Raw genomic sequence first — 112,846 nt, forward strand, 5'->3', positions numbered from 1 at the left:
GAAGTCGTGCACCGCGTGATCCCAGATCTGGACTGTGCACGGCACGTTCGCCTCGGCACAGCGGTGGGCCAATTGCTCGACATCGACCAGCAGTACTTCGAGTGATCCAACCTGAATGAAAACTGTTGGTAAACCGCTGAAATTGTGGTTCACCGATGACCAGGCCGGGTCCAACTCGCCATCGGGGGCCATGCCCAGTTCGCCTGGAACCGAGAGAATCAGGCCGGACAGCATGGCGTCGCGGGCTTCGTTCGGATGAGCCTTCTTGGCCGAACAATCGAGGTCCGCCCATGGGGAGATGGCAGCGATGCCACCGGGCAGAGGCAGCCCGAGATCGCGAGCGGCGAGAGCGGCGCTGAAGGCCAGTCCGCCACCCGCCGAATCACCGGCGAACACAATTCTGTCGGCGGTGTATCCCTGGTCGAGTAGATATCGATAGGCGGTCATCGCATCGGCGACGGACTCGGTGATGTGTGCCAGTGGGAGCTGGCGATAGTCGACTGCGAGTAGTCGCGTTCCCGCGGTGCGCGCGAGGCGTGCCGTCATGCGCCGGTGACTGTGTAGGCCGCCGAGAATGAAGGCGCCGCCGTGGAAGTAGAGGACCGCGCCGTCCTTAGCGTTCTGTGGGTCGGGAAGGTCCTTATGCCACAACCATTCCGCGCGGAATTGGGGAAACGTCACGATGCGTCGGCGGGTACCGCGGCTAGGGCGCAACGGGTAGGCCGCCACCTCTATGAAGTTTGCGGCCCGGAATCCAGGTGCCCTCAAGGCGGGGAAACGCGCGGCGAGTTTCGCAAGACCCTCCAGCGGAGCGCGTAGCAGAAGACGCGCCACCATGTGGGAAAACCTTTGTAGCGCTGAGCCGCTCCCTACCATCTCGATCTTGACGGTGCCGCCGGATATGGCGATGGGTATCGGACGGGTCATGCGAGCAGGCCCGGGTAGTGGTTTTCATGCCAGCTGCCTTCGACATCGTCTGCACGTTCTAACAGCACGATGTTGTCGATTTGGGCCTGTAGCAGCTTGACCCCGGCCACGATGGCGCCGGGCCCCGCGCCAATGACGGCGACGTCGAATTCCGGTTGGGGTGCACTCATTGACCGACTCGATTCAGGATGGGCTGTAGCCGGGACATCAGGCTGTCGGCCAGTTCGAATGATCCGATGCCCGTGAGGACCCGGCTGAGGCTCGGCGACAACCGATAAAGGCCGTAAATGAACCATGATTCGGGATTGACAGGAACGACGGCCCAGTTGTGCCGTACCGATCGTTCGATGGCGCGTGCCACCTTTTCCGGGCCCGCGTAGCTGATCGATTGGATCTTGCCGGCCCGCGCGTACCACTGTGTTTGATCGTCATCGCTGATACCGGCGCGGTGACCATTGGCGATCAGATTGGTATTGATGACACCGGGACATATTGCGGTAACGCCGATGTCGTGTCGGCGTAGCTCGACCCGTAACGCTTGCGAGGCCATCAGCACGGCGGCCTTGGCGGTGCCGTAGGCAGGAATCATCTTGTGCGGCAGGAATGCTGCGCCGGAGGCGATGTTGACGATATGACCACGAACCCCTGCGTCGATCATCTGTTGGGCAAAGATCCGTGACCCGTAGATGACGCTCATCAAGTCGATGTCCATGGTGCGCTGCCAGTGCTGCGCGGTCATGTCGACGAAGCCGCCCCAGTCCATCACTCCGGCGTTGTTGACAAGCAGGTCGGGTGCGCCGAACTCGGAGTCAACCCACGTGCCGAAGGTCTCCCACTGCTGCTCGTCCGCGACATCCAGTTGATAGGCGATCGCCGTGCCGCCGGCCGTGACGAGCTGAGTCGCGGCCGCCTCAGCTGTGCGGATGTCAATATCCGCCAGGATCACGCGGCTTCCCTGAGAAGCGAAGAGTCGCGCGGTTTCTCGTCCAATGCCGGAGCCGGCGCCGGTCACGATCACGGTCTTCATCGATTTCCTCCGATACCCAGGGTGGTCAGCGCACGCGCGCCCAGATCCACGACATGGTCGGCCAGTGACATCCGGGCCAGCCCCAGTAACCCGCGCATTAGGCCAGGAGACAGCCGGTAGAGGTACCAGCCGAACCACGCCTCCAGACCGACCGGCACGGTGGACAGATTCCACCGCATGGACCGTTCAACGGCCGCGGCGACGTGGTCGGGGGATCGGCCGAGGAAGTGTTGTCCGCGGCTCAGCTTGTCGGTCCACGTTGTGCCCGCCGGACTGTCGACGCCGCTGCGTGTGCCGTTCGCGGACAGGTTTGTGTCGATAAGGCCCGGGCAGATTGCGCTGACACCGATACCACGGCGGCCGAACTCGGCGCGCAGCGCCTGTGTGCCGAACCAAGCTCCTTGTTTCGCAACAACATACGACGGTGCCAAGGGTGTCGGCAGGAACGCCCCGACAGAGCAAATGTTGGCAATATGGCCCCTCGCGCCCGCATCGACCATGCGGTGCACGAACAGGCGCGACCCGACGAGCGGGCTCATCATGTTGATCGAGATCATTCGCCGCCAGTCCGCGCCGGTCTGCTCCAGAAATCCGCCGGTGATGAGGATTCCCGCGTTGTTCACCAGCAGGTCGGGGAGACCGTGATGCTCGCATACCCAGTCGGTGAATTGTTCCCAATCTTCTAGATCGGAGACGTCCAGGCGCCGGAAGACGGCGCTGCCGCCGTCTTGCGAGATGCGAGCAACCGTCTCGGCTCCCGTCGTCTCGTTGATATCGGAAACCACGACCGTCCAACCCTTACGGCCGAATCGCTCGGCGACCGCGCGTCCGATGCCGCTGCCCGCCCCGGTGACGACGGCTACCGGCATAACGCACATCCCCAGGACGCGGTGAATCGGAACGATGCTTCAACCATGCGCGGACCTCTCTTCGTCGAGAATTTCATTCAGATAATATGGTTATCTGAATGAAGGCGCAATGGTGAACGTGAAGAGAGCTCAAAAACTGCCCGTGTCGGGGGACTGATTACGTGCCGGTAAGCGAGCAGGAGGCTCGAATTAGCTCGAGGCGTTCGCGGATTGCCGCAGGTCGGCGATCCAAAGTCGCAATGTACGGGTCAACAGGTCGACGTACTGCTGGTTATCGATGGTCCCCAGTGTGCGGCCCAACGCCAATCCCGTGGCGGTTGCGAGGACCGCGGTGAGTGCGGCGTCACGATCGTCGTCGGAGGTCGTGTCGGGAAGGGCGTTGGCGAGGACCGCGCCGAGAAGATTGCGACCCATCGCGATGTGGCCCTGCGAGACCGCCAACTGCGCCTGATCCTTGTGAATGGCCAGCGCATACTCGGCTGCCAGTGCTACCAGGCCCTCATCTCCACTTAATGCTGCGGACCAGTGCGCGAGTTGAGTGATCTGGTCATCGATGGAGGAGGCCGACTGGATGAGCTTTCCGGCCACCTCCGAGAAGGTCCGCATATAGCAGCGCAGCAGCACCTCCGCGCAGAGGTTCTCCTTGCTGGAGAAGTTCGAGTAGATCGCTCCGACGGTCCGGCCGGCGGCATCGGCGATCTTCGTGACCGTTGTCCCGCCCAGTCCGTTGGCGAGAAACAATTCCTCGGCCGCATCGAGGAGTTCCTCGCGCGTGCGTTGCTGAGACTCGGCGCGGCTGATTCGCTGTCGCTGGCCGGACACCGCCACCTCCTCGAGTCTCGCACCGAACAGGCTGGTCAACCGCTCGGATCGGTTAACTTCATATATTGCCATTATGCCAATCTTGGCGTCCAGTCGTCGGACTGAAGACGTCATCGCGTGCGCGCATGGAACGGATGCTCAACGGCCAAACGGTGTTCCCCAGCCGTTTACTTGTTGTAAATGCCGCCCTCTTAAACATTTCAGGCATACCCCGACGGGGTACCGGGTATGAGCTGGACGCTTCCCGGGATGGACCGTGATGGACAACCGAGAGGCACCGCCGCACCATGCTGAAGAGTCTTGCCGCCCTGACCACCGCATGCGCGCTTGGTGCGGCCGCGCCCGCGGCCCTGGCGGATCCGCTGGGAGGTGAGCCGCTGCCGGATCGGGCCGCTGCTGATTCGCCGCCTGTCCCGCCCGCCGACAACGGTGCGGTCGCTTCGGCGGAGCCGGGCACCTTACGCACGCGGGAGGGCTGGATTCTGGCGGTCGCGGCCAAGGACGAGATCCAATTGCCCGTCGCACCATTGACGACCGCCCTGTCTTCGCGTGAGTACCTGGTCAGTGGCACCTTCATCGGAACCATCCAAGGGGCAGGCAGCACCAAACTGACTGAGGGGATCCTGGAGGCCGGATATCAAATTGGTTGTGGCATAAGCGCTGCCGAGGTCGATTTGAGATTTGGCGGCGGCGTCACACCGCAGCTCAGTCCCGTTGGGGTGCCCAGCGTCGCCGGCAACGTCTTCGCCCAGATCCGCCCTACCCTCAAGCCGGGGACCGCGACCATCGTCCCCGTGACGAAGATGGCCTTTGAAGGAGACTCCGCCCGCGTCACGATCACGGCATTCCGCATCAAGATCGACAGTTGCGTGGGCCAATCCTTTATTCGCTCCTATGCGATATTCACCAGCTCGACCGACGATACCCAGGACATAGTCACCTACATGGGCGTCACGAAGGCCGTCTGACCGCCAGATCAGCCAAACATCAATTCGCTCAACCACATCCATTTCTGAGAGGCGTCGATGACGATGTATAGGACTCTTGCCGCCGTGACTGCCGCATGCATACTCACGGGCGTGATACCGGTGGCGTCGGCTGAACCCGTTCCCTCCCCACATCCATTGCCCGCGGCGTCCGAGGATCCACCGCTGGACAACGGCGTCGTCGCTTCCGAAGAGCCGGCCACCGTCACAACACCTGACGGCTGGGTGTTGGCAATGGCGGCGGAAGAAGAGACCCAGCTGCCTATTCCGCCGCTGACTACCGCGGTGTCATCCCGCGAGTACCTCGCGGGGGGCACATTCATCGCCAGCGTCAAGGGCCGTGGCAGCACCAAGCTGAAGGGCGGCACGGTCGAGGCGGGCTATCAGATCGGCTGCGGTATCACGCTGAGTGCTGTCCGACTGACCGGAAGCGTCGGACTCTCCTCGTCACTTGGCCAGTCTGGCATCGGCACCATCGGCATGCCCCTTGTAGGAAACATCGAAGTAAGGCCCAAGCCCGGCGAAGTCATCAATGTCTCTGTGACCAAAAAGAAGTTCAAAGGCATGCAATCTCGAGTCACGCTCAAGGACGTTCACATCAAGATTGACGGATGTATCGGGCAGTCGTTCCTGCGCTCGTATGCGATCCTCACCAGCACCACCTCGGGAACCGAAGACATCATCGCCTACTACGGCATCACCAAGATGGTGTGAGTAGAACTGCTGCTATTCCAGGCCGAGGCTCTTGAGCGCGTGCGTCATCCGCTGCGGTGTCGCCGGAGTGAGCGTGGCCCATAGTGCACCGTCGGCAGACGTGCTGGGGGTGGCCATGATTCGACCGAATGCGGTGTCGTACACCGCAACTCCGCCTGGTGCACGGTCGGTGATGCCGTCGACTCGGCGAATCGCGGTGATCTCCGTTGTCGCGCCGCGGCGAGCCATAGCCTTCGCCACGGTTACCGCGTCGGCCTTGGTGGCACCGAGCGCCACGAGGTGCCGGGCCATATCGGCCGGCTCGGCGTTGAGGGCCAGGGCGAGTGGCTCGGCGGGCGCATTAATCGACCCGAACTTCAGCGGAGCGGCATCGCCCAGGTAACGCCACAGTTCGGCGCCCAATGATCCGGACACCGATCGCATGGCCACGCCCTCGCCATCGTTGACCAGTAGTACATACGCCTCGCCGTGCTCGACCAGACACAGGCGCAGCATCTGCGATCCCGCCCAGCGGCGTACTGCCACCTGACCGGTGGCCTTGCTGGCCGAGGTCAGCATGTCGCGCAGCGTCGGATGAAGGTCCTCGCCCTTCAGCAGGTTGCGCTCTTTAAGCCTGGTGCGGGCGCTTTCCAGGGCGTCTCGATGCTCCACTTCGTCTTCGTGGCGCGGACCTGCGGCCAGCACAACCGGCAAAAGGTCATTGCCGGTGATCTCGCGGGTCAGCTCCAGTTCGTCGAAATCCAGGCGGACGGTCACAGCTCTGCGCTCGCACCGAGGACCGGCGGCGCCACTGCTCCCTTGGAGCCACCGCGTTCGAACAGCGTTGAGGCGTCGACGTTTTCGAAGTCGGCAACCTTGTCGCTACCCGACTTGTTGGTCAGAATATCCGGCAGTTCGACGGGCTTGCTCTCGTCGCCCATGAAGACGCCGGTGGCGCCGATGGCCGTGAGCTTCTCGTCGTCGTCCTCGTCCTTCTTGCTGCCGACGTTTCCGACCTTGATGCCCTTGCCCGCGCTCGCGGCCAGCGCGCCGCCGGCCATCATGCCGGCCATCGGCGCACCCATTCCGCCCATGCCCATACCGGAGCCGCCGGCGGAGGCCGCGTTGGCGGTCATCGAGATGGCCCCCGCGCGGGCACTCTGCACGCCGGGCACCGAGTCGGGGCTCAGCGGGCTCGGGCCCATCTCGGACAGGCCGACGCCCGCAGCGCTGACACCGGTGTTGCCGCTGTTGGCTTCGGACTTTTCTTCGGGGTACTTGATGATCTCCGGAGCCGGCGGGAACTCCACGACCTTCGCCGCGGGCTCGCTTGCCGACTCGTAGGTTTCCATGGCCTTGGCGGCCTGCAGGTCGAGACCCTGCTCCATGCCCTCGGTGGTGGCGTGGAGTCCGAACAGTGCTCCACCTGCCGACAAAGCCTCGGCCTTGGCCTTCTCGAGCTGGGCCAGATCGTTGATGTGCGGCATGTCAAGAACCGCGGTGCCGTACGACTCGGCGTAGGTGTTGGCGGTGTCGCTGACCTCCTGCGTCAGTCCGGCCATCTTGTCCAGCCACTCGGTAAACGGGGTCAGCTTGGACAGCGCCTCCTCGGCACGAGGTCCGCGGTATCCCTCCATGAGCTTCTCGCCCACGCCCAGGCTGCTCTCGTGCACCTCGGCGAACGCGGCGCTGATCTCTTGCCAGGCCAGTGCGCTGTCGACGACATGCGTCGGACCAGCGCCGGTAGTCAGGTCCAGGGCCAGCTTCTTCGCCTTGCGGGCCACCCAGTTGACGCCAGTGAATCCGGTCATGATCTATTCCCCCACACCATTGATACGGGCGGCGTTGTGCCGTTCGAGGTCGACGAACGCCTGCGAGTTGCGTCGGAACGCCTCGGCAATGCGCTTGAGCTGCTCGATGCCGTCCTTGGCGACTTTCTCGAAGTTCTCGTTGGTCTTCGCGGAGGCGTTGGCCACCGCGGTGGACACCTCGTCGCGGCCCGCAGAGCCGAACTTCGTGGCCTCAAGCTGCTTGTCGAGAGCTTCCTGCAGTCGCTGCGCCATCGCGTCGTACTCGACAGCGGCATCCTTCATCACATCCGGATCGACCTGCAGAACAGTTCCCGGCTGGTTAGCCAGGTCCCAACGGATCTCCTCACGCTGGGCGGGCGCCGGTACGTCAGCCATCTTCTGTCCCCTTTCCCCCACTTGTCTCGCGTCGTCCTAAGGGCAGTTTTGCCCTTTCACTAGAGATGGACGGCGGATCCCTCTATTCGGTTCCATCATTCTCCAAGATTTTTGGATTTTTTTCTAGCAAACCTCAGCCGCCTCTTTAGCCCCAGCCCAGCTGGTGTAATCGCTCATCGTCGATACCAAAATGGTGCGCGATCTCGTGTATCACCGTGATCGTCACCTCGTCGACCACCTGATGTTCGCTGGAACACATCTCGAGCAACGGCTCGCGATAGATGGTGATGGTGTCCGGAAGTGCGCCCGCGTAAAAGCTGTCGCGCTCGGTCAGTGCGATCCCCTCGTACAACCCTAGTAGCTCGGGGTCCTCCGGATGCCGGTCCTGGACCAGCACCACCACATTGTCGATGGCGGCCGCGAGCTTCGGCGGCACGGCGTCGAGGGCATCGGATACGAGTTCCTCGAACCGTTGCTCGCTCATCTGTACCGCCATCAGGGGCCGACGTCGGAGATCGGCACGGCTAGGCCGGCCCGGGTGGCGGCGCTCCCGGGGGCGCCTGTCCCGGTACCTGTCCTTCCATCGGCGGCCCCTCCATGGGAGGGCCATCCATCGGCGGGCCCGCGGGCGGCGGTGGTGGACCCGCGCCCGGCGGCAGCGTCGTGACGATCGTATTGCCAGGAGGATTGCTGGGATTTGGTGCAGCCGAGGATGTCGGCGGCTGAGAGGTCCGCGTCGGCTGCTGAGTTGTTTGTTGCGTTGGCTGCTGGGTACGGGTCGGTTGCTGTGTGTATGTCGGCTGCTGCGTGTAGCTAGGTTGCTGCGTCGGCTGCTGGGTAGGCACCGGGGTGGTGGACAACGGGATCGGCGGCAGGTTCAGCCGGTCGGCGGGAATGTCCGGCGGTGGTACCGGCGGCTCCCCGTTGATCAGTAGTTGCCCGCTCTTGGCGCTGTTCACCAGGGTCGACCATGCGCCGTTGCCCAGGGTGGACCCGATGTTGCAGCTGACCTGACGGCTGCCGGCGGTCCAGCTTGGCAAGGTGATCGTGTTGTACGACAGCGTCAGCGTGGTGGCGCGGAATCCGTCGGGATTGCCCATGTATTCGTTGGTCAGACGGTTGCAGTTGTCCTTGATGAACGCATCCTGATCGGGTTCGGGTGGCACCGAACCCGGGAACTGCTCTGCCAGGCTCACCGTTCCGGTGATCTCCATGGCATGAGCCCTGTCGCAGTCCACGGGGAGCTCAGTGGGCAGGTTGGTCGTCGAGTCGATACCCACACAAGTGCCCACCGGCCAGACCTTGGACTGGTCCTGCTCGGCGACCTTGCCGCGGAACAGCTGTTGCTGGTTGTCGGAGCCGGGGAGCTGAAGCCCGCACAGCACTCGTCGTTCGCCCGCCTCGGACCAGCCTTTCTTATCGGGGTACAGCATGCCCATGGTGAATCGGCTGTTCGGGTCGTAGCGATCACCCAGGTAGCGGTTGATGGCAACCTGGCACTGCTCCTGGCTGATTTCCTGGATGCGCACCATGCTGGGCGGTTGCGAATCCGGCCCGTACTCCGTGCCGGGGAAGGTGCGCAGGTCAATGGACTCGGCGACCTCGAAACGATGGTCGCTGGCACAGTCGACGGTGCGGACATCGGCCATGGACGAGGGCGCGGACCAACTGAGGCAGTCACCGCCCTTCGCCGAGTTGAAGGTGCTGTTGCCCGGGGCGCCGGTGCTCGGCACCGGGTTGGCGTCGATTCTGTTGACCAAGCGGTCCGCCGAGGTCCAGCCGTCCGGCAGTGCCTGGGTGAGACCCGCGATGAACAATCCACCGAAAGTGACGAGCAGCAGCGCGCGATGCGTGGAACGCTCTTTCAATCCCTCTTTCAGGCCCTCCCACCAGGGGGCCTTCCCCGATGTCCGGGCGTCGTCCACGTCAGTTGCGGGCGCGTCGACGCCCGCGCTGTCGGGATAGTCCAGGACTTCCGTATGGGGAGATTCGGCATGGGGAGATTCGGCGGCGTCGGCCGATTCGGTGTCGGAGTCTGAGGCGACGGGGGGCTCCGGGGTGTCCTGGGCGTCTGCGGGCGGCACGGGAGCATCCGCGGACTCAGCGGCGGAGTCTGCGGAGGTATCGGTGCCCACCTCGTCATTGGTGGATTCGTCCAGGGAGGACTCGTCCCGCTCGACCTTCGGCGTGGGTTCGGCTTCGTCACTCATACTGCAGTCATTGTTACAGGTGGCGGTGCGGGTTAGCCCAGTGATGCTGTCCGCACGCGCGGCTAGATTGAACTCTGTGACAACGATGGAACCTGACCGTGACAACCCGGACGACCAGGCGGGGGAAGCCGAGCATCAGGCCCGCGTTGCCGAGCAGGTCGCGGCACTCGCCCACGAACTGTTCGACATGGCCAGAGAGGGCAACGCGTCTACCCTGGCCGCATACCTGGACTCCGGTGCACCGGTGGATCTGACGAATGAGGCGGGCGACACTCTCGTCATGCTGGCCGCCTACCACGGGAACGCCTCGACGGTGAGGTCGCTGATAGCGCGTGGCGCCGATGTCAACCGTGCCAACGACAAGGGACAGACCCCCTTAGCCGGCGCAGTGTTCAAGGGCACCGACGACATCGTCGAAATCCTGGTCGAGGCGGGGGCTGACCCTGCCGCCGGGACCCCGTCCGCGCTCGATGCGGCACGGCTGTTCGGCAAGGACGGGTATCTGAGCCTGTTCGGTGCGTGATGGATGCCTCGTGGGCATCCCGTAATGGGTTGGCCGCGCTTTCCGGGTCCCACGTAGTGTTCAGCGGGTGATCGACCTCAAATTCCTGCGCGAAAACCCCGACGTGGTGCGTGCCTCGCAGCGTCTGCGGGGCGAGGACCCGGCACTCGTGGATGTGCTGCTCGACGCCGACACGGCCCGGCGGGCGGCTGTGTCGACCGGCGATACTTTGCGCGCAGAGCAAAAGACGGCAAGTAAGAAGGTGGGCCAGGCGACGCCCGAGGAGCGCCCTGTGCTGTTGGCCGCCGCCTCTGAACTCGCGGCGCGAGTCAAGGCCGCCGAAGCCGAGCAGGTGGTTGCAGAGGCCGCATTCACCGAGGCGCACAAGGCCATCAGCAATGTGGTGATCGACGGTGTCCCGGCCGGGGGCGAACAGGACTTCGTGGTCCGCGAGCTGGTGGGCGAGCCGACTGCCATCGAAAACCCCAGGGACCACGTGGAATTGGGTGAGTCGCTGCGCCTGTTCGACATGGAGCGTGGCGCGAAGGTCTCCGGTGCCCGGTTCTATTTCCTCACCGGATATGGAGCGCTGCTGCAACTGGGCTTGTTGCAGTTGGCCGTGCAGACCGCCGTCGCCAATGGTTTCACTCTGCTGATTCCGCCAGTACTGGTCAAGCCCGAGATCATGGGCGGCACAGGATTTTTGGGTGCCCATGCCGACGAGGTGTACCACCTCGAGGAGGACGACCTGTATCTGGTGGGCACCTCGGAGGTGCCGATCGCTGGGTACCACTCCGGCGAGATCCTGGATCTGAATGACGGGCCACTGCGGTATGCGGGATGGTCCAGCTGTTTCCGTCGCGAGGCCGGCAGCTACGGCAAGGACACCCGCGGCATCATCCGGGTGCACCAGTTCGACAAGGTGGAGGCCTTCGTCTACTGCAAGCCCGAGGACGCCGAGGCCGAGCACACCAAGATCCTGGGCTGGGAGCGCCAGATGCTGGCCCACATCGAGGTGCCGTACCGCGTGATCGATGTTGCGGCAGGAGATTTGGGATCATCGGCAGCACGCAAGTTTGACTGCGAGGCGTGGGTTCCGACGCAGCAGGCCTACCGCGAACTGACCTCTACCTCGAACTGCACCACCTTCCAGGCGCGGCGGCTGGCGGTGCGCTACCGCGATGAGAACGGCAAACCGCAGACGGCCGCGACCCTCAACGGCACGCTGGCGACCACGCGATGGTTGGTGGCGATTCTGGAGAACCACCAGTTACCCGACGGCAGCGTCCGGGTACCCACGGCCCTTGTGCCCTTCGTGGGAACCGAAGTGTTGGAGCCCAAATGAGCAAGATGCTCGACGTCGAGCTGGACGAACTGCGCACCTGGTTCGGCTTCGGGGTGGCCGGGAACTTCGCCGGGCATCTCGAACAAGCCGGGGAGTCAGTGGATTTTGTAAATGTTGCGTCAAACGGCATCGCGCCCAAGGGGATCTTCCCCTGGTACGTACCCGGTGACGGTGGATTCCTGGGGGAGTTCCCGCTCTCGCACGACGAGACGGTGCTGCCCGAGAGCGATACTCCGCTGAACCTGCAGATCGAACCCGAGGTGGGGTTGGCATGCCGGGTGCATTGGCGAGGTGACGTCGTCGCCTCACTGGAGCCATTCGCGCTGGGGGCTTTCAATGACTGCTCGATCAGGCGGCCCAATGCGCCCAAGATCAGTTACAAGAAGAATTGGGGTGCGGCTTCCAAAGGCGTTGCGCGACAGTTCTTTGAGGTCAGCGATCTCACTCCCGACGGACCAACTGCCACGCTGCGGCTGAACTGTCATCTGCACACCGCGGATGGACAAGAGCACGAGTACGGCGTGGACAGCCCACTGCTTGGGTACTCCTATTACGGCGAAGTTCTTTTGGACTGGATCACCGAGCGCCTGGACAACCAAAAGGGTTCGCCGGATACTCCGCTGGAGGATGTGGGCGCACTTATGGTGGCTGCCGGACACCCCGCGCATGTGCTGATCGGCATCGGAGCCACCAAGTACACACCGCTGGGCGAATCCACCTATCTGCGGGAGGGCGACGAGGCCGTGGTGCGCGTGTATAGCACCGAATCCGCTGAGGCCTCCGAGCTACGGCAGCGGGTGCGTAGCGTCCACTAGGTGGGACGCTCCGGTTCGGGTTTCCGAATGCGCGTTAGCGTCGAGATATGACCGAAGGCGTGACGTCGGATACGTACCGGGAACTTTCTGAAAACGGAGTGCATCAACACAATAGCCGGATGATCAGGCTGCTCCGCGAGAACGGCGGCAAGCTCCCCGGGGTGGCCGATGACGAGATGCCGGTCCTGATTCTGACGATCACCGGCGCCAAGTCGGGAATTGAACGGCTGACGCCGCTGGGGTATTTCGAGCACGACGGGCACAGATTTATCGTCGGGTCCAACGGCGGGCAGCAGCAGCCCCCGTCATGGATCTTCAATGTGCGCGCCCATCCCGCGGTGACCGTCGAGATCGTTCCCCATGTCTACAGAGCCGTTGTGCGCGAGCTAGATTCGAGCGAGCGTGACGAGATGTTCCCTGCGCTGGTGGCTACGTATGCGTTCTTCGGCGACTACCAGTCGCGGATCGACCGGGTGATTCCGATGTTTGAGCTGGTACCCGCTTAGCCGAGCTTTCTTGAGCGCAGCTCGTGGCCCTTGGAGGTCAGACAGCGCCCGGTCTCCAGGTTCCAGTCCCACCCGTGCAGATTGCAGGTGAGCGTCTTTCCTTCTACCACACCAAATTTAGACAGGTCGGCCTTCAGGTGCGGGCAGCGGCGCTGGATCTCCCAGCCGTCCAAGGTGATCGAGGCGCTGTCGTCGTGGGCTTCGGCGAACCAACCGTCGGCGTAGGCGATGCGCTCGTTGGTGAGGCACTTGAAGAAGGTGTACAGATACTCGTTGTAGCCGCCTACCCGCCAGGCCTTGAAGCGGGTGGACAAGAAGATGGTGTTCACCCAATCCGGTTCGTCATCGCGCAGCACCGTGCGCACCAGCTCGGGCGCGATCTCGAAGCCATAACGATACTTCTCGTTGGGAATAGGCTCGCGCACAATCCGTTTCGGAAAATCAAGGACGACAGTCTCGCTACCGATTCTGAGTTCCACCGGATAGCCGATGCCGTCGCAGATCTGATCGGTCTGCGCCATGATCGGCTCGAACTTGGCGCGCAGCGGCTCCAACAATGATTCGCCGATAGCGGGCGCCCAGGAGGCCTTCTCGGCGGCGAGTACGGGAGCCATTCGCTGCGCGTACTCTTCGATGTACGCGGCCTTTCCTGCGCCGAAGATGTGTTCGGCCTCCGCGTCCGAGACCGGGTGTGTCAACGAATTCAACTCGGAGGCAGTGAAATCGGCGATCGTGCCGGGAATCATGAGCAGTCCCTTGTCGTGGCCGTGCTGTCGCATCTGGTCCAGGAACACCAGCTGGTCCGGGAAGATGTTCGCCGGATCGCCATGGTCGTCGTTGAGGTCACGCAGCTGTGCATCCAGGAAGCATGGCGGGCCGGCGGACGGGATAACCCAGGTGGCTCCGACCTGCGCGATGTACTGACGGCACCGGTCCATCTGGCGCTGCCGTTTCTGGGTGCCAAAGGCCTCCTTGGCGCGGGCAGGCATGTCGTAGACCATCGGGTACCAGATGGCTCCCGAGTACTGCAGCATGTGCACGTCGATATGGCCGAATTCTTCGGCCAGCACATCGAGATCGACGGGGCGGGCATCGTTCATGTTGAAAGCGGTGGTGGTGCCGTCAGACACCACGAGTCCGGAGTCGCCAATGGGTCCGTCGGCCGGTGCTCTCAACGCGATGATCATGATGTCCAGATCGCCCTTGGGGCCACTGACGCGGTGCTTCACGGAAGTCTCGGTCTCCACGAACGTGTGGAATCCCAGCCCTTCGAGCTCGCGTTTCAGGTCCGGCACCGGATAGTCGGGCAGCAGCACCACTGCGTCCTTGTTGACGTGCTCGGCCAGATTCTTCGGGTCGTAGTGGTCCTTGTGCAGATGCGAGACATAGAGGTAGTCGCAGTTCCCGAGCCGGTCCCAGTCCAGGGTGCTGTTGTCGGGGAACGGGAACCAGGAGGCGAAGTACGCCGGGTTGACCCAGGGGTCGCAGAGGATGCTGCCCGCAGCCGTCTCGAGGAAGAATCCGGCGTGGCCAACACTGGTGACTCGCATGGCCCCCAGCCTATCGAGCTGCGATTACGGGAGCCAAAGGCGCGGACGGGAGTGGAGGTCCGCTATTTGTACATCAAAATCCTCTTGTATAGAGACGCTACGTAAAATTGGCCTGTGTCCACTACTGATGGCCTCACCGCAGACGTACTGACTGTTATCGCGCGGCTCAATCGCTGGGTGTCCAGCCAGGCTGAGCTGCCTGTACCTACCGGACAGGCGCGGCTGCTGGCACTCGTCGGCGAAATGGAGGACGCGCGGATCTCCGATTTGGCTCAGGCCGACCACTGCAGCCAGCCCACCATGACCGTGCAGTTGAAGCGGCTGCAGGATGTCGGGTATGTCGAGCGGCGGGTCGATTCCGCCGACAAGCGGGCGCAGCGCATCAAGTTGACCGCGGTAGGGCGGGAAGCCCTCGTTGCCATGCGTGCCGAGCGGCAGAGCGTTCTGGATCCGTGGCTGAGCACGCTGCCGCCCGGTGAGCAGCGCACACTTGCCGAGGCTGCCACGATCCTCGAAGGCCTTACCCGCCGGATGGTCGCGCAGGGCGATCGGTCACCAGGCCCCGACGACGTACTCCAACAGGGCAAGGGATAGAGCGCCTAAGAGCGCGACGACGAACGAGGCACCGACTGTGTAAGGCACCGCTTGGTGTGGGCGTAGCCGTTCCGCCACCAGGCCGGCTCCGGCCCCGAACCCGCCGATGACGGCGAAACCGCCGAGCACTAAGTAGAAAACGGCGCCGAACATCGCCGGCCAGATGTTGGCTGGACCGCTGACGTAACCCGCCATCGGCACCGGAAACCGGTATGCGACTGCGGTCAGCCCCGCAGCGGTAGGACTGAATGCGACCGCGCAGGCGGCGCCCAGTACCGCACAGCGCGTGCCCCGTCGCATCATTCGGCCTCGAACAAGTGCCGCAGATAGGCCCGCGGGTCGGATAGGAATCGTTGCCAGTGCCCCACCATCTCCAGGTCGTTCCAATCGCATTGCTGCACACCGTCTTCCCCGAACTCCAGGATGGTGGCGCCAGGGAATGCCGCGAGCACGGGGGAGTGGGTGGCCATGATGACCTGGGACCCCGCGGCGACCTCGCTGTCGAGCATCGCCATCAATTGCAGCGACGAGGTGAAGGACAGCGCCGCCTCGGGCTCGTCGAGGATGAACAACCCGCGCTCCATGTCACGCTCGGCAAGGAACGCCAAGAACGACTCGCCATGCGAGCGCTCATTGAGCCGGCCGTTGAAGATCTGTTCCGGGGTGCGCTGGTCCACCGCCGTGAACAGCTGGTGCATCGCCTCGGCGCGCAGGAAACATCCGCCACCGGGACGCGGGTGCTCGGCGTCGAAGGTGATGGCCCAGTGCAGGTTGGTGTCCTCGGCTCCGCCGGGGGCGCCCCAGTGCGTCACGGCGTAGGGCAGTCGCGAACGCCACGAGGAGGCGACCGCTTCCAGGAAGGTCGACTTGCCTGAACCGTTCTCCCCGACGATCACGGTGACGCCGGTGGTCAACCGAAGAGGCTCGCTCGCGATCTGTGCTATCGCAGGGATCTCCAGATACCAAGCATCGGGCTGCTTTTCACGATTGATCGCGATCTGGCGCAGGATCACTTGTCGATGGTATCGGGACCCGCCCTTCTTAAAGGGAGGGATGTAGTCTTGAGAACGTTCTGAAAAACAGAACGCTCCTATCGCTGGAAACCGTTGGACCTGCGGTTTCTCGTGAACCTACGGTTGAGACATGACCTTGAAAACTCGGTTGACCCACGGCTTCGGCATCGAGCATCCGGTGGTCCTGGCGCCGATGGATGATGTCGCCGATGCGCGCCTCGCGAGCGCCGTCGGCGCGGCGGGTGGGCTGGGCCTCCTTGGCGGCGGCTACACGAACGAGGCGTGGGTTCGCCAACAGTTCGAGCGGGCCCACAGCGCCGTCGGATGCGGGTTCATCACCTGGACCCTGAACGGCAACGAGCATGTCCTTGATTTCGTGTTGGAACAGAATCCCGCAGCGATCTTCCTGTCGTTCGGAGACCCCGCGCCCTATGCACCGCGGATCCGGGCCGCCGGGGTGCCACTGATTTGCCAGGTCCACAACATCGAGCAGGCTTCCCGGGCTATCGAGGTGGGCGCTGACGTCATCGCCGCTCAGGGGGGAGAAGCGGGCGGACACGGGGTCGGACAACGATCGACGTTCACCCTGGTGCCCGAGATCGTGGACGTTGTCGCGAAGAACGCGCCTCAGGTGCTGGTGTTGGCGGCCGGCGGAGTGGCCGATGGCCGCGGTCTGGCGGCCGCGCTGGCTCTGGGCGCCGACGGGGCCTTGGTCGGGACGCGCTTTCTGGCCGCGCAGGAAGCGGCGATCTCTCGAGCCGCCCAGCAATATGCCCTTCAGGCCGGCGGCGACGACACCATCCGCCAACACGTCTACGACATTGTGCGCGGCAAGAATTGGCCGTCCGTGTACAGCGGCAGGGTGTTGCGCAATGACTTCGTCAACACGTGGCACGGCCACGAAGCCGAGCTCGTCAGAAATCTCGACCGGGCTCGTGCCGATTACCAGACAGGTTTGGCCGGTGAGGATTACACCGTCGCGAATCTGATCGTCGGTGAGGGCATTGGGCAGATACGGAGTATCGAGAGTGCCGCCGACATCCTCCATTCCATGGTGGCCCAGGCCGCCGCTATCCACCCGACACACCAAGGAGTCCGCCCATGCCGCTAGTGCGTATCGACGTCACCTCGGATCGGACGCGTGAACAGCAGCGCGCCATCGCCGACGCGGTGCACGAGGCCCTGGTCGAGGTCTTGAAGATCCCTGTGCGCGACCGGTTCCAGATCATCACCGCGCATGACTCGGCGGATATCGTCGCCGAAGATGCGGGACTGGGATTCCACCGATCGGCGCAGGTGGTGATCGTGCACATCTTCACCCAAGCCGGCCGAACGACGGAGACCAAACAGAAGGTCTTTTCTGCGCTGGCCGCGAAACTGGGCGCTGCCGGCGTGACAGGCTCGGATTTGTTCGTGGCGATCAGTGAAAATGGACCGCAGGATTGGTCTTTCGGCTTCGGGCAGGCGCAGTACGTCACCGGCGAGCTGGCCGTTCCGGCCGCCGCGAGTGCGTGATTGACTCCAGATATGGAGCTCAGCGACATCACGCATTTCCTCGCGGTTGCCGAGGCCGGTGGTATTTCTCATGCGTCGAAACAGCTTCACACCGTGCAGTCGAACGTCAGCACTCACATCAAGGCCCTGGAGGACGAACTCGGCGTCGAGCTGTTTCGGCGGCATGCCCGTGGAGTGACCCTGACCAACGCGGGGGAAGCCTTTCTGCCGTACGCGGAGCGCATCACGGCGCTACTGAGAGAGGCCGCTCAAGTAGTCGGCAACGAGGCAGAACCCACTGGGACACTCGCGATCGGAGCCATGGAAACCACTGCAGGCCTGCGCCTGCCCGGCATCCTGGCCGCGTATGCCACTGACTGCCCGCGCGTCGACTTCACACTCACCACGGGTACCACAGCCGAATTGACCGACATGGTGAACGATCATCGGCTCGATGGCGGATTCGTGTGTGGGCCCGTCGAGAATGCCGGTTTCACAACGGATTTAGCGTTCGTGGAAGAGCTAGTGCTGGTCACGGCCCAGCGCTACACCGATATCCGGGAAGCTTTCGACGCAGCGGCACGGATGCTCGTCTTTCGCAACGGCTGCGCCTACCGCGACAGGCTGCACGAGATCTATGTCGACCACGGCATCGCGGACCCTCAGGTTCTCGAGTTTGGGAGTCTGGAAGGAATTCTCGGATGTGTCGCGGCCGATATGGGTGCGACGTTGCTTCCGGTCGCGGTCGTCACGGCGTCGCAGCGTGCCCCGGCACTGCGTGTGCACCAGCTGCCGCCAGTCCAGGCACGAGTCGAAACGTTGTTTGTCCGCCGTGCCGACTCGGCTGTTTCACCTGCGATGTCGCAGTTCCTGCGCCATCTGCAGCGCGCCGATACACCGATGCTGCGATCGGTCGCGCGGTGATTACTCGTAGCGCCCGTATCCGGTGATACCCGAATCATCGGCAGCCACATAGGTCGACAACCCGACTCCCCTGCCCTCGCCCCCACCGACCGTGGTCAGGGTGCCGTGGTCATTGATCAGCACGATGTTGACATGCTGGCCCTTCGGACTCGGCTCGTCGTACAACACCATGTCGCCCGGCTTCGGTGCGTACTCGGGGGTCTCGTAGCGCCCTTGATCCTTGAGGTACGCGGTGAGCGTCAGCACCCCCGGAATGCGCCAGTTCCCGGAGTTCGGGTTGGCGAACGGCCGGCCCGACTCACGCATCACCCAACTGGCGAAGTCGGCGCACCAGGGCTCGTCGTTGCCCTCCGAGTACTTCACCATCCCGGCCTGCTCTGCGTATTCCTGCCCGAGGACCCGCACCACTGCCGCCCGCCCGGGGGTCAGCGCGGTGATGTCGACGATCGGGAATGCCGGGCTCGCGGTGCGGGAACGGTAAAAAGCGATGGCGCCGCCCGCTGCCACCACCAGGGCCGTGACGAGTGCTACCAGTGACAAGGCCCGGCGGGTCGGCAGACGCATGCGGTCCAGATTACGGAAATTTGCCGCCCGGCAAGCCTGGGCAGGTTAGTCAGGGCCAGGCAGGCTAGGCAGGGCTAATCTTCGGAGTCCCATAGCCGCCGGTAATAGGCCATGCGTGCAGGGTCCTCCGCCACGCCGTACGCCTCGAAGAAGACAGTGTCCCAGCCTGCGCCGTAGTTCCATTCCAATGACCAGCTGGCCACCGCGAGGTCCGCCCAGCGGTCGGCTACCCCTAAATCGCCGAAATCCACATGTCCGCACCAGTTCCCGGCATCGTCCACGAGAGTGTTCGGCGCGCACGCGTCGCCGTGACAGACCACCAGGCGATCGATCGGCGGGTGCTGCCTCAGCCCTCCCGGATTGGCGATGCGGGCCACGCGATCGGCCACCGCCCAGCTGTACGGACAGTCGTCGGCGGGCAGCCGGTCATGCAGCGCGCGCAGCCCGGAGCCGATCGCGCGCACCGCGGGTTCGGGGTTGTCGATCCAGCGGGGCACCACCGCGCTGTCACCGGGGATACCGGCGGTGTGCAGCCAATGCAGCGGACCGTCGGTATCGGCGCCCAGGACCACGGGAACCGTCGCGTGGCGACCCGCCCAGGTGAGCTTCTCGGCCTCGACGCGCAGGTCAATCGCCGGATGAGGCGCCGACACCTTCACGAATTCACGGTGGGGCCCGTCGTCGATCCGAAACGTGCGCCCCCCAATTTCGTTGTCCCACACCGGTGTTATCGGTCGCCCAGCCGCGAGATGCCTCACGATCTCGGGGATGGTCACCGGCTCGGTCGGAATCGTCACCGTTCCAGTCTGCCCGTCATCGGTCGGCGGGTAGCGTGCCGGGCGTGAACCTCAACGACTTCCAGGCGCTCTACGACTTATCGGGACGTACCGCCATCGTCACCGGCGGGACCCGTGGAATCGGGTACGCGATCGCCGAGGCCCTCGGTGCCTGCGGGGCATCGGTGGTGGTGTCCAGCCGCAAGGCCGACGCCTGTACCGCCGCGGCGAAGGAGCTACAGGACAAGGGATATCGAGCGCTTGGCGTGCCTGCCCATATGGGCGACCTGAGTGATATCGACGGTCTGGTCGCCGGCACGGTCGACGAGTACGGCGGCGTCGACATCGTGGTCAACGCGGCCGCCAACCCGGTCGCGCAGCCCATGGGCAGCTACACGCCGGAGGCGCTGGGCAAGTCGTTCGACGTCAACGTGCGCGGTCCGGTGTTTCTGGTGCAGGCGGCGCTGCCGCATCTGACCGCCAGTGAGCATGCCTCGGTGCTCAATGTGGTGTCGGTGGCCGCTTTTCAATACGTGCCGATGTTGTCGATGTATGCGGCCATGAAGGCCACACTCATGTCCTTCACCCGGTCGATGGCCGCCGAGTACACCGGTCGTGGCATTCGGGTGAACGCGCTGGCCCCCGGCACCGTCGACACCTACATGCTGCAACAGAACCCGCAGGAGGTCATCGACGCGATGGCCGCACAGTCGTTCATGGGGCGCCTGGCCTCCACCGACGAGATGATCGGTCCGGCGCTACTGCTGTTGTCGGATGCGGGTTCGTTCATCACTGGGCAGGTGATCGTGGCCGACGGCGGCGGTCTGGTGCAGCGTTAGTCGGGTATCGAGTGCACCAGGCGGACCACCAGCGCTAGGCTCGTCACGTGGAGCCTGTATATGGAACGGTGATCGGGCTTGCCCGTGCCGTCTGGGCCGTTCAAGGCCTGAAATTCACCGTTACGGGTGTTGAGAACCTGCCGACCGAAGGCGGGGCGGTAGTGGCGATCAACCACACCGGGTACATGGATTTCACCTTTGCCGGGCTTCCGGCGTTCCTTCAGAAAAAGGGACGCAAGGTGCGCTTCATGGCCAAGAAGGAAACCTTCGACAACAAGATCACCGGACCCATCATGCGAGGCTGCCGGCATATCTCCGTCGACCGTGTCGACGGGGCCGCGTCCTATACGGAGGCGGTCGACAAGCTCAAGGCGGGTGAGCTCGTCGGGGTGTATCCGGAGGCGACCATCAGCCGCAGCTTTGAGATCAAGGAATTCAAATCAGGTGCGGCACGCATGGCCATTGAGGCTGGCGTGCCGATTGTTCCGCATGTCGTCTGGGGCGCGCAGCGCATCTGGACCAAGGGACATCCCAAGAATCTCGGTCGCACCAATACGCCGATCTCCATCGCGGTGGGCGCGCCTATCGAGCCGACACTGCCGGTTTCGGAGCTCACCGCGCTGCTGCATGCACGCATGCAACATCTGCTGCTGGAGGTGCAGGACGACTACGGCCCCCATCCGGCCGGAGCGTACTGGGTGCCGCATCGGTTGGGCGGGTCCGCGCCGACCTTGGCCGAGGCCGCACAGTGGGATGCGCAGGACGCTGCCGAGCGCAAGGCACAACGCGCCGCTCGTGAGGCAGAAAAGCAGGCCCACAAGGACGGGGTACAGAAAGACAGCTAGATGGAACCGGTTTACCGACTCCTCGAAATCACGGCCAACACGGCGGTCTTCCTCACCGGGACGACGATCAGATATCGAGGTCTGGAGCAGGTCCCGTCCGGCGGCGGTGCGGTGATCGCGATCAACCACACCAGTTACGTCGACTTTCTTCCCGCGGGATTGGCGACGGTCCGCGCCGGCCGGCGGTTGCGGTTCATGCTCAAGGCTGAAATGCAGGAGGTGCCCATCATGAACTTCCTGATCAAGCATGCCAAGGCGATTCCCGTGGATCGCAGCGCGGGCCACGGTGCCTACGAGGCGGCCGTCGACAGCTTGCGCAGTGGCGAGATTGTCGGGGTGTACCCGGAGGCGACGATCAGCCGTAGCTTCGAGCTCAAGGAGTTCAAGAGCGGAGCCGCACGGATGGCACAGGAGGCAGGCGTGCCGATCGTTCCGCTCATCGTCTGGGGCACGCAGCGCATCTGGACCAAGGATCATCCAAAAAATCTGGGGCGCAGCAAAATTCCAGTAAATGTTGCAGTGGGTGCTCCGTTGGCGGCCTCCTCGGATTCTGAGCGCACCACTGCCGAATTGCACGACGCCATGGAGCGGCTGCTGGCCCAGGCGCAGCAGGGCTATCCGGAGGACGCCGGCGCGTACTGGCTGCCCAGGCGCCTAGGCGGTAGCGCGCCCTCCCTGGAAGAAGCCGCCGTGCTCGACAAAGCGGAACTGGCAGAACGCGCCCGCCAGAGAGCTCAGAAGAAGACAGGGCCGGGCCGCCCGTGACTCGTCCCGCCCTCATCGCGTCCGACGTGGACGGGACGTTGATCGATTCCGGCGAGGTGCTGTCAGCGCGCACCCGTGCGGTGATCACCGCCGCGGTCGAATCGGGTACCACGTTCATCCTCGCCACCGGACGCCCGCCCCGCTGGATCACCCCGATCGTCGAAGCCCTTGGTTTCGCGCCGATTTCGGTGTGCGCTAATGGATCCGTTCTATACGATGCGGAAAGTGACCGGATTATCTCGGCGGCCACGCTCGGCCCGGCGGAGCTCGCCGTGCTCGCTGAGGTTGCGCAGGCCGCCATACCAGGGGTGGGCCTGGCAGTGGAGCGGGTCGGTCGCAGCGCACACGACGCCGCGACACCGCAGTTCGTCAGCTCGCCCGGATACGAGCATGCCTGGCTGAACCCCGATAACACCGAGGTGTCTCTGGACGATCTGCTGAGCTTTCCGGCGGTGAAGCTGTTGGTGCGCAAGGCCGGAGCCCGCAGCTCAGAGATGGCCGAGATCCTCGCGCCGCTGGTGACCGAGGCGGGCGCGGCCATCACCTATTCCACCGATAACGGGCTCATCGAGGTGATGCCCACCGGAATCAGCAAGGCCAGCGGAATCGCCGTGGTGGCGGGTCAGGCCGGGGTGCAGCGGGAATCGGTCATCGCCTTTGGCGATATGCCCAATGACGTGGCCATGCTGCGCTGGGCAGGACACGGGGTGGCGATGGGTAATGCGCACCCGGACGCGCGCGCCGCCGCCGACGAGATCACCGCCACCAACGACGACGACGGGCTGGCCAAGGTTCTTGAACGCTGGTGGGGCTGAGGTGCTTACGTTCGGGCTGCCGGCCTCGTTCCCGGCGGTCGTTAGGCCGCGGGTGCGAACTGCTCGACCGGGGGTGGTGGTGGAGGCGGGGCCGGTGCGGGCGGCGGCGGTGCCGCCGGTGCCGCGGGGGCTGAGAACTGTTCCGGCAAGGCGTTCTGTGCCACCGGCGCCACCCCGAGTATCTCGCGGGTCTCCCCATTGATCACACTCGAGACCCGGCCGCTGGCCCGGTCGTAGATCAGGGACCCGTTCTGAAAGTTCTGCACGATGATGTTCGGCTCGCCCAGCTCGTCGCCCACGGGGAGCCCCAAGGGCCCACGCTCGAAATCTGTTTCGGCCCAGGCGTGGTAGATCGCCCCGACGACGGGGTGGGTACCGGTGCCCGGAGAGAAGTACATCGCTCCGTTGCGGAAGGTCGCGAAGCGGGCGTCACCAACAGCCTGTTGCTCAGTGGATGTGGGCGCGCCAAGGGTGCTTTCGGTGCTGCCCAGCCGCATCCAGGTGTCGTAGATGGCGCCGCCGCGCATCGCGTCGACCAAATCAGGTGGCTCTCCGTTGGCGGCGCCCGCGGCGATATCGCGCAGCCGGGGTATCAAACGGTAGGCGGCCTCACCCGGGCATTCGGTGTTCCCGACATCGCGGTGCGTGAAAATCGTTGGCAGGGTGACGACTTTTCCTCCGGGCACGGTGGTGAAGGGTCCGCCCTCGGAAGCCAGGTCCACCTGACCGCGCGGATCCACGCCGGCGAGCCGCAGACGCCAGCCCAGCATGCGGCCAGCGGATTGCAACATCGCAGGGGACGGTTCCTCGCGGGTGAAGTCGCCGATCAGCGCGAGACCCCAGCTGTGTTCGTTGAATCCACCGGTGTGTGCGCCCTGCACGTTGTTGGCGATACCGCCGAAGCGGCCCTCGAAGATCTGTCCGTACTTATCCACCAGGACGTTGTAGGCGATGTCGCACCACTTGAGTGTTTTGGTGTGATACGCGTAGATCGCCCGGATGATGGCGGCGGAATCATAGGGCGAGTAGTTGTTGCTTCCGGCGGTGTGGTGGACCACTCCGGCTCGCACGTCCTTGTTGTAGACCGCAGGGCATCTGTCTGATTCGTTGGCACCCCACTGGGCGCGAGTGATGATTCGTGGGCCCGCTTGGGGCAGCGCTATCGGTGCCGACCAGCGCTCTTCGAACCGCGCCCCGTCCGCGGGCGCCAGCTTGGGACTGATCAGGATGGCATCGAGTCCGGTGGTCAAGGGTTGTTCGATGCTCGCGGGCCGATAACCCAACCCCGGGTCGGCCGATGTCCGGCCACCGTCGGCTTGCGGGGTCTTCACGTTCGCGCCGTACCGGGGTTGCACCGCGATCTGAGCGGAGTGAGTGGAGCCGACGAATACCGGCTCTGTCGCCGCGGGGATCCCCTTGTCTGGGGCGACCGGATCGCCCGACTCAACGGGGTGGAGCTCGTACCACTGCCCCCAGCCACCACCGGTCTGCTGGGCCCGCACAGAAACGTTCACGGAGGTCAGGTCCTCACCACGGACGGCGATAAGGCTGAAGGAGTCGGCCTGCTGGACGTCGTGCACGGTGGCGGGTGTGTTCGGGCCGGGTATTCCGACCTCGGCGGTCAGTACGTCATGAGTCGCAGCGTTCTGCAATGACTGCGAGGTGATGGCAGTCTCTTCGGCCCGCTCGGTTTTGAGGTGATCGACCACGCTGACGGTCATCACCGTCGCGGTCGCGGCAACAGCCAGCGCAAGCTGCCGTCTCACGGGCATCTTGCTGACTCGTACTGGCACGTCGTCTCTCCTGGATCACACGGGACGCGTCGCATGGAGCGACACAACCACCAGGGATGTTACGTATGGGACAAATGTGACTAGTGATTCGACACGCGTCAATTGTCGATCTTGATGTTTGGCGCGTTGGCCACACGCAACGACACCGCAGAGCCTCGATGCCCTGCGGTGCCGTTTCGCTACCTAGCTTTGTCGACCTAGCCGGCCGGAGGCGGAGCCGCTGCGGAGGCGGCCGCCGGGATGGCGCCCTTGATGAGGTCAACCGCCTGGGTGATGCCCAGCTGATTGACGGCCCCCATCGCGTCGCTGATCAGGCTGCTGCCGCCACCGAGTCCGCTGCCGCCACCCAGAGCGCTGGGCGTACCCAGGCCCGCCAGTGAGGGATCGGCAAGGGCCGGGTTGGTCAGGCCGGTGCCCAGCGCGGGGTTCGGCGTGATCGGGACTTCACCACCGGGGGAGGTCAGGCCCGCGGTAGATGCGGCCGGATCGGTCAGCGCCGGGTTCACACCCGTCGGTCCGGTGCCGGTCAGTCCCGGAGTGCTCGCCGGAGCAGCCGGGTTGGTCAGGCCGGGGTTGGTCAGCGCCGGATCGGTGAGACCTGGCGTGGTGGCTCCGCCCGGGCTGGTGAGTGCGGGGTTTGTCAGCGCGGGGTTCGTCAGCGACGACGATGGGCTGGTCAGTCCGCCCGGGGTGGTCAGACCGCCGGGGGAGAGCGCCGGATTGGCGCCACCGAGGCTGCCGAGCCCTCCACCGCCCAGGCCGGGGATGTTGAGGCCGGACAGCCCGGGGATCTGCACGCCGAACTGTGACGTCATCTGTTGAACTGCGCCCATGACCTCACCGGGGAGATCCGACACGATCGCGGCTTGCACGAATTCCTGCTGTGAAGGCGCGGGCGCGGCGGCCTGGGTCATGTTGGTCGCGAGGGCTATGGCAAACGGACTTGCGACGGCCAGCGCGGCGACCGAGCTCAAGGCTGTCGAAAGCCGGCGGCGGCGACGATTAGGCACGGAAGTCTCCTCAATATCGGGTCGATCACTTATGGTGTGCTGCGGTTTTGCATTTTCAGTCACGGGATTTCCCGTAGGTGTCGGATCGGCGGATCGGCACCGGAACCGACGCTTTCGATGGTAACCAGAGTTACTGGTGTGACTAGAGGGACGAAATCAAATCGTGAGCCAATCGCGACCGGATCCGTACCTGCGAACCCTGACGGGCTCGTTCCCCGCGGGGCGTATGTCGCTGTCCAGGGCTCGTGGTGCCTGTCCAGTACCCTGACTGCACGTGACCGCCGATGAGCCGCTTGCGCGAAGAGTGGATAGCGCAGAAGACCCACAGTTCGACCTGATCGTCGTCGGATCCGGGTTTTTCGGCCTCACCATCGCCGAGCGTGCGGCCACACAACTGAACAAGCGCGTCCTCGTCGTCGAGAGGCGCCACCACATTGGTGGTAACGCCTACTCCGAGCCCGAACCACAGACCGGTATAGAGGTGCACAAGTACGGCGCCCACCTGTTCCACACGTCTAACAAGAGGGTCTGGGACTACGTACGGCAGTTCACCGAGTTCACCGGGTACCAGCACCGCGTCTTCGCGATGCACAACGGGCAGTCCTATCAGTTCCCCTTGGGACTGGGCCTGGTGTCGCAGTTCTTCGGCCGCTACTTCACCCCGGACGAGGCCCGCGCGCTCATCGCCGAGCAGGCCGCCGAGATCGCCACCGAGGACGCCACCAACCTTGAGGAAAAGGCGATATCGCTGATCGGGCGCCCGCTGTATGAGGCTTTCGTCAAGGCATACACCGCCAAGCAGTGGCAGACCGACCCCAAACAGCTGCCCGCCGGAAACATCACCCGGCTGCCGATGCGCTACACCTTTGACAATCGGTACTTCAACGACACCTATGAAGGCCTGCCGGTCGACGGGTACACCGCATGGCTGCAGAACATGGCCGCCGACGACCGGATCGAGGTGCGTCTGGATACCGACTGGTTCGACATCCGCAACCAGCTCCGCGCCGAGAACCCGTCGGCTCCGATTGTGTACACCGGGCCGCTGGATCGGTACTTCGACTACGCGGAGGGCCAGTTAGGCTGGCGCACCCTTGATTTCGAAGTCGAGGTGCTTGATACCGGCGACTTCCAGGGCACCCCGGTGATGAACTACAACGACGCGGATGTGCCTTACACCCGGATCCACGAGTTCCGTCACTTCCATCCGGAACGGGCCTACCCGACGGACAAGACCGTGATCATGCGGGAATTCTCCCGGTTCGCCGAGGGGAATGACGAGCCGTATTACCCGATCAACACCGAATCCGATCGGGCCATCCTGGCTGCTTACCGCGCCCGCGCGAAGCAGGAAACAGCTTCGGCCAAGGTGCTGTTCGGCGGCCGACTGGGTACCTATCAATATCTCGATATGCACATGGCGATCGCCAGTGCGCTGAGCATGTACGACAACGTGCTCGCGCCGCACCTGGCCGACGGTGCACCCTTGTCCGGAGGTGACGACAATGAGTGATATTCCATTCGGCCCCATCGATTCAGCCGAATCGCATGCGGTGAGCCTGCTGTCCCGGGTGATCCTGCCCCGACCCGGTGAGCCACTCGACGTGCGCAAGCTCTACATCGTCGAGTCCGAGACCAATGACAGACGTGCCCATGCACCTACCCGGACCACGCTGGAGATCGGCGCGGAGTCGGAGGTGTCCTTCGCGACCTACTTCAACGCCTTCCCGGCGAGCTACTGGCGCCGCTGGTCGACGCTGGAGAACGTGGTTCTACACATCGAGCTGAGCGGCGCGGGGCGCATCGACGTGTACCGGACCAAGGCCACCGGAGCTCGAATCACGGTGGGCGGCACCCAGTTCAGTGGCCAGAACGCCGTGATCGAGTTCGAGATCGGCCTGGACGCGTTCGAGGATGGCGGCTGGATCTGGTTCGACATCACCTCCGATACCGAGGTCGCGCTGCATAACGCGGGCTGGTACGCGCCGAGCGCTGCGCCCGGCCGGGCCAGCATTACCGTAGGCATCCCCACCTTCAACCGCCCCGGGGATTGCGTGAACGCCCTCAAGGCGCTCACCTCGGACCCGCAGGTGGACAAGGTGATTACCGCCGTCATCGTCCCCGACCAGGGCACCAAGAAAGCCAAGGACCATCCGGAATGGGCCGCCGCCGCAGGGCCCCTGGGGGACCGGCTGCGGGTGTTCGATCAGCCGAATCTGGGCGGTTCTGGTGGCTACAGCCGCGTCATGTACGAGGCTCTCAAGAACACCGACTGCGAGCAGATTCTCTATATGGACGATGACATCAGGATCGAGCCGGACTCGATCCTGCGGGCGTTGGCGTTGAGCCGGTTTGCCAAGGCCCCCATGCTCGTCGGTGGCCAGATGCTTAACCTGCAGGAGCCCTCGCATCTGCACGTGATGGGTGAAATGGTCAACCGTGACAACTTCATGTGGACCAGTGCGCCGTTTGCTGAGTACGACCACGACTTCGCCAAGGAGCCGCTGTCGGAGTCTCCAGATCTGCACCGGCGCATCGATGTCGACTACAACGGCTGGTGGATGTGCATGATCCCGCGCGCGGTGGCCGAGGAGCTGGGCCAGCCGCTACCGCTGTTCATCAAATGGGATGACGCCGAGTACGGGATTCGTGCCAGCGCGCATGGATATGGCACCGCCTCCATGCCGGGCACCGCGATCTGGCATATGGCCTGGAGCGACAAGGACGACGCCATCGACTGGCAGGCCTACTTCCACCTGCGCAATCGGCTGGTGGTGGCGGCGCTGCACTGGGACAACAACATTCGCGGCTTGTTGGCCAGCTCGCTGAAGGCCACATTCAAACACCTGTTGTGTCTGGAGTACTCGACGGTGGCCATTCAGAATCAGGCCATCGACGATTTCCTGGCCGGGCCCGCGCATATCGCGTCCATTCTGGAATCGGCCTTGCCCGATGTTCGCGCGATGCGCCAGCAGTTCCCGGATGCCGTGGTGCTCCCGACGGCTACCTCGTTGCCCACGCCGTCCGGTCGCCGCAAGGCGCTCAAGCCGCCGGTCTCTTTGCCTGCCATCGGATTCCGGCTGTCCCGGGGCGTGATTCACCAGCTCAAGAAGGAGAATCCGGCGCACCACGTGCGCCCGGAGCTCAATGTCGCGACCCAGGACGCCCGCTGGTTCCTGCTGTGTGGCGTCGATGGGGTCACGGTGACCACTGCCGACGGGCGGGGTGTGGTGTACCGCCAGCGCGACCGCGCCAAGATGTTCGAGCTGATGCGCGAGTCACTGCGCCGCCATCTGCAGCTGGTGCGTAATTTCAACAAGATGCGCAAGAACTATCGCAATGCGCTGCCGACGCTGACCAGTAAAGAGCAGTGGGAGAACATCCTCGGGATCGGTAAGGACGATCCGGCGCCGCAGTCCGTGAATCCCGGGGTGAGTGCATGACAGGACCGCTGCCGGGCGAGGTCACCGCACCTCAGGGGGAGACGGCGGTTCTCGTCGCCGTGCAGTCGGCCCTGGCCGGGCGGCCGGGCGTGCTCAGCACCGCCCGCGGTCTCTCGCATTTCGGTGAGCACAGCCTCGGGTGGGTGGCCGCTGCGCTGGTTGGTGCCGCCTTGAACAGGCGAGACAAGCCTCGTCGGCGTAGCTGGCTCGCCGCGGGTGTCGGCGCCTTCGGCGCCCACGCCACCTCGGTAATCATCAAACGCCTGGTGCGACGCCGCCGTCCGAGTCACGAGGCAGTCCGGGTGAACGTCAGTACTCCGAGCCGGTTGAGCTTTCCCTCCTCGCACGCCACTTCGACCGCGGCGGCGGCAGTGCTCTTCGCACCCCTGACGGGGTTGCCGCTGCCCGCGCTGTTGATTCCACCGATGGCGTTGTCGCGGCTGGTTCTTGGCGTGCACTACCCCACAGATGTGGCCGCCGGCGCCGCGATTGGCGCACTGATCGGCGCGGCCGTTCGCCGGGCGGACGCCCGCGTGGCGCTCAAGGAGGAACAGCGATGAGTGAGGTACCGGCACCCGCTGCGGGCCCGCCCAAGAATCTCGTGTCGGGGATCGTCAAGGCGGTGCGCCCGCGCCAGTGGGTGAAGAACATCCTGGTCTTCGCGGCGCCGTTGGCGGCGCTCGGCGATATCCCGCCGCACGACTACCGGGGTATTTTCATCCGGGTCGCTATCGCCTTTGTTGCCTTCAGCATGGCGGCCTCGTCCATCTATCTGATCAACGATGCCCGTGACGTGGAGGCCGATCGGCAGCACCCCACCAAGCGGTTTCGACCGATCGCCGCGGGCGTGCTGCCGATACCTGCCGCGTACGGGCTTGCGGTTGTGCTGGCTGCCGGGTCGCTGGGTATCGCATCACGGGTCAACATCAACCTGGTCATCGTGATAGCGATCTACATCGCCATCCAGCTGGCCTACTGTTTCGGCCTGAAACACCAGCCGGTCATCGATATCTGCATCGTCTCATCGGCATATCTCATTCGGGCGATTGCCGGTGGTGTGGCGGCCGGGGTGTATCTGTCCCAGTGGTTCCTGCTGATCATGGCCTTTGGGTCGCTCATGATGACCGCGGGTAAGCGCTATGCCGAATTGCAGATAGTCGAGAAAACCGGCGCCAAGATCCGTAAATCACTTGAGGGCTATACCTCCAGCTACCTGCGGTTCGTATGGACGCTGTCGGCTACCGCCATTGTGGTCTGCTACGGACTGTGGGCTTTCGAACGAGACCACCGCGCCGGATCCTGGTTCGTGGCATCGATGATTCCGTTCACCATCGCCATCCTGCGCTATGCGGTCGATGTCGACGGGGGCGAGGCAGGCGAGCCCGAGGAGATCGCTCTGGGGGACAGGGTGCTGCAGTTCCTGTTCGTCGCATGGATCGGATCACTCGGTGCGGCCTTCTACTTCTCCTGAACGGGCCCGGGCGCTGGGCCCTAGCAATGGACTGACCCGCTTCACAGTGTGGGTCAGTGTCCTCACCGTGACCGTGCTGTTCGGTTGGGGTGCCTGGCAGCGGCGCTGGATAGCGGATGACGGCCTTATAGTGCTGCGTACCGTGCGAAACCTGTTGGCGGGCAACGGTCCTGTTTTCAATAAGGGAGAACGGGTGGAGGCCAACACCTCCACGGTATGGACCTATCTGACGTATCTGGGTGGTTGGGCCGGCGGAGGCCTGCGCCTGGAATATGTGGCGTTGACCCTGTCGCTGGTGCTGAGCCTGGCAGGCGTCGCGCTGGCCATCTTCGGCACCGCCCGGCTGTACGCGCCGCTGCTTGCCGGCCGTGCCGCCGTCATGGTGCCCGCCGGAATGTTGGTGTACATCGCCATCCCTCCGGCCCGCGACTTCGCTACGTCTGGTCTTGAAAACGGTTTAGTACTGGCGTATTTGGGTGGGCTATGGCTCATGATGGTGATCTGGGCGCAGGCCGTGCGCACGACGGTGACCCTCGATCGGCGCGGTGGCCCGCATCAGCCGGTGGATCCGCGAATCGTGCAGGCCGCCCACAAAGACCAGAAAGATGTTCTGAGCAAGCGGTTCACGCTGGGACTGGCCTTTCTGGCCGGGCTGAGCGTCCTGATCCGTCCGGAGCTCGCGCTCATCGGCGGCGGCTTCCTGGTGATGATGCTGATTGCCGCGCGCGGGTTCACCATCCGGGTGTACATCGTGGCCGCCGGTGGAGCACTGCCGGTGCTGTACCAGATCTTCCGGATGGGCTACTACGGGCTGCTGGTGCCGAGTACGGCGATCGCCAAGGACGCGTCGGGCTCCAAGTGGGGACAAGGCTTTGTCTACCTGCAGAACATGAACTCGCCGTATCTCATCTGGGTGCCGACGGTCCTGCTCATCGCGCTCGGCGTGGCGGCCTTCCAGGCTCGCCGCGGCCAGTGGTGGGTGCGGCAGGTGACAGCGCCGGGTTGCGGCTGGCTGGCGCGTCTTGTTCAAAACCCCACCGCCATAGTGCTTTTCATGCTCGCAAGTGGATTCATCCAGGGCGTGTACTGGATCCGCCAGGGCGGGGACTTTATGCACGCGCGCGTGCTGTTGACCCCGGTGTTCTGCCTGCTGCTCCCGATCGCGGTGGTTCCGCTGGCGACTCCGGACAGTGCGGCGTTCACTCCGAAGCAGGCTCGTCTGCTCACCGCGGCCACGGTCGGCCTGTTCGCCGGTATTGCCGGCTGGTCCGTGTGGGCGGCCAACTCCCCCGGAATGGGCGGGGACGGCACCAAGGTCACCTACAGCGGCATTGTCGATGAACGGCGCTTCTATGCGCAGGCAACCGGTGTCGCTCATCCGCTGACCGCTGCGGACTATCTGAGCTACCCGCGTATGCGTGCGGTGCTAGTGGCGATGGACAACACGCCGGACGGCGCGCTACTGCTCCCGTCGGGGAACTACGACCAGTGGGATGTGGTGCCGGCCATCCCGCCGCCACCTCCGATTCCGCACGGTTACCGCGGGCCGCATGCCGTGCTGTTCACCAACCTGGGCATGCTCGGTATGAACCTGGGCCTGGATGTGCGGATCGTGGACCAGATCGGCCTCGCCAACCCGTTGGCGGCACACACCGCGCGCATCACCGACGGACGCATCGGCCATGACAAGAACCTCTTTCCGGACTGGATGATTGCGGATGGGCCCTGGCTCAAGCGCTATCCGTACATCCCCCGGTACGTCGACCAGGACTGGGTGGCAGAGGCCGTGGAGGCGCTTAAATGTCCCCAGACAGATGCGATGCTGAGTTCCGTACGTCAACCGCTCTCACCTCGGCTTTTCGCGTCTAACCTGCTGCACTCCTACGAGTTCACCACCTACCGCATTGACCGCGTCCCGCGCTTTGAACTGGCCCGATGCGGTCTGCCGACGCCGAAGCTGGATACCCCCCAGTACACTGGCCTTCCGGCAACCGGTCCCTAGAGAGCGTTCCGCTCGGAGCCCTCGAAGCGGCCATGCCTGCGGGTCTCCGTGTCCGAATCGAGATCCCAATTAGGTAACGCCGCGGCCCCGTCATCGCGATACGAAGACGACCGTGTCAGACACTTCAGGCGCAACGTTGCGTTACAGGAGTGACAGTTGTGACTTCCTCAATGAAACGGATGGACCCCAGATGAGCGTGCGCGTGAGAGCTCGCCGCGTGCTGACGGCCCTGTTAGCGGCGGTTGTGATGCCATTGGCAATGGCTACCGGTTTAGCCGTCAGTCCGGCTACCGCGCATGCCTTTTCGCGTGAGGGACTCCCGGTCGAGTACCTGGACGTCTACTCGAATTCAATGGGGCGCAATATCCGTGTCGAGTTCATGGGCGGGGGACCCAAGGCGGTCTACCTCCTCGACGGACTTCGTGCTCAGGACGACTTCAACGGTTGGGATATCAATACCGCAGCTTTCGAGTGGTTCTATCAGTCGGGAATTTCGGTGGTCATGCCCGTAGGCGGTCAGTCGAGTTTCTACACCGACTGGTATTCGCCGTCTGCGCTCAATAAACAGCCGTACACGTACAAATGGGAAACCTTTCTGACGCAAGAGCTGCCCGCTTACCTTGCGACCAACAAGCAAATATCGGCCACCGGTAATGGCGTGGTGGGACTATCCATGAGTGGTGGCGCGGCGCTGATCCTGGCTGCTTACCACCCCGCGCAGTTCAGATTCGCTGGCTCGCTCTCGGGGTTCCTCAATCCGTCGACCATCTTTATGACCAACGCGATCCGGGTCGCGATGCTCGATGCCGGCAGCTACAGCGTCGACAACATGTGGGGCCCGCCGTGGGATCCGGCGTGGCGGCGCAATGACCCCACTGTGCAGGTCCAGGCACTGGTCGCCGCCGGGACTCGCCTCTATGTCTATTGCGCTCCCGGTGGTTCGACACCGATCGACGAAAACGGCGATGCGGGTGTCGCCCTGAGCGCGAGCAGCTTGGAGTCGCTGGCTGTCAGCGGCAACAAGAGATTCCAGCAGGCGTATGCCGCCGCCGGCGGCAGCAACGCCACATTTGTCTTCCCCTCGTCCGGGAATCACTCCTGGCCGTATTGGGGACAGCAACTGCAGGCCCTCAAGGGTGATCTGATTGCCACGCTCAATGGCTAGGGTCTCGGGGCACCTTGAGAAGGTCCGCAGGCGCACATAGTGATGGTGCTGACAGGCCCAAAGATGTGGTTGACTACCGCGCGAGTGTGCGACGGGCGTCCATCAAATCCGTTGGCCTGCCGTGGGAAATCGATTGAAACAGATGGGAAAAGGAAGTAAATGAAGCTCTTTTCGAAGATGCGTGGTGCTACCGCGCGTCGGCTGGCTGTAGTTGCCACGGCTGCGGCCGTGCTGCCGGGTCTTGTCGGCGTTGCCGGCGGCTCGGCGATTGCGGGCGCGTTCTCGCGTCCCGGGCTTCCGGTCGAGTACCTGCAGGTGCCGTCGGCGTCGATGGGCCGCGAAATCAAGGTTCAGTTCCAGCCCGGCGGCACCAAGGCCGTCTACCTGCTTGATGGCCTGCGCGCGCGCGATGATTTCAGCGGCTGGGACATCGAGACCACGGCGTTCGAGGACTACTACCAGTCCGGTATCTCCATGGTCATGCCCGTCGGCGGTCAGTCCAGCTTCTACACGGACTGGTACAACCCGGCCAAGGGTAAGGACGGCGTGTGGACCTACAAGTGGGAGACCTTCACCACTCAGGAACTGCCGGCGTATCTGGCTGCCAACAAAGGCATCTCGCAGACCGGTAACGCTGTCGTGGGTCTCTCGATGGGCGCTTCGGCCGCGCTGACCCTGTCGATCTATCACCCGCAGCTGTTCGTCTACGCGGGTGCGCTCTCGGGCTTCCTGAACCCGTCGGACATGAAGTTCCAGATCGGTATGGCCATGGGCGACGCCGGTGGCTTCAGCGCGTCCGACATGTGGGGCCCGGACAGCGATCCGGCCTGGCAGCGCAACGACCCGTTCCTGAACATCCAGAAGATCATCGACAACGGCACTCGCCTGTGGCTCTACTGCGGCACCGGTGACTCCACCGACCTGGACGCCACTCGTAACGGTTTTGAGAACTTCACCGGTGGATTCCTGGAGGGTATGGCCATCGGTTCGAACAAGAAGTTCGTCGAGGCCTACACCGCAGCTGGTGGCAAGAACGCTCACGTCGAGTTTCCTCCCGGCGGTATCCACAACTGGACCTACTGGGGTCAGCAGTTGCGGGCCATGAAGTCTGACATGGTCGCTTACCTGCAGAGCCACTAGGTATAAGCAGTGAAAAGAGCGGTGGCCATCACGATGGCCACCGCTCTTTTACGTCTTCGCGGGATTGTGTCTCAGGACCACATCGGTCTGGTTGCGGAGGGCCAACATCCGTGACGGGATGTGTTGACAGCCGTCCTGATGTGGTTGACTACCTCGGGGACCCCACAGGATGTCTGTCGGCCTGACATGTAACGCCGACTGAAGCAGACGGGATACTGAGGTAATGAAGCTCTTTACAAATATGCGTGGCGCGACTGCGCGTCGACTTGCGGCTGTGGCCGCTGCTGCGGCCGTTCTACCGGGACTTGTCGGCGTTGCCGGTGGTTCGGCGGTAGCGAATGCCTTCTCGCGTCCGGGTCTCCCGGTCGTGGACCTACAGGTGCCGTCGGCCTCTATGGGTCACGACATCAAGATCCAGTTCCAGGGAGGCGGCTCCAAGGCCCTCTACCTGCTGGACGGTCTGCGTGCACGCGATGACTTCAACGGCTGGGACATCGAGACCACGGCGTTCGAGGACTACTACCAGTCCGGCATCTCGGTGGTCATGCCGGTCGGCGGCCAGTCCAGCTGGTACACCGACTGGTACCAGCCCGCCAAGGGCAAGGACGGCGTCTTCACCTACAAGTGGGAGACCTTCCTGACCCAGGAGCTGCCCGCGTACCTGGCAGCCAACAACGGTGTGTCCCGGACCGGTAACGCTGTCGTCGGCCTGTCGATGGGTGGCGCGTCCGCCATCACGCTGGCCAACTACCACCCGCAGCAGTTCGTGTACGCCGGTGCGCTGTCCGGCTTCCTGCACCCCGCAGACATGAAGGGGCAGGTCGGTATGGCCATGGGCGACGCCGGTGGCTTCAGTGCACAGGACATGTGGGGCCCGGATAGCGATCCGGCCTGGGTGCGTAACGACCCGTTCCTGAACGTCGACAAGACCGTGGCCAACGGCACCCGCCTGTGGATCTACTGCGGTAGCGGCGACGCCACCGACCTCGACGCCACTCGTAACGGCTTCGAGAACTTCACCGGTGGATTCCTGGAGGGCATGGCGATCGGCATCAACAAGCAGTACGTCGATGCTTACACCGCCGCCGGCGGCAAGAACGCCCACGTGGAGTTCCCCCCGGGTGGTCTGCACAACTGGACCTACTGGGGCAACCAGCTCAAGGCCATGAAGTCTGACATGGTCGCCTACCTGGGCAGCCACTAAGCATCACTGACAATCGCGAAAGCGGCGGCCACTTCGGTGGTCGCCGCTTTCGTCGTTTCGGGTAGCGACCGACGGCCACAATCACGTAACGAATTCTGTGCTGTGACGATCATTTGCCCAGGTGCGAGTGGCATCAGTTCGGTAGCCTCGCCCGGGGCTCCCGGTACCGTGGAGCAAGCTGCGAGACCGCACGTCAAGAACGGCCAGGAGAAACATGCCCAAGACCTCGAGTAGTAAACGACACCGGATTCTCGGTTTGGCGGCGGCGCTGGCGGTGGCCGTCGTCGTCATCCTGGTGATCGCGATCGTCGTGGTCATTGTTCGCAGGCCCGACGACGTCACGCCTCCCTCTGGGCAGGTGACGACGACACCGCCGTTGACACGGCCCGGCCAGAAGCCACGGCCCGCCTTCCAGAGCGCCGACTGCCCCGATGTGCAGACGCTCATCATCCCGGGCACCTGGGAATCCTCGGTCACCGAGGATCCGCTCAACCCGACGCAGTTCCCGCGCTCACTGCTGTTGAACGTCTCGCGGCCGATCACCGAGAAGTTCGATAAGGCCCGGCTGGAGACGTGGACGGTGCCCTACACCGCCCAGTTCCATAATCCCTTCGCCAATGACAACCAGATGTCATACAACGACAGCCGCAAGGAGGGCACCGACAGGGCGGTCAAGCAGCTCACCGAGATGTACGACCGATGCCCGCTTACCAGCTACGTTCTGATTGGTTTCTCGCAGGGCGCGGTGATCGCCGGTGACATCGCCAACCAGATCGGAAACGGCCAAGGGCCCGTTGATCAGGACTTGGTGCTTGGCGTGACATTGATCGCAGATGGCCGCAGGCAGGATGGGGTCGGGCTGTCGCCAGGGCCCAACCCGCCAGGACAGGGCGCCGAGGTCACCCTGGGTGATCTCGGTGTGCTGGATTCGTTCGGTCTGAAGATGTCGGGTCCACGCCCCGGCGGATTTGGCGAGCTCAGCGACCGCACTAATCAAATCTGTGGGACCGGCGACCTCATCTGCGCGGCGCCGCCGGACGCCTTCAACATTTCCAACCTGGGTAAGACGCTGGACATTCTGTCCGGCGGCGCGGGTGCACCGGTCCACGCGCTGTATGCCACGCCGGAGTTTTGGCAGATCGACGGCCAGCCGGCGACGGTGTGGACCACCAATTGGGCTGAGGGGCTCATTGAGAAGGCGCCTCACCCGAAGCATGGATGAGCGCTTGCGTGAAGACCATGGGATCGGATGAGCGCTTGCGTGAAGACCGTGGTGTTCGGGTGGGTGGCTGACAAGCCTCGATGTCATCTTCGCAACAGGCCGCCGAGATATTTGGCGGGCGCGGTACGCTCGCCTAAGATTAAGAGAAAATTAAGACTGTAAGCCGTTCGTGGAGTCGCGGGATTTTGGCTGGCCGACACCGACCGATAATCTCGTCGCGAATGGCCGCCTGAGCTGCCGTAGTACGCGAATGCCTCTCGGTACCATCATCGAGGATTTGACGTTCGCGATGACGCGTGCTCGCGAATGCCTCAGGCCCGCGAAACGCGCATCCAGCGCCGTCAGAGGAGAGAAGCACATATGGCGTTCGACAACCCGTTCCTGGACTCGGCGGGCCATATCAAGTTCCCCGAGGACGGGAGCATTGTTCGTCACGTCGAAGGTTGGGCAGAGTCGCAGGGCGACAGCCTGGCGTACCGGTTCCTCGACTTCTCCACCGAGCGTGATGGCGCCTATATCGACATCACCTGGTCGGAGTTCGGTGCGCGCAACCGTGCTGTGGCGGCTCGTCTGCAGCAGGTGACCAAGCCGGGTGACCGGGTCGCCATCCTGGCCCCGCAGAGCCTCGACTATCTGGTCGCGCATTACGGGGCGCTGTATGCCGGTGCCATCGCGGTGCCGCTGTTCGATCCCAGTGAAGCCGGCCATGCGGGCCGCCTGCACGCGGTGCTCGACGACTGCCAGCCGTCCGCGGTGCTGACCACCACCGAGTGCGCCGAGGGCGTACGCAAGTTCTTCCGGAATCGTCCTCCCAAGGACCGCCCGCGTGTCATCGCCGTTGACGCGATCCCGAACGACGTGGGATCGACGTGGGTGGAGCCTGTGGCCACCAAGGACACCATCGCCTACCTGCAGTACACCTCCGGCTCGACCCGCGCGCCCGCCGGTGTGCAGATCACGCACCTTTCACTTGCCACCAACCTGCTGCAGCTGATCGACGCGTTGTCGGCAAAAGAAGGTGACGGCAGTCATCGCGGAACCACCTGGCTGCCGTTTTTCCACGACATGGGTCTGATTACGGTGATGGTGCCGTCCATGATCGGTCGGCACATGACGGTGATGAGCCCGGCGGCGTTCATCCGTCGGCCCATCCGCTGGCTGCGGGAAATGGGGGTCAAGGGTGATGACCGCGCCGGCACCTATTCGGCCTTGCCGAACTTCGCCTTCGAGCATTGCGCGACGCGCGGCGTCCCCAAGGAGGGCGAGCCACCGCTGGATCTGTCGAACGTGTACTCGATCATCAACGGATCCGAGCCGGTATCCACCGCCTCACTCAAGAAGTTCTGCGACGCCTTCGAGCCGTATGGCTTCGATCCCAAGGCAATTCACCCGTCCTACGGTATGGCCGAGGCGACCCTGTTCGTCACCTCGACCATCTGGAACACGGACAGGGCGCGTGTGCTGCACGTAGACCGCACCGAGCTGAACGCCGGGCGCATCGTCGAGGTGGAGCCGGGCGCCGAAAACTCGGTGACCCAGGTGTCCAGCGGACGGATGGCCCGCGACGAGTGGGGCGTCATTGTGGACGGTGAGACCGCCTCCGAGCTGCCCGACGGCCAGATCGGTGAGATCTGGTTGCATGGCAACAACATTGGCTCTGGTTACTGGGGGCGGCCGGAGGAGACGCGCGAGGCGTTCCAGAACACCCTCAAGTCGCGGATCGCCGAATCACATGCCGAGGGTGTATCGGACGACGCCGTCTGGCTCAACACCGGTGACCTCGGAGTGTGGGTGGATGGCGAGCTCTACATCACCGGCCGCGTGAAGGACCTCATCATCGTGGACGGCCGTAACCACTACCCGCAGGATATCGAGTACACCGCGCAGGAGGCCAACAAGGCGCTGCGCCCGGGTTATGTCGCGGCCTTCTCGGTGCCGGCCAACCAGTTGCCGCAGGTCGTCTTCGACAACCCGCATGCCGGCTTGAAGTACGACCCGGAGGATTCCTCCGAGCAGCTGGTCGTCATCGGCGAGCGCAGCGTGGGCGCCCACAAGTCGGACAACCAGGCCGTGGGCGACGATGTGCGCGCCGCAGTCGCGGTGCGCCACGGCGTGACGGTGCGCGACGTGCTGCTGGTCCCGGCGGGCTCGATCGCGCGTACCTCCAGCGGGAAGATCGCCCGCCGGGCCGCACGGACCAGCTACCTGGACGGCAGCCTGCGCGGCGGCTACCAGCAGACCGCATTCCCCGACGACCGGCAGTAACCGTTACATACGGTCGTCCGTACGCAATACCCCGGAGAGGGCTCGAACATGACTGATACGCAACAGGATTCGATACCAGAGGCCGAGCCCGAGGCTCCAGGGGCAGTGGCACCCACGAGCGGTGCCGAGCTGACGGTCGCCGAGATGCGCGAGTGGTTGCGTAACTGGATCGCCACGGCCACCGGGGTGAGCCCCGATCGCATCGACGAGTCGGCACCGATGGTGGAGATGGGTCTGTCCTCGCGCGACGCGGTGGCGATGGCGGCCGATATCGAGGACCTCACCGGGGTCACGCTGACGGCCACCGTGGCCTTCCAGCACCCCACCATCGAGTCCCTGGCCACCCGCATCATCGACGGTGAGCCGGAGTTGCCGGACGCCGGTGACGAGGACTGGTCACGCGATCCCAACGCCGCTACAGGCGAATTCGACATTGCGGTGATCGGCCTTGCCGCCCGCCTGCCTGGCGATGTCAACACTCCGGCGCAGCTGTGGGAGGCGTTGTTGGAGGGCCGCGACGCCATCACCGACCTGCCCGAGGGGCGCTGGGAAGAGTTCACCAGTGAACCGCGAATCGCCGAACGCGTTGCGCAGGCGGCCACTCGCGGCGGCTACCTCAAGGACATCAAGGGTTTCGACGCCGAGTTCTTCACGCTCTCCAAGATGGAGGCCGACAATATCGATCCGCAGCAGCGGATGGCCCTGGAACTCACCTGGGAGGCGCTGGAGAACGCGCGCATCCCCGCGTCGAGCCTCAAGGGTGACAGCGTCGGTGTCTACATCGGTAGCTCCAACAACGACTACGGCTACCTTTCGGTGGCCGACCCCACCGTCATGCACCCGTACGCCATCACCGGTAACGCGAGTTCGATTATCGCCAACCGGGTTTCGTACTTCTTTGACTTCCGCGGCCCCAGTGTCGCCGTCGACACCGCATGTTCGTCCTCGCTGGTCGCGGTGCATCAGGGTGTGAAGGCCCTGCGTTCCGGTGAGGCCGATGTCGTGTTGGCGGGCGGTGTCAACGCGCTCATCACGCCGCTCGTGACGGTCGGTTTCGATGAGGTCGGCGGCGTGCTGGCCCCGGACGGCCGCATAAAGTCGTTCTCGCAGGACGCCAACGGCTACAGCCGTTCGGAGGGCGGCGGCATGCTCGTGCTCAAGCGCCTGTCCGATGCGCGCCGCGACGGTGACCCGATCATGGCGATCATCGCCGGGTCCGCGGTCAATCACGATGGTCGGTCCAACGGTCTGCTCGCACCCAACCCGGACGCTCAGGCCGAGGTGCTGCGCAAGGCGTACAAGGACGCCGGTATCGATCCGCGCACCGTTGACGTCATCGAGGCGCATGGCACCGGCACCATCCTGGGTGATCCGATCGAGGCCGACGGCCTGGGCCGCGTCGTGGGCCGTGGCCGCGACGCCGATAAGCCGGCGCTGCTGGGCTCGGCGAAGTCGAACTTCGGGCACCTGGAATCCGCAGCCGGCGCCGCGAGCCTCTCGAAGATCGTGCTGGCCTTGCAGAACAACAAGGTTCCGCCGTCGATCAACTACACCGGCCCCAACCCGTACATCGATTTCGACGCGATCCACCTGAAAGTCGTGGATCAGGTCTCCGATTGGCCGCGCTACAGCGGGCACGCCATCGCCGGTGTCTCCGGCTTCGGTTTCGGTGGCGCCAACGCCCACATCGTGGTGCGCGAGGTGCTGCCGATCGATCTGGTGGAACCCAGTGAGCCGAGCGAGCCCGAAGCCAACGATTCTGAATACTCCAACGACAACGGCAAACACACTGCGGCAGAGTCGGATACAGGCGACGACGCCGATTTCGGCGCATCTCGGTTTGACGAGTACGGCGAGTTCGTGGGTGGGTACTCCGATGGGCCGCACGAACTTCCCGGACTGACCGACGAGGCCAAGCGTCTCAAGGCTGAGGCGCTTGCAGCGCTTTCCGCCGAAGAGCCGGTGACTCCCGTTGTTCCGCTGTTCATCTCGGGCTTCCTGTCCTCCCGCAAGAAGGCCGCCGCGGCCGCGCTGGCGGACTGGATGGAATCCGAAGAGGGCCGGTCGTACTCGCTGGAGTCCATCGGACGATCGCTGTCCCGGCGCAATCATGGGCGCTCACGTGCCGTGGTGCTGGCCCACGATTTCGATGAGGCCATCAAGGGCCTGCGCGCTGTCGCCGAGGGCAAGCAGAAACCGTACGTCTACTCCGTGGATGGTCCCGTCACCAGCGGACCGGTGTGGGTGATGGCCGGTTTTGGTGCGCAGCACCGCAAGATGGGTAAGAGCCTGTACTTGCGCGATCCGGTCTTCGCGGAGTGGATCGACAAGGTCGACGCATACGTGCAGGACGAGCGGGGCTACTCCGTCGTCGAGCTGATCCTCGACGACTCGCACGAATACGGCATCGAAACCAGCAACATCGCCATCTTCGCGATCCAAATCGGGCTGGGTGAGGTGCTCAAGGCGCATGGTGCCAAACCCACCGCGGTGATTGGGCAATCGCTGGGCGAGCCCGCGTCGGCCTACTTTGCCGGGGGGCTGTCGCTGGCTGACGCCACGCGTGTCATCTGCTCGCGCGCCCACCTGATGGGTGAGGGCGAGGCGATGCTGTTCGGTGACTACATCCGGCTGATGGCGCTGGTCGAGTACTCGGCCGAGGAGCTCAAGACGGTGTTCGCGGACTTCCCGGATCTGGAGGTGTGTGTGTACGCCGCGCCCTCGCAGACCGTCATCGGTGGTCCGCCGGCACAGGTCGACGCGATCGTGGCCCGCTGCGAGGCCGAGGGCAAGTTCGCCCGCAAGCTCCAGACCAAGGGCGCCGGACATACCTCGCAGATGGATCCGCTGCTCGGCGAGTTCGCCGCCGAACTGCAGGGGATCGAGCCGATGACCCCGAAGATCGGGATCTTCTCGACGGTGCACGAGGGCACGTTCATCCGCCCAGGCGGTGAGCCGGTGCACGATGTCGACTACTGGAAGAAGGGGATGCGGCATTCGGTCTACTTCACCCATGGCACCCGTAACGCCGTGGACGCCGGATACACCACCTTCCTGGAGCTGGCACCGAACCCGGTGGCGCTCATGCAGGTTGGGCTCACCACCATGTCTTCGGGACTGCCTGACGCGCAATTGATCGCGACTCTCGCCCGCAAGGAGGACGAGGTCGAGTCCATGGTCAAGACCATGGCCCAGCTGTATGTGTACGGCCACAGCCTGGACCCGCGGACGCTGTTCGCCGGGGCAACCAAGCCCGCGGATTACGCGCCGATTCCTCCGACCGAGTTCAAGCGCAAGGAACATTGGCTCCCCGCGCATTTCAGCGTTGACGGCGCAACCCGGATCCCCGGTACGCACGTATCGCTGCCCGATGGCAAGCATGTGTGGGAATGGAGCCCGGGAGCCGCAGCGCCGGTGACATCCGACGCGAGCGGCATTTCCGCCCTTCTCCCGGAGCTGGTGAAAGCCGCTGCGGTAACGGTTCTTCCGGACGCTCAGCTCACCGCGTCCGAGCAGCGCGCCATCCCGGGCGAGGGTTCAACGCTGGTGACCACGCTGTCGCGCCACCCGGGCGGGGCCACCGTGCAGGTGCATGCCCGCATCGGTGAGTCGTTCACGCTGGTCTATGACGCGGTCGTTTCCCGTGCGGGCCAGGGCGGCGCCCTGCCGTTCGCGACTGCCGCGGGTGTCGCCACCAATGGCTCGGCGACGGTGACGGCGGCCCCGGCACAGTCCGTTGCGGTTGCGGAAGACGAGGTGCCCGACGAGATTCACGACAACCTGCTCTCGGGGGCGGGCGCTGGCGCCGACTTCAAGAAGTGGAGCAAGGAGTCCGGCGAGCCGGTCATCGAGCGTCTGGCCGCGATCGTGTCGTTGGCCATGGGCTACGAGCCCGAAGACGTGCCGCGCGAGGTGCCGCTGATCGAGCTGGGTCTGGATTCGTTGATGGCCGTGCGCATCAAGAACCGTGTCGAGTTCGATTTCGACCTGCCCCCCATTCAGTTGCAGGCCGTGCGCGATGCGAATCTGCTCGATGTCGAGCGGCTGGTCGTCTACGCGTTGGAGAACCCCGACGCCGTGCACGAGCTGCACGACTACCAGCAGACCGACGAGTTCAAGGAGGCCGCGCCGAGCGGCGGCGTGCTGTCCAAGGCCGATCTCGAAAAGGCGCTGGAAGCCGCTCCGCAGGCCGCCGTGCCAGAAGCCGTCGCCGAGAGTGCTCCCGCTGCGGCGGAGCCGGAACTCTCTGCGGAGACCTCCGAGCTGGCCAAGGCTGCCGCAGCGATGAACCAGGAGGCCATCGCCGAGGCGCTGAATGCCGATGTGCCACCGCGTGATGCGGCCGAACGCGTCGCCTTCGCGACGTGGGCCATTGTCACCGGTGAGTCGCCGGGCAGCATCTTCAACGCGCTGCCCAAGATCGACGACGCGACGGCAGAGAAACTCGCAGAACGCCTTTCGCAGCGCGCCGACGGCGAAATCGCCGCCGAGGAGGTCAAGCTCGCGCCGACCATCGAGGCACTGGGTGAGGTTGTCCGCAGCCGACTGGAGGCCGGCAAGATCGACGGCTTCGTAAGGACCCTGGCGCCAAGGCCGGAAGGGTCTGCTGGGTTGTCTGCCATCCCCGTCTTCGTGTTCCATCCGGCGGGCGGGTCGACGGTGGTCTACGAGCCGCTGCTGAAGCGTCTGCCCGAGGGCACACCGATGTTCGGCTTCGAGCGCGTCGAGGGCACCATCGAGGAGCGGGCCGCCCAGTACGTGCCCAAGTTGATGGAGCTGCACAAGGGCCCGTTCATCCTCGCCGGGTGGTCACTCGGTGCGGTGCTGGCGTACGCGTGCGCGGTGGGTCTCAAGGAGGCCGGTGCCGAGGTCGCATGGGTCGGCAATATTGACGGGGTGCGCCCCGGAACGCCGATCTTGCAGACCACGGAAGAGAACCGCAAGCGCTGGGACCGGTACGCCAAGTTCGCGGAGAAGACGTTCAACGTGCAGATCCCGGCCATCCCGTATGAGCAGCTGGAGGAGCTCGACGACGAGGGCCAGGTGCGGTTCGTGCTGGAGGCCGTCAAGGCCAGCGGCGTCCAGATTCCGGGCGGGATCATCGAGCATCAGCGCACGTCCTACCTCGATCAGCGGGCCATTGACACCTCGAGCCCGGTGCCGTTCGACGGGCATATGACTCTGTACATGGCGGACCGGTACCACGACGACGCCATCACCTTCGAGCCCGCGTACGCGACTCGCCAGCCCGACGGTGGCTGGAGCGAGTTCGTCTCCGATCTCGAGGTGGTTCCGGTCGGTGGGGAGCACATCCAGATCATCGACGAACCGTTCATCGCTAAGGTCGGTGCTCATATGAGTCAGGCATTACGCGCCATCAACGCCAATGCGGGCCAGCAGGCTGAGAAAGGTTAGAACCGTGCCACCACACACAACCGCCGAGAAGGTCGCCGACCTGCGTGAGCGGATTGCCCGCACGCAGGAGCCGGGTGACGCTAAGGCCATCGCCAAGCGTGATGCCAAGGGCATCCCGAGTGCGCGCGCCCGCATCAACTCCCTGCTCGACAAGGGCAGCTTTATGGAACTCGGTGCATTCGGGCGGACGCCGGGTGACCCCAATGCGCCGTACACCGACGGCGTGGTGACCGGCCTGGGCCGCATCGATGGTCGTCCGGTGGCGGTGTTCTCACACGACCAGACGGTGTACCAGGGGAGCGTCGGCGAGATGTTCGGCCGCAAGGTCGCCAAGCTCATGGAATGGGCGGCCACCAACGGCTGCCCGGTGATTGGCATCAACGACTCGGCGGGTGCACGTATTCAAGACACCGCCACGTCACTGGCCTGGTACGCCGAGCTGGGCCGTCGTCACGAAGCGCTGCGCGGCATGGTCCCGGAGATCTCCTTGATCTTCGGAAAATGTGCGGGTGGAGCGGTGTACTCACCGATTCAGACCGATCTCGTGGTCGCGGTGCGCGATCAGGGCTACATGTTCATCACCGGACCCGACGTCATCAAGGACGTCACCGGCGAGGATGTCACGTTCGACGAACTTGGCGGCGCGGACGTACAGGCTCAGCGCGGCAACATCCACAAGGTGGTCGAGGACGAGGCGGCCGCGTACCGGTACGTGCGCGATTATCTGAGTTTCTTGCCTTCCAACACATTTGACTATCCGCCGATCGTCAACCCGGGCCTGGAGCCCGAGATCACCGAGGACGATCTGTACCTCGACACGCTCGTCCCGGACAGCGATAACCAGGGTTACGACATGATGGAGATCCTGCTGCGGATCTTCGATGACGGTGACGTGTTCGAGATCGCCGATCAGCGCAGCCCGTCCATGATCACCGCGTTCGCCCGTATTGACGGTCATCCGGTGGGGGTGATCGCCAACCAGCCGATGCACATGTCTGGCGCGGTGGGCAACGAGGCCTCCGACAAGGCCGCCGGTTTCATCATGTTCTGCGACTCTTTCAACCTTCCCTTGGTGTTCGTCGTCGATACCCCGGGTGCCATGCCGGGGGTGGAGGAAGAGAAGGGCGGCATCATCAAGCGTGGCGGGCGTTTCTTCAATGCCATGGTCCATGCCGACGTTCCCAAGATGACCGTCATCATTCGCAAGGCATATGGCGGCGGGTATGCGGTTATGGGCTCCAAGCAACTCTCCGCCGACCTGAACTACGCATGGCCGACCGCACGTATTGCCGTGATCGGTGCCGAGGGTGCGGCGCAGCTGCTGGTCAAGCGATTCCCCGACCCGACCGCGCCCGAAGTGCAGAAGATTCGAGCGGACTTCATCGAGGGCTACAACGCCAACTTGGCCACGCCGTGGATCGCCGCCGAACGTGGCTACATCGACGGTGTGATCGAGCCGCATCAGACCCGATTGTTGTTGCGTAAGTCGCTGAAGTTGTTGAAGGATAAGCAGATTAGCCGCGTTCAGCGTAAACACGGCCTGATGCCCCTCTAACGATTCAGCACAGGAAGGCCCCCGCACGCATTGCGTGTCGGGGGCCTTCCTGTCGGAAGAGTTCAGTCGCGCAGGACGAGCGCGCGGCTGCCCGCGTGGGCCCACACCATGGCGGCACCTATCGAGATCAGGACTGTCACCCAGGAGAACCAGGTGACGTTGGCGCGGGGGCCGGAGATGAAGCTGTCCTGCACCGCCGGCCAATACGTCGGCATCAGGTGTACGTAGCCGAGCCCGAGGACGCTGGCGGTACCGACGATCACGGTGGCCTCGGGCGCATGCTTGCGGTGGCGCAGGATCATCGTCACTGCAATCGCGATGAGAACCGCGTGCGTGGCGGAGAGGGCGGAGAGGTAGGTCGCAGTCGGCGGCGCTGCGGTCACGCCGCGCCGTAGGTGGTCGATGACGTCCAGTCCCCAGCCGACGACGAAGGCGATGGTGGCCGCCCGCAGGAACCTGTCGGCGCGTGTGGTGAGTTCCGTCATCGCGACCTCCGTTGGCTACTACAACCGATAGTAGATGCCTAACCCTTGCCTGGCCAGGTGCTTTCCTCGGCACGGTACGACTCTCCGTGGGGGTCGAGGCAATGACTACTCGCCTCAGTGTCCTCGTGGTCGACCTGCAACGTGGTGTGGTCGATGTCGTACTGCGTATGGAGTAACCCCTCGATCTCACGCCGTATTCCGTGACAGTCCGCGTCGGGTGCCACCAAAATGTGCGCCGACAGTGCGGGCTGACCGGAGGTGATCTGCCAGATGTGTAGGTCGTGCACTTCGGCGACGGCTGGCACCGAGGCCAGCTGGGCCCCGACGGCATTGGGATCCAGGTTGGCCGGCGCCGCTTCCAGGAAGATGCGACCTGATTCGCGCACTAGGCCCCAACCGGCCTTGAGCATCAACGCGGCCACGACGAGTGCGGCGATGGCATCGGCTCGGGTGAAGCCGGTGAGCCACACCACGGCACCGGCGACTGCGGTGGCGATGAAGGCGTATAGGTCGTTGAGGATGTGCTGGAAGGCACCCTCGACATTCAGGCTGGATCGGTTGGCCTTGCTGATGCACCAGGTGGCGGCCACGTTGACGACGATTCCCGCGAGGGCGGTGACGAACACGAGCAGGCCCGACACTTCCGGAGGAGTGATCAGTCGGCGGATGCCTTCATAGATAAAGAAGGCGGCAAGCAGAAACAGGGTGACGCCATTGGCCTGTGCCGACAGGATTTCGGCACGCTTGAGCCCATAGGTGTAGCTGCCGCGAGCGGGGCGCGAGGCGAGCCGAATGGCGATGAGCGCCAGCACGATCGAGGCCGCGTCCGTGAGCATGTGCCCGGCATCGGAGATCAGGGCCAGGGACTGGGCGATAAAGCCGATGACCACTTCGATGGCCATGAAGCCGCCGATCAGGACCAGCGCGATGGTCAGCCATTTGCGATCGGCGTCCGCACTCACGCCGTGGCCGTGCGAATGTCCGGATTCGTGCTGGTGTGCGTCCGTAGCCATGCCTGCTCCTTCTCGTCTGACTCATGCAAACATATGCATGCTAGCATTTGTCATGACAAACGTTCAGCCCTTGACGTGTCCCAAGTGTGAGTCGCAGATGCTGTCGACGAAGTGGTTTGGTGTGCGCACGTTCCAATGCACAGGATGTGCAGCCGTGCTGGTGGAGCAGGACAGCCTGCAGCAGTTCGTGGACGGCGCCGCCCGCTTCGGCCCGTCGGCGCATATCGACCAGGCGCCTGCGGCGCAGTCGTATCCACCCCCACCGCAGGACTACCGCGGCATCATGGGTGGGCTGTTCGGCGGTGGGAGCCACGGTAATCGCCGCCGTGGCCACCATTAGCTAGGGCTTGATACGCGGCCCTACGGCTTGATCCGGATCTTGTTCGGCTTCCACAGTCCGCTGTGCACCGCGGAGCCGTACTCGATCTGCGCCGGCTGGGCGTCGACAATGGTGTCGAACTTGCGCAGTGAACCCCAGTCCCTGCCCCAGTCCCTCGAGAGGTAGGTCGGCATCACATGCGCTCGCAGGAGTAGATCGGTGATGCCGAGTAGGCCGCCGTTCTCGCCATCCTGCCAGGTGTCGGTGTCCTTGCGCTTCTGGTCGTAATCCGGTGTGATGCGGAACTCGGGTACCTCGGTGATCCCGTATTGGTGCAGCATCGGCTGCTGGCAAGGGAAGACGAGTCCCACAGTCCAGTCCAGGAGTACCGGCCTCTTGCTACCCACATACTCCTGCAACGACTTCAGCTCCGGCACCCGCGGCGGGGCGAAGGCCAGCCAATCGCCCGGGGTAAGCGATCCGTCAACCGCCACGATGCGTACCGCGGTCGCGGAATCGGGGATATCCGAGCGATCGAAGCGCAGATTGCGCCACGAGGGCGCAGGCCCCAGATCGTAGGGCGTCAGGCGTCCGGCCGGTGTGAATGCGCCGTCCGGACCAGCCGTACCGTACTCCAATTGCAGTGTCTGACCGGACATTTCGCCCTTGACATTCTTGGCCGCAATGGTCCCGGCGGCGGTGACCACCACCAGCGGATGGGCGGTATCGCGCGCCGGTAGCCGGTACCAGTCGGACGTCACCTTTGCCTGCTGTTGCGGCCCAACGCGGTAGGAGCCCACGATCGGTACCCGTGCCGGATCCAACCCGTAGGGAAGGCGCACCCTGGAGCCGTTGACACCCGGAGCCTGGGTGCGGTCCTTGGAGTCCCAGTCGTAGTCGGTTCCCGGCCGCGAGTCGCTCATACGGATGGACTCCGCCACGATCTTGTCCGGTACCCCATCGGGGCTGAAGCCGGAGGGATCGGTGCCCCCGAGCGGGCCCAGCGGGCCGGTGGGTGCCGCCGGACCTTCCCCGGCAGATAGGAATCCGGCATTCGCGTCGGATTCGACGAGAACGTCATCGGCTAGCCCGCACCCGCCTGCGAGTTCGCGGATATTGGCCCAGCCGTTGGAGTACGACGGATACTGACGAACGACGCCGATCGTCAGCTGGCAGATGGATGTCAGCACCATGAACCCCGCGGCCCAGGCTACCGGGGCGGAGGTGATGGACCTCGTGATGCGGTTGTCGTCGTGTCTCGGCGAGAAGTGCAGCCATGCGGCATAGGCCACGGCAAGTGCGAACAGCGCGAAGAATATTGTGCTGACGCTGATTCCGGCGATCTTGGGCATGCTGCTGTTGAAGGGAACGCCGAAACTCGAGACGTACCACCATCCGGCGGCACTGGCCCAGCTCAGGGCCAGCACGAAGAGCACCGTCGCCACGACGGCCATCCGGTTACGGCTCCAGCGCAGCACGTGTGGCGATACCAGCACCGTGGCCAGGGCCGCCACGGCAGCACCCAGGGCGGCGAAGAGTCCGAAGTGGTGCACCCACTTGGTCGGCGCGAACATCAGGAAGAAGATGGTGCCGAAGACGACACCTAGCACGCGCCAGGCCGGCCCGCGGGCGACACCGGGAACCCTTTTGCGGCGCAACAGGATAAACATCGAGATGAACAGGCACGCGGCGATCAGCAGGAATCCGAAGCGTCGCGATACCGAGCCATCGACCGTCGGCAGGAACATGTAGTAGTAGCGCAGGTTGTCGGTGTACCACGCCTGTGACGGGCCGATAGCCGTGCGAATTCTGGTGGCCTCGAAGACCGTTGCCAGGGTCTGATCGGAGAACACCACCGGCAGGATGACCGTTCCGGCGGCCAGCATCGGCGCCACCAGCGGCCAGGTGCCCACTTGGCGATGCTTGGTCACGATGATCCGCAGAATGGGCCGGCCTCCGGCGAGCAGCGCGGCGACGGCGATCAGGCCCGTCGGCTGGATGCCGAGGGTGAAGGCCGCGGTGACGGTGGCCAGCGCGGCGGGGGTCAGCCGGCGTGAGGTGATGGCGCGCTCGATGAGCACCCAGGTGATCAGTGACCCGACGGCGATCTGCCCTTCGGGGCGCAGGCCGTTGTTGAACGGGAACCACGAGGCCAGCAGCACAAAGCCGGCCGCCCAGGCTGCGGGCTTACTGCGCGCGACGGCGGGCCCCAAGCGGGGCAACACTTCCCGGCTTATCAGCAGCCAGCAGACCAGCGAGGCGACCAGGTCGGGCAGCCGGATCCACAGGCTGATGTCGCTGACCTTGGTCATGATGGCCAACAGGTTGTAGTACCAGCCGAAGGGGTCCTCGGGGCTGCCGAACCAGCGGAAGTAGTTGGCCATGTATCCGGCGTGCTCGGCGGTACGTGCCATGCCCATCTGGTAGCCGTCGTCCGAGGATCCAGCGCCGATCACGTACCAGACCACCAGGGCGCCCATGATCACGACATCGGTGAAATCGAAGCGGCGCCAACGGGTGGGGATGATCCGACGCATTCGATGGCCGTCGGTCCGGTCGATCCGCCACAGCGCCAGCAGCGCGACGATGGTGGAGATCACCGCGCCCACCATGGCCGCCAGTTTGAGAAGAGTGGGACTCGAGGAGAACCGGGTGTCGATATGGGCTGTCAGGCTCAGTCCTGCCGGTGCCGGACCGCTGAGCTGAGTGAAGACCCCAACGATCTGCGGCCGCAGGTTGGGATCGGGGAATCCGCTGACCAGATCAGCGGACTTTTCGGCTCCCTCACCGCGAAGACCCTCGAATGTGGCGAAGGTGCCCTTGTCCGAGGACGTGATGACGATCTGTCGGCAGTCACTCGAGGCCACCTTGCTGCGCGGAACGCTGGCGATGACCACGTTGCGGTCGGTGATATCGACGCGTTCCTTGGACGCCCGGACGAACAGGCTCTGTAGCGCAGCCTCTTTGCCTTCGGGAGGAGCGGTGCCCAAGATGACAACGCCGTCCGCCGGCGCCGAGTTGATCACGGCACACGGCACGGTCACCGTCATGTCCGTGGGTGTCTGGGTGATCAGTGGAGCGGTGACGTTGTTCAACTGACCCTGCTGCGGCCAGTCGAGAGTCGCGGTGGACACCTTGACCGGAAGTAGTGGGATGGAAACGCTCAACACGAAGCCGAGCAGGCCGAAAACGGTTGCCGTCCAACGTGCGATGTTGAGCTTGCGGGCCTCGGCGGAGGCGTCTGTCACGGAGTTCTGTGTCATGGCAGGGCTCGAATCGGTCCTTTGCGGGCCCAGCCGTTCACGACGACGGTGCCTTCGGTGAGTTGTGCGTCGGGCGCCAGATTCGGAGCGACGATGGGCTCGTACTTCTCGATCGAGCCCCAGTCGCGGAACCAGTCGTTACGCAGATAGGTGGGAACCGAGGAGGTCCGCAGCAGCGCGGTGGTGAACATGAACGGCCCACCGTCCTCGGCCGACATCCACATGTTCGACGACGTCGCGACCTGCTTGTGCTCGGGCATCACCCGGAACTTGGGCAGCTCGGCCACGCCAAGACGTTCACTGAACGGCCGCTGGCACGGGAAGTTCTGCGCCACCGCCATATCCAGCAGCACCGGTGTGTCGGAGCCCAACAGATCCTGTGCGGTCTTGAGGGTGGGGACCCGGGGTGGAGTGAACGCCAGCCACTGGTCACTGGACAGGTTCGGGTCGTCGGCGATGACCCGAACCACATTGGCTCCTGCCGGTGCGGTCTTCATCGGGAACCGTAGGTTGCGCCATACCGTCTGCGGCCCGATATCAATGGGAAAGTCCTGACGAAGAGCCTTGACGCCACCGGGGCTCTGCTGGTCTCGGACACCCCACTCCAGCTTGAGCGGTTGGCCGTAGTTGATTTCGGGGTTGAAGGTGCCGTCCTGCTGGAATGACCAGATTGCACCCGCTGCCGACATCACCACCAATGGCCGATCCGGGCTGGGCGGCGGAAGCTCGTACCACGAGGACTTGAGGTGTGCAGCAATGGAATTCTCACCGTAGCTACCCATTACCGGCGTGCGGGCCGGGTCCAACCCGAACGGCAGTAGTGCGCTGGAGCCGTTGATTCCGGTGGCACCGGCACCGCCGGTGGTCCCAGCCGCATCACTGACCTCCATGATCGGCGCGTTGGGCGAGGCATCGGAGTTCACCAGGCCCGGCTTGCCGATGACGGGCAGTGAGGTCATGCCGATCCCCACGCCGTCGGGGATGAACCCCACGGGGTCCATGCCCCCCAGCGGCCCGTACTTTCCGGCCTGCTGTCCCGGAACCGGTTGTAGCAGGCCGTCATTGGCGTCGGGCTCGACCAGCACATCGCGCGCCATGGCGCACGGGTCATTGCCGGTCAGCGCCAACAGGTTGGCCTTGCCGGTGGTGTAGGTGTCACTGCGCGCGTAGACGCCCTTGGCCAGAGAGGAGACTTCGAGGATCACCATGATCGCGGCGACGATCATCAGCGGGGTAGACGCCAGAAGGCGGTTGCGGCGGGTGTTCTCGACCTCGGTGTGCCCGGCGTAGTCCAGGCGGAAGTGCAGCCAACCGGCCATCAGTGCGGTGATGATCGAGAGCACCAGGAACATGGTGGTGACCGGATGTCCCGCGATGACCGGTTGCTTATCGAACCACGGGACGCCGTAGTTGCCGACATAGAACCATCCGTTGATGCCCGACGTCGCCCACGCCAGGATGAAGAGCAGCGCGGTCACGTACAGAGCCAGGTTGCGTCGTGAATGCAGCCCGACTCGTGCGAACGTGAATGCGGCCACCGCGCCGAGCGCACCGGCCAACCCGGCGAAGATGCCGAACTGGATGGCCCACTTGGTGGGGGTGAAGGTGAGCAAAAGCAGCCCGATCGCGGTGCTGCCGAGGAGCCGCCACACGGGCCCGCTGGCCAGCCCAGGCAGCACCCCCCGGCGCAGTAGCACTGCAAGTGTGCCGAAGAGACAGAGCAGCAGGATGAACACCGCGATGCGGCGCGTGAGCGAGCCGTCGACGTTGGACTCGACGGTCAGGAAGTAATAGCGCAAGAACTCCTGGTACCAAGCGATCGTCGGGCCGACCACGTACTTGATGCGGGCGGACTCCGCGACAGTGGCCAGGGTCTGGTCCCGGAAGGTGAAGGCCAGTACACCCGCGACTGATGCTGCCAGTACCGCAACGGGAGTGAATCGTCCGTACCGCAGGCGCCGTACGGCGACGACGCGGGCGATGGCTCGGCCACCCGCGAGCAGTGGACCCAGCGCGATGAGCCCCTGGGGGGCGACGGTGGCGGCGAGAAGCGCGGCGACGATCGCCAGCGCGGCGGGGGACAGCCGGCGGGTCGCGATGGAGCGTTCCACCAGGATCCAGGTGATCACGGTGCCGAACACGATGATCGGCTCGGGCCGCAGGCCGTTGTTGAACGGCAGCCAGGCGGCAAGGAATACCAGTGCCGCGGTCCACACCGCGGTCCGGCTTGCCGCGAGTTGTTCACCCAGTCGGGGCAGCATCCTCCTGCGCAGGATGTACCAGGTGCCGATGCCCGCCAGGGTCGCCGGCACCCGCATCCAGACGCCGACCGTGCTCACCTGGGTGAGCCAGCTCAAAAGGGTTGCGTACCAATCGAATGGGGAGGCAGTGGCACCGAAGTAGCGGTAGTACTCGGTGACGTATCCGGCCTGGTGGGCTACCCGTGCCTCGACCAGGACATTACCGTCGTCTGAGGTGATAGCGCCGATCACATGCCAAAGAAGAAGGGTGCCAACAACTCCGATATCGGCGACACCATTGGTCAGCAGTGCCGCGCGAGCCGGTAGGCGGAATGAGGGCCGAGCGCGCTTACGTCCGCCGCGCTCCAGCACGGCCAGTGCGCCGATGGCGACCGCGACCGCGGCAAGGCCGAGCATCATCGCCGCCAGCTTCAATGTTGTTGGGCTGGTGATGAACCGGGTATCGACCACCACATGGGCTGTCGGCCCGTCCGCCGCTGGAGGAACCTTCAGGTCGGTGAACAGGCCAGTCACCTGAGGCTTGTTCTCGATGGCCAGGGTCCCGTTGGCATTGGGGAGTCCGGCGAAGTTGGCGCCGATGCCGCCGGCGTTGGCCCAGATATCCAGTGAGGTGCATCCGCCGGCTTCCACCGCCTTGCGCGGGGCGACCGTCGCGACGTTGTCGCGGAAGGCGACCACCACCAGATCGGAGGTGGCGCGGACGAACAAGGCGTGCCGGCTTGCCTCGAAGCCGCCGTCGGGACTGGTGGACAACACCACGCCGCCACTGGCGGGCAAGCTCGCTATGGCAGTGCACGGGATGTGCGCTTCGAAGGACAGCGGTGCGCCCGACACCAACGGTGCCGTGATGCTGGCGATGTTTCCGTCGGGTGTGACTCCCTGGGGCCAGTTGATATCGACGGTGGACTGGCGGACCGGCAGCAGGGGAACAAGCACGCACAACAGCACACCGATGGTGGCCGCAGCCAATGAAATCAGACGTGCCCGCTGGGCTGTACCTGCTATCGCGGACTTTGGAAGCGGCGAAGGCACGAGGGCGATGGTATGTGACGAAGCTTCGGGTACCTCAATGCAGCGCGCTCGGTTGGCCGGATTGAGACCTCCAATTCGGATACCAGCCGATACCTTGACATAAGTATCAAAGAGTATCGGGGATGTCGGTCCTACCTGATACTTATTGATACAACTGACTCAGTATCAATAAGTATCAGGTAGGACGTTATGCAGCCGAGCCCGTACACACCAGGCCAGGTGGCACGCGAGGTGGTCGGCCGGGCAGAACAGCTTGCCGAGATCGGTGAGCGGCTGATGTACATGGCCGAGCTCGGCCGGCTGATCGGGCGTATCCGCGTCGACACCGGCCCGCGTGGAGTCGGAAAGACGTCACTATTGCGCGAGGTGCAGCGCGATGCGGAGGCCCGCGGTGTGGTGACGGTGTGGGTCACCGCGGGAGGAGACGAGCCACTCGCGGCGGCGATAGCGACCCAGATTCGCGCCCGCGTCACGGCGTGGAAGAAGAAATCACGCGGCCGCCTGCTGCGCGCCATCGATCAGGTGAGCATCACCGCGGGCGTGCCGGGCGTGGCTCAGGTCGGCGCGACCGTCAAACCGGCACAGAGCGCGCAATCCGCCATGTCTGGTCCGTCGTTCAAGGAACTGATCATCGAGACCGCCACGGCGGCGCGCGACGAGGGACACCGCGGCCTGGTGCTGCTGATCGACGAGGTTCAGGACGCCGACCGGGTGGGGCTGCGTACCTTGGCCGTGACGTGGCAGGATCTGCAGGCCGAGGCCGACACCCTGCCCGCCGGAGTGTTTGCGGCCGGCCTGCCGCAAACGCCTGAGATCATCAGTGCCGCAGCTACATTCAGTGAGCGATTTGCCTATCGCACCCTGCATCGTCTCGGTGCGGACGCGTCCCGAGTGGCGCTCGTCAAGCCTGCCGGCGCGGTCGGGGTCGAGTGGGCCCAGGACGCGCTCGATGCCGTGATTGCGCAGACGAGCGGGTATCCGCACACCTTGCAGCTATACGCGGACGCGGCCTGGGCGCGCGCCGGATATCCGGATCCCGGGGGCCAGATCAGGATGTCCGATGTTGAGCACGCCGCGCGTCAGGTCGCCGAGGATATGGACTCGCTCTTTCGCGCACGCTGGAACAACGCCACCCCGGTGCAGCGGCAGTTCATGTCGGCGATGGCGCAGTCGCTGACCGATGATCGCTTGGCGACCCGGTCCGATATCGCAGCCGTCATGGGCCGGGATTCGCGGGCGATAAGCGCCGCGCGCGCCGGCCTCATCGACAGAGGCCTCATCGCCGTCGCGGGCCATGGGCTCCTGGAGTTCACCATTCCTGGTTTTACGGAATTTGTTCGCGCACAAGATGACTGACTCTTCGCCGACGCGCCGTGTGCTGCGTCTCCCCTTCGCGAAAATGCGTCGAAAACCCTGGTCCCGGCGCGGGATGAGACCTGTAGATAACCGGTGCGGTAGTCGAGTCAAAACTCGACGACACCAACACGCGGGTCCGGGCGCTCGAAGAGGGTCAGTCCGAGATCAAGGATTTACTCGTGCGTGCCCTGGAGAAGTGATCCCGCTCTAGTCATTGTGTGGCGACCTTTCCCGGACCGCCCCGGAGCGCTCGCATTTGGGATCGATCTTGACCGGGTGATATGGGCAGGGCTCGTTATCGGGTTTGGCTGCGGCCGCAGGGGCCGTGACCAGGGACGCCGTCAAACACGCGGCCATGACGAACTGCCGTAACATCGCAGGAACCTTCCTCTGGGTTGGTAGTCCAGAGGGGCGGGCCAGGGTCCAATCTGCTTCCGCCCCTCTGGGATCTCTGTGGAGACAACCCCATTGAAGTCGGCGGACCGGCTACTGGCTTCCGGTAAATTGCCAGTTTCTATCGAGAATCAGCCAAGTGCCGGATACTGGTTCTACCGGCTCTTACGCAGCGGCCCGGGCGTCCAGAGTCCACTGTGCACAGCGGTTCCGAGCTGCAGCTGTGCCACGGTGGCGTTCTTGTAGTACGGCGTAAACCGTTGCAGCGCACCCCAGTCGCGAAACCAATCGTTCTGCAGATAGGTCGGCACCGGTGTCGCCTTCAGCAGCAGTTCGGTGATGCCCAGCGGGCCGCCGCCAAGGTAGTCCATCACCGGTGAGTTCGCCTCCGCGCCAAAGCGGTCGGGAAGAATGCGCCACTTCGGGATCTCGATGACCCCGTTCTTATGGTCGAACGGGCGTTGACATGGGAAGGCGAGCCCCACAAGCCAATCCAGGAACACCGGATCGGAGCCCACCACTTCCTGCAACGTGCGCAGTGAGGGAACCCGGGGCGGGGTGACCGCTATCCAGTGCTGCGGAGCCAAATCGTCATCGATGGCAAGGAGCCGGATCCGGGTGGCCTCAGTCGGGATGGCGTCGCGGGACATTCGCAGGTTCCGCCATGCAGGCGCCGGGCCGAGGTCGGCAAACGAGATGGCGCCCATGACCTTTCCGTCTTCCCGGGCAAACTGCACCTGCAGCTCGACCGGATCGAAGCGGCCAGCCGCCGCGAGGACGATCAGCGGTTTGGTGGCGTCCTTGGGAGGCAGGCGATACCACGCCGACTGCAGTCGGGCGGCACGTTGGCTGCCGATCTGATAGCTGCCCATGACAGGCGTGGTCTCGGGCTTGAGGTCGAAGGGCAGCCGGGCCAATGATCCGTTGACGCCGGGGGCAACCGTGGTGCCGCCTTCGGTACCTTCCTGGCTTCCGGCCGCGTTACCGCTCTTGTCGCGTTCCACAAAGCTGTCGGAGCTCTGCGGATTGTTCTCCTCGTCGGCGGACACATCCGACGGAATCCCGTTGGGATTGAACAAGATGTTGGTGTCGGCGGCCAGGGCCTGCCCGACGGGGGCATCGATGGGCTGCAGCATCCCGGCGTTCGGACTCTCCTCCACCAGTACGTCGTTGGCCAGCCCACAGCCGTGCCCGCGCAGCGCATCGAGGTCGGAACGTCCCACCGACCATGCGGGGTACTGGTTGACCATGCCTGCGGTCAGCGAGAACACCGACCAGATCACGACGATCCAGGTGCCGACGGCCAGGGGAGATTCGGCCACACGTGCCAGCACCGGATGCACCGGAGTGCGGCCGGGATGGTCACGGCCCGTGAAGTGCATCCATGCTGCCAACAAGATGGCCAGCACGCACAGGCCGAAGAACACGGTACTGATGCCGAAGTGCCACTGCGGGAAGGAATTCGACCAAGGCACGCCGAAGTTGGAGACGTACCACCAGCCGTTCACGCTGGAGAACGAGAGTGAGAGGACGAACAGCACGATCGCGGCATACAGCGTGCGGTTACGTGGGGAGCGCATCGCCGCTGCGGTCACTGCCACCGCGGCCAGTGCGCCCAGCGATCCGGCCAGGCCGGCGAACACCCCGAAGTGGTGGGTCCACTTGGTGGGGGTGAACATGATCGCGACGAACGAGATCAGGGTGATACCGATGATCCGGCGGCTGGGGCCGCTCGCAGTACCGGGGATCTTGTTCTTGCGCAATGTCATCGCCACGGCCACACCGAGCGCGGTGACCAGGGCCAGCACCGGGAACCGCCGGGAGATGGCGCCGTCGGTGGTGGGCAGGAAGAGCCGTTCGTACCGGACGTGTTCGTCGAACCAGTTCAGTGATGGTCCGACGGCCGACTTGAGTGCGTTGGCCTGGATCTCTCCGACGAGGGTTTGATCCCGGAAGATGACGATCAGCGTTACCAGCCCGGCCGCCAGAATCGGTGCGAGGAGCGCGGCGTAGCCGAATCGCTTCGCACGCTTGCCCACGATGGTGCGCAGTGGTCCGATCGCGACCAGCAGTGCACCGATGGAGGCGATACCCGTCGGCCCGGAGAACAAGGTGAGTGCGCCGATGATGCACGCGGCCGCCGCCGGAAGCAGCCTGTTGGTGGCGATGGACCGCTCGACCGAGCACCATGTCAACAGGATGCCCAGGGCAATGATCGGTTCGGGCCGCAGGCCGTTGTTGAACGGCAGCCAGAACGCCAGGAACATCGCGGCCGCCGTCCAGGGCACCACCGGATTGGTGCGCGCGGCGTGACCCAGCCGCGGGATGACCTCGCGGCTGATGACCGCCCAACACAGCAAACCCATGATCAGCGTGGGCAGGCGCATCCAGACGCTGGCGGTGCTGACGTGCGCCCAGATGGTCAGCAGGTCGTAGTACCAGCCGAAGGGCGATTCGGGGGTGCCGAACCAGCGGTAGTAGTTGGCCATGTACCCCGAGCGCTCCGCGACGCGGGCCATGGTGAGGATGTAGCCGTCGTCAGAGGTGTTGGCGCCGACGAAATGCCACCACACCAATACCGCGCCGACCAGTGCATCGAGCGGCCGCGGCTTCCACCAGCCCGCAGGCATGAAGCGCTTGTGCCTGCGTCCGTCGGCCGCATCAAGAGTGTGCAGGGCGATCAGCGAGATGCCGGTCAGTAGGACGCCGAGGATCATCGCGATGAACTTGATGACGGTGGGAGAGCTGCTGTAGCGGGTGTCGACGGTGGCCGAGAGATTCAGATCCTCGGGGGCGGGTCCGGATAGGTCGGTGAACACGCCGACGATCTGTGGCCGGAAGTCGTACCCACCGCGTTCCCCGGCGCGCGGCTGCCCGGGCTTGGCATCCTTGGCTCCCTGCGTAAGGCCGACGAACTTCCCGGTCACCTTGTCCGAATGCGCGGTTACTTCGAGTCGTTGGCAGTCGGGGCCGGTGACTTCGGACATCGGAGCGGAGACCACCGGTACGTTGCGCACGATCACGACGAGGTCGCCACCGGTGCGCTCGATCAGCATGCCGCGGTCCACGGCGTTGGGTGCCTGCTTGGGCACCGTGGACAACAGCACGTTGCGGTCGGGCAGGCCCTTGGCTGCCGCACAGGGCACCGTGATGGTGAGGTCGGTGGGGACGTATCCGATCAGGGGCGCGTCGACACTCGCGAGGGTGCCGTTCTGGGGCCAGTTCAGCGCAGCGGTGTCCTGCCGGACCGGCAGCAGTGGAGTGGCGATGGCCAGCAGCGCACCCAGGAAACCGGTGACGATCGCGATCAGCCGGGCCCTGCGGTAGTCGCCGTCGCCGTTGTCGGCGACCTTCTCCGTCGCATTGCCCTGAACCGTCACGGAGGAAGATGTTAGTTGGCGTGCCATGAGTGGCTTGCGCGAAGAGCGCTAAGTGCGCGGGGGAACCCGCACAACCAGGACGAAGGGCCCGATGGTTCGCACGCTGAACCGCGGGTCAGCGAACAACTGCTTGTTCAGCGTGACGGTGTATCGCTTCACATTCGGCTGGTTGGGATAGACATCCTTGGCGAGCCGCAGGGAGTAGTTGTCACCGGATTGGCGCATGAGAAGGACTGTGGGGGCCCGCCAGGGGAGTGCGTCGAGCGCATGGATCATCTCATCGGCGGTGTGCAGGTCTTCCCAGCTCTTGATCGCGGCCGCACGCTTGTCGAACTGCGCCAGGGGGTTCGCGTAGTGCGGGGTGAGTCCCTGGAAGCCGTAGTACGGGTAGAACGCCAGGAAGCTGTAGTCGGCGGTGAGCACCACGGTCTCATCGCGCGGCTTGCCGGTGATCTCGGTGATGGCCTTGTCGATGGCGCCGTAGTGACTTTCCGGGCCGGGCGGCCGTCGATCGGCGCGCTGGCCGGTGCCGTCGGTATCGGCGTATGCAATGACGATGTCATTGCGGAGCACGTTGGGGATGTCCTGGCTGAATGCCAGTGCGCCGGCCAGGCCGATGGCGGTCGCCACGAGCGTCGCGGCCTTGCTGCGCTGCGCTGCCCAGGCAGCCACCTCGACGAAGGCGAAGACACCCGCGGCGACGAGCAACACGGTGAGGGTGGGTACGAGCCGGAACGAGAGCAGGGTGGTCTTGGCGAGCGTGGCGAGCATGGACAGCAGTGACCAGAGATAGACGGAGACCACGCCGATCGCCAGAGCGCCCGCGCGCGCCGAGCCCCGTGCCCGGACCACAAGCCAGATGGTTCCGAGCAGGCACAGTCCGCCGAGCAAGGTGGGCTGCAGCATCGGGAAGGACAATTCGGCACCGTCATTGGGCAGGTAGTGCTGTGCCGATGCCGCCTTCTCCAATGAACGGCTCAGTGTGGCAACCACGTACGGTCCCCAGAAGACAAGCGCGAGAGCGATGGCAATGGCCATGATGGCCAGCCAACGCCACGCGGGTTCTCTTATCGACTGCCAGCCGTGCTGTCGCCATCGGCCGATGGCCACCGCCGTGGCCGCCACGGTGATGGTCAGTGCCGCAAATCCGAAGAGCAGCGTGTAGAACAGCGCGGCGAACCCCAGGAAGACGCCGAAGCCCACCACTGCTGCCCAGCCGGTGCGGCCGGTGGCGCGTAACCCGCTGTATCCGAGTACCAGTGCCGGGACCAGTAGCACGGTGATGATGGCGCCGTACGGCTCGGCGGACGTGTACGCGAGGGTGGCCGCGGTGGTTGCCGTGCTCACCACGAGTGCGTACTCGAAGCGAATCATTTTGTTCCACAACACAAACGCCGCGCATACTGCGATGGCCAGGGAGGTAATGGCCCACGGCTTGTACATCTCCCAGCCCGCGGTTCCGGTGAGCGCCGCCAGGCGCCCGCCGATCCAGAACCAGCCGGCCGGATAGAACGGCGGCATGTCCGGATAGGTCATATCGTGCAGCGCGGGCGAGTCGGTGAACCGTGTCACGTACTCGGTGCGGAACTGCTGGTCCACCGAGACTCCGAACAGGTACAGCTTGGTCGCGCCCAAGGGCATCCCCAGAGTGACCACGGTGAACGTCGACAAGAAGAGCAGCGAAAGCACTTTCGCGATGGCCTGGCGCCCCCTGCGCCACAGGACCCCCGCCAGCACCAACCCGGCGATGGCACCGAACTGCCCGACCGTGGTCAGGGCGTGCAGCTGGTTGGATGATCCGAAGGCAGGCCACTCCACCCGCGCGATCGCGACGAGCGCGACGGCGCTGACCGCAGCGGCCATGACGGCAGCGAGCATTAGGTCTTTGGTGGTGTCCAGCACATGCTGTCGCGCCGTCACAGTCGTCGGGGCTGTCATGTCGACGTGATTACACGGGCAACTTGCGGAAAATGGGCCGCGGAACGTGGCGCAGCACCGACATCACATAGCGCCATTGGCCGGGCGCCCAGATCAGCTCCTTGCCCGCGGCAGCCGAAGTCACCACCTGCTCGGCGATCTCCTCCTTGTCGACGGTGAAAGGAGCCTCCTTGGCGCCGGTAGCCTTCCAATGTTCGATCGTCGTGGTGGTGCGGACTTGGCCCGGACGCACCACCAGCACGTGGACACCGAACTCGCGCAACGCCTCTCCGAGGCCGAGGTAGAACCCGTCGAGGCCCGCCTTGGTTGAGCCGTAGACAAAATTCGACCGGCGGACCCGCTCGCCGGCAACCGAGGACATCGCGATGACCTGACCGAAACCCTGTGCCTTCATCTTCTGGCCGATCAGCACGCCGACGGAGACGGCGGCGGTGTAGTTGACCTGTGCGCTCAGCACCGCCTTGGCCTGGTTCTGCCAGAGCTCTTCGGCGTCCCCGAGGACACCGAAGGCGACGATGGCGACATCCACGTCGCCTTGCGCCCAAGCGGATTCGATGAGTGCGGGGTGGGATTTCGTATCGACGGCATCGAAGTCCAGGTACTCGACCGACTTGGCCCCGGCAGACTTGATCTGCTCGATGGCGGCCTCGCGCTTGGGTGCGTTGGGCAGGTCGGCCAGGATGACGCGCGCCTTGGCGTTCTTCAGGTAGCGCTCGACGATGGCCAGGCCGATCTCCGAGGTACCGCCGAGCAGCAGGATGGTCTGGGGGTTACCCGTTGCGTCAATCATTGTGTGGCTGAAGCCTTTCTAGAGCAGCTCGAGGCGGCGGGCCATATCGGAGGCGAACACGCCGTGCGGGTCGGCCTTGCGTCGGGTGGCGATCCACTCGTCAACGCGTGGGTACATCTTGTGGAACTTCTCCGCGTTTACCCGTGAATCCTTGGCGGTGTACACCCGGCCGCCGAACTCCATGGCACGGTTGTCGAGCTCGTTGAGGAACTCGTTGACGCCGGGTTTGTTGGGGAAGTCCATGGCGACATTCCAGCCCTTCATCGGGAAGCTCAGCGGCGCCTTGTTGCCCGGGCCGAACAGCTTGAAGACGTTCAGTGCCGAGTAGTGGCCCTGGGTCTGGATCCAGCGGATGATGCCCTTGAACTCATCGAGTGCATCGGGCGGCACCAGAAACTGATGCTGCGCGAAACCGGTTGGGCCGTAAGCGTATTGCCAGCCCGTCGTGATGTCGAGCATGTGATAGAACTGCGTCAGATTGACGATCTTGCCCTGGTAGTTGCCGCTCATCCGGTAGAACGCCTCACCGATTGCCATGAGCGACGGCTTGATCATGAAGTTGACCGGGAAGAGGTCGGGAAAGCCGGGTAGTTGCGGCGCAGTGAATTTGAGCGGGTCCTTGGCCAGCTTCGCGGGCAATTGGTCCAGTCGCGCGAGACTTCCGCGGCTGACGGCCGCGCGGCCCAGCTTGGGCGGCGGATTGATCAGGTCGAACCAGGCGCTCGAGTAGGTGTACTTGTCCTCGCTGCCGTCCTGGTGCACCGCGATGGTTTCATCCAGGTCCCGGGTGGCGACACCGTCGGCGATGAAGTAGGCCGTCTCGGTGCGTGTCATGGCGATCCGGGCGCGAACGACGATGCCCGTCAACCCATTACCGCCGACGGTGGCCCAGAACAGCTCGCTGTCCGGCCCATCGGGCGTGATGGTGCGCACCTCGCCATCTGCCATCAGTAGGTCCAGGGACTGGACGTGGTTTCCGAAGCTGCCGGCGCTGTGATGGTTCTTGCCGTGGATGTCCGAGCCGATGGCACCGCCCACGGTGACCTGACGGGTACCGGGCAGCACAGGAACCCACAGGCCGAAGGGGAGCGCTGCCTTCATCAACTGATCCAGGCTCACGCCCGCGTCGACGTCGGCGATGGCGGTCTCGGCACTGATCGAGTGCACCTTGTTCAGCGGTGTCATGTCCACGACGATCCCGCCGCCGTTGCACGCGTGATCACCGTAGGAACGGCCCAGGCCACGCGCCACGATGCCGCGGCGCAGATAGTCGGGGCTGCTGGGGCTCGCGTCGGCGACCCGCCGTATGGCCTCGGCAATGACGTCGACATCGGGAGTGGAGAGCACCTGCGCCACGGTGGGTGCGGTGCGGCCGAACCCGGTGAGGGTACGAGGAGTGAGAGGTAGCTCGGACTTCGGAGTTGTCATCGGTAATTGAGCGTAGCGGCTCAGCGTATCCGGAAGATCACAGCGCGCTGGACGATGAAATTGATGACGGTCGCCGTCCCCTGAGCGATGACAAAGGCCACCGGAACCCGCCACGGCTTGTCCTCTAACTGCATGTAGAACACGTAGTTGATGCCGACCTGGATGGCATAGGTCAGGCCGTAGAGAGCCATCACCGCGATGAACCGGGTCCGGCTGGGCTCGGCCTGGAAGGTCCAGCGCCGGTTGATCAGGTAGGCGGTGGTGGTTCCCGCGACAAAGCTGATGGACTTGGCGACGTTGACCTGGAGGCCCAAGTGCAGCAGCAGCACATACAGCCCGAAGTCGACGATGGCCGAGAGCCCGCCGGTGATGACGAAACGGGCCGCTTGACTGGTCAGCGACAGCGGTGCCTGCTCGGCTGGGGCATCTGACACGGCCCAGAGCCTATGTCAGGTGTGATCCCATGGCGCCGATCACGGGACCCCGCGCGTGACTTTCCGCGCGCAGGTAGGGTCGCCAAGGATTGCTGGAACATCGACGCGTGAGGGACAACCATGACGACTCCAGAGCACGGAAGGCACGAACGGGCCGAAGGCGAAGGCATTGATCCGCTGATCGACCTGTCGCGAGATCCCAACCCCGGAGTCGCCGACCACGCCAAAGAGGACGAGTAACCGCTCACACTCGTTGCGGGACGAACGCCTCGATCTCCTTCACCATGAACTCGGGCTGGTCCTCGCTGACAAAGGTGTAGCTGTCGGGGACCTCGACAAGTTTCGCGTCGGGCAGTAGCTGTACCCACCGTTGCGCATGCGCGAACGGGAAGAATGGCAGCGTGCGCGGCCACAGCAGCAGTACCGGTTGCTCGAAGGTGCGCAGCGTCTCTGCGGCGGCCAGGGTGTCGCGGTGATCGATCCGGCTGAGGAACGCGCGCACATCGCGGCGCACACCCTTCTGCTGCAGCAAGGGCCGGACCCACTCGCCGAGCACGTCCTCGGGGATGGAGTGTTTGGCAAGGGTGTTACCGAGCGCGCGCTGTGCGATCTTGAGCTTGAACGGGCGCAGCACGAAATCGGTGCCGGGGACGCGCGCCCAATACTGGAAGATTCGGATCGACTTCGGCAGGAAGTTGTCGAACGAGTCGCAGGGTGTCAGCACCACGCGGCCGATCCGCTCACTGCCGCCGACGAGCAGCAGCTGAGTGATGGCGCCGCCGGTGTCGGTGGCCACGACGGTCACATCGCGTAGATCGAGGGACTCGATGAGTTCTCGGATCAGCCCGGCCACACCGCGGGGGCCGATATCCGCGCTCGGATGCATCGGCGTCTTGTGGGCTCCTAGGGGCAAGTCCGGCGCGATGCAGCGGAACCGTTGGCTCAGCGGCTCGATGACCTTGCGCCACATGGTGCCGGTGACGAACAGCCCGTGTACGAAGACGATAGGAGGGCCGTCTCCCGTATCGCGGTAGTGGATGGGGCCGGCGGAGGACTCGAAAATGGGCATGCTTCGACCATCGCGCCGATCTGCTGCCATGACGAGGCATGGCACTGCCAGACGGTGCCATCCGAAGGCCGTTCTAGAGGCCTGTGGCCGTCAGCACACCGCACAGCGCGTCGACGGCGGGCACGAAACCGTGATCGGACGGGGTGCCGAAGCTGATCACGATTCCGTCCGGGTCGGGGACATGCGCACCGGCCAGGGGGTGCCGCAGCCGTGACAGGCCGGCCAGCGCCACGCCCGCCTCACCGGCTCGGTACAGCACGTCGGGTTCGGCGCCCTCGGGCAGCGTCAGCAGCAGGTGCAGTCCGGCCGACAGGCCCCGGACCCCGACGTTGTACTCCGAAAGTCGTGCGACGAGTAGGTCGCGCCGGCGCCGGTATCGGCCGCGCATCCGCCGGACGTGCCGGTCGTAATGGCCGCTGGCAATGAAGTCCGCCATGGTCAGTTGCGAGATGGCGTCGACGTACCACTGCCCGCCGCCGGCAGCCGCCACGGCGGCGTCCACCAGATCCGGTGGCAGCACCATCCATCCCAGGCGGATTACGGGGGACAGGCTCTTACTCGCCGAGCCGAGATACACCACGTGATCGGGATCGAGACTTTGTAGCGCGCCGACGGGCTGGCGGTCGTATCGGAATTCACCGTCGTAATCGTCTTCCAGGACATACGAGTCGGTGCGGCGTGCCCAATCCACTACCGCGGTGCGCCGTGCCGGATGCAACGGCAGTCCATGCGGGAAATGGTGCGCGGGAGTGATCATGGCGGCGCGCACGTCGAGGGTGTCGAGGTCGCTGACCACAGCGCCCTCCTCGTCGAACCCGATCGGGGTGCTGGAGCCGCCCGTTGCTTCGATGCAGTCGCGAAAGATGAAGAGCCCGTACGCTTCCAGGGCGATCGGCCGGGTCAGCCCATACATTCGGGTGAGGATTTCCACGGCATGACGGGTGCCTGCGCAGATGACGACCGAATCGGGCGAGGTTCGCACACCCCGCACGCGGCCCACGTATTCGGCGACGGCAGAGCGCAATTCGGGGCGTCCGCGGGGATCTCCTGCTCGCAAGGCCTCATGCGGGGCGTTGCTCAGCGCGCGGCGCACGGAGGCGAGCCAGTCCGTGCGCGGGAAAGCGGTGACGTCCCCGGAGCCGGGCATCAGGTTGTGCGGTGGGGAAGAGCCCGCTCCGTGTGGTCGAGGCGGGAAGCCCCCGCGAGCGGGAGGCACCCCCAGGTTCTGGCCACGATTGACCACGCGGGTGCCCGAGCCCTGCCGCGATTCGAGCCATCCTTCGGCAACGAGCTCCGCGTAGGCCTCGGCGACGGTGTTGCGCGCCAGCCCGAGGTCGATCGCCAGAGTGCGGGAGGGAGGCAGCATCGCCCCCACCGTCAAGCGTCCGGACCGGACTGACTCACGAAGCGCGGAAATCAGGATGTCGCGCACGCCCCGGGCCCCGGGCGTGATGGCGTGTCGCACGTCGAGATGCAGGTCATGGCTGAGGGGCCGGGCCTCTGCTGTTCTCAAATTGGCCCATGAACTCATGCCGGAATTGAACCATGAAAATGGGTCTTTCTGCTTCTACGGTGGAGGACATGACACAAACGCTGAACGCCCCGACCCACCAGCGCCGACTCCGTATGGAGAAGGCCTCCCCCGAGGTCTACGAGGCCATGATGGCGCTGAGCATCGCCTCGGCCAAGGACGTCGAGCCCGGCCTCGCCGAGCTGATCAAGATCCGCGCGTCGCAGCTCAATCACTGTGCGTTCTGTCTCGATATGCACACCCACGACGCCCGCAAGCAGGGTGAGACCGAGCAGCGCATCTACCTGCTGAATGCCTGGGCCGAGGCCGGCGATATCTACACCGAACGCGAGAAGGCCGCGCTGGCACTGACCGAGGAGGCGACCGTCCTTTCCGCTGGTGAGCACGTGTCTGATGCCACCTATGCGCGGGCGGCGGCGGTTTTCAGCGAACGCGAGCTCGGACAGATCATCGGGATGATCCTGACGATCAACGCCTGGAATCGCATCGCTGTCACTACCCGCAACGCACCTCCGAAGCGTGGCTAGATTTGCCACATTCTTTGCCGTCGGCGTGACAGAAGCGTGATCGTTTCGTAATCTGACCGGGTGATCTCGGCGAGATGGCGTGCGAAAGACGGTGAGAAGAGGCCCGCGGTGCCGCTCTCGCGCGTCGCGGGCCTCGCTCTGTCACTCGTTGCCGGTGCCGCCGTGATGGGTGTTGTGAGCGAAGTCGAGAGACCGGATGTTCAGCTTTCGATCAAACCCGAACAGAAGGCGATTGTGCTCATCGCCGACCTGCCGCGTGCGCAGCGGGACCGGCGCTATATCTCGGCGGAGGCGCTGGCCCTGGAGGCCAGAGCCAAGGCCATCAAGCCGTGTTCGACGGTGTTGGCGGGCGCACAGCCGGCGGTGGCGCAGGCGGGAAACTTCCTGAAGACGATGTTCGGTATCGGCGACATCGGCGGTTCCAGCGGGCGTGGCGGCGGCGGCGACCACGGACGCGGTCTGGCCCTGGACTTCATGACGAGCTCGAACGCGACCGGCAGCGCGCTCGCGAGCTTTGTGCTGGCCAACCGTGAGCGGTTGGGTGTGACGTACGTGATCTGGCAGCAGCGGTACAACGACGGCAACGGCTGGTCGATGATGGAGAACCGGGGCAGCCCGACCGCCAACCATATGGATCACGTGCACGTGTCGTTCCGGGCCGGCGGTAAACCGCCCGCGGTCAGCTGCTGATCCCCGGCCGCGACGATCCACAGCGCCCACGGCCCAGGCGCGGATATGTTGAATTCCATGGGCTTCTTGTCGTCTCTGCGTTCTCTGCGTGGTCTGCGTGGTCTGCGACAGATTGGCGATGGCCTCGGCACGCTTGACCGAGAGGTGTTCGAAGCCGTCGCGGAGTCACCGAGCCCGCTGCTGGACACCGTCATGCCGCGGCTCACTCGCGCCGCCGATCATTCCAAGCTCTGGATCGGTATCGGCGTGGGGCTGGCCATATTCGGCAAGCCGGCCATGCAGCGGGGTGCCACCCGTGGGCTGCTGTCATTGGCGGTGACGAGCGCGATCACCAACCAGGTGGCCAAGCGGCTCAGGCGACGTGCGCGGCCGGACCACATGTCGGTGCCGCTGGTGCGGCGCAGTCGGCGCATACCCACGTCGTCGTCGCTGCCCTCCGGTCATTCAGCGAGCGCGGCGGCCTTCGCGGTGGGTGCCGGCCTCGAGAGCCCGCCGCTGGGTCTGGGCCTTTCACTGCTAGCCGGGCTCGTCGGTCTGTCCCGCGTGGCCACCGGAGTTCACTACCCCGGTGATGTGTTCGCGGGGTTCGGGATTGGCGCGGGAATAGCGGTGCTGGGTGCCCGCGTGGTGCCGCCGATCGCGCCGACCGCGGTCCGCGCCGCAGAGCCGCTGTGGGTGGACACCGCCGCGCGACCCGAGGGCCAGGGCGTGGTCCTAGTCGTCAACCCGGCCTCCGGCGACGGAACCGGGCAGCGGATTCTGGAACAGGTACGGAAAGCCTTGCCCCGCACCGAGATAGTCGAACTGAACAAAGACGATGATGTCATCGACGTGATGCGTGGCGCGGCGGGCCGCGCCGAGGTGCTCGCGGTGGGCGGCGGTGACGGCACGGTGGCATGTGCCGCCGGTGTCGCGGCCGAGACCGATACGCCGCTGGCGGTTTTTCCCGGCGGCACCTTCAACCACTTCGCCAGGGATATCGGCTGTGACAGCGTGGCCAAGACTGTCGATGCCATCCGCCGGGGGAGCGCCAGCCGCGTCGATCTGGTCTACCTGAACGAGGACCAGGTGGTGATCAACACCGCGAGTATCGGCTCGTACCCGAAGTTCGTGCAGATCCGCGAGAAGCTCGAGCGCCGAATAGGTAAGCCGTTGGCGAGTGTGTACTCGATGCTGCACATGCTGCGCCGCGACCATCCCGTGCGCATCCGGTTCGATAACAGAACCGTCCAGACATCGCTGTTATTTCTGGGTAATTCTGCTTATCTGCCATCGGGTTTCGCCCCCTCACTGCGGACCCGCCTGGATGACGGCCTCATCGATGTGCGGATCTTGGAAACCGGCCGCAAGTTCAGCCGGATAAGGATAGTGATGGCGCTGGCGCTCGGGCGGCTGCAGCGCAGCCCGCTCTACCACGAGCTGCAGGTGCCCGAGTTTTCCTTTACCGCAGTGGACGGCCCCACTGTCCTCGCGCGCGACGGTGAGGCCGGCGACAAAATCGTGGAGGCCCGCTTCACGGTTCGTTACCGGGCGCTGGCTGTGCTGCGCCCCCTGCCTTGAGGGGCCACGGCGGGAACACGAGCAGGCAGGCGACGAAGTACGCGTAACCCAGTACCCAGCCCGCCAGCACATCCGAGGGATGATGAACGTTGAGCAGTACTCTGCCGATCCCGATCGTGAGAATCAGCGCCGCGCCGAGCACACCGAGCCACGGGCGCAGCGCGACAGCCGTTTTCGGTGAGAACACCGTGAGCAGTGCGAGCACGCCGACGAGGACGCCCAACGCATGTCCGGAGGGAAATGACGTCGAGTACGCACTCACCAATGCGGTCGCCGGGCGGGGCCGATCCACCAGCAGTTTGGCCACCTCGGTGACCAGCGCGCTGAGCTCCACGGTGATGACCAGGAACAGGGCCGGTCGTCGTTGGCCCTGTATCAGCAGCACGATCACCATGATGGCGACGGCGATGCGGAATGCTCCGGGGCCCAACACAGTGCAGAACACACCCCATGCGGTGACCCAGCCCGGATGGGCGGCTCCATATGCGTGCGCGGGGTTCAGCGCCGCGTTATCGAGATCTGACAGCCAGCTCCATCGGCACACATAACCCAGCCACAGCAGTGCGTATACAACGAGAGCGGCGCCTGTGGATACCAGCAGCCAGCGGCGCTCCCGGCCGGTTATCTGTGACATGACTAGACCCAGTACGGCACCCGCGCGCGGTACTGGCGCATCACCAGGATCGCCACGGTCCAACCGACGACGGTGATGGCTCCCGCGATGATCCAGTGGTGAACCTGCTGATCGAGCCCGAGCAAGGGATCGCGGATGATGGCCAGAAAATGCACGAACGGGTTGAACTGCACCACTGTGGCCAGCTTGCCGACCCTCTCGTTCAGCATGTTCTCGTTCCAGATGATCGGCGTCATGAAGAACAGCAGCTGCACCAGGCTGCCCAACAGCGGTGAGATATCCCGATAACGGGTGGCCAGCACGCCGAAAACCAATGAAACCCAGACACAATTCAACGTGATCAACACCAGGGCGGGGATGAAGCTGAGGTCGGTGGCGTGCCAGTGTGGCGTATAGACCGCGACGACGACCAGGAAGATGATGATGTTGTGTGCGAACAGCAGTAGCTGCCTCCACACCAGCCGGTATACGTGCACGCTCAGCGGTGTCGGCAATTGTTTGATCAAGCCCTCGTTCGCGACGAAGACGTCCGACCCCTCCAGGATCGCCGCGTTGAACAGATTCCAGACGATCAAACCGATTGTCACATAAGGCAAATGTTCAGCCAAGGGGAGTTTGAACAGCTGCGAGTACAGAATGCCCATCGCCAGGGCCGTCGACCCGGTGGCGATGGTGATCCAGAACGGGCCCAGCACCGATCTCCGGTAGCGCTGCTTGATGTCCTGCCAGCCCAGCTGTAGCCACAGCTGCCGATGCTCGAAGCCATCGGACAGATCACGCCACGCGCGCTTGAAGGTTCGGGAGTCCGAAGATAATTCCAGCAGTTCGTTCGTCATTTCTCAGTCTCCTGTACCGAAGGAGTCGGATTGCCCGGTCTGCCGAACTGCTCGCGGCGGCCCAAGCGCCGCAGGGCAATCCATTCGCGCAGGCCGGAAGGGTCGCGTCGGGTGATCAGGAAGTACCACCCGAAGCGCACCCATTCCTGGGGTAACAGCTTGCGCATACCCGGCTGGGACATCAGGTAGCCGCGGTTGCGATAGGTGAAGTACCGCTTGGTGGCGTCGTCCGGGTACTGGGTATGCATGCGCCCGCCCAGAATCGGTTTGAACTCGGCCGCGCCGTTGGGGTGCAGATACGTGGCATCCAAGCAGGTTCCGAATGGCAGGCCGGAACGCACGAGCCGCCGGTGCACGTCCACCTCGTCACCGCGTACGAACAGTCGCAGGTCGGGAACGCCCACGGCCTCCAGGGTTTCGGCGCGAAAGAGCGCGCCGTTGAACAGCGAGGCGATACCGGGCAGCAGATCTTGGCCGGCCTCGGTGCGCAGCTCCTCGACCCGCCGCCGCCACACCAGCCCGCGCCGTAGCGGAAACGCCAGCCGGCCGGGATCGTCGATATCGCACACCATCGGCGACACCTCCGCGAGTCGATGCTTACGGGCGCAGGCCAATAGTGTCTCCAGAACGTCGGCGCCGCCAGGGCGGCCGTCGTCGTCGGCAAGCCATACCCAGTCGGCGCCGAGGGTCAGCGCGTGCAACATTCCCAGCGCGAATCCTCCTGCACCCCCGAGGTTTCGGCGTGAACCGAGGTATGTCGTGGCGATGGATTGACCGTCAACTAGAGCCTTCACCGCGGGGTCGTTGTCGTTGTCCACCACCACAAGATGGTGCGGCGTGACGGTCTGTGTCGTGACAATCTTCAGCGACTCGGCCAGCTCCGCAGGCCGCCGATAGGTGACGACGACGGCAACAACAACACCGCCGGTCGCGTCATTCATGGCGGTCTTCGGCGAGGATCTGGGCCACGTGATCGCCTGCCTCATTGCCCTCGTAGGCGCGGACCACGTCCTCGATACCACCGCTCATCTTGATCGTGCCGTGGTCAATCCACATCGCCGTGTTGCACAGGCGGGCCAGGAACTCGTTGGAATGGCTGGCGAAGACGAGCATGCCGGAGCGTTCCACCAACTGCTGCAAACGGATTCGCGCCTTCTTCATGAATTCGGCGTCAACCGCACCGATGCCCTCGTCGAGCAGCAGGATCTCAGGGTCGATGCTGGTGACGACGCCCATGGCCAGGCGAACACGCATACCGGTGGAGTACGTGCGCAGCGGCATGGAGAGGTACTCGCCCAGCTCGGTGAAGTCGGCAATCTCGTCGACCTTGGCCTGCATCTGCTTACGGGTCTGCCCCAGGAACATGCCGCGGATGATGATGTTCTCGTACCCGGAGATCTCCGGGTCCATGCCCACACCCAGGTCGAACACGGGCGCGACCCGGCCCTGGATGTACGAGCTGCCCCGGGTGGGTTCATAGATTCCCGAAAGGAGGCGCAGCAGAGTCGACTTGCCCGCGCCGTTGTGGCCGACAAGACCGACCCGGTCGCCTTCCTTGAGGGACAGCGTGATCTCCCGTAGGGCCTCAATGACCACCACGTTCGACTCGTTGCGGCCAATCGCGCCGCCCGCCTTGCCGAGGAACGCCTTCTTCAGTGAGCGTGACTTGGCGTCGAAAATCGGAAATTCCACCCACGCGTCGTGGGTCTGGATACTGACCACGTTTACAGATACTGACCGGTGCCGCTGCCGCCGCCCTGTGCGGGTGCTGAAAGACCCGGTGGCAGAACACCCTGACCACCTTGACGCATCTGCTGAAGCTGCGCGCGTGCCGCCATCTGCTGGGCGAAGAGTGCGGTCTGGATGCCGTGGAACAGGCCCTCCAGCCAGCCGACCAACTGTGCCTGCGCGATACGCAGCTCGGCATCGGACGGGATGGTGTCCTCGAGGAACGGCAGGGTCAGACGCTCCAACTCCTCGCGGAGCTCGGGTGCCAGCCCGTCTTCCAGCTCGCGGATGGAGGCGGCGTGGATCTCGCGCAGCCGGGATCGGCTGGCGTCGTCGAGAGGAGCCGCGCGCACCTCCTCGAGAAGCTGCTTGATCATCGTGCCGATGCGCATCACCTTGGCGGGCTGCTCGACGAGATCCGTGATGGACGGGTCGTCGTCCGCACCGTCGGCGGCGTTGTCGGAATTCTCGGCGCCCAGAATGATCACCTGGTCGTCGTCATCGTCCTGACCGGGATGGGTCATCTGTCACCTTCCGCCTGTGGTTTCTGGTCGCCGGCCCATTCGTAGATCTGGGCGGCACCGCTGTCGTACAGCTTTCTCCATGATCGGGATCTGTCCAACGACCTTAGTCCGTCGGGAACCTTGAACCCCTGGACCACGGGAGTCGTGGTCATGACATAGCGAATGTTCAGCGCGTGCACAGCTTCGGTCACGCGCCGGTCGGTATCGGCGTCGTCGGCATAGGCCCAGAAGATGTACCGGTGATAGCCCGGGCCCTGCTGCTGAGGGAAGTCGTAGTGCGTCCACAGCGGGTGCAGGCCCGCGACCGCGTACATCCAGCCCGAGCCGTCCACATTTCCGTCGCCGATGGTGGTGTCCTTGGCGCCGGGCAGGGTGGCCAGGTAGGCGAAGGCGTCGAGTTTTTTGGGGCCGACCATCACCTGGTCGTATTTGGCGCCGACAAGATACTTGTGCGGCAGGAAATAATGCCGCGCGGAGAAGCTGCAGATTCCGGCCAGCACGATCGCCGTGGCGGCCAGTGCCCACCTGCGTGTTCGTTCCCCCCGCACCCTCGTCAGCGTGGCGTACGCCAGCGTGAACAGACCGATCCCGGCAGCCGGGGCCAGTAGCAGACACACCATGGCCGACAGCCGCCGCGGGTCGCTGTAGAAGGCATCGGAGAACAGGGCCACCGCATGACCGATGGCACCGCCAAAGGGCCTGGACGAGTGGACAATCGCAACGATCAGTAGCAGCCAGACGGCAATCGGCCAGTACACCCGCTTCACGACCAGTACGACCGCGCCGAGAAGGGCGAGGCAGAGCAGCGCCGACTGCACCGGGTAGTCGGCAAGGTGACGGGTGTGCTGGGTGAGGGCATCCAGTAGCGCGCGCTTCTTGCCCCACGGTGTGGCGAACTGGTGCCCGGCGATGATCTCGGACAACTGCAGCAGGGTGCGCAGTTGCGGGTAGAGCAGCACCAGCGAGGCGAGGCCGGCGACGGCCAATGGTACGAAGCCATTTCCCAACCGGGGCTTGGCCTTTTGTTCCTTGCTCCCGTACCGGGATACCGGCGCGAGGAGCCACCAGGTTCCCACGAAGACGACCGCCACAATGGCGCCCGAAGTGTGTACCGAGGCGATTCCCACGAATGCCAGGACGGCCACCGGTATGCGTCTGCGGTCGGCGACCACGCTCGTGATGGCGATCACGGCGGGGCCCACCAGGGCGAAGGACACCAAGTTCGGAACGGCCGCGACATAGAACTCCACATAGGGCAGCGCCGTGAACGAGGCCGCGAGTGCGGCGGCCGTGGCCGCAGAACCGGCCTGGAAGGTGCGGCTGGTGCGGCCGCGGAGCAGCTGCCAGGCCAGCGCTGCCGCGTTGAGCGGAAAGAGCAGTGACCCGGCCACCGCGTACAGCGTGTAGCTCGTGGTGGGAGCCGCGCCGGTCAGTTGGCTGAGAACCGCGGCCAGCCCGTGGAAGGCCGACGGGTAGTAGAGCGTGGCATGCGTCTCGACGTTGCGGAGGTCGCCCATCCGGGTCGACGACGATTGCCCGGTGTCGAGGATGTAGCGGATCGTGTTTCCGTGCCACATCGAGTCCCAGGTGCTCGGAATCGATTGCCAGTTGGTCAGCCCACGCAGGAACGCATAGAAGATGAGCGCGGTCCCGATCGTGATACCGAACGCCACTGCAATGAGCGCCGCACGATTTTGTGAGGGAAATTGTTCGGTGTGCTCTTTGGGCCGCAGTCGGCGCCAGATCAGCCGCGCGATGACGATCGCGCCGAGGAGCGCAAACCCGGCGGAAACTGAGTTCCACGGTATGCCGATTGAGCCGAAGGCGACGATGCACAGCCCAACTAGCCCATAGGTCAATGCAGGTGCGGTGACGGCGGCCGAATGCGTTGGTAGCCCGAAGGCTCGGCCAATCAGCCAGCCTGGGATGAACAGCAACAGCAGTGCCGTAGCCACCCCGAAAGCGAACGACATTGCTCTAGTATGACTACACGAGACGGCGCCGTTGACCGTCGTCCGTCGGGGCGTGGTGCAACGACGGGTTCAGCGCCGTGACCTGTGGTGAGCATCTAAGGTGTCTGGCATGGCTTATGACGTCGCCCGGGTGCGTGGTTTGCACCCGTCCCTCGGCGACGGGTGGGTGCATTTCGACACCCAGGCCGGGATGCTCATCCCTGATGCGGTTGCTACGACTGTATCCACTGCGTTCCGCGGATCCTTTTCCGACACGCGGGGGCCCCACCCCAGCGCACGGCGCAGCGCCGCCGTGCTGGAGGCCGCCCGACAGGCGGCCGCCGACCTGGTGGGCGCCGACCCGCGCGGCGTGGTGTTGGGCAGTGACCGCGCGGTCCTGCTCAACTCGTTGGCCGAGGGCTCGTCGTCGAAGGCGGGGCTTGGCTACGAGCTGGTGGTGTCCCGGCTCGATGAAGAAGCCAATGTGCAGCCATGGCTGCGTTCGGCCAACCGGTACGGTGCCAAGGTCAAATGGGCCGAGGTCGACATCGAGTCCGGTGATCTGCCGTCCTGGCAGTGGGAGTCGTTGATCACCAAGCCGACCCGGTTGGTGGCGGTGACGGCGGCTTCGTCCACGCTGGGCACGGTGCCGGATCTGCAGCAGGCCACCAAGCTCGCGCATGCGGTCGGTGGTCTGGTGGTGATGGACTGTTCAAGCCTGGTGCCGTATCGAGCCTTCGATGTTGAGGATCTGGACGCCGATGTTGTCGCCTTCAATGCGACGGCGTGGGGCGGGCCGCCGGTGGGTGCGTTGGTGTTTCGCGACCCGGCACTGCTGGATTCGATCAGTTCCATATCGCTCAATCCGTTAGCCAGTGGTCCGGCGCGGCTGGAGCTCGGCGGGCATCAGTTCGCGATGTTGGCCGGCCTGGTCGCCAGCGTGGAGTACCTCGCTGGGTTGGACGAGTCCGCCTCGGGTTCCCGGCGTGAGCGGCTGCTGACCTCTCTGAACTCGGCGGGCGCGTATCTGGACTGGTTGTTCAGGTACCTGGTGAGCGCGCTGCGCACGTTGCCACGCGTCATGGTCATCGGCGCTCCCGAGGACCGGATCCCCGCGCTCAGCTTCACCGTGATCGGGATTCCCGCCGACCGCGTGGTGCAGCGCCTGGCCGACAACGGGGTCTGTGCGATTGCCAACACCAGTTCGCGGGTGCTCGACGCCATCGGTGTGAACGAGATCGGCGGCGCGATAACGGTTGGGTTGGGCCACTATTCGACGGCCGCCGAGGTCGACCAGTTGGTGCGTGCGGTCGCCTCGCTGGGCTGATCAGGCCCGCGTCCGTTCGAAGAGCTCAGAGCGTGAGCAGCACCTTCCCCACGACCTCGCCGCTTTCCAGGAGGCGATGTGCCTCAGCCGCCTGGCTTATCGGGATCTCGGCACCCACGACCGGCCGTACTTTTCCGGCCTCGACGAGTGGCCACAGATTCTGCATGACGGACTCGACGATCGCGGCCTTGCCGGATGGTCCGTCCAGCGGCCGTCCGCGCAGCGTGGTGGCGGTGATGGAGCCGCGCTTGGTGATCAGCTTGCCGATGTTCAGTTCGGCCACCGCGCCGCCCTGCATGCCGATGATGACCAGGTGCCCGTCGTTGCCCAGAGCATCGACGTTCCGGTCCAGGTATTTCGCTCCCATGATGTCGAGAATGAGGTCGACGCCGGCACCGTCGGTGAAGTTGTGAACTGCCTGTACAAAATCTGTGTCCCGGTAGTTGATTGTCAGGTCGGCACCAAGATCGCGACAGGCGGCTAGTTTGTCCGGGGTGCCGGCGGTGACGGCAACCCGCACACCGAGTGCCTTGGCGACTTGAATGGCGTGGGTGCCGATACCGCTGGAACCGCCGTGAAGCAGGATAGATTGTCCGGCAGTCATTCTCGCCGTCATCACCAGGTTCGACCACACCGTGCACGCGACTTCGGGCAGTGCGGCCGCGACGTCAAGGTCGACATTTGACGGAATGGGCAGCAGCTGGCCTTCGGGTACCACCACTTTCTCGGCGTACCCACCGCCGGACAACAGCGCACAAACATGTTGGCCGACAGTCCATTCCGTGACATTCGCGCCAATCTGACCAATGGTTCCGGAACATTCGAGGCCGAGGATCTGACTCGCGCCGGGCGGCATGGGGTATAGGCCCTGTCGTTGCAGCAGATCGGCACGGTTAACGGCGGCGGCGGTGACATCGACCAGTATTTCGCCTGGTCCTGGAGTTGGGTCGGGAACCTCGGTCCAGCACAGCGCTTCTGGCCCGCCCGGCTGGTCAACGGTGATAGCGTGCATGGCATCCAGACTATGCCGAGCTATCGGTGGTCGCCGGGGTATTAGACACTGTGGGTGGAGTCGCGGTGGGGGCCGTAGCTTGGTCGGTGGAAGGGGGGATGGTGCATGAGTACACGTTCGGAGAGTGAAGTCCCGGGACTTGACCTCGCCGAATTTCGTTCGTGGCAAAACTTTTGGATAGCGACCAATCGGCTGTACTTCCTGTTGAACCGGAAAATGGTTGCTTCGCACGGTATTTCGTTGACCGACTTCCAGGTGCTCCAACAGTTGTTGCGATCAGCTAACGGCAGCTGCCGGATGGGGGATATCGCTACCAGCCTGTTGGCCTCGCGTAGCCGGATTACGCATCAAGTGCGCAGGCTGGAGGAGCAGGGGCTGGTGAAGCGGGGGTCGATGCCGCAGGACCGCCGGGCGGTGCTGGCGGCGCTCACCGAGCAGGGCCGCACCCTCGGCGAGGCGGCGATGTCGACCTATGCCGAATGTGTCCGCGAGCACTATTTGACTCGGCTGACTCGAGCGCAGCAGGCCGCCATCGCGGAGAGCTTCCGGCGGGTGGGTGAAGGCGCCGAGGACGCGCTCAGGGACGGGGAGGGCCGCGGCGGGGAGTCGGCCGCCTGGCGGAGCCGCTAGGCTTGCCCACGGTGGCGTGGCAGAGCGGCCTAATGCACTCGCCTTGAAAGCGAGAGACGGCTAACACCGTCCGGGGGTTCAAATCCCTCCGCCACCGCCATAAACTACCTGCTAGAGGCAATTTCAGGGCATATTTCCGGCGCCAAGCCAGATGTCGGAAGTCCCAAAATTGCCACACTCTGCCACATAGCGCCGGGAATTGGTCCGCCGCTCGAGCGGCGTGTCGTGCACTGCGGCCGGTCTCACCGCTCTATCCAAGGTGGGATTTCCTTATGGCTCGACTACCCAGTTTTATCCGGCGCGTCGACACCGCACACGGTGTCAGGTATGAGGCGCGGATGAATGCCACGCTGCCAGACGGCCGGCGGCTCCAGAACCGGAAGCGGTTCAAGACTGTGGAGGCGCGAAGGAATGGCATGCGAAGACATCGGCTGAACTTGCGACAGGTACGCACACTGCGCCGTCCGATGTGAGCGGAGTCATCTCGTGCCTGCCGCACCAACTGAGCGGAGTCATCTCGTGCCTGCCGCACCAACTGAGCGGCCGTGGCGAGGCTGAGGCGAGGTTCTGCTTCCCGTAGGGCCTTCACTGCGGAGACATCACCACGTACACCGTCGATCAAGGCAAGCACTCGGGCGTTGGACCACTCGGAGGCGAGCTGCTCCTGATCCACGACGGTATATCCTTTTTCTCCGTTGCAATTTCGCAGCCACCAGATGGTCCATGCGAAGCTCAACGCGAACATAAGTACCCAACCCCAACTGCCTGTTAGTGCCTTGGTGATCATCATGAACGGCGCCGCGATCACCAAGATCCACGCCCCGATGACCTCTAGTCGCTGTGCCATGCGGGTCTCCTCTATGGGTAGTTGGGGCATGTCAGGTAGATGGGGTATCCCGGTGCCAGCTTTGCGATGACGTCATCGAGTGTGGGGGAGCCGGGTTCGTCGGGTTCGTTGAGCGCGTAGTAGGTGCCCCAGTTCATCGTTTCGGTCTCGGGAAGTAGGACATGCTCTTCGATCGCTTGGACCAAGGCGGTCAACCAGGTGTCGAACGACGGTGCCGCGACGACACGAAGTTCGGCGGCATGGTCGAACTGCATGATCTGGCCCGCGATACCGCCGGTGAACGGTTTGCCATCGTTCTCAAGAGTTCCGCCACCGCCGAGGTCGACACAGATTTGGTCCCCAAAGTTGTCTTCTAGGAACGGAATCCAGTCGTATCCCCACCAGTTCCGCTCTTTCCAGCGAGGTCCGTGTTTGAGCAGATTTCGCAGCATCGTGATGCTGTCGATGATCGCTTCGATTGACATGAAATTCCATGGGCCAGCAAAAGTGGCTAGAACGTCGCGGGCACCCACCCCGTTACGCCAGGTGAGCAGATCACGAAGAGTCGCCGGCAGGGATTGGCCCGCCAGGGCTTCGAGGGCATCGATCTGTTGAATCGTTGCGCCCGGTGCGTGTACGGCGAGAAATTCCGGATGCACAGCCCGCAATGCCGCGTCCAGACGTTCAATAAGGGGATTCACTTGGACTCCTCGTGTGTCAGTTGGACTGGGGATGTGGCCGTTGCCAGGCGGTGTGGTCTCATCTGAGCCTGGTCGTTCGTCGCCGCTAAGCGATTCTCGCGTACAGGTGCCCCTGCGGCAAGAAGCATGTTTGCTACCCACATGGACAGGCGTCGCTAGCTGGGCGTAATGTCACGTCCCTGAGGGCTTTGCGGAAGTTGACGGAGGCGATGTGTCGGGGACCGAACGATCAACTAAAGCGCTGACAGCGGTGACAGACTGCCGTGATCTGGCGCATTCTGGCGCGGTTACGCGGGAGTTGCCTGCGCGTGATCTTGAACAGCGACGCGGTGTCGAAGTCGATGCCGGTCGTCGGCTGGCTGCTTTCGCTGCTGGGGGTGTCCTGGTGGTTGGTGCGGTGGCCGCGTTGCACAATCTGTACCGCGGCGGCGATGGTGTCGCCGAGCTGATCGGCTGGGCCGGGTTGTTGCTGCTGGGCATGACGGCGCTTGGCGGGGGTGTGAAGCTCGCGATGTGGGGCGCCAAGCCGGTGACTTCGGTGGTATCTGATGAGGCCGAAGCGCGTTTGTCGGAGCCCTTGTTGGCGATGGTGGCGGCCGCTGCGGTGCTCGTTGGCGCGTTGGGCATGTGGTGGACGTTCCGGGGTGGCTATTCCAGTTGGTGGCAGCACCTCACCGGTGAGAACCAGTGGTCGCTGTTGCTCGGAGTTGGCCAGATGCTCGTCGCCGTCTTGGCGGGCGCTGCGCTGTTCACCGGGGGCAAGTACCTGACTGGTCTCGCCAAGGAAGTGCTCACTGACTCGGGTCTGCTCATCGAGCGCGACCGAGCAGCGGGCAGGCGTCGTGCGCAGGAAGGGCTGTGGCATCCCGGCCTGGTGGCGGCCTTGATCGCTGGTGGTTTGGGTTTGGTGCTGCTGACCGCCGGGATCACTCCGCGGTTGTATGTGTGGATCACCGGCCCGGATGTGCTGCCCGCTATCGCCTCTATCGCCTTCGTGTTGTTGTGGGCGATCGGGTCCAATCTGGGGTGGTGGAAAGGTCTTGGGGGGCTCTATAAATGGGCCACCGATGCTTCGCAGAAGGCCACCGCAACAGCTGGTGTTGTTGCGGTGTTGATGTTTTCGGCAAGTGGTTTGGGTTTGGGTTGGTTTACGCCGGCGACGGTTCCGCAGGCACACGCGGCATGCCCGCCGGATTGTGGCGGACCGGGTGGCAGTGATGGTCCGCCTGGGGGTGGGCAGATGTTTCAGCCGCCGAGCCAGGGTGGGGCGCAGATGCCGGACTATCAGGGCGGGATTAATCAGCCGCCGATGGATCAAAACGGCTCGGTGTCGATTTATAACACTCAGGCACCCTCGATCAGCAACAACGGTGCTAACGGGGCCAGTGGGCAGCAGGGGCCTCAGCAGGGGTGGGATCAGCCCGCACACGGCACCCAGATCCCGGATTATCAGAACGCGACGCCGTATACCCAGGGGCCGGGCAGGCCGAATCCGGATTTCAATCCAGGATCCCAAGGCGGACAGGCCAACTCGGGATCGCAAGGTGGCCAACCGAATCAGGGTGTGCAGCAGCCGGCGCAACAGCCACAACAGGCGCCGCAACAGCAGCCGCCGCAGCAGAACACCGGGCAGGAGCCCAATCAGCAGCCGCAGCAGTCGGATCAGCAGAAGATCGATGACCTGACGCGCCAGTTGCAGGAGAAACAGCAGCAGTCCAGCCAGGACCGGCAGCGTGCCGATGATCTGACCAAGCAGCTGCAGCAGAACAAGCAGAGCCAGAAGCAGCAACAGTCGACGAAGTTCCCGTCGAAGGACAAGAAGAAGGACGACAAGGACGAGCAGGACGACCGCGATAAGCAGTCCGGCGACAACGATCTGACCGCGCTGTTGCTGGGTGCGGCCTCGACGCGGCGCCGTAAGCAGGACGAGCAGCAGGGCCCGGACACGCAGGCGCTCGGGCAGGACGCATCCCAGTTGGGTCAGTCGCTGCCCGGCGATATCGCGAACACCGTGTCCGACAGCTCAAGTCTGGGACAGTCGGCCGGTTCAGCAGCCCAGAACTTCGGGCAGGCCGGGCAAGCCGGTGTCTCGTTAGCATCATCGGCGCAGTCTGGTGCGGTGAACCCGCAAGACGTGATGACCGTGGTGCAGGGTGTTTCGGGTGGTGTCAAGGACACCGCCGACGCCGTCAAGTTCGGCAGCCAGATCGCTTCGACCTGGCTGGAAAACGGCAGTCAGACAACAGAAATCGTGTCCGACGCTAGCCCACAAACCAAACAGCAGATGCAACAGCTGCAGCAGTTCCTCGATGACGGGAAACAAGGCGCCGACGGTGTCAACAAGATCGCAGACCTGACCTCACAGGGCGCTGGCGCGGTCAACAGTGGTGTCGGCATGGATCCCTCCCAGATGCAATCCGTCGAGCTAATGAGCGGCGATGCCACAACTATGAGCGGACCGTTCACACAAGGCGGCGGAGATAAAATACCTCAGCTGCCACCACCTAGCGCGGACCGGCAAAAGGCCATTGACTACACCGACAAATGGGCGAATGGCGCGAACCCCGAGTATCGAGACTTCGGAGTCGGCTACGAGTGTACGAATTTCGTTTCTCAAGCAATGCGAGAAGGCGGATTCAAGGACGTTGGGCCCAACATAACCGACCTGCGTGGCGGCGACAGCGATGAATGGTACTACCAACGTGACCCTTTCCAGATAAACTTAGGCATTGGCGACATCCCGTCCCAACCGCATTCCACGACATGGAGCTTGGCGCGCGAGAACCACAATTTCATCACCCAGCATTCTGGCCGGGGATCGATAGTCGGTATTGCAAAAATTCCGGCTGACCCAGGAAACAATGGAGCGCCTGACAAGGGGGCGCTTGACCCGCTGGCACCGTCTAAAGCAGGACTGATACCCGGTGACCTCATCTACTACAAAGAAGGAAACGGTGATATCAGCCACGTAGCAATGTTGGTGGGCCGTCAGGAGATCTTTGACCCGCAGACAGGAAAGAGTGTGCTTACCGACATAGTGAATCAACACGCAAGCCCGGACAATAGCTTACGAAATGATTGGATGCCAGAAAGCGCGGACTATAGCAATGGTCAAGCTGAATTTGTACATCTAGTTTTTCCGGGAGAATGATTGACGATGAAATGGGCCAAACGTTCCTTTCTGATTCTGCTGACAGCATTGGTTTTCGCGGTTCCTATCGGTTTTCTGATCTACCTATATAAAGATGATGCAGACCTGTACCGCAGCAAGGACTACGACAGCCCGCAGAAATTGCGCGAAAGCGCCCAAGGGCTGGTGGATGGGCTGAATACACATGACCCAGCGCGGGTTAGGCTCTTCAGTATCAAATCTGGCACTCCGCAGGATGCTGTCGAACAGGCGAAACTGAATCGTCTCATTGAAGCGGCGCTGCCACTTCCTAACTGTAACTACACGCTTGAATCTGTGGATGACCTCGGCGAACAGGGCAACAGAGTCTTCGCATGGGGAACCGTTCCGACGTATCGCTACGACATGCATCTCACAGAGCAGTGTCCAGGCAAACCTCAGCTCAGCCGTCTCATCGGAGTGATCTCACGAGCAACTGAAGGTGGACACTGGACAGAGACCCTCTTTGTCATCGAGCAATAACAGGACTGGCGTTGTTGTTCTCCTCGCGGGCCACGCAGCGTGTGTTCTGCGTCAGCTTCGGCACGGGTTCGACATCGGCGACATAGATGATCATCGAGTCGCCTGAAGCGAATTGTGCAGTGGCAGAGCCGTTTGCGTCGAGCTGACTCGTGGGCTCTTTGAGGGCGTAGACGAGTCCAGTGACGAATAGGCCGATGCCGCCGATCAGCCCAATGGCTATCAATGCCGCGCCGATGGCGTACCAGTAGCGCGGTGTCGGTCGGTGTGGTGCGGCGGGAGCGGGCCACTGCGGGGGCGGTGGTGGCGGGCCCAGGGATACGCGCCAGCGTGTGGCGGAGGCGGCTGCGTCCATGAAGCGCCAGGATCATTGTCTTGCACCGCGTAACCCCGTTTTCATCCCGCCTGTTCAGAACATGTATGTGAGTAGCTGACGGGTCGTTACCAGGTCGTGGGTTGAACGGCGCCAGTGTTCGCGCGTGCGCGGGCCCTGCGACTCTGCGTCACGCGGCGCCTCGATGCCTTGTCCGGTGACGTCGGCATACACGGGCTTCGCGGACGGCCTTCTCGGTGATAATCGCTGTTTTCGTCGACAGCATCGGTGTTTCGGACACGCTGGTGGAGCATGCCGACACCGCAAACGCGGCGGCCAGCGTGCAAGCGAGCCGGTACATCGTCACCACAACGCCATCGTGGCACGTCAGATGTATATGGGGTAGTTGCGCCGCTCAGCGGCGATCACGTGGATAGACCGATACCCCAGACGCCGAGCGTGGAGGTGAACCCGCCATCCGGGGAGTCGGGATGCCAGGCGCTGATGTGCACGGCCACTGGCACGAAGGAGGCACCGTCATATTCAGGGGTAGCCGAGTATTCTTCCACCGTTCCGTCCAGGATGAGCGGACGGACAATGTTGAGATCGATGCCCGCCTTCGCCGATGCCAACCAGGCAGGTACGTAGACCACGTTTTCGGGGATGTCCGGCCCACTGAATTCGGCGGGGAGCAGCAGCATGCGCTCCAAATGGCCCTGCGCACAAAGGTGCTGCGCCTTCTGCTCGGAATCGATCGAAGAGAAATCTGGACCCACACCGGCACTCTAGACGCTGTGGCCTCTTCTCTGGACACTTCGCCCACCCGCGCACTACATGCGTTGCACAGTGGCATCTATCTGTTAGCTGTGAGGAGGGCCTTCGATGACTCTCAGGGTCACGCCGAGCGAGTTGCGTGCGGGTGCAGATAAAATTGACGCCGCCAACTAAGGTCGGTAAGGAAGCCATGCAACTGATGTCACACATGATTGCTAGGCCGGAGCGCCTAGTGTGTGCGATAGCTGTCACCGTTGGCTTGATATTCGCGAGTATCGGTGGTGCAACTGCGCTATATGAATCCAAGTTCCAACAGCGCAGTGCGATTACGAGCGGGTGCGTTGTCGACCAGCAGCCGCGTCGCAGTTGCAACTCCAATGATGACTGCCACGCATCGATGTATCCCGTCGTGCGGTTCGACGTCGACGGGCGCCGCGTCACGTTTACATCCAATTCCACGGGGTTGCTGTCGCCGAGAACTGGAAAGATAGTCCCTGTTCGATACGACCCCGCGAATCCGTACGATGCTGAGATCAGTTCGTTTGAGTCGGAGTGGGGACTCTCCCTGATCTTCGGCCTTATAGGCGTGGTGCTTGTTGGCGTTGGAGTAGTAGTTCTCGTCCAGGCCCGTCAGACGTCAACATACAGTGAGTAAATCCCGTCATCTGGGGACCAGCGGGTGCTCCAAATCCAGGACGCCAAGGATGGACGTTCAACTCGGTTCGATGTTTGTCAACGTCTGAAAGAAACCCGTATCCGCAGGCAGCAGGCTTTTCTGGATGATCGAGGAGGTTTCAAATCCCTCCGCCACCGCTCTTGACTCCTCGGCCGGGCGCCTGGGCGCGCATCTGACGGCTACCGCAGCGGCGGATGTTTCGGTTCCCGGCCCGGCTCGAACGGGCTGCCTCCCTCGCCAGCTGCGTGAGCAGCGGACCGCACGTACCGGTTAGCGCGGTCTAGGGCGGGCGCCGATGATGCTGTCAGGGAGGCTCTGCGCCCGGCAACAGATTTAGGACCGCGGCTGCGTAATCAGTTGTGTGTGTACGGGGATGGAGCCGGTGGTCAGATCCAACACCGGGCAGTGTGCGTCCACGGCTTCGTGAAGTTCGCGGTACCGCTCGTCGCCGTCCGGCCCGGAGACCGTCACCGTGACGCGGATCTGCTGGAAGCCGGGGCGGACGCTGTCGTCCAGGCCGAAGAAGCCGCGGACATCGAGGTCGCCCTCGGCGCTGGCGCTGAGTGAATCGACTTGAATCCCTAGTCTTTCCGCCCAGAACCGATAGGTCACCACCTGGCAGGACAGCAGCGATGCCAGGTAGTACTCGACGGGATTGGGTGCTGTGTTCTGCCCGCCGAGGCTTGGCGGCTCGTCGACATGGACGCGGTACTTGCCCAGGGTGATCTCGCTACCGACCGTGCCCTCTGGTTGGGCGGATGCCTTGAACACCACCATCGCGGCGCTTGGCTTGTCGGCGACCGCCTGTCGGGTCGCATCGGTGATCGCGTTGAGGGACGTTGTCGAGGCAGTCACGCGCGGTGACATTAGTCGGGTAACCGCCGCGCCGGGAGGGTTGCGTCCGTGGTGAATCTAACGCTGCGGGAACGTAGGGGTGTTTAAAAGGATAGACATCCTCTAAATTGGAGTTGTGGCCGACAGAGAAACGCTTCCGCTGGCTGGGCGCCGGGATGAAGACCTTCCCGACCACTGGCTGCTGGCACGGTTGGGTAAGCGCGTACTGCGCCCGGGCGGGCGTGAACTGACCACTCGGCTCTTGGCCGCCGGGAAGGTGACTGATGCCGATGTGGTCGAACTCGGGCCCGGGCTGGGCCGGACTGCGCGCGACATCGTGGCGCTGCACCCGCGGTCCTATATCGGTATCGATGACACCGCGGCGGCCACGGAATCGGTGCGCAATGTCGTCGCATCGTGTGGTGGGCGCGTGATTGTCGCGGACGCCGCCAGTACGGGTCTGCCCGACGCCAGCACCGACGTCGTCGTGGGCGAGGCGGTGCTGACGATGCAGAGCGACAAGGCCAAGCGGGCCATTGTGGACGAGGCATACCGGGTGTTACGGCCGGGCGGGCGGTACGCGATTCACGAGCTCGGGCTGACACCGGACTCCGTGGACGCGGCCACTAAGGACGCGATTCGCGGGGCTCTGGCCCGCTCGATCAAAGTCAACGCACGGCCGCTCACCGTGGCCGAGTGGAGTGAGCTGCTCCGTGCCTCGGGATTCGAGGTGGTGAGCACCGACCGGGCGGCGATGGCGCTGCTGCGCCCGCGGCGCGTCATCGCCGACGAGGGCATTATCGGAGCCCTGCGGCTGGTGAAAAACGTTCTCCTGCATGGTGGCGCGCGCAAGCGAGTGCTTGCCATACGCCGTACATTTCGTGAACACAGCGACGCGCTGACGGCGGTCGCGGTAGTCGGCGTCCGGCCCCAATGACCGGTAACCGCAAAGCGGGCCAACAGCGCGACCGGGTGCTCGGGCTGTTGCGGGAGGCGCCGCAGCCGGTCGGCGTACAGCACATTGCCGATAGTCTGCGGATCCACATCACCACGGTGCGCTTCCACCTCAAGACCCTGGAAGAGCAGGGGCAGATCGTCCGGCGCGGTGGCAGTGCCGGCCAGAAGGCAGGCAGGCCCAGCCTCGCTTACGCGATCGCCCCACGGCTCGACTACGCCGATGTCGTGTCGCTTTTCGCAGTCCATCTCGGCGGCACCCCCGCCGAGCGTGAATCACGGGCGGCGCTGGTGGGGGCCGATCTGGCACACCGGGTTAACGTGGCGCGCCACCGGGTAGCCATCCCCGCCGCCAATTTGGTCGTGGAAACCCTTGGCGAACTGGGGTTTACAGTGCACTCCACGCTGATGTCCTTTGGTCGAATCACCGTGCAGATTTGTTCCTGCCCGCTCGCCGAGATCGCCGCGGCTGCCCCGGAAGTGGTCCGCGGGATCCAACGGGGTCTCATCCAGGAAGTTCTCGATGTCAACGCCGACGCGGTCGGCGGGCAGTTTCAGGTGACGGTGTCACCCGACGCCGGGCATGGGGATTGCACGGTCATTCTGGCTCTGCACCCGTGTGACGCAGTGCCCCAACACCAGTAAGGAGACCAGGCCATGGACGTCATCTCGATCGTAGCCCTGGGCGATGAGCAGGTCGCAACAGCGAAGAATGCGCATAGCGGCCGGGCGGCGCACACCGTGCACGGCGGCAGCGGCCATGTGGTGAGGCAGGTGGTGCTGGCTCTCGCCGGCGGTCACCAGCTTGCCGAACATGAAAACCCTGGTGAAGCAACCCTATTGGTGCTCAGTGGACGGGTGGAACTCGCGACGGCAACGGAGAAGGCCGTCTTGACCGCCCGCGACTACGTGATCATTCCGCAAGAGCGCCACGACCTTACGGCGGTTGAAGACTCTGTGGTGCTGCTGACCGTGGTGGGCCGGGTGGGGTGAACCAGTCGCGGCTACATCACATCCGGGGGATGTTCAGCGGCACGTTCCAGCCGGCCAGCTTGCAGTCGATTTGTTTGGGGGATTGGTACCCCTCAAGGTAGGTCGCCGCCGATCCACAGGCCAAGTACGTACCCGGCTTGAGGGCCACTGGCTGGTCGTCGGGTGGGAAGACCACCGAAACTGAATCCCCATTGTGGATGTCTCGGACCGCCGTGTACTCCAACGGCACCGCATTCGCCGCACCCTCCGGAGTGCCGTCGTCGACGGTCAGGCGCAGCGTGAACTCCATCGGCACGCTGTCCAGATTGGTGTAGCAGCCACTGGCGTCGATCCGTGTCTGCACCATCTGCGCCCCACCCACCGTTGCGATGTACGGTCTGGCGATACTGAAGTTGCAGCCGACCTCGTTGACGTCAGCCTGTGCGGGGACTGCCATCCCGGTCGCCGCGAGTACCGCCGCCAGCACGCCACCCAGCCATTCTTTGACCATGATCGCACTATGGCACATCTTTGCTGACGGGGCTAAGAAACCGGCCGCCTACCCCACTACGCCTTGGGCCCACCGCTTTCCGCCAGCCGCCGCACCGCATCGATGAAGACGTCGATCTCGTCGAAGGTGTTGTAGAACGCGAACGACGGCCGCACCGTCTGCTCCAGCCCCAGCCGCCGCAGAATCGGCTGCGCGCAGTGGTGTCCGGCCCGCACCGCGATGCCGTCGGCGTTGAGTGCCTTGCCGACCTCCACCGGTTCGTGCCCGTCGAGCACGAACGACAGCACCGATGCCTTGTGATCGGCCGTCCCCACCAGTCTTACGCCAGGTATCGCGGCCAATTGCGGAGTGGCGTACTCCAGAAGCGCATGCTCGTATTCAGCGATGCGGTCGATGCCGATGCGCTCCACATACCGCAGCGCCTCACCCAGTCCGACGGCATCGGCGATGTTGCCGGTGCCCGCCTCGAACTTGTTGGGCGGCCCCTGGAACACCGCGCGCTCCAGGGTGACATCGGCGATCATGTTGCCGCCGCCCTGCCACGGGGGTGTCTCCGCCAACGCGTCCTCGCTGCCGTACAGCACACCGATCCCGGTGGGGCCGTAAATCTTATGGCCCGAGAAGACGAAGAAATCGGCGCCGAGCTCCTGCAGATTCACCGTGAGGTGCGGTACCGACTGCGCGCCGTCGATGAGTACGCGAGCGCCGTAGCGGTGCGCGATCTCGACGATCTGCTTGGCGGGTGTCACCGTGCCCAGTGCATTGGAAACCTGGGTGGCCGCAACCAGTTTCGTGCGCGGCCCGACCAGGTCTTCCAGCTCGTACAGCAGCAGGTTACCGGCGTCATCCACCGGGGCCACCTTGATGACAGCGCCGGTCTTCTTCGCGATCTGCTGCCACGGAACGATATTGGCGTGGTGTTCCAGGTGGGTGATGACGATCTCGTCCCCGTGCCCGAGGTTCTTACCGCCCCAGGCGTGCGCCACCAGGTTGATGGCCTCGGTGGCCCCGCGCACAAAGATGATGTTCTCGTCTGCCTCGGCGCCCAGGAACTTACGGACGGCGCCGCGCGCATCCTCGTACGCGTCGGTGGCCCGTGCCGCCAATTCGTGTGCGGCACGGTGGATATTCGAGTTCTCGTGTTGATAGAAGTGCACCAGCCGATCGATCACCGACTGCGGCTTCTGCGTGGTCGCGGCATTGTCGAACCAGATCAGCGGCTTACCGTTGACGGTCTCGGACAGGATTGGGAAATCCGACCGAATCGAGGCAACATCGAAGGCACGCGCATCCTCGTGGATCGGCGCCGCCGCAGGCGCCCCGCCCAAGAAGTAGTAATTCGACTCGTCGCCTCCGGCCGGTGCCCCCGGAGCCGTCCAACCCAGGTTCGGTACCCCTGGTGCCTCCGAGTACGGAGCCACGCGAGGTGCGGCGGCTGCGCCGGAGTTCACCGAGGGGGTTGCGAGCACCCCGGGGATTGTCGGAACCAGCCCCGAGGGAACGGCGAAATCGGCCAACCCCGTCGTGGGATAAGTCGGATAACCCGTTGCGGAGGTATGTGCGGCCGATGTGCCCGATGTCAGGTCACCGCCACCCCCGCGAGGTGCCACCGGCACCGCTCCGGGAACACCGTCGGGGGTCGCTGAACTGAACGCCGCGACCGGCGGGGCCACCGTTGCCGTCGATAGGGCGTCCGCCACCGGTGCCAGCGCGTACGGACTGGCCAACGAGCCTGCCGTGGCTGCCGCGGATGACCCCGCGGTTGCGTCCGGCACGACACCCCGGGGCGCGACGGGTACCGCCGGACCCGGGGTGTCGATACCCGGTGCTCCGGGACTGAATGTCGCCGGCGGTGCGGCTCCGGAACTGAATGTCGCCGGCGGTGCGGCTCCGGAAGGCGTTGCCTCCCAGAACAGCTGCGTGGCCAGGGCCGACAACTCCGCCGCGGATGGGAAGCCAGGTGGGCTGTCGGTTACCGGGATCGCGTCACTTGTAGACATGGAACTTGTCCACCTGCACATCGTCGAGAACGGCCAGTGCGTCATCGGTCAGCACAGCCAGCGACGAATACAGGGTGACGAGGTACGAGGCAATGGCCGACCGGTTGATGCCGGTGAACCGCACCGAGAGACCCGGGGCCTGCTCGCCGACCAGGCCGGGCTGGAACAGGCCGACGACGCCCTGGCGCTCCTCGCCGGTGCGCACCAACAGGAACTTGGTCTTGGCGTCCTTCACGGGAACCTTGTCCGACGGGATGATCGGGATGCCGCGCCAGGTGATGAACTGCGCACCGAACAGACTCACCACGACCGGCGGCACACCGCGGCGGGTGGCCTCGCGGCCGAACGCCGCCACCCCGAGCGGGTGGGTCAGGAAGAAGCCGGGGGTCTTCCACACCTTCGTGATCAGGGCGTCCAGGTCATCCGGGGTGGGAGCGCCGCCGAGGGTCTTGATGGTCTGCTCCGGTGTCGCCTGGGCCAGCAGGCCGTACTCGGCGTTGTTGATGAGCTCGCTTTCCTGACGTTCCTTGATGGACTCGATGGTCAGGCGCAGCTGCTGGGCGATCTGGTCATGTGGGCTGGAGTACAGATCAGAGACCCGGGTGTTGATGTCGAGCAGCGTCGAGATGGTCCGCAGGGTGTACTCGCGGGGGTTGGTCTCGTAGTCGACGTAGGTCTGCGGCAGGGGGGCCTCGCCCTCGCCCTGCTCTTCGCTGTGGATCGCGACCTTGTCGGGGTTGATCACGCGGTTCACCCGGTAGATGCCGGCCTCGACGGGAACCCAGTTCAGGAGATGCAGCAGCCACCGCGGCGTGATCGTCGACAGCTGAGGGACGGTCTTGGTGGCATTGGCTAGCTGCCGTGCGGCGAGATCGCCGAGGGCCTGGGATTCGTTCTTGGCAGCGGGCACAGCGGTTTCCTCCTGGGCGAATGGGATCAAGACCTGATGGCCGAAATCCTAATCGCGATTGGGTCGGCGCATCAGGTAACGAACACCCGTGCGCCGAACTCAGCGCCGCCGGGTCACCGGCACGCCGCACCGCGGCGCACTCCATGTCGCGCGCGCCCGCCAGAGCCGGGATGCCGACAAAAAATCAGGGCGCGCTGCCGGTCGTACGTAGACTGGTTGCATGCAGCACGTCGCACCATCGCACCGGCTTCGGGCGATCAGCGGGCTGCGCGCCGACATCTTCGGGGCGCGCAGCGCCGCCGTGTGTTGCTGTTGTTGTTGATTCCCTAACCCCGCCCCTGGCATCCCAGCCGACTGTCTTTCGACGTTATCGAGCTTCTGGGCTGCAATCCGCCGGCACAAGGATCAAACAACCCATGACCACTCATTCTTTGCTATCGCTCGTCGAATGGCCGTCCGCCCGCATCACTGGCAGGCGTCGCAGCCACAACGCCGAGGTACTCCCACGGCGCCTGACGAGGTACCGCGGGGGCACCTATTCGTCCACCGTGGACGAGGTCGTGTTCACTGACGGAACTTCTGCTCGCACGGATTTAATTCGCCTCAACCCCACCATCGCGGCGTACTCGCTCGATATCGCGGGGATCGCTCCCAACCTGCCATCGGGCTACGCGGTGGCGGACTGGCTGTCGGTGGCGAACCTGCGAGCCCGTACCCGTGAATCGCAGGTTGCATGGATCTTGGCCAACTCCTTCCCGGCACTGTCGACGGCTCAGCTGAGCCGTCGCTTGCGTGCGGCTGGATTTCTCGAGGGCGGAAATAGCACGGCCAATATCAAGGACCACGAGGCCATCGCCGGGACCCAGGCGGCCATCTGGTTTCTCACCAACGGGGTCGAGCTGGACACCGTGGCACGCAATGTGCCCACGGCAACCCGAAAGTCACCGTCCTTCATCGAGTTTGAATTCAAGGAACGTCCTCAACTGGGCGGCCTCACGGTGAGTACCGGTGCCGGGCAGCAGCCGGCGAGCGTTCGGCTGCACGCATCTGTCAACGGCGCCGTATGGCGCGAGGTGTCCTCGTCGGAGTTGAGCTTCGCCGAAGGTGAGGCGCGGTATGTCAAGGCACTGGGTGTAGGCGCGACGGTCGCCGAAACACAGCACGGTGCACCCGATCTCGGATACCGCTTCTATCGTCTGTATGTGCAGGGCGGTACCGATCATGTCAAGGGTGTCGAATTCTGGCTGCATGACGCGCGCAACCATCGCAACGCCGACCGTGTCGTGCAGCTGTACCAGTACCTACTGGAACAGTCGCTGATTGCCGCCGGCCAGGTGGACCATCCCCCCGTGATCGATGACTCGCAGGCGGTGATGGCCGCAGGCCTGATGGGTCCGTTCGTGGTGGATTCGCTGCGCCCGGTTCTTCTTTCATTTTCCGAGGGCGCCACGGCGATGGACATCTCCGGCGCCGAACTCAGCGGGCTGGTCGACCCGGGCACGCGCTTCTATGTGCGACCCGCGGAGTGCGTTGCGGCGGTAACGGTCTCGGTGGTTGACCCGGTGGCGACCGCCCGTGTACTTACCGGAGTGGCAGAGGGGCCGTTGACCCCGCTGGCATTGGTGCTCCCGGATGCCCGTGAGGTCGTCGAGCTCACCGTCGAATGGGCCGAAGCCGCACAACTATCGAGGGTGAGTTAGCGCCAGGTGCGCGCGAACTCGAGGAATGCGTCGTTCTCCTCGGGTGCGCCAATGGTGACCCGAACGCCATCGGTTCCAAAGGGGCGCACGATGATTCGGGCCTCCGCTGAGGCTTGTGCGAATTCCGCTGTGCGCTCGCCCAGTGGTAGCCAGACGAAGTTTGCCTGCGATGGCGGCACGTCGTACCCCGCCTTCCGGAGGGTGCTGGTCACCCGGGTGCGCTCGGCGACAACGTCGTTGGTCCGGGTGAGGAGCTCCTCCGCGGCGCCGAGTGAGGCGACCGCGGCGGCCTGGGCGAGACTGGACGCGCTGAACGGTACGTACACCTTGCCCAGCGTGGTGATCACGTCAGGATCACCGATGGCGTAGCCCACCCGCAGTCCCGCCAGCCCGTATGCCTTTGAGAAGGTGCGCAACACAACCACATTGGGGTGTTCGCGAAGCAGAGCGATGCTATCGGTGCTCGATCCACTTTGCGCAAGCGGCTCGTCGGTGGCGTCCTCGCGCACGTACTCGATATAGGCCTCGTCGATCGCGATGAGGATGTGGGGCGGCACCGTCTCCACGAACCGTCGCAGATCGGCGGGTGGCACCACGGTGCCGGTCGGATTGTTCGGGTTGCAGACGAAGATCAGCCGGGTGGCGTCTGTCACCGCGGCGGCCATGGCATCAAGGTCGTAGGTGTGGTCGAGCAGCGGCACCTGAACCGGGGTGGCACCGGCGACACGCACCACCAAGGGGTAGGTCTCGAAGGAACGCCAGCCGAACAGCACCTCGTCGCCCACCGTCGCGGTGATTTGCACGAGCTGCTGGCACAGGCTCACGGATCCGCATCCCACCGCAATGTGCTCGGGCGGCATATCCACGTGTTTAGCCAGGTGCGAGCGCAGTTCGGCGTACCCGTTGTCGGGGTACCGGTTGATCTGCGCGGTGGCCTCGACGATGGCTGTGCGGACACTCGGCAGCGGTCCCTGCACGGTCTCGTTACTGGCGAGCTTGATGGCGCCGGGGACGGTGCGGCCCGGGGTGTACGCCGGCAGTTGGGTCAGCTCGGGGCGTAGTCGCGCGGGTACCGATGAGCCGCTTGCGCGAAGAGGATCAGACACGGCCATCAGACTATCGGTGCATGTTGGGCCGGATGACGACCAACGGCTTTGCCTTCCGGCCGCGCGGGCCTGTACTCTGTGCCCTCGGCGGTTCCGAATCCATTTTATGGGTTCCGGTACCCTCGGGAAGTTCAGGAGGCGTGCCAGAGCGGCCGAATGGGACTCACTGCTAATGAGTTGTCCCCTTTACGGGGGACCGGAGGTTCAAATCCTCTCGCCTCCGCGTCGGTCTGCAGGCCAAACCTGTTGACCTGCAACAATTGAATAGCACGCGCCCGTAGCTCAACGGATAGAGCATCTGACTACGGATCAGAAGGTTAGGGGTTCGAATCCCTTCGGGCGCACCAGGACTTCTTCACGAGTGAGTGAGAAGCAATGACACAGGTTCAGCGGTATTTCCCGCATCCTCCCCCTGACGTGTGGTCGGCGCTCGTCGACCCGGCATCGTGGTGGGGCAAGCCTGATACCCCGCCGGTCGATGTCACCGTGGGGAGCACGTTCACGATGACCACCGTGCCGGTGGTGGGAACGCGGTTCAGCGGCGTATTCGAGGTCGAGTTTCTCGATGCTGTCCCCTACGAGCATTTGACCCTGGGCCTTCACGCCCATGCCGGCACGGGGCAGTCGGCCCGGTGGACACGTCACGTGGCCTTTCGCGAGCACGAGGGCGGCACACTGCTGACGGTGACGAACCGGGGCGTCAATCTCGACGACGTCGACGAACGGATTCTGCTGCGGGTCGTCAAAGAGATCCAGGAAACCGAGTTGTACGGCATCGCGACACTGCTGGATCAGCCGCGCGGCTGATCCCGTGCGAGGCGGTGCAGGGAAGCCGTGGCCAAGATCTGCTCGGCGTCGAACTGAATGAACGTCGACACGGGCTCGAATCCCAACCGCCGCAGCAGATTGACGGATCGCACATTGGCGCTTTGGGTTGCCACGAGCACCGGTTGATCGGGTAGTTCCACGGCGGCGGCGCCGAATAGCGCCGACGCGGCCCGATAGGCCCAGCCCTTACCCCAGGAGTCCCGGCGGAACACGTACGACAGTTCCAGCTCGTCGCCGTCGGGGATGACATGGCCGGGCAGCTCCGAATGTCTGCGATCGAGTGTGATGGTTCCGGCGAACCGGTCGTCGGACTTGTCTGCCACGACAAATGCCCCCGCAGCCGCCGTGGCCGCGTGTGCTCCGTGTTCGTCGAGAAATCTCTCCACGTCGGTCCTCGGGCGCGGTCCACCGAGATACGTGCGCACGCCGGGATCGGTCATGATCTCTACCAACCCCCCGCGATCGGCGTCACGCGCCTTGCGAAGCGTCACGTCCCCCGCGTCGATGCGAACCGCTGTCAGATTCATGCCAGCCCGTCCCGCAACCGCTGAAATCCTTGGGAGACAAGCTCGCCGGGGTTCTTCGGTAGCGTCGAATCGGACACCGCCAGCTGGATGACCGTCCCGAGGACTGCGTAGGCGGCATTGCAGACCAACCGCGGATACAGGTCGACGTCAGGATCCAGACCGGTGCGCCGGCTGACTTCGGCAAGCACGACGGTTCCCACATCATCGGACCGCGCCGCGTCATGCGCTGCCAAGCCCGGGTTCTGTGCCGACAACCGCGTGACGGCGACGGCGGTGCCGAAGGCCTCGGAGGTCGCCAGGTCCAGCATCACCGCTTCGAGCGAGTCGAACACGTGCTCGTCGGTAGGGCGCTGTTGCAGCAGGCCGACGGCGTTGTCCTCGATGCCGCGTAGTGAGAACAGCACCGCGTCTTCCTTGCTGGTGAAGTAGTTGCGGAAGGTGCGCGATGACACGCGCACCGCATGCGCGATCTCGTCGACGGTGACTGCCGCCAGGTCGCCCCGATCCAGCGCCAGCTCCAGAGCGGCGCGACTCAATGCCAGCTTGGTCTCTGACTTCTTCTGTTCGCGCAGGCCGCTGGTCGGTGGCATGTGGCCATAGTAACAAACATTCCAATTAAGGAAACTTTTCCAAAAGCGGAAGCGTTCTATGGGTACATCCGGCGTCAGGGTGAGGCCGGGAGCATGAAGAAGAGGCAACTGACATGCGGAAAGTACTGGCGTCAGTGGGTATCGCCGCCGTGCTGGCGGCCGGGGGCATTGCACTGGCCGGACCCGCCGCGGCGGCTCCCTGCGGCAAGGTCGTGGTGTGGGGCAATGGCGGCGGAGTCTGTGAGTCTGACTTCGCGCCCGACGGCAGCTTCACGCGCTGCGACACCGTGTACGTGCTTGGTATCGGTGGAACGAACTGCTATCGGGTGTACCCCTGAGCGCTATCGGGTGAGCATGACGGTCACACCTGGGACGTCGTGTACCAGAAGCCTCCCGACGCGGTGTCCAGTCCGCTAGCGTCCCCCACATGGTTGAGGACTTGGCAGCTGACTATGTCGTCGTGGGCGCGGGATCGGCGGGGGCGCCGCTGGCTACCCGGCTTTCCGAACGCACCAATGATCAGGTGCTGGTGCTGGAGGCCGGCCCCAAGAACAAGGACATGGGAATCCGCATTCCCGCCGCGTTCTCGAAGCTGTTCCGCAGCGATGTCGACTGGGACTACCTCACGGAGCCGCAACCCCAGCTGAATAACCGCCAGATCTATTGGCCGCGGGGGAAAACGCTGGGCGGCTCATCCTCCATGAACGCGATGATGTGGGTTCGTGGGTTCGCGGCCGACTATGACGACTGGGCGACGGTTGCCGGCGATCAATGGTCCTTTGCGAATGTCGCGCCCTACTTCAAGCGTATTGAGGCGGTGGAGGGTGCGACCGAGAGTGACGAGGGCACCGAGGGTGCCCTGAAGATCTCCAAACAGCGCAGCCCCCGCTCCAGCACCGCGGCGTGGCTGGAGGCCGTTAAAGAGGCCGGATTTGACGTCGAGCGAGCCAATACTCCAGAACCCAAGGGGTTTTCGGAAACGATGGTGTGTCAGAGCGGCGGCCGCCGGTGGAGCACCGCGGACGGCTACCTCAAACCTGGCCTGCGGCGGCGCAACCTGAACGTGGTTACCGGGGCCCAGGTGCGCCGGGTGCTGTTCGACGGCACCAGGGCGATCGGTGTTGAGTATGTGCGTGACGGCATCACCCATACCGTGCGAGCCCGGCGCGAGGTAATTCTGTGTGGCGGCGCCATCAATTCCCCTCAGCTGTTGATGCTTTCGGGGATCGGTGACGCCAAGCGCCTTGCCGGGCTCGGTATCGATGTGATTGTCGATGCCCCGCAGGTCGGCCAGAATCTACTCGACCACCTGTGCTGTCCGGTGGGCTATGCGGTCGAGTCCGACTCGCTCTACGGTGCGGAGAAGCCACTGCAGCTCGCCAACTTCTTCCTGCGGCATCGCGGCATGCTCACCTCGAACGTCGGTGAGGCGTACGGATTTCTGCGCAGCCGGGCCGACCTCGCACTACCCGACCTGGAGCTGATCTTCGCGCCTGCGCCCTTCTTCGATGAGGGCCTGGGCGAGGCCACCGAGCACGCCATCGTGATGGGCCCGATCCTGCTTAAACCGGAGAGCAGCGGTGAGATCACCCTCACCTCACCCGACCCGTTGGCCAAGCCGCGCATCGATCCGCGCTACCTGAGCGATGCCGCCGGGCGGGACCGCGCCGCCATGATGTTCGGACTGCGGACCACCGCCCGCATTGCCGAGACGCCGGCGATGCGGGCGATACTCGGCAAGATTCTGCGACCGAGGAACCCCGGCGACGACCTGGAGGAGACACTCGTCGCCGCGCTGGAGAACAACTCACACACCCTGTATCACCCCGTCGCTACCTGCCGGATGGGGACGGACGAGGCCAGCGTGGTCGCTCCGGATCTCACCGTGCGCGGTGTGCGGGGATTGCGGGTGGTCGACGCGTCGGTGATGCCGAGCCTCATCCGTGGTCACACGCACGCCCCGTCGGTATTGCTCGGCGAGAAGGCTGCCGATTTGGTTCTTTCTCCACAAGCATGAAACCGATCCGCGTCTCCGAACGTCTGACTGGATAGAGTCACCGGTGAGGAGTTAGCGGAGGGGAATCATGAGCGACGAGTTCGGTGTTCGGACCGAGGAGCTCGCGGCCATTTCCAAGACGTGGCTGCGCGAGACACTGCATATCAATGACATGCCCTGGACGCCGTTCCAGGATGCCTCGGGTTCCGGAAGTGAAGTGCTGGCCGCCGTCCGTGATGCTGCGTCACCCGGAATCAAGGCGATGTCCTCGATCGCCCGCAGGTTTTCGGATATGGCAGGGCTTGTCGATACCTTCGCCACCAACGTGACCGCGCGAGACGAGAAGACCGCCACGTCGTTCGATGCACTGAAGCCACGCTGATGCGCCCGGCGATCAGTGCGCTGCGGGGCTGGAATCTCGATGCGCTCAGCAAGGCCGCCGACATCGCCCGCGACAACGCCCAGACGCTGGACGCGTCGTTGGACTCCTGCGACCGTGTGTTCAACGATGCCTCGGGCTGGTTCGGTAAGACGCACGATGCGGCGCGGTCCAAGGTCGACCAGGAGCTGGACCACGGTCGTGAGGTCCGGAATGTACTGAACCGGTTATCCGATGATGCCGAGGATGCGGGACGAACGCTCAAGCACGCCAAGGAGTACACGCTTCAGGACGTGGACGCCGCTGTCTCCGAGGGATTCACGGTTACCGATACCGGGGAGGTCAGCCACCCGGATTCGGCGAAGACACAGGCCGCCGCCGACCATCAGCGCAGGATTCAGGCGGGTCTGGACGAGGTGGCCCGGCTGGACGAGATGTACGGCAGGAAGCTGAGAGAGGCCGTCAACGATCTGGAGGCCATGCGCGACGGGCAGCAGGACGTCACATTGGCGACGGGGGAGAAGATCGATCCCGACACGCTCGTCGACCGGGTGCGCCGCATGCCCGAGGAGGAACGTCGCGTGTTCCTGGACGGGCTGCCCCCGGAGACGGTGCATCAGATGGTCATCGCCGACCCCGAGTTCATGGGGAACACCAATGGGGTGCCCTTCGACGTTCGTGCGGACGCCAACGAGATCAACATCAGGAACGCGCTCATCGACGAACTTCAGAATCCGTCACCCGGTCAGGCGCGGGTCGATCAGCTCAGGGCGATGCTCGAACCCATGGACGACCCGTTCGCGACGATTCCGGCCGGAGGCTCGCCTGCCGATTTCAAGATAGATCGCAAGTTCGTCATGTTCTCGACCGAGGGCAACGGCCGGATGATCGAACAGATCGGCGATCTCAAACCCGGGGCGCCGGGCGTCGGGGTCTATGTGCCCGGCACCAACACCAACCTCAACGGCAGCAGAAACAACCATGATTCTGCCGTCAATCTGGCGAAACAGAGTGGGTCGCCGGTGTTCCTCTATATGGAGAACGATTTCCCGCAGGGACTGGACAAGGCGACCGACCCGTCCTACGGATTGGCGATGGCACCGCAACTCGTCTCGTTCGGCAAGGAGCTTGACGCGGAGGTGGCCCGCCACGCGCCCGGTACGCCCACCACCTACATTGGGCACTCGTATGGTGGATCCATTGTCGGTACCGCCGAACAGATGGGGCTACGGGCCGACCGCGTGCTGTATGCGTCATCCGCCGGGACGGGCATCCTCAGCACCGAGTGGCATAACCCCAATCCGAATGTCCAGCGGTTCTCCATGACCGCTCCCGGCGACCTCATCGGTGCCGCGCAACTCGCTCCACGCGACAGCGATATCCCCACCAGATTCTCCCCGTTCCCGGGGGTCAATCTGGACCTCCCGCCGGTAATTCCACGGGCGCCGGACGGCGATATAGGCAACCCGCATGCGGGTAATCCGCTTGGCGGAGATCCGGATTCGATTCCCGGCGTCACACGCCTCGATACCGGCTACTACAGCGACGAGAACAAGAATCATCCCGGTGAGGTCGTGTTCGGCCCCAACGGGCACGGTAGTTATTGGGACGATCCACGCTCGGATGCGTTCCAGAACATGGCGAACGTGATCAAGGGAGGCGAGGTGACCACCTATGTCGAACGAGGCATCGAGTCGAACAATGTCGACATCAATCTCGGGGACGACAGCAGCCTGAACGAATCGGTGAAAGACATCGCCAAGGCGTACGGCGATCAATGGTTGTCGGGGGCCAAGATCGGCCCATTCACACTCCCGACCAATCCCAAATGGGAAGACCCCTACGGCAATCCGCATGTCACAGACAATCCGGGACTCGGCCGGAAGGTGCAGGTTCGATGAGGCGCGCATGGACGGCCGTGATGGCGGGATTGGCGATGTTGGTTGCGGTGTCGTGCAACCCCGGTGCGGACAGCGAGCAAGGAGGCAATAAGAGCATGGAACCCACATCGGTGAAGATGTCCGAAGCTCTGCGGGTCACAGCCGAGAATCTGGCGTTCGTCACCGCGGAGAAAGTGGAACCGGGTGTCAATGACATCGAGCGGATGGGCTGCCGCACGAGCTACAACTCGGCCCTCCCGGAGGGCCCCCCGTGGTGGTTGCGCCTGCAGCGCGATTTCGCGGACCCGACTCCGGAACTGATTTCGGGGGTACTGAATCGCCTGGAATCGTTGTCCAGTAAGGGATTTCGCCGCCAACAGAGCAAGCGGCCGGAGCCCGAGCCGCCGAACAGCCGGACCTATCGCGATGACGCCGGCTACATCGTGAGCGCGCGTGAAGATGTGCGCGGCAATGGGGTCCATGTATATGTGGTCACCGCGTCGTCCCCCTGCGCACTCGAGGACTAGCGGTAGGTCACCAGATCCCGGTTGCCGCCATCGCCGATCAGATGAGTGTGGTCGTTGAAGGAGAGCAGACTCAGTCCGCGCTTGCCGTTGACCAGCGAGGTGACCGACGAGTTGATGATAACACGTTGTGCAGTAAGCCAATTCGGCACGCAGCTGCCCCCGTCCGTGGCCCAGAGGTTCGCGACGATCATCCCGATGACTCCGGCGGAGGTTGCGACCACGGTGTCGCCCTCGCGCGTGGCGGCGTCGGCCAGCGCGGCCAGTACGCGCTGCTGAAAGCGGGTGTAGCTTTCTGCATATTCGCCCGATGAATCGGTGCTCGCCCACTTCGCCAGGCCGTCCTCCAGAACGGCCTGGGTGTCGCCCTTCGCCAGGCTCTTGACGGTGTTCACGGACGCCAGGCGCCGCATCCGTGAGTTGCCGACAATCTCCTTGTAGTCGTATTCATCCCACCGGTCATCCTGCTGCGGCTCCGATGCCAGTGCGAGCGCGATGGCCTCGCCGGTCTGGCGTTGCCGCTTCATTCCGCCGTGCAGGAGCCGGGTGCCACGCAGGCCGCGGCGGGTGAGCTCGGTCGCCACGGTGGCGGCCTGTCGCTGTCCGATGCTGGTCAACGGGCTATCAGGGCTGCTGGAGTAGTTGGCAGCCTGACCATGCCGGACCAGGTAAATGACGCCCATACAGGGAATCGTATCGACTAGCCGCCGTCGAGGAGTCGCCGCTTCTCGGCCTCGAACTCCGCCTGGGTGAGAGCGCCGGAATCACGCAGGGCGGCAAGAGATTTAAGTTGTTCGATGCGAATCCCATCGTCAGTGGGTTCGTAAGATGCGACCGCTGGTGCAGCTATCGGGGGCGGCGCATGGATAGCCCGTGATCTCGTCAGTAGATAGACGATCCAGCCAACCGCCGCGGCGCCGAGCAGTCCGGCGAAGCCCCAGGTGAAACGCCAATACGAGCTGCTGTGCCCGAACGCAAGGCGTGGATTGACGAACCCGTTGACCTCACCGTCGACCTGCACGTCGTAGGTAGCGGCAGCGGGGATCTGCGCGACCCATACCCGACGGCGGGCGTCGCCATTCACCGTCGTCGAGCTTCCGATGCTCTCGTGTACCTCGGGCTCCGCCACTCCCGCCGGCGGAAAGATCGACATACCGAGCCGGGGGATGAGCAGCCCGTTGTCACCGGACACCCAGGAGCGAAAGCTGATGGTCACCTCGCCGGCCGGCAGTTCCAGCTGCGTGTTGCCTGGGATCTTGACCTCGCCATAGGCGTCGAACTCATCGAACACGAATACGTTCAGGATGAGGGAGACGATGATGCCGATAAGCCCGCCGATGGTCATGGTGGTGAGCGTCAGTACCGAGGCCCGGCGCATGCTCATATGTCGAAGTTTGTCACGTGCCGCGCCCACCGCCCTAGCATCGGACAGATGGACTTCGCCCCCTCTGCCCGCGCCGCAGAACTGACCGCCACCGTCCGGGAGTTCATCGACACGGAGATCATGCCGGTGGAACGCGCGGTGCTGGCCCATCACGACCAGCTACTGGGGGCGCGTGCCGGTACGACGGCCGAGCTCTGGGCCGTGCCTCCGGAGTTGGATGCGTTGAAGGCGAAGGCACGCGCCGCCGGATTGTGGAACCTCTTCCTGCCGGATCCGGAGCTCGGTGGTGGGCTGTCCAACTCCGAGTACGCGCCGCTGGCCGAGCAGATGGGCCGATCGCTCTTCGCGCCCACCGTGTTCAACTGCAACGCACCGGATTCGGGGAACATGGAGGTACTGCATCGATACGGCAGCCAGGAGCAGAAGGAGGTGTGGCTCGAACCGCTGCTGGAGGGCGATATCCGGTCTGCCTTCTGTATGACGGAGCCCGATGTCGCGTCCTCCGATGCCACGAACATGGCGGCCACCGCCATCGTCGACGGTGACGAGGTGGTGATCAATGGCCGCAAGTGGTGGAGCACCGGCGTCGGTCATCCCGATTGCAAGGTGATCATCTTCATGGGGCTGACCGACCCTGGCGCGCATCGGTACGCGCGCCACTCGATGGTGCTTGTCCCGGTGGACACCCCGGGCGTCACGATCGAACGGATGTTGCCCACGATGGGGTTCTACGACGAGCCGGGAGGCCACGGTGTGGTGTCTTTCGAGAATGTGCGCCTCCCTGTCGATGCCTTCATCGCGGGACCGGGCAAGGGATTCGAGATCGCTCAGGGACGGCTGGGGCCGGGCCGGGTGCACCATGCGATGCGCCTGATCGGCCTGGCCGAGGTGGCGCTTGAGCACGCGTGCCGGCGTGGACTGGACCGCACCGCGTTCGGAAAACCGTTGGTGAACCTGGGCGGAAACCGCGAGCGCATCGCCGACGCCCGCATCGCGATCAACCAGACCCGCCTGCTGGTGCTGCATGCCGCCTGGCTGCTGGACACCGTGGGCATCATGGGTGCGTTGTCGGCGGTTTCAGAGATCAAGGTGGCCGCACCGAACATGGCCCAGCAGATCATCGATATGGCGATTCAGATCCATGGCGGCGGTGGGCTTTCCAACGATTTTCCGCTGGCGGCAGCCTGGGTGAATGCCCGTGCGCTGCGGCTGGCCGACGGCCCCGACGAGGTGCATCGCGGTGTGGTGGCCCGGATCGAGCTGGCGAAATACGCTACCGGCTGATGGTGAGTGCGTAGCGCATACCGCGGTGCAGGCTCGCCCCCACCAGAAGTCCGAGCGCGATGGAGAAGATGGCCATGCAGGTGTCGAGCAGCGCGGTGAGGTTGGCATGGCCGGTGGCGGCGACCTCGCTGACATTCACGAAGCTCAACGCACCCGGCACCAGACACCAGAAGGCGGCCAGGAGCAACACGATTGCCGAAGGCGCTCCTTTGAACCGCGCCGCGAACAGGGCAAAAGGAACCACGGCGACGGCCCCGATGAAGCCCGTCATCGCCGGTGCCAGGAACAAGCCGCCGAGCCGCTGTCCCAGCATGGCGACGCCTATCGCCAGAATCAGCCAGATGAGCGATCCGCGCGGTGCGGACTTGTACAGATAGAACCCCACCGCAATCACCGGCACCGCCAGCGCGATCGTCCAGCTGCCCAGTGGCGGTCCCAGTGCAGAGGGCTCCGGTGGCCCAGCCACTTTCACGCCGATCACCACACCGAACGCCAACAGCATCAGTTGTGCGATGCCGTACACGATGCGGGTGGACCCGGCCATCAGTTGGGTACTCGTCAGCTCCAGCGCTCCGATGGTGAGTGTCACCCCGGGGAGCACGGCGATCAAAGCTGGCGCCACCACGCGGGCGAGACCCTCGCTGGGCACGTTCGCGACGATGAACGTGCTGATCACCGTCACCACGAAGGCGGCCACGGCGGGCATCGTGGCGGCCAGGGTGGGCATGGGATTGGTCGCCAACATCAACACGCCGACAATCAGGCCCAATACTAGGTAGGCGGGTAGCGCCGAGGAGGTTGGCGCCAGCGCCAGTCCGAAGCCAAGGGTCAGGATGGTGTGACCGATAACGGTGATCATCGTCCCGAAACGTGGTTTCAAACAACGGATCTCGTAGATTCGTGCGATGGCTTCGGCCGGTGCGATTGCCCCGGCGACGGCCATGTCGGCGATGGTGTCGATATGGCCGGCCTGGTCCAACTGCGCTGTGCTGCGGGTGGATTCCTCCACTTCCAGCTGCCCGGTGACGCCGTCGATCTGGATGATCAGAACCGTCGGCAGGACGACGGCGCGTAGTTCCTTGTCGGTGTATCGCGGTGCGATGTCATGCAACTTCGCCAACACCAGGTTGGTGGGCTGACCGACTTCGAGCATCGCGATGCCAAGCATCCGCAGCATCGTGACAACCTCGGCGTCATCGAAATGCTTCGCGTCAGCCAGTGGTATGGGCTTGTCTTTGAGAGCCTTACGGACAAGTGCCGTCGCGCGTCCACGCCAGGTCAGCGCCGTCATGCGCCGAACTGTAGTCGGGTCCTAGGCCTTCAGGTTCTTCTTCGCCGCGCGCCGCAGCTGCACGATGCGCACGATGCCCACCAGCGCCGTCAACAGCGCACCCGCGACAGCCGCGATGAGCACCGTCACGCCCAGCGGCAGGTTGAGGTGCCAGGCCAAGAACGATGTGGTGACCGTGTTCATGTTCTGCGTGATGAAGATCAGCAGCAGGATCAGTATCAAGAGGCCGAGGATGACGCCCGTCCAGGTGGCCGCGGCCCGAGTCCGCGTGACCGCGTCTTCCTTCTTGGCAGCCTTCTTGGCGGGCTTCGTGGCGGGCAGCGGTGGCTGCTCCCCGACGGGGAAGTCGATCGAGGTGTCGGCAACCGGAGAGTCCGGAGTCGTACCGGGGTCACTGGTCATCAGTTCATCATTTGCTACATGGGCGCTTATTGCAAGCGCCGGAGGTCGGCTTTTCGCAGGAAAGGTCGCGTGGATATTGCGAAAGGCCGACGCTCGGCACAGGTCAGGCGCGGATGGTGCCTTGGCCCGCGATCAATGGCAGATCCAGTGGCGTCAGGAGGCCTGGTTTAGCGTCGATAACCGCTGGTATCGCGTTAATGGCGCGCATCCCGGTGGCAAGGCAGCCACCGATCGCGCCGTCACCGGTGCGTTCGTCACGGAATACGGTCTCCTGGGTGATGTTCGGGCTGCCCTTGATCTCGATGCGGTAGGCATCGTTGTCGACCGACTGTGCCCGCGGCCAATGCGGCGCGGTGTCGTTGGTGATTCGGTTGACGTGCTCGATCACGATCTTCGGCTTTCCGCCTACCCAGCCGCGGATCTCAAATCGCACCGCAGCGCAATGTCCTGCCTCGATGGTGCCGGTGTTGGGCTCGGCGCCGTAGGCGATCTCGGTGGGAGTGGCCCACTTTTCGTAGACGGTGTCGATCTTGTCGAGCTTCACCCCGACGGCGTCGGCGATCATCGGAATGGTGTGGCCCCACGCCAGGATCAGCACCTCGGGGATCTCCAGCACCGCCGGCTGGTCCAGGGGTGCGCCCAGTCCCATCGGCATACTGAAATCACCGTTGTAGTACTGGTAGTCCAGAAGCTCTTGCACCAGTACGGAATCCACTCGCCCGCCTACGCCGAGCAGGGTCATCGGGAACAGGTCGTTCGCGAAGCCGGGGTCGATACCGGTGGTGAAACAGGAAGTCCTGCCGTCCGCGCAGGCCTGCGTGATATCGGTCAGCATCTCGGGCGGGCACACCTGCGGGTACACCCACGGCGTCATCGCGGTGGAGACGATGTTGTGCCCACTGCGCAGCGCCCGGGACATGTTGTCGATGTTTTCCAGCGCATACTGCGCGGTCGGCCCGAAGTACGCGACGGTGCCCTCAGTGCCCAATGCGGCGTCGATATCGGTGGTGGCCGCCAGTCCGATCGGGTGGCTGCCGACCAGGGTTCCGGCGTCCACACCGTCCTTGGCGGGATCGTGCGCCAGGACGGCTGCCAGCTCGAATACCGGATGATCCAACAGCTCGCGGATCACCAGCTTGCCGACAACCCCTGTGCCCCAAACGATGACAGGATATTTATCACTCATGCTCTACTCACTTTCTTCGCCGAAGCGCTCATCGGAAGAACTCACCGCCATTGACGAATAAGGTCTGCCCGGTCACCATGCGTGCCCGATCGGATGCGAAGAACACCACCGCGTCGGCGACGTCTTCATCGGCGGGCATCTCGCCCAGCGGGAACTTGGCCGTCAGTTCCGCCAGCACCTCCGCTTCGGTGATGCCGCGCTGCTGGGCGACAAGACCGATGTACAGCTGGATGGGCGGCCCGTACATCCAGGTCGGTACCACCATGTTGAGCCGGATCTTGTGCGGCCCCAGCTCCTTCGCCAGCTGGTACATGGCGTTCTGTAGTGCTCCCTTGGATGTCGCGTACGCGGACTGGGGCAACTGCGGATGGAACGCCGATTGCGAACCGATAAAGACGACTGCGCCACCCTTCCGTTTCAGGTGCGGTACGGCCACCTGAACGAGTTGGAGCGTGCCGATGACGTTCGTGCTGAGCATCGCCTGCCACTGCGTCAGATCCGCGCCCTCGATACCGCCGAACACATCCTCCTTGGCCGCGACGTTCACCAATGCGTCCACCGCGCCGAACCTTCCGATGGCAGTGTCGATGAGGCCCTGGCACGCTTGCGCGTCGGTGATGTCGGTGACGGCCCAGGCGGCGGTGCCTCCCGTGTCGTCGAGTTCAGCCGCGAGGTTCGCAAGATTTTCCCGGGTGCGCGCACCGAGCACCACATTCGCGCCATCCTGGTGTGCCTTGAGTGCGACCTCGCGGCCCAATCCGGTGCCCACACCCGATATCACCACCGTTTTACCGGAAAGAATTCCTGCCATCGGCTGCCTTTCTGTTTGTGACCCACGCCTCAACGTTTTCAATACGTTACATGGTGTACCGTTATTTGCAATGAGTACCGACGAGATACCTGTGGGCCGGGGCCGCCGCCGCAGCTCCGATATCGACATCAAGGCACTTGCTGCGGCGCGTGAGCTCCTGGTGGAGCAGGGGTGGGATGCCACCACCATGGTTGCGATCGCCGAGCGGGCCGGCGTGGGCAAGCCCGCGTTGTACCGCCGGTGGCCCTCGCGCGCACACCTCGTGTTCGAGGCGGTCTTCGGTTGGACCGTACCCACCCGGGAGATGAGTGCAGCGGCAGGAGTCGGCGACTGGGTCCGGGAATCCTGCTCGTACACAGCGGAACTCTTCAAACGACCGGATGTCGTCGCGGCAGCGCCTGCCCTTCTCGGCCAGATGCGTACCGACCCCGAATTGGGGCAGGCACTGTGGGCAAGCTTCGGTGAGACCGGTGCCGATCTCCTATCGCAGGTGATGCGCGCACAGCGTCCGGAGATCGGCCAGCAGCAGGCGCGAGACCGGGCCAACGCCACCATGTTGATGATCATCGGCGCGAATGTCCTCGCTCGCCAGCTGCTTCCCGACGAGCAGGCGGAGACGGTCCTAAAATATTTGCCAGAGCTCCTGGCGGGGTCGGATGGGAGTCCCGAAACGATGGCCCCTGCCGATTAGCCACCGGAATCTTCCTGACGGTAAAGCAGGGCGAGGCGACGGTCGCCCGGTTACTGTTGGAGGATGCGCTGGGCCGCACGACTCCTCGCCGCCGTCATGGCCGCGGTTGTCCTCAGTGGCTGCGGCAGCGCCAATCCCCTGGGTGGAGGCCCCCTTTCGGGTGACCTCAACACATTGATCGTCGGCTCGGCCGACTTTCCTGAATCGAAGATAGTCGCCGAGCTCTACGCGCAGATACTGCAGACCAACGGCTTTCACATCACCAAGCAGTTGGGCATCGGCAGCCGCGAGACGTACATCCCGGCGGTAAAGGACCATTCGATCGACCTCATTGCCGACTACACCGGAAATCTGCTGCGCTACTTCGATCCAGATGCCACCGCCACTAAACCCGACGACGTAGAGCTGGCACTGCTACGCAAGCTCGACGGAGATCTGGACGTTCTGTCCCCATCGCCGGCCTCGGACGCGGACACACTCTGTGTCACCAGGGCCACTGCCGACAGATGGAATCTGCATTCCATCGCCGACCTTGCGGCGCACTCGGAAGAGGTAAAGGTCGGTGCGCCATCGGAGTTCCTGCACCGTAGCGTTGGCTTGGCCGGGCTCAAGGCCAACTACGGTCTGGACATCCCGGAGTCGCGTTTCGTGGCCATCAGCGATGGTGGAGGGCCGGCGACGGTCAGGGCGTTAGTGGACGGAACGATCACCGCGGCCAACATTTTCAGCACCTCGCCGGCCATCGCCGAGCACGATCTGGTGGTCTTAGACGATCCCACATTCACCTTTCCGGCCGGCAATCTGGTGCCGTTGGTCAACGCGCAGAAGAAATCCGAGAAGTTGAAGAAGGTGCTCGACGCACTGTCCGCGCGATTGACCACCGAGGACCTCACCAAGCTCAACGCTGCGGTGTCCGGCAACAACGGCGTCGATCCCAAAGAAGCTGCGCAGAAGTGGTTGACGGACAAGGGTTTCGACAAACCGATAGGGAACTGATCGCATGATCACCTTCGAGAATGTCACCAAGAAGTACCCCGACGGGACGACGGCGGTCGACGATCTGACCATGCACGTCGACAAGGGTTCATTCACGGTGTTCGTGGGGCCATCGGGATGCGGCAAGACCACCTCGATGCGGATGATCAACAGAATGACCGATCTCACGTCCGGCGTTCTGATCGTCGACGGAGCAGACGTTAAGACAGTGGATCCGGTCAAACTGCGGTTGGGCATCGGGTATGTCATCCAGAACGCCGGCCTGATGCCGCATCAGCGCGTGGTCGACAATGTGGCGACGGTGCCGGTGTTGCGTGGCGAATCCCGGCGCGCGGCGCGCAAGGCGGCACTCGACGTTCTGGAACGGGTGGGACTGGATCCGAAACTGGCCAGCAGATACCCGGCACAGCTCTCTGGAGGTCAACAACAACGTGTCGGAGTGGCACGTGCCCTTGCCGCAGACCCGCCGATCCTGTTGATGGACGAACCGTTCAGCGCCGTCGACCCGAATGTGCGTGATGACCTGCAGGCCGAGATGCAGCGCCTACAGGCCGAGCTCAACAAGACCATCGTCTTTGTCACGCACGATATCGACGAGGCCGTCAAACTCGGGGACAAGGTGGCAGTCTTCGGACCCGGCGGGGTACTGCAGCAGTATGACGAGCCTGAGCGGGTGTTATCCAACCCGGCAAGCGATTTCGTTGCCGGATTCATCGGGCGCGATCGGGGCTACCGAAGCCTGCAATTCCGTGAGGCGGGAGAGCTGCCGTTGTATGAGATCAGGCAGATCGTTGAGGATGAGGTCCGTGACCTCATCATCGCCCCGCGCAGCTGGGTGCTTGTCTGCAATCTCGACGGAACACCATTCGGCTGGATGGACGATGCCGGAGCGGAGGTCTACCGCTCGGGAAAGTCGTTATACGACAGCGTGATAGCGGGAGGATCATTGCTCGGTCCGGACGGGACACTGCGGCAGGCTCTCGATGCCGCGCTGTCCTCGCCGTCGGGACTGGGCGTGGCCACCGACGAGGACGGCCGCGTACGCGGCGGCGTTCGGGGCGACGACGTGCTCATCGCGCTGGATCGGCAACGACGTACCAGGCAGCGGTGAGATGCGATATCTCTTCACCCATCTCGCGGACGCTTGGCAGCTCTCGCTGATCCACATGCGGCTGTCGCTGGTCCCCATCCTCATCGGGTTGGTCATCGCAATTCCTTGTGGCGCGCTGATTCACCGGCACCGGACCGCGCGGCGGGTCACCACGCTGATCGCCAGCATCGTGTTCACCATCCCGTCGCTGGCGTTGTTCGTGGCGTTACCCCTCATCATTCCCACCCGGATACTCGATGAGGCGAATGTGATGGTCGCGCTGACGCTGTACACCACGGCGTTGCTGATCCGTGCCGTACCGGAGGCCCTCGATGCCATTGCCCCACAGGTGCGTGACGCGGCCACCGCGGTGGGGTATCGCCCGTTGGGCCGCCTTGTCCGGGTCGAGCTGCCGCTGTCCATACCGGTGTTGGTGGCGGGTTTGAGAGTTGTTGCCGTTACCAATATCTCGATGGTCTCGGTGGGCTCGGTGATCGGCATCGGCGGCCTGGGAACCTGGTTCACCGAGGGCTACCAGGCCAATAAGAGCAGTCAGATCGTCGCCGGAATCGTCGCGATCTTTCTGCTGGCCGTCGTCGTCGATTCGCTCCTGGTGGTCTTGGGCCGCGCTGCGACACCGTGGGCCAGAGCGACGAAAGCTGTTGGTGCAGTGTGAACTTTCTCTCCGATGCGCTCGGCTACATATTCACCGCGTCTCATTGGACGGGCAACAGCGGGCTGGGCATGCGGATTGGCGAACACCTCCAGTACACCGTGATCGCCGTGCTGGCCGCTGTTGTCATCGCGGTGCCCATGGGTCTGCTCATCGGGCACACGGGTCGCGGCACGTTTCTGGTGGTCAGCGCGGTGAATGCGCTGCGCGCGCTGCCGACGCTGGGTGTGCTGCTGTTGGGTGTGCTGCTGTGGGGCTTGGGTCTGATTCCGCCGACCGTCGCGTTGCTGCTGCTGGGGGTGCCGCCGCTGCTGGCGGGAACCTACTCCGGCATCGCCAACGTGGACCGCACGGTGGTGGAGGCGGCGCGGGCCATGGGGATGACAGAACGTCAAGTGCTGTTCGGTGTCGAGGTGCCCAACGCATTGCCGCTCATCCTGTCGGGCCTGCGGACAGCGACCCTGCAGATCGTGGCGACCGCGACCGTCGCTGCCTACGCCAGCCTCGGCGGGCTTGGCCGGTACCTCATCGACGGCATCAAGGTCCGGCAGTTCCACCTGGCGTTGGTCGGCGCGCTCTTGGTGACCGCGCTGGCCTTGCTGCTGGACGCGATCCTCGCCTTCGCGGTATGGCTGTCGGCCCCGGGCACCGGACGGCTGCGGCCGGCTCCGCGCGAGGCTTCTTCAAGGCCTATTACGGGCCGACGATCGGCGTTTACGTGGCGATCGCGGATGACACGGGCTGGACCGCTGAACTCGATGACACGTTTGTCGCGCACAAACGGGGGTGCTGAGAGGCAGAAAGGGCTCACGGGGGCTCAAGTTGCGCGGTCGCCTACGGTAGACGGGTGAGTAACCCCAGTCAGACCGACACGGCGGCCGGACCTGCCGTGCTGACCTGGCGCGCCCATGACGCGTCGCGCATGGAATCCACCCGGGTCCAACTATCGGGCCGGCGTATCCGTGCACATGGCCGCTTTGTGGCCGGCGCGTCCGACGCGCATCCCGCTTTCAGCGCTTCATACGATTTGGTGACCGACGAGACGGGCTCCACGAATCGGTTGTCCCTGTCGACCACGGTTGCCGAAAGAGAACGTCAGCTGTCGATTGCCCGGGACGAAGAGGGCATGTGGACCGTGCAGAACCACGAGGGCGCGACACGCTCCGCCTTCGACGGAGCACTGGACGTCGACGTGGTGTTCAGCCCGTTCTTCAATGCGCTGCCGATCCGGCGGACGGGCCTTTACCAGCAGGAAGGTAGCGCGGTGCTGCCCGTTGTCTACGTGACCCTTCCGGATTTGGCCGTTAGCCCCGCCACCATCAGCTACCGCAATGACGGCAAGGGCATCAAGGTGGTCTCGCCGGTGGCCGACACCGTCGTCACCGTCGATGACGAGGGATTCCTGCTGGAATACCCCGGTCTGGCCATCCGGATCTAGGGCACGGTCCGCAGCACGCCGCCCTGCCGCCCGGCTTCGGCCAGCTGCTCGCGCCACTGCGGGTCGTTCCGGCTGACGCCGGTGAT

The 112,846-nt window shown here is 64.2% G+C and carries 105 protein-coding genes, 3 tRNA genes and 3 pseudogenes (2 of these 111 cut by a window edge); 58 read left to right on the forward strand and 53 right to left on the reverse strand.

Annotated features, from left to right (window positions below; translation table 11 throughout):
* The 5 genes and pseudogenes from AC5Y5C_RS04790 to AC5Y5C_RS04810 all read right to left on the reverse strand — a co-directional run.
* Positions 1-927, reverse strand: the 5' portion of a protein-coding gene (locus AC5Y5C_RS04790; protein WP_499969555.1) for an alpha/beta hydrolase. Its footprint begins 108 nt before the window's first position; only the first 927 of its 1,035 coding nucleotides appear in the window; it begins with the start codon at positions 925-927; the stop codon falls past the left edge of the window.
* A 5-nt stretch (positions 928-932) separates the two neighbouring features.
* Positions 933-1,097 (reverse strand): annotated as a pseudogene (locus tag AC5Y5C_RS04795) (NAD(P)/FAD-dependent oxidoreductase); the annotation flags it as partial.
* Positions 1,094-1,954, reverse strand: coding sequence for an SDR family NAD(P)-dependent oxidoreductase (locus AC5Y5C_RS04800; protein ID WP_499969557.1), 861 nt, complete (start codon positions 1,952-1,954; stop codon positions 1,094-1,096). The pseudogene AC5Y5C_RS04795 and the gene AC5Y5C_RS04800, both read right to left, overlap by 4 nt.
* On the reverse strand, positions 1,951-2,823 hold the full coding sequence (locus AC5Y5C_RS04805; protein WP_499969559.1) for an SDR family NAD(P)-dependent oxidoreductase: 873 nt from the start codon (positions 2,821-2,823) through the stop codon (positions 1,951-1,953). Before AC5Y5C_RS04805 ends, AC5Y5C_RS04800 begins: the two co-directional genes overlap by 4 nt.
* Positions 2,824-3,012: 189 nt before the next feature.
* Positions 3,013-3,645 (reverse strand): TetR/AcrR family transcriptional regulator, encoded by a 633-nt coding sequence (locus AC5Y5C_RS04810; protein ID WP_499970582.1) that lies wholly within the window; start codon positions 3,643-3,645, stop codon positions 3,013-3,015.
* Between the two features lie 287 nt (positions 3,646-3,932).
* Between AC5Y5C_RS04810 and AC5Y5C_RS04815 the strand changes: the two genes are divergently transcribed.
* Positions 3,933-4,613, forward strand: coding sequence for an MspA family porin (locus tag AC5Y5C_RS04815; RefSeq protein ID WP_499969561.1), 681 nt, complete (start codon positions 3,933-3,935; stop codon positions 4,611-4,613).
* Between the two features lie 63 nt (positions 4,614-4,676).
* Complete coding sequence (locus tag AC5Y5C_RS04820; protein WP_499970584.1) at positions 4,677-5,345, forward strand: MspA family porin; 669 nt, start codon at positions 4,677-4,679, stop codon at positions 5,343-5,345.
* Between the two features lie 12 nt (positions 5,346-5,357).
* On the opposite strand, the gene AC5Y5C_RS04825 is transcribed toward AC5Y5C_RS04820, so the two are convergent.
* The 5 genes from AC5Y5C_RS04825 to AC5Y5C_RS04845 all read right to left on the reverse strand — a co-directional run bounded on the left by AC5Y5C_RS04825 (position 5,358) and on the right by AC5Y5C_RS04845 (position 9,720).
* The gene (locus tag AC5Y5C_RS04825) at positions 5,358-6,101 is read right to left on the reverse strand and encodes an ESX secretion-associated protein EspG (protein WP_499969562.1); all 744 of its coding nucleotides are present in this window, start codon (positions 6,099-6,101) and stop codon (positions 5,358-5,360) included.
* Entirely contained in the window at positions 6,098-7,135 is a 1,038-nt protein-coding gene (locus AC5Y5C_RS04830; protein WP_499969564.1) for a PPE domain-containing protein, read from the reverse strand. Before AC5Y5C_RS04830 ends, AC5Y5C_RS04825 begins: the two co-directional genes overlap by 4 nt.
* 3 nt (positions 7,136-7,138) lie before the next feature.
* On the reverse strand, positions 7,139-7,510 hold the full coding sequence (locus AC5Y5C_RS04835; protein ID WP_030096139.1) for a PE family protein: 372 nt from the start codon (positions 7,508-7,510) through the stop codon (positions 7,139-7,141).
* A 145-nt stretch (positions 7,511-7,655) separates the two neighbouring features.
* Complete coding sequence (locus tag AC5Y5C_RS04840; RefSeq protein WP_499969566.1) at positions 7,656-8,006, reverse strand: metallopeptidase family protein; 351 nt, start codon at positions 8,004-8,006, stop codon at positions 7,656-7,658.
* A 28-nt stretch (positions 8,007-8,034) separates the two neighbouring features.
* A complete protein-coding gene (locus AC5Y5C_RS04845; RefSeq protein WP_499969569.1) occupies positions 8,035-9,720 on the reverse strand; it encodes a septum formation family protein in 1,686 nt (561 codons plus the stop codon).
* An 85-nt stretch (positions 9,721-9,805) separates the two neighbouring features.
* Between AC5Y5C_RS04845 and AC5Y5C_RS04850 the strand changes: the two genes are divergently transcribed.
* The 4 genes from AC5Y5C_RS04850 to AC5Y5C_RS04865 all read left to right on the forward strand — a co-directional run bounded on the left by AC5Y5C_RS04850 (position 9,806) and on the right by AC5Y5C_RS04865 (position 12,888).
* Entirely contained in the window at positions 9,806-10,243 is a 438-nt protein-coding gene (locus tag AC5Y5C_RS04850; RefSeq protein ID WP_499970586.1) for an ankyrin repeat domain-containing protein, read from the forward strand.
* Between the two features lie 67 nt (positions 10,244-10,310).
* Entirely contained in the window at positions 10,311-11,567 is a 1,257-nt protein-coding gene (gene serS, locus AC5Y5C_RS04855) for a serine--tRNA ligase (protein ID WP_499969571.1), read from the forward strand.
* A 5-nt stretch (positions 11,568-11,572) separates the two neighbouring features.
* Positions 11,573-12,382 carry a DUF5718 family protein gene (locus tag AC5Y5C_RS04860; RefSeq protein ID WP_499970588.1) on the forward strand — a complete coding sequence of 270 codons (810 nt, stop codon included), beginning with the start codon at positions 11,573-11,575 and terminating at the stop codon, positions 12,380-12,382.
* A gap of 47 nt (positions 12,383-12,429) precedes the next feature.
* On the forward strand, positions 12,430-12,888 hold the full coding sequence (locus tag AC5Y5C_RS04865) for a nitroreductase family deazaflavin-dependent oxidoreductase (RefSeq protein ID WP_499969573.1): 459 nt from the start codon (positions 12,430-12,432) through the stop codon (positions 12,886-12,888).
* Here AC5Y5C_RS04865 and AC5Y5C_RS04870 read toward each other — a convergent pair.
* The gene (locus AC5Y5C_RS04870) at positions 12,885-14,438 is read right to left on the reverse strand and encodes a Rieske 2Fe-2S domain-containing protein (protein WP_499969575.1); all 1,554 of its coding nucleotides are present in this window, start codon (positions 14,436-14,438) and stop codon (positions 12,885-12,887) included. The two genes, AC5Y5C_RS04865 and AC5Y5C_RS04870, sit on opposite strands and share 4 nt — an antisense overlap.
* A 114-nt stretch (positions 14,439-14,552) precedes the next feature.
* On the opposite strand from AC5Y5C_RS04870, the gene AC5Y5C_RS04875 reads away from it, so the two are divergent.
* Positions 14,553-15,032, forward strand: coding sequence for a MarR family winged helix-turn-helix transcriptional regulator (locus AC5Y5C_RS04875; protein WP_499969578.1), 480 nt, complete (start codon positions 14,553-14,555; stop codon positions 15,030-15,032).
* On the opposite strand, the gene AC5Y5C_RS04880 is transcribed toward AC5Y5C_RS04875, so the two are convergent.
* A complete protein-coding gene (locus AC5Y5C_RS04880; protein ID WP_499969580.1) occupies positions 14,991-15,332 on the reverse strand; it encodes a hypothetical protein in 342 nt (113 codons plus the stop codon). The genes AC5Y5C_RS04875 and AC5Y5C_RS04880 overlap by 42 nt on opposite strands.
* Positions 15,332-16,045 (reverse strand): AAA family ATPase, encoded by a 714-nt coding sequence (locus AC5Y5C_RS04885; RefSeq protein WP_499969582.1) that lies wholly within the window; start codon positions 16,043-16,045, stop codon positions 15,332-15,334. The genes AC5Y5C_RS04880 and AC5Y5C_RS04885 overlap by 1 nt, the downstream gene beginning before the upstream one ends.
* A 130-nt stretch (positions 16,046-16,175) precedes the next feature.
* Between AC5Y5C_RS04885 and AC5Y5C_RS04890 the strand changes: the two genes are divergently transcribed.
* The 3 genes from AC5Y5C_RS04890 to AC5Y5C_RS04900 are packed head-to-tail and all read left to right on the forward strand — an operon-like array spanning position 16,176 to position 18,463.
* Complete coding sequence (locus tag AC5Y5C_RS04890; RefSeq protein WP_499969584.1) at positions 16,176-17,156, forward strand: NAD(P)H-dependent flavin oxidoreductase; 981 nt, start codon at positions 16,176-16,178, stop codon at positions 17,154-17,156.
* A complete protein-coding gene (locus AC5Y5C_RS04895; protein WP_499969586.1) occupies positions 17,147-17,560 on the forward strand; it encodes a tautomerase family protein in 414 nt (137 codons plus the stop codon). Before AC5Y5C_RS04890 ends, AC5Y5C_RS04895 begins: the two co-directional genes overlap by 10 nt.
* Positions 17,561-17,572: 12 nt before the next feature.
* Complete coding sequence (locus AC5Y5C_RS04900) at positions 17,573-18,463, forward strand: LysR substrate-binding domain-containing protein (protein ID WP_499969587.1); 891 nt, start codon at positions 17,573-17,575, stop codon at positions 18,461-18,463.
* Here AC5Y5C_RS04900 and AC5Y5C_RS04905 read toward each other — a convergent pair whose 3' ends face one another.
* Together AC5Y5C_RS04905 and AC5Y5C_RS04910 are read right to left on the reverse strand one after the other, a co-directional pair.
* On the reverse strand, positions 18,464-19,027 hold the full coding sequence (locus tag AC5Y5C_RS04905) for a CHAP domain-containing protein (protein WP_499969588.1): 564 nt from the start codon (positions 19,025-19,027) through the stop codon (positions 18,464-18,466).
* A 74-nt stretch (positions 19,028-19,101) separates the two neighbouring features.
* On the reverse strand, positions 19,102-19,824 hold the full coding sequence (locus AC5Y5C_RS04910) for a phosphotransferase (protein WP_499969590.1): 723 nt from the start codon (positions 19,822-19,824) through the stop codon (positions 19,102-19,104).
* 44 nt (positions 19,825-19,868) lie between these two features.
* On the opposite strand from AC5Y5C_RS04910, the gene AC5Y5C_RS04915 reads away from it, so the two are divergent.
* The 4 genes from AC5Y5C_RS04915 to AC5Y5C_RS04930 are packed head-to-tail and all read left to right on the forward strand — an operon-like array spanning position 19,869 to position 23,067.
* Positions 19,869-20,642: an SDR family NAD(P)-dependent oxidoreductase gene (locus AC5Y5C_RS04915; protein WP_499969592.1), complete on the forward strand. Its 774-nt coding sequence runs from the start codon at positions 19,869-19,871 to the stop codon at positions 20,640-20,642.
* A 47-nt stretch (positions 20,643-20,689) separates the two neighbouring features.
* A complete protein-coding gene (locus AC5Y5C_RS04920) occupies positions 20,690-21,487 on the forward strand; it encodes a lysophospholipid acyltransferase family protein (protein ID WP_499969594.1) in 798 nt (265 codons plus the stop codon).
* The gene (locus AC5Y5C_RS04925; RefSeq protein WP_499969596.1) at positions 21,488-22,252 is read left to right on the forward strand and encodes a lysophospholipid acyltransferase family protein; all 765 of its coding nucleotides are present in this window, start codon (positions 21,488-21,490) and stop codon (positions 22,250-22,252) included.
* A complete protein-coding gene (locus tag AC5Y5C_RS04930; protein ID WP_499969597.1) occupies positions 22,249-23,067 on the forward strand; it encodes an HAD family hydrolase in 819 nt (272 codons plus the stop codon). The genes AC5Y5C_RS04925 and AC5Y5C_RS04930 overlap by 4 nt, the downstream gene beginning before the upstream one ends.
* Before the next feature lie 41 nt (positions 23,068-23,108).
* Here the strand turns inward: AC5Y5C_RS04930 and AC5Y5C_RS04935 are convergent, their stop codons facing one another.
* Together AC5Y5C_RS04935 and AC5Y5C_RS04940 are read right to left on the reverse strand one after the other, a co-directional pair.
* Positions 23,109-24,860, reverse strand: coding sequence for an N-acetylmuramoyl-L-alanine amidase (locus tag AC5Y5C_RS04935; RefSeq protein ID WP_499969598.1), 1,752 nt, complete (start codon positions 24,858-24,860; stop codon positions 23,109-23,111).
* Between the two features lie 197 nt (positions 24,861-25,057).
* Positions 25,058-25,870 (reverse strand): hypothetical protein, encoded by an 813-nt coding sequence (locus AC5Y5C_RS04940; protein ID WP_499969600.1) that lies wholly within the window; start codon positions 25,868-25,870, stop codon positions 25,058-25,060.
* Between the two features lie 274 nt (positions 25,871-26,144).
* Between AC5Y5C_RS04940 and glf the strand changes: the two genes are divergently transcribed.
* The 12 genes from glf to AC5Y5C_RS05000 all read left to right on the forward strand — a co-directional run bounded on the left by glf (position 26,145) and on the right by AC5Y5C_RS05000 (position 46,752).
* On the forward strand, positions 26,145-27,383 hold the full coding sequence (gene glf / locus AC5Y5C_RS04945; RefSeq protein ID WP_499969602.1) for a UDP-galactopyranose mutase: 1,239 nt from the start codon (positions 26,145-26,147) through the stop codon (positions 27,381-27,383).
* The gene (locus AC5Y5C_RS04950) at positions 27,376-29,313 is read left to right on the forward strand and encodes a glycosyltransferase (protein WP_499969604.1); all 1,938 of its coding nucleotides are present in this window, start codon (positions 27,376-27,378) and stop codon (positions 29,311-29,313) included. The genes glf and AC5Y5C_RS04950 overlap by 8 nt, the downstream gene beginning before the upstream one ends.
* Positions 29,310-29,873 (forward strand): phosphatase PAP2 family protein, encoded by a 564-nt coding sequence (locus tag AC5Y5C_RS04955; RefSeq protein WP_499969606.1) that lies wholly within the window; start codon positions 29,310-29,312, stop codon positions 29,871-29,873. The genes AC5Y5C_RS04950 and AC5Y5C_RS04955 overlap by 4 nt, the downstream gene beginning before the upstream one ends.
* Positions 29,870-30,784, forward strand: coding sequence for a decaprenyl-phosphate phosphoribosyltransferase (locus AC5Y5C_RS04960; protein WP_499969608.1), 915 nt, complete (start codon positions 29,870-29,872; stop codon positions 30,782-30,784). The genes AC5Y5C_RS04955 and AC5Y5C_RS04960 overlap by 4 nt, the downstream gene beginning before the upstream one ends.
* 13 nt (positions 30,785-30,797) lie before the next feature.
* Positions 30,798-32,786 carry a terminal beta-(1->2)-arabinofuranosyltransferase gene (aftB, locus tag AC5Y5C_RS04965; protein WP_499970590.1) on the forward strand — a complete coding sequence of 663 codons (1,989 nt, stop codon included), beginning with the start codon at positions 30,798-30,800 and terminating at the stop codon, positions 32,784-32,786.
* A 190-nt stretch (positions 32,787-32,976) separates the two neighbouring features.
* Entirely contained in the window at positions 32,977-33,951 is a 975-nt protein-coding gene (locus AC5Y5C_RS04970; RefSeq protein WP_499969610.1) for an alpha/beta hydrolase, read from the forward strand.
* 159 nt (positions 33,952-34,110) lie between these two features.
* Positions 34,111-35,091: an esterase family protein gene (locus AC5Y5C_RS04975; protein ID WP_499969612.1), complete on the forward strand. Its 981-nt coding sequence runs from the start codon at positions 34,111-34,113 to the stop codon at positions 35,089-35,091.
* 223 nt (positions 35,092-35,314) lie between these two features.
* On the forward strand, positions 35,315-36,295 hold the full coding sequence (locus tag AC5Y5C_RS04980; RefSeq protein WP_499969614.1) for an alpha/beta hydrolase: 981 nt from the start codon (positions 35,315-35,317) through the stop codon (positions 36,293-36,295).
* 214 nt (positions 36,296-36,509) lie between these two features.
* Positions 36,510-37,517 (forward strand): carboxylesterase Culp6, encoded by a 1,008-nt coding sequence (gene culp6 / locus AC5Y5C_RS04985; RefSeq protein ID WP_499969616.1) that lies wholly within the window; start codon positions 36,510-36,512, stop codon positions 37,515-37,517.
* A gap of 360 nt (positions 37,518-37,877) precedes the next feature.
* Positions 37,878-39,782 (forward strand): long-chain-fatty-acid--AMP ligase FadD32, encoded by a 1,905-nt coding sequence (gene fadD32 / locus AC5Y5C_RS04990; protein WP_499969618.1) that lies wholly within the window; start codon positions 37,878-37,880, stop codon positions 39,780-39,782.
* 48 nt (positions 39,783-39,830) lie between these two features.
* On the forward strand, positions 39,831-45,197 hold the full coding sequence (gene pks13 / locus AC5Y5C_RS04995) for a polyketide synthase Pks13 (protein ID WP_499969620.1): 5,367 nt from the start codon (positions 39,831-39,833) through the stop codon (positions 45,195-45,197).
* Entirely contained in the window at positions 45,169-46,752 is a 1,584-nt protein-coding gene (locus tag AC5Y5C_RS05000; protein ID WP_499969621.1) for an acyl-CoA carboxylase subunit beta, read from the forward strand. The genes pks13 and AC5Y5C_RS05000 overlap by 29 nt, the downstream gene beginning before the upstream one ends.
* 62 nt (positions 46,753-46,814) lie before the next feature.
* On the opposite strand, the gene AC5Y5C_RS05005 is transcribed toward AC5Y5C_RS05000, so the two are convergent.
* A complete protein-coding gene (locus tag AC5Y5C_RS05005) occupies positions 46,815-47,237 on the reverse strand; it encodes a hypothetical protein (protein ID WP_499969622.1) in 423 nt (140 codons plus the stop codon).
* A 38-nt stretch (positions 47,238-47,275) separates the two neighbouring features.
* A complete protein-coding gene (locus tag AC5Y5C_RS05010) occupies positions 47,276-48,250 on the reverse strand; it encodes a cation diffusion facilitator family transporter (protein WP_499969624.1) in 975 nt (324 codons plus the stop codon).
* A 97-nt stretch (positions 48,251-48,347) separates the two neighbouring features.
* On the opposite strand from AC5Y5C_RS05010, the gene AC5Y5C_RS05015 reads away from it, so the two are divergent.
* A complete protein-coding gene (locus AC5Y5C_RS05015) occupies positions 48,348-48,590 on the forward strand; it encodes a hypothetical protein (protein ID WP_499969625.1) in 243 nt (80 codons plus the stop codon).
* Positions 48,591-48,610: 20 nt separating this feature from the next.
* Here the strand turns inward: AC5Y5C_RS05015 and AC5Y5C_RS05020 are convergent, their stop codons facing one another.
* Together AC5Y5C_RS05020 and AC5Y5C_RS05025 are read right to left on the reverse strand one after the other, a co-directional pair.
* Positions 48,611-51,832, reverse strand: a complete 3,222-nt coding sequence (locus AC5Y5C_RS05020) for an arabinosyltransferase domain-containing protein (protein WP_499969627.1) — start codon at positions 51,830-51,832, stop codon at positions 48,611-48,613.
* Complete coding sequence (locus AC5Y5C_RS05025) at positions 51,829-55,125, reverse strand: arabinosyltransferase domain-containing protein (RefSeq protein ID WP_499969630.1); 3,297 nt, start codon at positions 55,123-55,125, stop codon at positions 51,829-51,831. Before AC5Y5C_RS05025 ends, AC5Y5C_RS05020 begins: the two co-directional genes overlap by 4 nt.
* Before the next feature lie 189 nt (positions 55,126-55,314).
* Between AC5Y5C_RS05025 and AC5Y5C_RS05030 the strand changes: the two genes are divergently transcribed.
* Together AC5Y5C_RS05030 and AC5Y5C_RS05035 are read left to right on the forward strand one after the other, a co-directional pair.
* Positions 55,315-56,481, forward strand: a complete 1,167-nt coding sequence (locus AC5Y5C_RS05030; RefSeq protein ID WP_499969632.1) for an ATP-binding protein — start codon at positions 55,315-55,317, stop codon at positions 56,479-56,481.
* Positions 56,482-56,588: 107 nt separating this feature from the next.
* Positions 56,589-56,681 (forward strand): annotated as a pseudogene (locus AC5Y5C_RS05035) (hypothetical protein); the annotation flags it as partial.
* Positions 56,682-57,029: 348 nt separating this feature from the next.
* On the opposite strand, the gene AC5Y5C_RS05040 reads toward AC5Y5C_RS05035, so the two are convergent.
* From AC5Y5C_RS05040 to pdxR, 7 genes are all read right to left on the reverse strand, one after another.
* Positions 57,030-60,281: an arabinosyltransferase domain-containing protein gene (locus AC5Y5C_RS05040; protein WP_499969634.1), complete on the reverse strand. Its 3,252-nt coding sequence runs from the start codon at positions 60,279-60,281 to the stop codon at positions 57,030-57,032.
* Positions 60,282-60,302: 21 nt separating this feature from the next.
* A complete protein-coding gene (locus AC5Y5C_RS05045) occupies positions 60,303-62,192 on the reverse strand; it encodes a galactan 5-O-arabinofuranosyltransferase (RefSeq protein ID WP_499969636.1) in 1,890 nt (629 codons plus the stop codon).
* A gap of 10 nt (positions 62,193-62,202) precedes the next feature.
* Positions 62,203-62,982 (reverse strand): decaprenylphospho-beta-D-erythro-pentofuranosid-2-ulose 2-reductase, encoded by a 780-nt coding sequence (gene dprE2, locus AC5Y5C_RS05050; protein ID WP_499969638.1) that lies wholly within the window; start codon positions 62,980-62,982, stop codon positions 62,203-62,205.
* An 18-nt stretch (positions 62,983-63,000) separates the two neighbouring features.
* Positions 63,001-64,410 (reverse strand): decaprenylphosphoryl-beta-D-ribose oxidase, encoded by a 1,410-nt coding sequence (gene dprE1 / locus AC5Y5C_RS05055; RefSeq protein WP_499969640.1) that lies wholly within the window; start codon positions 64,408-64,410, stop codon positions 63,001-63,003.
* Between the two features lie 20 nt (positions 64,411-64,430).
* Positions 64,431-64,844 carry a GtrA family protein gene (locus tag AC5Y5C_RS05060; protein WP_499969641.1) on the reverse strand — a complete coding sequence of 138 codons (414 nt, stop codon included), beginning with the start codon at positions 64,842-64,844 and terminating at the stop codon, positions 64,431-64,433.
* Between the two features lie 244 nt (positions 64,845-65,088).
* Entirely contained in the window at positions 65,089-65,913 is an 825-nt protein-coding gene (locus AC5Y5C_RS05065) for an alpha/beta fold hydrolase (RefSeq protein WP_499969643.1), read from the reverse strand.
* Between the two features lie 73 nt (positions 65,914-65,986).
* Complete coding sequence (gene pdxR / locus AC5Y5C_RS05070; RefSeq protein ID WP_499969645.1) at positions 65,987-67,444, reverse strand: MocR-like pyridoxine biosynthesis transcription factor PdxR; 1,458 nt, start codon at positions 67,442-67,444, stop codon at positions 65,987-65,989.
* Positions 67,445-67,494: 50 nt separating this feature from the next.
* Between pdxR and AC5Y5C_RS05075 the strand changes: the two genes are divergently transcribed.
* The 3 genes from AC5Y5C_RS05075 to AC5Y5C_RS05085 all read left to right on the forward strand — a co-directional run bounded on the left by AC5Y5C_RS05075 (position 67,495) and on the right by AC5Y5C_RS05085 (position 70,221).
* The gene (locus AC5Y5C_RS05075; protein WP_499969647.1) at positions 67,495-67,971 is read left to right on the forward strand and encodes a carboxymuconolactone decarboxylase family protein; all 477 of its coding nucleotides are present in this window, start codon (positions 67,495-67,497) and stop codon (positions 67,969-67,971) included.
* Positions 67,972-68,079: 108 nt separating this feature from the next.
* Positions 68,080-68,661: a VldE C-terminal domain-containing protein gene (locus tag AC5Y5C_RS05080; RefSeq protein WP_499970592.1), complete on the forward strand. Its 582-nt coding sequence runs from the start codon at positions 68,080-68,082 to the stop codon at positions 68,659-68,661.
* A gap of 45 nt (positions 68,662-68,706) precedes the next feature.
* The gene (locus tag AC5Y5C_RS05085) at positions 68,707-70,221 is read left to right on the forward strand and encodes a bifunctional phosphatase PAP2/diacylglycerol kinase family protein (protein WP_499969649.1); all 1,515 of its coding nucleotides are present in this window, start codon (positions 68,707-68,709) and stop codon (positions 70,219-70,221) included.
* Here AC5Y5C_RS05085 and AC5Y5C_RS05090 read toward each other — a convergent pair.
* From AC5Y5C_RS05090 to AC5Y5C_RS05115, 6 genes are read right to left on the reverse strand one after another with little or no spacing between them, the layout of a single operon-like run.
* Entirely contained in the window at positions 70,175-70,855 is a 681-nt protein-coding gene (locus tag AC5Y5C_RS05090) for a phosphatase PAP2 family protein (RefSeq protein WP_499969650.1), read from the reverse strand. The two genes, AC5Y5C_RS05085 and AC5Y5C_RS05090, sit on opposite strands and share 47 nt — an antisense overlap.
* Positions 70,856-70,857: 2 nt before the next feature.
* Positions 70,858-71,691, reverse strand: a complete 834-nt coding sequence (wzm, locus tag AC5Y5C_RS05095) for a galactan export ABC transporter permease subunit Wzm/RfbD (protein WP_499969652.1) — start codon at positions 71,689-71,691, stop codon at positions 70,858-70,860.
* Entirely contained in the window at positions 71,688-72,632 is a 945-nt protein-coding gene (glfT1, locus tag AC5Y5C_RS05100; RefSeq protein ID WP_499969653.1) for a galactofuranosyltransferase GlfT1, read from the reverse strand. Before glfT1 ends, wzm begins: the two co-directional genes overlap by 4 nt.
* Entirely contained in the window at positions 72,625-73,413 is a 789-nt protein-coding gene (gene wzt / locus AC5Y5C_RS05105) for a galactan export ABC transporter ATP-binding subunit Wzt/RfbE (protein WP_499969655.1), read from the reverse strand. Before wzt ends, glfT1 begins: the two co-directional genes overlap by 8 nt.
* Before the next feature lie 2 nt (positions 73,414-73,415).
* On the reverse strand, positions 73,416-73,943 hold the full coding sequence (locus tag AC5Y5C_RS05110) for a bacterial proteasome activator family protein (protein WP_499969657.1): 528 nt from the start codon (positions 73,941-73,943) through the stop codon (positions 73,416-73,418).
* Positions 73,940-75,916 (reverse strand): DUF6541 family protein, encoded by a 1,977-nt coding sequence (locus AC5Y5C_RS05115; protein WP_499969658.1) that lies wholly within the window; start codon positions 75,914-75,916, stop codon positions 73,940-73,942. The genes AC5Y5C_RS05110 and AC5Y5C_RS05115 overlap by 4 nt, the downstream gene beginning before the upstream one ends.
* Before the next feature lie 109 nt (positions 75,917-76,025).
* Here AC5Y5C_RS05115 and AC5Y5C_RS05120 point away from each other — a divergent pair, with 109 nt between their 5' ends.
* Positions 76,026-77,222 (forward strand): cysteine desulfurase-like protein, encoded by a 1,197-nt coding sequence (locus AC5Y5C_RS05120; RefSeq protein ID WP_499969659.1) that lies wholly within the window; start codon positions 76,026-76,028, stop codon positions 77,220-77,222.
* 25 nt (positions 77,223-77,247) lie between these two features.
* Here the strand turns inward: AC5Y5C_RS05120 and AC5Y5C_RS05125 are convergent, their stop codons facing one another.
* On the reverse strand, positions 77,248-78,234 hold the full coding sequence (locus tag AC5Y5C_RS05125; RefSeq protein WP_499969661.1) for an NAD(P)H-quinone oxidoreductase: 987 nt from the start codon (positions 78,232-78,234) through the stop codon (positions 77,248-77,250).
* A gap of 105 nt (positions 78,235-78,339) precedes the next feature.
* On the opposite strand from AC5Y5C_RS05125, the gene AC5Y5C_RS05130 reads away from it, so the two are divergent.
* Both AC5Y5C_RS05130 and AC5Y5C_RS05135 read left to right on the forward strand, forming a co-directional pair.
* The gene (locus tag AC5Y5C_RS05130; RefSeq protein WP_499969663.1) at positions 78,340-78,864 is read left to right on the forward strand and encodes a MarR family winged helix-turn-helix transcriptional regulator; all 525 of its coding nucleotides are present in this window, start codon (positions 78,340-78,342) and stop codon (positions 78,862-78,864) included.
* Positions 78,865-78,874: 10 nt separating this feature from the next.
* Positions 78,875-78,964: transfer RNA gene (locus tag AC5Y5C_RS05135), tRNA-Ser, on the forward strand.
* Between the two features lie 150 nt (positions 78,965-79,114).
* Here the strand turns inward: AC5Y5C_RS05135 and AC5Y5C_RS05140 are convergent.
* Together AC5Y5C_RS05140 and AC5Y5C_RS05145 are read right to left on the reverse strand one after the other, a co-directional pair.
* Positions 79,115-79,711 carry a hypothetical protein gene (locus AC5Y5C_RS05140; protein WP_499969665.1) on the reverse strand — a complete coding sequence of 199 codons (597 nt, stop codon included), beginning with the start codon at positions 79,709-79,711 and terminating at the stop codon, positions 79,115-79,117.
* 11 nt (positions 79,712-79,722) lie between these two features.
* Complete coding sequence (locus AC5Y5C_RS05145) at positions 79,723-80,391, reverse strand: SMI1/KNR4 family protein (RefSeq protein WP_499969667.1); 669 nt, start codon at positions 80,389-80,391, stop codon at positions 79,723-79,725.
* A 211-nt stretch (positions 80,392-80,602) separates the two neighbouring features.
* Here AC5Y5C_RS05145 and AC5Y5C_RS05150 point away from each other — a divergent pair, with 211 nt between their 5' ends.
* Positions 80,603-83,542 carry an amidase domain-containing protein gene (locus tag AC5Y5C_RS05150; protein ID WP_499969669.1) on the forward strand — a complete coding sequence of 980 codons (2,940 nt, stop codon included), beginning with the start codon at positions 80,603-80,605 and terminating at the stop codon, positions 83,540-83,542.
* A gap of 6 nt (positions 83,543-83,548) precedes the next feature.
* The gene (locus AC5Y5C_RS05155; protein ID WP_372991382.1) at positions 83,549-84,043 is read left to right on the forward strand and encodes a hypothetical protein; all 495 of its coding nucleotides are present in this window, start codon (positions 83,549-83,551) and stop codon (positions 84,041-84,043) included.
* Here AC5Y5C_RS05155 and AC5Y5C_RS05160 read toward each other — a convergent pair.
* Together AC5Y5C_RS05160 and AC5Y5C_RS05165 are read right to left on the reverse strand one after the other, a co-directional pair.
* Positions 84,042-84,278, reverse strand: a pseudogene (locus tag AC5Y5C_RS05160) (hypothetical protein); the annotation flags it as partial. The gene AC5Y5C_RS05155 and the pseudogene AC5Y5C_RS05160 overlap by 2 nt on opposite strands.
* 500 nt (positions 84,279-84,778) lie before the next feature.
* A complete protein-coding gene (locus AC5Y5C_RS05165) occupies positions 84,779-85,129 on the reverse strand; it encodes a hypothetical protein (RefSeq protein WP_499969672.1) in 351 nt (116 codons plus the stop codon).
* Between the two features lie 206 nt (positions 85,130-85,335).
* Between AC5Y5C_RS05165 and AC5Y5C_RS05170 the strand changes: the two genes are divergently transcribed.
* Together AC5Y5C_RS05170 and AC5Y5C_RS05175 are read left to right on the forward strand one after the other, a co-directional pair.
* Complete coding sequence (locus AC5Y5C_RS05170) at positions 85,336-85,782, forward strand: DUF3592 domain-containing protein (protein WP_372991869.1); 447 nt, start codon at positions 85,336-85,338, stop codon at positions 85,780-85,782.
* 124 nt (positions 85,783-85,906) lie between these two features.
* Entirely contained in the window at positions 85,907-86,077 is a 171-nt protein-coding gene (locus AC5Y5C_RS05175; protein ID WP_372991386.1) for a hypothetical protein, read from the forward strand.
* 59 nt (positions 86,078-86,136) lie between these two features.
* On the opposite strand, the gene AC5Y5C_RS05180 is transcribed toward AC5Y5C_RS05175, so the two are convergent.
* Positions 86,137-86,658: an OsmC family protein gene (locus AC5Y5C_RS05180; RefSeq protein ID WP_499969674.1), complete on the reverse strand. Its 522-nt coding sequence runs from the start codon at positions 86,656-86,658 to the stop codon at positions 86,137-86,139.
* Positions 86,659-86,773: 115 nt separating this feature from the next.
* Here AC5Y5C_RS05180 and AC5Y5C_RS05185 point away from each other — a divergent pair, with 115 nt between their 5' ends.
* Genes AC5Y5C_RS05185 through AC5Y5C_RS05195 form a run of 3 tightly spaced genes read left to right on the forward strand, consistent with a single transcriptional unit; the run spans position 86,774 to position 88,584 of the window.
* The gene (locus AC5Y5C_RS05185) at positions 86,774-87,574 is read left to right on the forward strand and encodes a class I SAM-dependent methyltransferase (protein ID WP_499969676.1); all 801 of its coding nucleotides are present in this window, start codon (positions 86,774-86,776) and stop codon (positions 87,572-87,574) included.
* Positions 87,571-88,236, forward strand: coding sequence for a helix-turn-helix transcriptional regulator (locus AC5Y5C_RS05190; protein WP_499969678.1), 666 nt, complete (start codon positions 87,571-87,573; stop codon positions 88,234-88,236). The genes AC5Y5C_RS05185 and AC5Y5C_RS05190 overlap by 4 nt, the downstream gene beginning before the upstream one ends.
* A gap of 12 nt (positions 88,237-88,248) precedes the next feature.
* Positions 88,249-88,584 (forward strand): cupin domain-containing protein, encoded by a 336-nt coding sequence (locus AC5Y5C_RS05195; RefSeq protein WP_499969680.1) that lies wholly within the window; start codon positions 88,249-88,251, stop codon positions 88,582-88,584.
* Between the two features lie 16 nt (positions 88,585-88,600).
* On the opposite strand, the gene AC5Y5C_RS05200 is transcribed toward AC5Y5C_RS05195, so the two are convergent.
* Genes AC5Y5C_RS05200 through AC5Y5C_RS05210 form a run of 3 tightly spaced genes read right to left on the reverse strand, consistent with a single transcriptional unit; the run spans position 88,601 to position 91,984 of the window.
* Positions 88,601-89,074 carry a hypothetical protein gene (locus AC5Y5C_RS05200; RefSeq protein ID WP_078330335.1) on the reverse strand — a complete coding sequence of 158 codons (474 nt, stop codon included), beginning with the start codon at positions 89,072-89,074 and terminating at the stop codon, positions 88,601-88,603.
* Between the two features lie 56 nt (positions 89,075-89,130).
* Positions 89,131-91,074: a family 2A encapsulin nanocompartment cargo protein cysteine desulfurase gene (locus tag AC5Y5C_RS05205; protein ID WP_499969683.1), complete on the reverse strand. Its 1,944-nt coding sequence runs from the start codon at positions 91,072-91,074 to the stop codon at positions 89,131-89,133.
* A complete protein-coding gene (locus AC5Y5C_RS05210; protein WP_070937495.1) occupies positions 91,061-91,984 on the reverse strand; it encodes a family 2A encapsulin nanocompartment shell protein in 924 nt (307 codons plus the stop codon). Before AC5Y5C_RS05210 ends, AC5Y5C_RS05205 begins: the two co-directional genes overlap by 14 nt.
* 416 nt (positions 91,985-92,400) lie before the next feature.
* Between AC5Y5C_RS05210 and AC5Y5C_RS05215 the strand changes: the two genes are divergently transcribed.
* Entirely contained in the window at positions 92,401-93,684 is a 1,284-nt protein-coding gene (locus tag AC5Y5C_RS05215) for a TQXA domain-containing protein (RefSeq protein WP_499969685.1), read from the forward strand.
* On the opposite strand, the gene hisC is transcribed toward AC5Y5C_RS05215, so the two are convergent.
* Entirely contained in the window at positions 93,681-94,790 is a 1,110-nt protein-coding gene (gene hisC / locus AC5Y5C_RS05220) for a histidinol-phosphate transaminase (protein WP_499969687.1), read from the reverse strand. The genes AC5Y5C_RS05215 and hisC overlap by 4 nt on opposite strands.
* 134 nt (positions 94,791-94,924) lie before the next feature.
* Between hisC and AC5Y5C_RS05225 the strand changes: the two genes are divergently transcribed.
* The 3 genes from AC5Y5C_RS05225 to AC5Y5C_RS05235 all read left to right on the forward strand — a co-directional run bounded on the left by AC5Y5C_RS05225 (position 94,925) and on the right by AC5Y5C_RS05235 (position 95,597).
* A tRNA-Ser gene (locus tag AC5Y5C_RS05225) sits at positions 94,925-95,013 on the forward strand.
* 48 nt (positions 95,014-95,061) lie between these two features.
* Positions 95,062-95,137, forward strand: a tRNA-Arg gene (locus AC5Y5C_RS05230).
* A gap of 28 nt (positions 95,138-95,165) precedes the next feature.
* The gene (locus AC5Y5C_RS05235; RefSeq protein ID WP_499969689.1) at positions 95,166-95,597 is read left to right on the forward strand and encodes an SRPBCC family protein; all 432 of its coding nucleotides are present in this window, start codon (positions 95,166-95,168) and stop codon (positions 95,595-95,597) included.
* Here the strand turns inward: AC5Y5C_RS05235 and AC5Y5C_RS05240 are convergent.
* Both AC5Y5C_RS05240 and AC5Y5C_RS05245 read right to left on the reverse strand, forming a co-directional pair.
* On the reverse strand, positions 95,582-96,145 hold the full coding sequence (locus tag AC5Y5C_RS05240) for a GNAT family N-acetyltransferase (protein ID WP_499969691.1): 564 nt from the start codon (positions 96,143-96,145) through the stop codon (positions 95,582-95,584). The genes AC5Y5C_RS05235 and AC5Y5C_RS05240 overlap by 16 nt on opposite strands.
* Entirely contained in the window at positions 96,142-96,735 is a 594-nt protein-coding gene (locus AC5Y5C_RS05245; RefSeq protein WP_499969694.1) for a TetR/AcrR family transcriptional regulator, read from the reverse strand. The genes AC5Y5C_RS05240 and AC5Y5C_RS05245 overlap by 4 nt, the downstream gene beginning before the upstream one ends.
* A 113-nt stretch (positions 96,736-96,848) precedes the next feature.
* Between AC5Y5C_RS05245 and AC5Y5C_RS05250 the strand changes: the two genes are divergently transcribed.
* The 5 genes from AC5Y5C_RS05250 to AC5Y5C_RS05270 all read left to right on the forward strand — a co-directional run bounded on the left by AC5Y5C_RS05250 (position 96,849) and on the right by AC5Y5C_RS05270 (position 101,517).
* Positions 96,849-97,073, forward strand: coding sequence for a hypothetical protein (locus tag AC5Y5C_RS05250; protein ID WP_499969697.1), 225 nt, complete (start codon positions 96,849-96,851; stop codon positions 97,071-97,073).
* 89 nt (positions 97,074-97,162) lie between these two features.
* Positions 97,163-98,752 carry a GMC family oxidoreductase gene (locus AC5Y5C_RS05255; protein WP_499969700.1) on the forward strand — a complete coding sequence of 530 codons (1,590 nt, stop codon included), beginning with the start codon at positions 97,163-97,165 and terminating at the stop codon, positions 98,750-98,752.
* A gap of 67 nt (positions 98,753-98,819) precedes the next feature.
* Positions 98,820-99,113 (forward strand): hypothetical protein, encoded by a 294-nt coding sequence (locus tag AC5Y5C_RS05260; RefSeq protein WP_499969703.1) that lies wholly within the window; start codon positions 98,820-98,822, stop codon positions 99,111-99,113.
* Positions 99,113-101,011: an alpha/beta hydrolase gene (locus tag AC5Y5C_RS05265; protein WP_499969706.1), complete on the forward strand. Its 1,899-nt coding sequence runs from the start codon at positions 99,113-99,115 to the stop codon at positions 101,009-101,011. The genes AC5Y5C_RS05260 and AC5Y5C_RS05265 overlap by 1 nt, the downstream gene beginning before the upstream one ends.
* Positions 101,008-101,517: a hypothetical protein gene (locus tag AC5Y5C_RS05270; protein WP_499969710.1), complete on the forward strand. Its 510-nt coding sequence runs from the start codon at positions 101,008-101,010 to the stop codon at positions 101,515-101,517. The genes AC5Y5C_RS05265 and AC5Y5C_RS05270 overlap by 4 nt, the downstream gene beginning before the upstream one ends.
* On the opposite strand, the gene AC5Y5C_RS05275 is transcribed toward AC5Y5C_RS05270, so the two are convergent.
* Both AC5Y5C_RS05275 and AC5Y5C_RS05280 read right to left on the reverse strand, forming a co-directional pair.
* Positions 101,514-102,197: a histidine phosphatase family protein gene (locus tag AC5Y5C_RS05275; RefSeq protein WP_499969714.1), complete on the reverse strand. Its 684-nt coding sequence runs from the start codon at positions 102,195-102,197 to the stop codon at positions 101,514-101,516. The two genes, AC5Y5C_RS05270 and AC5Y5C_RS05275, sit on opposite strands and share 4 nt — an antisense overlap.
* A 17-nt stretch (positions 102,198-102,214) precedes the next feature.
* Positions 102,215-102,898, reverse strand: coding sequence for an SHOCT domain-containing protein (locus AC5Y5C_RS05280; protein ID WP_499969716.1), 684 nt, complete (start codon positions 102,896-102,898; stop codon positions 102,215-102,217).
* Positions 102,899-102,946: 48 nt separating this feature from the next.
* Here AC5Y5C_RS05280 and AC5Y5C_RS05285 point away from each other — a divergent pair, with 48 nt between their 5' ends.
* Positions 102,947-104,182, forward strand: coding sequence for an acyl-CoA dehydrogenase family protein (locus tag AC5Y5C_RS05285; RefSeq protein WP_499969718.1), 1,236 nt, complete (start codon positions 102,947-102,949; stop codon positions 104,180-104,182).
* Here AC5Y5C_RS05285 and AC5Y5C_RS05290 read toward each other — a convergent pair.
* The 4 genes from AC5Y5C_RS05290 to AC5Y5C_RS05305 all read right to left on the reverse strand — a co-directional run bounded on the left by AC5Y5C_RS05290 (position 104,172) and on the right by AC5Y5C_RS05305 (position 107,872).
* Positions 104,172-105,473, reverse strand: a complete 1,302-nt coding sequence (locus tag AC5Y5C_RS05290; RefSeq protein WP_499969722.1) for a threonine/serine exporter family protein — start codon at positions 105,471-105,473, stop codon at positions 104,172-104,174. The genes AC5Y5C_RS05285 and AC5Y5C_RS05290 overlap by 11 nt on opposite strands.
* Positions 105,474-105,494: 21 nt before the next feature.
* A complete protein-coding gene (locus tag AC5Y5C_RS05295; protein ID WP_499969725.1) occupies positions 105,495-105,875 on the reverse strand; it encodes a LapA family protein in 381 nt (126 codons plus the stop codon).
* A gap of 103 nt (positions 105,876-105,978) precedes the next feature.
* Positions 105,979-107,061, reverse strand: a complete 1,083-nt coding sequence (locus AC5Y5C_RS05300) for an NAD(P)H-dependent amine dehydrogenase family protein (protein WP_499969729.1) — start codon at positions 107,059-107,061, stop codon at positions 105,979-105,981.
* A gap of 28 nt (positions 107,062-107,089) precedes the next feature.
* On the reverse strand, positions 107,090-107,872 hold the full coding sequence (locus AC5Y5C_RS05305) for an SDR family oxidoreductase (protein WP_499969731.1): 783 nt from the start codon (positions 107,870-107,872) through the stop codon (positions 107,090-107,092).
* A gap of 70 nt (positions 107,873-107,942) precedes the next feature.
* On the opposite strand from AC5Y5C_RS05305, the gene AC5Y5C_RS05310 reads away from it, so the two are divergent.
* The 6 genes from AC5Y5C_RS05310 to AC5Y5C_RS05335 all read left to right on the forward strand — a co-directional run bounded on the left by AC5Y5C_RS05310 (position 107,943) and on the right by AC5Y5C_RS05335 (position 112,760).
* Positions 107,943-108,563 carry a TetR/AcrR family transcriptional regulator gene (locus tag AC5Y5C_RS05310; RefSeq protein ID WP_499969733.1) on the forward strand — a complete coding sequence of 207 codons (621 nt, stop codon included), beginning with the start codon at positions 107,943-107,945 and terminating at the stop codon, positions 108,561-108,563.
* Positions 108,564-108,626: 63 nt separating this feature from the next.
* Positions 108,627-109,559, forward strand: coding sequence for a glycine betaine ABC transporter substrate-binding protein (locus AC5Y5C_RS05315; RefSeq protein ID WP_499969736.1), 933 nt, complete (start codon positions 108,627-108,629; stop codon positions 109,557-109,559).
* Positions 109,560-109,563: 4 nt separating this feature from the next.
* Complete coding sequence (locus AC5Y5C_RS05320) at positions 109,564-110,670, forward strand: ABC transporter ATP-binding protein (protein WP_499969741.1); 1,107 nt, start codon at positions 109,564-109,566, stop codon at positions 110,668-110,670.
* A gap of 1 nt (position 110,671) precedes the next feature.
* On the forward strand, positions 110,672-111,325 hold the full coding sequence (locus tag AC5Y5C_RS05325; protein WP_499969744.1) for an ABC transporter permease: 654 nt from the start codon (positions 110,672-110,674) through the stop codon (positions 111,323-111,325).
* The gene (locus tag AC5Y5C_RS05330) at positions 111,322-112,173 is read left to right on the forward strand and encodes an ABC transporter permease (protein WP_499969747.1); all 852 of its coding nucleotides are present in this window, start codon (positions 111,322-111,324) and stop codon (positions 112,171-112,173) included. The genes AC5Y5C_RS05325 and AC5Y5C_RS05330 overlap by 4 nt, the downstream gene beginning before the upstream one ends.
* Positions 112,174-112,211: 38 nt before the next feature.
* Complete coding sequence (locus AC5Y5C_RS05335; RefSeq protein WP_499970594.1) at positions 112,212-112,760, forward strand: putative glycolipid-binding domain-containing protein; 549 nt, start codon at positions 112,212-112,214, stop codon at positions 112,758-112,760.
* On the opposite strand, the gene AC5Y5C_RS05340 is transcribed toward AC5Y5C_RS05335, so the two are convergent.
* A protein-coding gene (locus AC5Y5C_RS05340; RefSeq protein WP_499970596.1) for a prephenate dehydrogenase crosses the window boundary here: on the reverse strand, positions 112,757-112,846 show its 3' portion. Its footprint extends 870 nt past the window's final position; 90 of the gene's 960 nt are visible here — the last part of the coding sequence; its start codon lies off the right edge, out of view; it ends in the stop codon at positions 112,757-112,759. The two genes, AC5Y5C_RS05335 and AC5Y5C_RS05340, sit on opposite strands and share 4 nt — an antisense overlap.

It is taken from the genome of Mycobacterium sp. NGS15 (genome assembly GCF_059813245.1).

What these genes read in the sequence shown, in the direction of transcription:
- AC5Y5C_RS05235 (WP_499969689.1), top strand. Translation starts at nt 95,166, where the DNA reads ATGACACAGGTTCAGCGGTATTTCCCGCATCCTCCCCCTGACGTGTGG.
- AC5Y5C_RS04890 (WP_499969584.1), top strand. Translation starts at nt 16,176, where the DNA reads ATGACCTTGAAAACTCGGTTGACCCACGGCTTCGGCATCGAGCATCCG.
- AC5Y5C_RS04905 (WP_499969588.1), bottom strand. Translation starts at nt 19,027, where the DNA reads ATGCGTCTGCCGACCCGCCGGGCCTTGTCACTGGTAGCACTCGTCACG.
- AC5Y5C_RS04900 (WP_499969587.1), top strand. Translation starts at nt 17,573, where the DNA reads ATGGAGCTCAGCGACATCACGCATTTCCTCGCGGTTGCCGAGGCCGGT.
- AC5Y5C_RS05130 (WP_499969663.1), top strand. Translation starts at nt 78,340, where the DNA reads ATGAGTACACGTTCGGAGAGTGAAGTCCCGGGACTTGACCTCGCCGAA.
- AC5Y5C_RS05325 (WP_499969744.1), top strand. Translation starts at nt 110,672, where the DNA reads ATGCGATATCTCTTCACCCATCTCGCGGACGCTTGGCAGCTCTCGCTG.
- AC5Y5C_RS05000 (WP_499969621.1), top strand. Translation starts at nt 45,169, where the DNA reads ATGCGGGCCAGCAGGCTGAGAAAGGTTAGAACCGTGCCACCACACACA.
- AC5Y5C_RS04835 (WP_030096139.1), bottom strand. Translation starts at nt 7,510, where the DNA reads ATGGCTGACGTACCGGCGCCCGCCCAGCGTGAGGAGATCCGTTGGGAC.
- AC5Y5C_RS04955 (WP_499969606.1), top strand. Translation starts at nt 29,310, where the DNA reads ATGACAGGACCGCTGCCGGGCGAGGTCACCGCACCTCAGGGGGAGACG.
- AC5Y5C_RS05280 (WP_499969716.1), bottom strand. Translation starts at nt 102,898, where the DNA reads ATGAGCATGCGCCGGGCCTCGGTACTGACGCTCACCACCATGACCATC.
- AC5Y5C_RS04830 (WP_499969564.1), bottom strand. Translation starts at nt 7,135, where the DNA reads ATGACCGGATTCACTGGCGTCAACTGGGTGGCCCGCAAGGCGAAGAAG.
- AC5Y5C_RS04870 (WP_499969575.1), bottom strand. Translation starts at nt 14,438, where the DNA reads ATGCGAGTCACCAGTGTTGGCCACGCCGGATTCTTCCTCGAGACGGCT.
- AC5Y5C_RS05255 (WP_499969700.1), top strand. Translation starts at nt 97,163, where the DNA reads ATGGTTGAGGACTTGGCAGCTGACTATGTCGTCGTGGGCGCGGGATCG.
- AC5Y5C_RS05175 (WP_372991386.1), top strand. Translation starts at nt 85,907, where the DNA reads ATGATCGAGGAGGTTTCAAATCCCTCCGCCACCGCTCTTGACTCCTCG.
- AC5Y5C_RS05115 (WP_499969658.1), bottom strand. Translation starts at nt 75,916, where the DNA reads ATGTCGTTCGCTTTCGGGGTGGCTACGGCACTGCTGTTGCTGTTCATC.
- AC5Y5C_RS05195 (WP_499969680.1), top strand. Translation starts at nt 88,249, where the DNA reads ATGGACGTCATCTCGATCGTAGCCCTGGGCGATGAGCAGGTCGCAACA.
- AC5Y5C_RS05120 (WP_499969659.1), top strand. Translation starts at nt 76,026, where the DNA reads ATGGCTTATGACGTCGCCCGGGTGCGTGGTTTGCACCCGTCCCTCGGC.
- AC5Y5C_RS04880 (WP_499969580.1), bottom strand. Translation starts at nt 15,332, where the DNA reads ATGCGACGGGGCACGCGCTGTGCGGTACTGGGCGCCGCCTGCGCGGTC.
- AC5Y5C_RS05065 (WP_499969643.1), bottom strand. Translation starts at nt 65,913, where the DNA reads ATGCCCATTTTCGAGTCCTCCGCCGGCCCCATCCACTACCGCGATACG.
- AC5Y5C_RS04960 (WP_499969608.1), top strand. Translation starts at nt 29,870, where the DNA reads ATGAGTGAGGTACCGGCACCCGCTGCGGGCCCGCCCAAGAATCTCGTG.
- AC5Y5C_RS04925 (WP_499969596.1), top strand. Translation starts at nt 21,488, where the DNA reads ATGGAACCGGTTTACCGACTCCTCGAAATCACGGCCAACACGGCGGTC.
- AC5Y5C_RS05140 (WP_499969665.1), bottom strand. Translation starts at nt 79,711, where the DNA reads ATGGCACAGCGACTAGAGGTCATCGGGGCGTGGATCTTGGTGATCGCG.
- AC5Y5C_RS05270 (WP_499969710.1), top strand. Translation starts at nt 101,008, where the DNA reads ATGAGGCGCGCATGGACGGCCGTGATGGCGGGATTGGCGATGTTGGTT.
- AC5Y5C_RS04800 (WP_499969557.1), bottom strand. Translation starts at nt 1,954, where the DNA reads ATGAAGACCGTGATCGTGACCGGCGCCGGCTCCGGCATTGGACGAGAA.
- AC5Y5C_RS05275 (WP_499969714.1), bottom strand. Translation starts at nt 102,197, where the DNA reads ATGGGCGTCATTTACCTGGTCCGGCATGGTCAGGCTGCCAACTACTCC.
- AC5Y5C_RS04845 (WP_499969569.1), bottom strand. Translation starts at nt 9,720, where the DNA reads ATGAGTGACGAAGCCGAACCCACGCCGAAGGTCGAGCGGGACGAGTCC.
- AC5Y5C_RS05305 (WP_499969731.1), bottom strand. Translation starts at nt 107,872, where the DNA reads ATGGCAGGAATTCTTTCCGGTAAAACGGTGGTGATATCGGGTGTGGGC.
- AC5Y5C_RS05125 (WP_499969661.1), bottom strand. Translation starts at nt 78,234, where the DNA reads ATGCACGCTATCACCGTTGACCAGCCGGGCGGGCCAGAAGCGCTGTGC.
- AC5Y5C_RS05315 (WP_499969736.1), top strand. Translation starts at nt 108,627, where the DNA reads ATGCGCTGGGCCGCACGACTCCTCGCCGCCGTCATGGCCGCGGTTGTC.
- dprE1 (WP_499969640.1), bottom strand. Translation starts at nt 64,410, where the DNA reads ATGACAACTCCGAAGTCCGAGCTACCTCTCACTCCTCGTACCCTCACC.
- AC5Y5C_RS05250 (WP_499969697.1), top strand. Translation starts at nt 96,849, where the DNA reads ATGCGGAAAGTACTGGCGTCAGTGGGTATCGCCGCCGTGCTGGCGGCC.
- AC5Y5C_RS05215 (WP_499969685.1), top strand. Translation starts at nt 92,401, where the DNA reads ATGACCACTCATTCTTTGCTATCGCTCGTCGAATGGCCGTCCGCCCGC.
- AC5Y5C_RS05005 (WP_499969622.1), bottom strand. Translation starts at nt 47,237, where the DNA reads ATGACGGAACTCACCACACGCGCCGACAGGTTCCTGCGGGCGGCCACC.
- AC5Y5C_RS05285 (WP_499969718.1), top strand. Translation starts at nt 102,947, where the DNA reads ATGGACTTCGCCCCCTCTGCCCGCGCCGCAGAACTGACCGCCACCGTC.
- AC5Y5C_RS04980 (WP_499969614.1), top strand. Translation starts at nt 35,315, where the DNA reads ATGAAGCTCTTTACAAATATGCGTGGCGCGACTGCGCGTCGACTTGCG.
- AC5Y5C_RS04840 (WP_499969566.1), bottom strand. Translation starts at nt 8,006, where the DNA reads ATGGCGGTACAGATGAGCGAGCAACGGTTCGAGGAACTCGTATCCGAT.
- AC5Y5C_RS05170 (WP_372991869.1), top strand. Translation starts at nt 85,336, where the DNA reads ATGATTGCTAGGCCGGAGCGCCTAGTGTGTGCGATAGCTGTCACCGTT.
- AC5Y5C_RS04815 (WP_499969561.1), top strand. Translation starts at nt 3,933, where the DNA reads ATGCTGAAGAGTCTTGCCGCCCTGACCACCGCATGCGCGCTTGGTGCG.
- pks13 (WP_499969620.1), top strand. Translation starts at nt 39,831, where the DNA reads ATGACTGATACGCAACAGGATTCGATACCAGAGGCCGAGCCCGAGGCT.
- AC5Y5C_RS05205 (WP_499969683.1), bottom strand. Translation starts at nt 91,074, where the DNA reads ATGTCTACAAGTGACGCGATCCCGGTAACCGACAGCCCACCTGGCTTC.
- AC5Y5C_RS05320 (WP_499969741.1), top strand. Translation starts at nt 109,564, where the DNA reads ATGATCACCTTCGAGAATGTCACCAAGAAGTACCCCGACGGGACGACG.
- wzm (WP_499969652.1), bottom strand. Translation starts at nt 71,691, where the DNA reads ATGACGAACGAACTGCTGGAATTATCTTCGGACTCCCGAACCTTCAAG.
- AC5Y5C_RS04865 (WP_499969573.1), top strand. Translation starts at nt 12,430, where the DNA reads ATGACCGAAGGCGTGACGTCGGATACGTACCGGGAACTTTCTGAAAAC.
- AC5Y5C_RS05190 (WP_499969678.1), top strand. Translation starts at nt 87,571, where the DNA reads ATGACCGGTAACCGCAAAGCGGGCCAACAGCGCGACCGGGTGCTCGGG.
- AC5Y5C_RS05110 (WP_499969657.1), bottom strand. Translation starts at nt 73,943, where the DNA reads ATGACCCATCCCGGTCAGGACGATGACGACGACCAGGTGATCATTCTG.
- AC5Y5C_RS05265 (WP_499969706.1), top strand. Translation starts at nt 99,113, where the DNA reads ATGCGCCCGGCGATCAGTGCGCTGCGGGGCTGGAATCTCGATGCGCTC.
- AC5Y5C_RS05260 (WP_499969703.1), top strand. Translation starts at nt 98,820, where the DNA reads ATGAGCGACGAGTTCGGTGTTCGGACCGAGGAGCTCGCGGCCATTTCC.
- AC5Y5C_RS05300 (WP_499969729.1), bottom strand. Translation starts at nt 107,061, where the DNA reads ATGAGTGATAAATATCCTGTCATCGTTTGGGGCACAGGGGTTGTCGGC.
- AC5Y5C_RS05085 (WP_499969649.1), top strand. Translation starts at nt 68,707, where the DNA reads ATGTTGAATTCCATGGGCTTCTTGTCGTCTCTGCGTTCTCTGCGTGGT.
- AC5Y5C_RS05290 (WP_499969722.1), bottom strand. Translation starts at nt 105,473, where the DNA reads ATGACGGCGCTGACCTGGCGTGGACGCGCGACGGCACTTGTCCGTAAG.
- AC5Y5C_RS05090 (WP_499969650.1), bottom strand. Translation starts at nt 70,855, where the DNA reads ATGTCACAGATAACCGGCCGGGAGCGCCGCTGGCTGCTGGTATCCACA.
- AC5Y5C_RS05045 (WP_499969636.1), bottom strand. Translation starts at nt 62,192, where the DNA reads ATGACAGCCCCGACGACTGTGACGGCGCGACAGCATGTGCTGGACACC.
- AC5Y5C_RS04850 (WP_499970586.1), top strand. Translation starts at nt 9,806, where the DNA reads ATGGAACCTGACCGTGACAACCCGGACGACCAGGCGGGGGAAGCCGAG.
- AC5Y5C_RS05200 (WP_078330335.1), bottom strand. Translation starts at nt 89,074, where the DNA reads ATGGTCAAAGAATGGCTGGGTGGCGTGCTGGCGGCGGTACTCGCGGCG.
- AC5Y5C_RS05010 (WP_499969624.1), bottom strand. Translation starts at nt 48,250, where the DNA reads ATGGCTACGGACGCACACCAGCACGAATCCGGACATTCGCACGGCCAC.
- culp6 (WP_499969616.1), top strand. Translation starts at nt 36,510, where the DNA reads ATGCCCAAGACCTCGAGTAGTAAACGACACCGGATTCTCGGTTTGGCG.
- AC5Y5C_RS05240 (WP_499969691.1), bottom strand. Translation starts at nt 96,145, where the DNA reads ATGAATCTGACAGCGGTTCGCATCGACGCGGGGGACGTGACGCTTCGC.
- AC5Y5C_RS05020 (WP_499969627.1), bottom strand. Translation starts at nt 51,832, where the DNA reads ATGACACAGAACTCCGTGACAGACGCCTCCGCCGAGGCCCGCAAGCTC.
- AC5Y5C_RS05030 (WP_499969632.1), top strand. Translation starts at nt 55,315, where the DNA reads ATGCAGCCGAGCCCGTACACACCAGGCCAGGTGGCACGCGAGGTGGTC.
- AC5Y5C_RS05155 (WP_372991382.1), top strand. Translation starts at nt 83,549, where the DNA reads ATGAAATGGGCCAAACGTTCCTTTCTGATTCTGCTGACAGCATTGGTT.
- AC5Y5C_RS05015 (WP_499969625.1), top strand. Translation starts at nt 48,348, where the DNA reads ATGCTGTCGACGAAGTGGTTTGGTGTGCGCACGTTCCAATGCACAGGA.
- AC5Y5C_RS04860 (WP_499970588.1), top strand. Translation starts at nt 11,573, where the DNA reads ATGCTCGACGTCGAGCTGGACGAACTGCGCACCTGGTTCGGCTTCGGG.
- AC5Y5C_RS04950 (WP_499969604.1), top strand. Translation starts at nt 27,376, where the DNA reads ATGAGTGATATTCCATTCGGCCCCATCGATTCAGCCGAATCGCATGCG.
- AC5Y5C_RS04895 (WP_499969586.1), top strand. Translation starts at nt 17,147, where the DNA reads ATGCCGCTAGTGCGTATCGACGTCACCTCGGATCGGACGCGTGAACAG.
- AC5Y5C_RS04820 (WP_499970584.1), top strand. Translation starts at nt 4,677, where the DNA reads ATGTATAGGACTCTTGCCGCCGTGACTGCCGCATGCATACTCACGGGC.
- glfT1 (WP_499969653.1), bottom strand. Translation starts at nt 72,632, where the DNA reads ATGAATGACGCGACCGGCGGTGTTGTTGTTGCCGTCGTCGTCACCTAT.
- AC5Y5C_RS04975 (WP_499969612.1), top strand. Translation starts at nt 34,111, where the DNA reads ATGAAGCTCTTTTCGAAGATGCGTGGTGCTACCGCGCGTCGGCTGGCT.
- AC5Y5C_RS05245 (WP_499969694.1), bottom strand. Translation starts at nt 96,735, where the DNA reads ATGCCACCGACCAGCGGCCTGCGCGAACAGAAGAAGTCAGAGACCAAG.
- AC5Y5C_RS05075 (WP_499969647.1), top strand. Translation starts at nt 67,495, where the DNA reads ATGACACAAACGCTGAACGCCCCGACCCACCAGCGCCGACTCCGTATG.
- pdxR (WP_499969645.1), bottom strand. Translation starts at nt 67,444, where the DNA reads ATGAGTTCATGGGCCAATTTGAGAACAGCAGAGGCCCGGCCCCTCAGC.
- AC5Y5C_RS04970 (WP_499969610.1), top strand. Translation starts at nt 32,977, where the DNA reads ATGAGCGTGCGCGTGAGAGCTCGCCGCGTGCTGACGGCCCTGTTAGCG.
- AC5Y5C_RS04805 (WP_499969559.1), bottom strand. Translation starts at nt 2,823, where the DNA reads ATGCCGGTAGCCGTCGTCACCGGGGCGGGCAGCGGCATCGGACGCGCG.
- fadD32 (WP_499969618.1), top strand. Translation starts at nt 37,878, where the DNA reads ATGGCGTTCGACAACCCGTTCCTGGACTCGGCGGGCCATATCAAGTTC.
- AC5Y5C_RS05295 (WP_499969725.1), bottom strand. Translation starts at nt 105,875, where the DNA reads ATGACCAGTGACCCCGGTACGACTCCGGACTCTCCGGTTGCCGACACC.
- AC5Y5C_RS05040 (WP_499969634.1), bottom strand. Translation starts at nt 60,281, where the DNA reads ATGGCACGCCAACTAACATCTTCCTCCGTGACGGTTCAGGGCAATGCG.
- AC5Y5C_RS05310 (WP_499969733.1), top strand. Translation starts at nt 107,943, where the DNA reads ATGAGTACCGACGAGATACCTGTGGGCCGGGGCCGCCGCCGCAGCTCC.
- dprE2 (WP_499969638.1), bottom strand. Translation starts at nt 62,982, where the DNA reads ATGATTGACGCAACGGGTAACCCCCAGACCATCCTGCTGCTCGGCGGT.